The 110765-nt window shown below is 68.3% G+C and carries 114 protein-coding genes (2 of these 114 cut by a window edge); 34 read left to right on the plus strand and 80 right to left on the minus strand.

All coding sequences use genetic code 11. From position 1 onward, the window contains the following. From ACYBYQ_RS20040 to ACYBYQ_RS20050, 3 genes are all read right to left on the minus strand, one after another. Positions 1–151, minus strand: partial view of an FmdB family zinc ribbon protein gene (locus ACYBYQ_RS20040; RefSeq protein ID WP_459616172.1) — the beginning only. The gene continues 173 nt to the left of window position 1, outside the view; 151 of the gene's 324 nt are visible here — the first part of the coding sequence; the start codon lies at positions 149–151; the stop codon falls past the left edge of the window. 141 nt (positions 152–292) lie between these two features. Continuing rightward, entirely contained in the window at positions 293–1579 is a 1287-nt protein-coding gene (locus ACYBYQ_RS20045; protein ID WP_459616173.1) for a putative Na+/H+ antiporter, read from the minus strand. 119 nt (positions 1580–1698) lie between these two features. Then, positions 1699–3327 carry a GMC family oxidoreductase gene (locus ACYBYQ_RS20050; protein WP_459616174.1) on the minus strand — a complete coding sequence of 543 codons (1629 nt, stop codon included), beginning with the start codon at positions 3325–3327 and terminating at the stop codon, positions 1699–1701. 301 nt (positions 3328–3628) lie between these two features. On the opposite strand from ACYBYQ_RS20050, the gene ACYBYQ_RS20055 reads away from it, so the two are divergent. Beyond that, positions 3629–4981 (plus strand): APC family permease, encoded by a 1353-nt coding sequence (locus ACYBYQ_RS20055; protein WP_459616175.1) that lies wholly within the window; start codon positions 3629–3631, stop codon positions 4979–4981. Between the two features lie 39 nt (positions 4982–5020). Here ACYBYQ_RS20055 and msrC read toward each other — a convergent pair whose 3' ends face one another. Then, a complete protein-coding gene (gene msrC, locus ACYBYQ_RS20060) occupies positions 5021–5512 on the minus strand; it encodes a free L-methionine (R)-S-oxide reductase MsrC (RefSeq protein ID WP_459616176.1) in 492 nt (163 codons plus the stop codon). A gap of 184 nt (positions 5513–5696) precedes the next feature. On the opposite strand from msrC, the gene ACYBYQ_RS20065 reads away from it, so the two are divergent. The 5 genes from ACYBYQ_RS20065 (at position 5697) to ACYBYQ_RS20085 (ending at position 9710) form a co-directional block, all read left to right on the plus strand. Beyond that, complete coding sequence (locus tag ACYBYQ_RS20065; RefSeq protein WP_459616177.1) at positions 5697–6437, plus strand: SDR family oxidoreductase; 741 nt, start codon at positions 5697–5699, stop codon at positions 6435–6437. 23 nt (positions 6438–6460) lie between these two features. Beyond that, complete coding sequence (locus ACYBYQ_RS20070) at positions 6461–6685, plus strand: tautomerase family protein (protein ID WP_459616178.1); 225 nt, start codon at positions 6461–6463, stop codon at positions 6683–6685. A 126-nt stretch (positions 6686–6811) separates the two neighbouring features. Continuing rightward, complete coding sequence (locus ACYBYQ_RS20075; RefSeq protein WP_459616179.1) at positions 6812–8011, plus strand: aminotransferase-like domain-containing protein; 1200 nt, start codon at positions 6812–6814, stop codon at positions 8009–8011. 67 nt (positions 8012–8078) lie between these two features. Further along, complete coding sequence (gene ubiA, locus ACYBYQ_RS20080; protein WP_459616180.1) at positions 8079–9023, plus strand: 4-hydroxybenzoate octaprenyltransferase; 945 nt, start codon at positions 8079–8081, stop codon at positions 9021–9023. Positions 9024–9326: 303 nt separating this feature from the next. Further along, a complete protein-coding gene (locus tag ACYBYQ_RS20085; protein ID WP_459616181.1) occupies positions 9327–9710 on the plus strand; it encodes a DUF4148 domain-containing protein in 384 nt (127 codons plus the stop codon). 116 nt (positions 9711–9826) lie between these two features. Here ACYBYQ_RS20085 and glcC read toward each other — a convergent pair whose 3' ends face one another. Further along, positions 9827–10591, minus strand: a complete 765-nt coding sequence (glcC, locus tag ACYBYQ_RS20090; protein WP_459616182.1) for a transcriptional regulator GlcC — start codon at positions 10589–10591, stop codon at positions 9827–9829. A gap of 208 nt (positions 10592–10799) precedes the next feature. Here glcC and ACYBYQ_RS20095 point away from each other — a divergent pair, with 208 nt between their 5' ends. The 3 genes from ACYBYQ_RS20095 (at position 10800) to ACYBYQ_RS20105 (ending at position 13996) form a co-directional block, all read left to right on the plus strand. Beyond that, positions 10800–12977 (plus strand): malate synthase G, encoded by a 2178-nt coding sequence (locus ACYBYQ_RS20095; protein ID WP_459616183.1) that lies wholly within the window; start codon positions 10800–10802, stop codon positions 12975–12977. Positions 12978–13176: 199 nt separating this feature from the next. Then, complete coding sequence (locus tag ACYBYQ_RS20100; RefSeq protein WP_459616184.1) at positions 13177–13569, plus strand: DUF3597 domain-containing protein; 393 nt, start codon at positions 13177–13179, stop codon at positions 13567–13569. Positions 13570–13594: 25 nt separating this feature from the next. Continuing rightward, complete coding sequence (locus ACYBYQ_RS20105) at positions 13595–13996, plus strand: YidB family protein (RefSeq protein WP_459616185.1); 402 nt, start codon at positions 13595–13597, stop codon at positions 13994–13996. A gap of 12 nt (positions 13997–14008) precedes the next feature. On the opposite strand, the gene ACYBYQ_RS20110 is transcribed toward ACYBYQ_RS20105, so the two are convergent. The 8 genes from ACYBYQ_RS20110 to ACYBYQ_RS20145 are packed head-to-tail and all read right to left on the minus strand — an operon-like array spanning position 14009 to position 21726. Further along, a complete protein-coding gene (locus tag ACYBYQ_RS20110; RefSeq protein WP_459616186.1) occupies positions 14009–14947 on the minus strand; it encodes a 2-hydroxyacid dehydrogenase in 939 nt (312 codons plus the stop codon). An 18-nt stretch (positions 14948–14965) separates the two neighbouring features. Continuing rightward, positions 14966–16045 (minus strand): ABC transporter substrate-binding protein, encoded by a 1080-nt coding sequence (locus ACYBYQ_RS20115; RefSeq protein WP_459616187.1) that lies wholly within the window; start codon positions 16043–16045, stop codon positions 14966–14968. Then, positions 16042–17211 carry an NAD(P)/FAD-dependent oxidoreductase gene (locus tag ACYBYQ_RS20120; protein ID WP_459616188.1) on the minus strand — a complete coding sequence of 390 codons (1170 nt, stop codon included), beginning with the start codon at positions 17209–17211 and terminating at the stop codon, positions 16042–16044. Before ACYBYQ_RS20120 ends, ACYBYQ_RS20115 begins: the two co-directional genes overlap by 4 nt. After that, on the minus strand, positions 17208–18599 hold the full coding sequence (locus ACYBYQ_RS20125) for an FAD/NAD(P)-dependent oxidoreductase (RefSeq protein WP_459616189.1): 1392 nt from the start codon (positions 18597–18599) through the stop codon (positions 17208–17210). Before ACYBYQ_RS20125 ends, ACYBYQ_RS20120 begins: the two co-directional genes overlap by 4 nt. Further along, positions 18596–18895 carry a (2Fe-2S)-binding protein gene (locus ACYBYQ_RS20130; protein WP_459616190.1) on the minus strand — a complete coding sequence of 100 codons (300 nt, stop codon included), beginning with the start codon at positions 18893–18895 and terminating at the stop codon, positions 18596–18598. The genes ACYBYQ_RS20125 and ACYBYQ_RS20130 overlap by 4 nt, the downstream gene beginning before the upstream one ends. A gap of 37 nt (positions 18896–18932) precedes the next feature. Beyond that, positions 18933–19727: an ABC transporter permease gene (locus tag ACYBYQ_RS20135; protein WP_459616191.1), complete on the minus strand. Its 795-nt coding sequence runs from the start codon at positions 19725–19727 to the stop codon at positions 18933–18935. Positions 19728–19754: 27 nt separating this feature from the next. Further along, positions 19755–20645 (minus strand): ABC transporter permease, encoded by an 891-nt coding sequence (locus ACYBYQ_RS20140; RefSeq protein ID WP_459616192.1) that lies wholly within the window; start codon positions 20643–20645, stop codon positions 19755–19757. A 1-nt stretch (position 20646) separates the two neighbouring features. Further along, entirely contained in the window at positions 20647–21726 is a 1080-nt protein-coding gene (locus ACYBYQ_RS20145) for an ABC transporter ATP-binding protein (RefSeq protein ID WP_459616193.1), read from the minus strand. A gap of 203 nt (positions 21727–21929) precedes the next feature. Here ACYBYQ_RS20145 and ACYBYQ_RS20150 point away from each other — a divergent pair, with 203 nt between their 5' ends. Further along, positions 21930–22775, plus strand: coding sequence for an IclR family transcriptional regulator (locus ACYBYQ_RS20150; protein ID WP_459616194.1), 846 nt, complete (start codon positions 21930–21932; stop codon positions 22773–22775). Positions 22776–22787: 12 nt separating this feature from the next. On the opposite strand, the gene ACYBYQ_RS20155 is transcribed toward ACYBYQ_RS20150, so the two are convergent. The 3 genes from ACYBYQ_RS20155 to ACYBYQ_RS20165 are packed head-to-tail and all read right to left on the minus strand — an operon-like array spanning position 22788 to position 26213. Then, on the minus strand, positions 22788–23681 hold the full coding sequence (locus tag ACYBYQ_RS20155) for a c-type cytochrome (RefSeq protein ID WP_459616195.1): 894 nt from the start codon (positions 23679–23681) through the stop codon (positions 22788–22790). Between the two features lie 2 nt (positions 23682–23683). Continuing rightward, complete coding sequence (locus ACYBYQ_RS20160; protein WP_459616196.1) at positions 23684–25450, minus strand: GMC family oxidoreductase; 1767 nt, start codon at positions 25448–25450, stop codon at positions 23684–23686. Then, positions 25443–26213, minus strand: coding sequence for a gluconate 2-dehydrogenase subunit 3 family protein (locus tag ACYBYQ_RS20165; RefSeq protein ID WP_459616197.1), 771 nt, complete (start codon positions 26211–26213; stop codon positions 25443–25445). Before ACYBYQ_RS20165 ends, ACYBYQ_RS20160 begins: the two co-directional genes overlap by 8 nt. Positions 26214–26347: 134 nt before the next feature. On the opposite strand from ACYBYQ_RS20165, the gene ACYBYQ_RS20170 reads away from it, so the two are divergent. Then, positions 26348–26704: a hypothetical protein gene (locus ACYBYQ_RS20170; protein WP_459616198.1), complete on the plus strand. Its 357-nt coding sequence runs from the start codon at positions 26348–26350 to the stop codon at positions 26702–26704. A 4-nt stretch (positions 26705–26708) separates the two neighbouring features. On the opposite strand, the gene ACYBYQ_RS20175 is transcribed toward ACYBYQ_RS20170, so the two are convergent. The 6 genes from ACYBYQ_RS20175 to ACYBYQ_RS20200 form a co-directional block, all read right to left on the minus strand. Beyond that, complete coding sequence (locus ACYBYQ_RS20175; protein WP_459616199.1) at positions 26709–27041, minus strand: four-helix bundle copper-binding protein; 333 nt, start codon at positions 27039–27041, stop codon at positions 26709–26711. Then, entirely contained in the window at positions 27038–27298 is a 261-nt protein-coding gene (locus tag ACYBYQ_RS20180; RefSeq protein WP_459616200.1) for a hypothetical protein, read from the minus strand. The genes ACYBYQ_RS20175 and ACYBYQ_RS20180 overlap by 4 nt, the downstream gene beginning before the upstream one ends. A 92-nt stretch (positions 27299–27390) precedes the next feature. Continuing rightward, entirely contained in the window at positions 27391–28653 is a 1263-nt protein-coding gene (locus ACYBYQ_RS20185; RefSeq protein WP_459616201.1) for a cytochrome P450, read from the minus strand. A 60-nt stretch (positions 28654–28713) separates the two neighbouring features. Then, positions 28714–30210 (minus strand): M81 family metallopeptidase, encoded by a 1497-nt coding sequence (locus ACYBYQ_RS20190; protein ID WP_459616202.1) that lies wholly within the window; start codon positions 30208–30210, stop codon positions 28714–28716. Beyond that, entirely contained in the window at positions 30207–31226 is a 1020-nt protein-coding gene (locus ACYBYQ_RS20195; RefSeq protein WP_459616203.1) for a Bug family tripartite tricarboxylate transporter substrate binding protein, read from the minus strand. The genes ACYBYQ_RS20190 and ACYBYQ_RS20195 overlap by 4 nt, the downstream gene beginning before the upstream one ends. A gap of 65 nt (positions 31227–31291) precedes the next feature. Then, positions 31292–32110 (minus strand): carbon-nitrogen hydrolase family protein, encoded by an 819-nt coding sequence (locus ACYBYQ_RS20200; protein ID WP_459616204.1) that lies wholly within the window; start codon positions 32108–32110, stop codon positions 31292–31294. 96 nt (positions 32111–32206) lie between these two features. Here ACYBYQ_RS20200 and ACYBYQ_RS20205 point away from each other — a divergent pair, with 96 nt between their 5' ends. Together ACYBYQ_RS20205 and ACYBYQ_RS20210 are read left to right on the plus strand one after the other, a co-directional pair. Beyond that, a complete protein-coding gene (locus tag ACYBYQ_RS20205; protein ID WP_459616205.1) occupies positions 32207–33562 on the plus strand; it encodes an aspartate aminotransferase family protein in 1356 nt (451 codons plus the stop codon). After that, a complete protein-coding gene (locus ACYBYQ_RS20210; RefSeq protein ID WP_459616206.1) occupies positions 33555–34424 on the plus strand; it encodes a MurR/RpiR family transcriptional regulator in 870 nt (289 codons plus the stop codon). Before ACYBYQ_RS20205 ends, ACYBYQ_RS20210 begins: the two co-directional genes overlap by 8 nt. A 24-nt stretch (positions 34425–34448) precedes the next feature. Here ACYBYQ_RS20210 and ACYBYQ_RS20215 read toward each other — a convergent pair whose 3' ends face one another. Further along, positions 34449–35825 (minus strand): heavy metal sensor histidine kinase, encoded by a 1377-nt coding sequence (locus ACYBYQ_RS20215; protein WP_459616207.1) that lies wholly within the window; start codon positions 35823–35825, stop codon positions 34449–34451. Between the two features lie 290 nt (positions 35826–36115). On the opposite strand from ACYBYQ_RS20215, the gene ACYBYQ_RS20220 reads away from it, so the two are divergent. The 8 genes from ACYBYQ_RS20220 (at position 36116) to ACYBYQ_RS20255 (ending at position 45012) form a co-directional block, all read left to right on the plus strand. Continuing rightward, a complete protein-coding gene (locus ACYBYQ_RS20220) occupies positions 36116–38461 on the plus strand; it encodes a type VI secretion system Vgr family protein (RefSeq protein WP_459618836.1) in 2346 nt (781 codons plus the stop codon). Positions 38462–38492: 31 nt separating this feature from the next. Further along, positions 38493–38903 (plus strand): DUF3592 domain-containing protein, encoded by a 411-nt coding sequence (locus ACYBYQ_RS20225; protein WP_459616208.1) that lies wholly within the window; start codon positions 38493–38495, stop codon positions 38901–38903. Further along, a complete protein-coding gene (locus tag ACYBYQ_RS20230; RefSeq protein WP_459616209.1) occupies positions 38900–41524 on the plus strand; it encodes a DUF2169 family type VI secretion system accessory protein in 2625 nt (874 codons plus the stop codon). The genes ACYBYQ_RS20225 and ACYBYQ_RS20230 overlap by 4 nt, the downstream gene beginning before the upstream one ends. Beyond that, entirely contained in the window at positions 41512–42591 is a 1080-nt protein-coding gene (locus tag ACYBYQ_RS20235) for a pentapeptide repeat-containing protein (RefSeq protein ID WP_459616210.1), read from the plus strand. Before ACYBYQ_RS20230 ends, ACYBYQ_RS20235 begins: the two co-directional genes overlap by 13 nt. After that, a complete protein-coding gene (locus ACYBYQ_RS20240; protein WP_459616211.1) occupies positions 42592–43545 on the plus strand; it encodes a PAAR-like domain-containing protein in 954 nt (317 codons plus the stop codon). Next, entirely contained in the window at positions 43526–44143 is a 618-nt protein-coding gene (locus ACYBYQ_RS20245; RefSeq protein ID WP_459616212.1) for a suppressor of fused domain protein, read from the plus strand. The genes ACYBYQ_RS20240 and ACYBYQ_RS20245 overlap by 20 nt, the downstream gene beginning before the upstream one ends. Before the next feature lie 63 nt (positions 44144–44206). Continuing rightward, positions 44207–44440, plus strand: a complete 234-nt coding sequence (locus tag ACYBYQ_RS20250; RefSeq protein ID WP_459616213.1) for an RNA-binding S4 domain-containing protein — start codon at positions 44207–44209, stop codon at positions 44438–44440. Further along, a complete protein-coding gene (locus ACYBYQ_RS20255) occupies positions 44437–45012 on the plus strand; it encodes a restriction endonuclease (protein ID WP_459616214.1) in 576 nt (191 codons plus the stop codon). Before ACYBYQ_RS20250 ends, ACYBYQ_RS20255 begins: the two co-directional genes overlap by 4 nt. On the opposite strand, the gene ACYBYQ_RS20260 is transcribed toward ACYBYQ_RS20255, so the two are convergent. The 5 genes from ACYBYQ_RS20260 to ACYBYQ_RS20280 all read right to left on the minus strand — a co-directional run bounded on the left by ACYBYQ_RS20260 (position 45001) and on the right by ACYBYQ_RS20280 (position 51267). Then, positions 45001–46290, minus strand: coding sequence for an Hsp70 family protein (locus tag ACYBYQ_RS20260; protein ID WP_459616215.1), 1290 nt, complete (start codon positions 46288–46290; stop codon positions 45001–45003). The two genes, ACYBYQ_RS20255 and ACYBYQ_RS20260, sit on opposite strands and share 12 nt — an antisense overlap. A gap of 269 nt (positions 46291–46559) precedes the next feature. Further along, complete coding sequence (locus ACYBYQ_RS20265; protein WP_459616216.1) at positions 46560–47273, minus strand: phytanoyl-CoA dioxygenase family protein; 714 nt, start codon at positions 47271–47273, stop codon at positions 46560–46562. Between the two features lie 207 nt (positions 47274–47480). Beyond that, complete coding sequence (gene ltrA, locus ACYBYQ_RS20270; protein ID WP_459616217.1) at positions 47481–48878, minus strand: group II intron reverse transcriptase/maturase; 1398 nt, start codon at positions 48876–48878, stop codon at positions 47481–47483. Positions 48879–49379: 501 nt separating this feature from the next. Continuing rightward, entirely contained in the window at positions 49380–49889 is a 510-nt protein-coding gene (gene ssb, locus ACYBYQ_RS20275) for a single-stranded DNA-binding protein (protein ID WP_459616218.1), read from the minus strand. Positions 49890–50082: 193 nt separating this feature from the next. Beyond that, complete coding sequence (locus ACYBYQ_RS20280; RefSeq protein ID WP_459616219.1) at positions 50083–51267, minus strand: MFS transporter; 1185 nt, start codon at positions 51265–51267, stop codon at positions 50083–50085. Between the two features lie 116 nt (positions 51268–51383). Here ACYBYQ_RS20280 and uvrA point away from each other — a divergent pair, with 116 nt between their 5' ends. Next, positions 51384–54242, plus strand: coding sequence for an excinuclease ABC subunit UvrA (gene uvrA, locus ACYBYQ_RS20285; protein ID WP_459616220.1), 2859 nt, complete (start codon positions 51384–51386; stop codon positions 54240–54242). Positions 54243–54274: 32 nt separating this feature from the next. Then, positions 54275–54934, plus strand: coding sequence for a glutathione S-transferase family protein (locus ACYBYQ_RS20290; protein WP_459616221.1), 660 nt, complete (start codon positions 54275–54277; stop codon positions 54932–54934). A gap of 13 nt (positions 54935–54947) precedes the next feature. Here the strand turns inward: ACYBYQ_RS20290 and ACYBYQ_RS20295 are convergent, their stop codons facing one another. Genes ACYBYQ_RS20295 through ACYBYQ_RS20305 form a run of 3 tightly spaced genes read right to left on the minus strand, consistent with a single transcriptional unit; the run spans position 54948 to position 57794 of the window. Then, positions 54948–56078 (minus strand): deoxyguanosinetriphosphate triphosphohydrolase, encoded by a 1131-nt coding sequence (locus tag ACYBYQ_RS20295; RefSeq protein ID WP_459616222.1) that lies wholly within the window; start codon positions 56076–56078, stop codon positions 54948–54950. Between the two features lie 19 nt (positions 56079–56097). After that, positions 56098–57177, minus strand: a complete 1080-nt coding sequence (gene aroB / locus ACYBYQ_RS20300) for a 3-dehydroquinate synthase (protein ID WP_459616223.1) — start codon at positions 57175–57177, stop codon at positions 56098–56100. Continuing rightward, positions 57174–57794 (minus strand): shikimate kinase, encoded by a 621-nt coding sequence (locus ACYBYQ_RS20305; RefSeq protein WP_459616224.1) that lies wholly within the window; start codon positions 57792–57794, stop codon positions 57174–57176. The genes aroB and ACYBYQ_RS20305 overlap by 4 nt, the downstream gene beginning before the upstream one ends. A 114-nt stretch (positions 57795–57908) precedes the next feature. Here ACYBYQ_RS20305 and ACYBYQ_RS20310 point away from each other — a divergent pair, with 114 nt between their 5' ends. After that, positions 57909–60356, plus strand: a complete 2448-nt coding sequence (locus ACYBYQ_RS20310; RefSeq protein WP_459616225.1) for a penicillin-binding protein 1A — start codon at positions 57909–57911, stop codon at positions 60354–60356. 100 nt (positions 60357–60456) lie between these two features. On the opposite strand, the gene cyaY is transcribed toward ACYBYQ_RS20310, so the two are convergent. Then, a complete protein-coding gene (cyaY, locus tag ACYBYQ_RS20315; RefSeq protein WP_459616226.1) occupies positions 60457–60786 on the minus strand; it encodes an iron donor protein CyaY in 330 nt (109 codons plus the stop codon). A 55-nt stretch (positions 60787–60841) separates the two neighbouring features. Between cyaY and lptM the strand changes: the two genes are divergently transcribed. From lptM to ACYBYQ_RS20330, 3 genes are all read left to right on the plus strand, one after another. After that, on the plus strand, positions 60842–61012 hold the full coding sequence (gene lptM / locus ACYBYQ_RS20320; protein ID WP_459616227.1) for an LPS translocon maturation chaperone LptM: 171 nt from the start codon (positions 60842–60844) through the stop codon (positions 61010–61012). Continuing rightward, positions 61009–62304 (plus strand): diaminopimelate decarboxylase, encoded by a 1296-nt coding sequence (gene lysA / locus ACYBYQ_RS20325; protein WP_459616228.1) that lies wholly within the window; start codon positions 61009–61011, stop codon positions 62302–62304. The genes lptM and lysA overlap by 4 nt, the downstream gene beginning before the upstream one ends. Before the next feature lie 116 nt (positions 62305–62420). After that, positions 62421–63377 (plus strand): Bug family tripartite tricarboxylate transporter substrate binding protein, encoded by a 957-nt coding sequence (locus tag ACYBYQ_RS20330; protein ID WP_459616229.1) that lies wholly within the window; start codon positions 62421–62423, stop codon positions 63375–63377. Between the two features lie 87 nt (positions 63378–63464). Here the strand turns inward: ACYBYQ_RS20330 and ccsB are convergent, their stop codons facing one another. The 3 genes from ccsB to ACYBYQ_RS20345 all read right to left on the minus strand — a co-directional run bounded on the left by ccsB (position 63465) and on the right by ACYBYQ_RS20345 (position 67713). Beyond that, positions 63465–64805, minus strand: coding sequence for a c-type cytochrome biogenesis protein CcsB (gene ccsB, locus ACYBYQ_RS20335; protein ID WP_459616230.1), 1341 nt, complete (start codon positions 64803–64805; stop codon positions 63465–63467). Positions 64806–64812: 7 nt separating this feature from the next. Next, on the minus strand, positions 64813–66903 hold the full coding sequence (locus tag ACYBYQ_RS20340; RefSeq protein WP_459616231.1) for a cytochrome c biogenesis protein ResB: 2091 nt from the start codon (positions 66901–66903) through the stop codon (positions 64813–64815). A 111-nt stretch (positions 66904–67014) separates the two neighbouring features. Then, complete coding sequence (locus ACYBYQ_RS20345; protein WP_459616232.1) at positions 67015–67713, minus strand: c-type cytochrome; 699 nt, start codon at positions 67711–67713, stop codon at positions 67015–67017. Positions 67714–67980: 267 nt separating this feature from the next. Here ACYBYQ_RS20345 and yihA point away from each other — a divergent pair, with 267 nt between their 5' ends. Together yihA and hemB are read left to right on the plus strand one after the other, a co-directional pair. After that, the gene (yihA, locus tag ACYBYQ_RS20350) at positions 67981–68604 is read left to right on the plus strand and encodes a ribosome biogenesis GTP-binding protein YihA/YsxC (RefSeq protein ID WP_459616233.1); all 624 of its coding nucleotides are present in this window, start codon (positions 67981–67983) and stop codon (positions 68602–68604) included. Then, a complete protein-coding gene (hemB, locus tag ACYBYQ_RS20355; RefSeq protein WP_459616234.1) occupies positions 68601–69617 on the plus strand; it encodes a porphobilinogen synthase in 1017 nt (338 codons plus the stop codon). Before yihA ends, hemB begins: the two co-directional genes overlap by 4 nt. Before the next feature lie 46 nt (positions 69618–69663). On the opposite strand, the gene ACYBYQ_RS20360 is transcribed toward hemB, so the two are convergent. The 22 genes from ACYBYQ_RS20360 to ACYBYQ_RS20465 all read right to left on the minus strand — a co-directional run bounded on the left by ACYBYQ_RS20360 (position 69664) and on the right by ACYBYQ_RS20465 (position 83095). After that, the gene (locus ACYBYQ_RS20360) at positions 69664–70515 is read right to left on the minus strand and encodes a DMT family transporter (protein ID WP_459618837.1); all 852 of its coding nucleotides are present in this window, start codon (positions 70513–70515) and stop codon (positions 69664–69666) included. 146 nt (positions 70516–70661) lie between these two features. Continuing rightward, entirely contained in the window at positions 70662–72566 is a 1905-nt protein-coding gene (dsbD, locus tag ACYBYQ_RS20365; RefSeq protein ID WP_459616235.1) for a protein-disulfide reductase DsbD, read from the minus strand. A gap of 12 nt (positions 72567–72578) precedes the next feature. Then, positions 72579–72920, minus strand: a complete 342-nt coding sequence (gene cutA / locus ACYBYQ_RS20370) for a divalent-cation tolerance protein CutA (RefSeq protein WP_459616236.1) — start codon at positions 72918–72920, stop codon at positions 72579–72581. 157 nt (positions 72921–73077) lie between these two features. Continuing rightward, the gene (rplQ, locus tag ACYBYQ_RS20375; RefSeq protein ID WP_459616237.1) at positions 73078–73473 is read right to left on the minus strand and encodes a 50S ribosomal protein L17; all 396 of its coding nucleotides are present in this window, start codon (positions 73471–73473) and stop codon (positions 73078–73080) included. Between the two features lie 163 nt (positions 73474–73636). Next, positions 73637–74623, minus strand: coding sequence for a DNA-directed RNA polymerase subunit alpha (locus tag ACYBYQ_RS20380; RefSeq protein ID WP_459616238.1), 987 nt, complete (start codon positions 74621–74623; stop codon positions 73637–73639). Positions 74624–74807: 184 nt separating this feature from the next. Continuing rightward, the gene (rpsD, locus tag ACYBYQ_RS20385) at positions 74808–75431 is read right to left on the minus strand and encodes a 30S ribosomal protein S4 (RefSeq protein WP_459616239.1); all 624 of its coding nucleotides are present in this window, start codon (positions 75429–75431) and stop codon (positions 74808–74810) included. A gap of 11 nt (positions 75432–75442) precedes the next feature. Further along, entirely contained in the window at positions 75443–75844 is a 402-nt protein-coding gene (gene rpsK / locus ACYBYQ_RS20390; RefSeq protein WP_003806930.1) for a 30S ribosomal protein S11, read from the minus strand. 14 nt (positions 75845–75858) lie between these two features. Next, positions 75859–76224, minus strand: a complete 366-nt coding sequence (rpsM, locus tag ACYBYQ_RS20395) for a 30S ribosomal protein S13 (RefSeq protein ID WP_459616240.1) — start codon at positions 76222–76224, stop codon at positions 75859–75861. Positions 76225–76263: 39 nt separating this feature from the next. After that, a complete protein-coding gene (gene rpmJ, locus ACYBYQ_RS20400) occupies positions 76264–76377 on the minus strand; it encodes a 50S ribosomal protein L36 (RefSeq protein ID WP_003806928.1) in 114 nt (37 codons plus the stop codon). A gap of 31 nt (positions 76378–76408) precedes the next feature. Continuing rightward, positions 76409–76627, minus strand: coding sequence for a translation initiation factor IF-1 (gene infA / locus ACYBYQ_RS20405; RefSeq protein WP_165023363.1), 219 nt, complete (start codon positions 76625–76627; stop codon positions 76409–76411). Positions 76628–76636: 9 nt separating this feature from the next. Further along, positions 76637–77962: a preprotein translocase subunit SecY gene (secY, locus tag ACYBYQ_RS20410; RefSeq protein WP_459616241.1), complete on the minus strand. Its 1326-nt coding sequence runs from the start codon at positions 77960–77962 to the stop codon at positions 76637–76639. A 14-nt stretch (positions 77963–77976) separates the two neighbouring features. Continuing rightward, entirely contained in the window at positions 77977–78417 is a 441-nt protein-coding gene (gene rplO, locus ACYBYQ_RS20415) for a 50S ribosomal protein L15 (RefSeq protein ID WP_459616242.1), read from the minus strand. A gap of 9 nt (positions 78418–78426) precedes the next feature. After that, a complete protein-coding gene (gene rpmD / locus ACYBYQ_RS20420) occupies positions 78427–78612 on the minus strand; it encodes a 50S ribosomal protein L30 (protein WP_459616243.1) in 186 nt (61 codons plus the stop codon). 3 nt (positions 78613–78615) lie between these two features. After that, complete coding sequence (gene rpsE, locus ACYBYQ_RS20425; protein WP_459616244.1) at positions 78616–79137, minus strand: 30S ribosomal protein S5; 522 nt, start codon at positions 79135–79137, stop codon at positions 78616–78618. Positions 79138–79152: 15 nt separating this feature from the next. After that, positions 79153–79518 carry a 50S ribosomal protein L18 gene (gene rplR / locus ACYBYQ_RS20430; protein WP_459616245.1) on the minus strand — a complete coding sequence of 122 codons (366 nt, stop codon included), beginning with the start codon at positions 79516–79518 and terminating at the stop codon, positions 79153–79155. Positions 79519–79539: 21 nt separating this feature from the next. Continuing rightward, positions 79540–80073: a 50S ribosomal protein L6 gene (gene rplF, locus ACYBYQ_RS20435; RefSeq protein WP_459616246.1), complete on the minus strand. Its 534-nt coding sequence runs from the start codon at positions 80071–80073 to the stop codon at positions 79540–79542. A gap of 12 nt (positions 80074–80085) precedes the next feature. Then, positions 80086–80481, minus strand: coding sequence for a 30S ribosomal protein S8 (gene rpsH / locus ACYBYQ_RS20440; protein WP_459616247.1), 396 nt, complete (start codon positions 80479–80481; stop codon positions 80086–80088). A 10-nt stretch (positions 80482–80491) separates the two neighbouring features. Continuing rightward, the gene (gene rpsN / locus ACYBYQ_RS20445) at positions 80492–80797 is read right to left on the minus strand and encodes a 30S ribosomal protein S14 (protein ID WP_459616248.1); all 306 of its coding nucleotides are present in this window, start codon (positions 80795–80797) and stop codon (positions 80492–80494) included. Positions 80798–80809: 12 nt separating this feature from the next. Next, entirely contained in the window at positions 80810–81349 is a 540-nt protein-coding gene (gene rplE / locus ACYBYQ_RS20450) for a 50S ribosomal protein L5 (protein WP_459616249.1), read from the minus strand. Between the two features lie 12 nt (positions 81350–81361). Continuing rightward, complete coding sequence (gene rplX, locus ACYBYQ_RS20455) at positions 81362–81682, minus strand: 50S ribosomal protein L24 (protein WP_459616250.1); 321 nt, start codon at positions 81680–81682, stop codon at positions 81362–81364. 10 nt (positions 81683–81692) lie between these two features. Next, entirely contained in the window at positions 81693–82061 is a 369-nt protein-coding gene (gene rplN / locus ACYBYQ_RS20460) for a 50S ribosomal protein L14 (protein WP_005017313.1), read from the minus strand. Between the two features lie 329 nt (positions 82062–82390). After that, positions 82391–83095, minus strand: a complete 705-nt coding sequence (locus ACYBYQ_RS20465) for an aspartyl/asparaginyl beta-hydroxylase domain-containing protein (protein WP_459618838.1) — start codon at positions 83093–83095, stop codon at positions 82391–82393. 243 nt (positions 83096–83338) lie between these two features. Between ACYBYQ_RS20465 and ACYBYQ_RS20470 the strand changes: the two genes are divergently transcribed. Continuing rightward, positions 83339–84766: an NAD-dependent succinate-semialdehyde dehydrogenase gene (locus tag ACYBYQ_RS20470; protein ID WP_459616251.1), complete on the plus strand. Its 1428-nt coding sequence runs from the start codon at positions 83339–83341 to the stop codon at positions 84764–84766. Between the two features lie 350 nt (positions 84767–85116). Here ACYBYQ_RS20470 and rpsQ read toward each other — a convergent pair whose 3' ends face one another. From rpsQ to ACYBYQ_RS20550, 16 genes are all read right to left on the minus strand, one after another. Then, positions 85117–85398: a 30S ribosomal protein S17 gene (gene rpsQ / locus ACYBYQ_RS20475; protein ID WP_459616252.1), complete on the minus strand. Its 282-nt coding sequence runs from the start codon at positions 85396–85398 to the stop codon at positions 85117–85119. A 2-nt stretch (positions 85399–85400) separates the two neighbouring features. Continuing rightward, entirely contained in the window at positions 85401–85592 is a 192-nt protein-coding gene (rpmC, locus tag ACYBYQ_RS20480; protein ID WP_459616253.1) for a 50S ribosomal protein L29, read from the minus strand. An 11-nt stretch (positions 85593–85603) separates the two neighbouring features. After that, a complete protein-coding gene (gene rplP / locus ACYBYQ_RS20485; protein WP_459616254.1) occupies positions 85604–86020 on the minus strand; it encodes a 50S ribosomal protein L16 in 417 nt (138 codons plus the stop codon). A 2-nt stretch (positions 86021–86022) separates the two neighbouring features. Continuing rightward, positions 86023–86811 carry a 30S ribosomal protein S3 gene (gene rpsC / locus ACYBYQ_RS20490; protein WP_459616255.1) on the minus strand — a complete coding sequence of 263 codons (789 nt, stop codon included), beginning with the start codon at positions 86809–86811 and terminating at the stop codon, positions 86023–86025. Positions 86812–86820: 9 nt separating this feature from the next. Further along, entirely contained in the window at positions 86821–87150 is a 330-nt protein-coding gene (gene rplV, locus ACYBYQ_RS20495; RefSeq protein ID WP_459616256.1) for a 50S ribosomal protein L22, read from the minus strand. Positions 87151–87153: 3 nt separating this feature from the next. After that, complete coding sequence (rpsS, locus tag ACYBYQ_RS20500) at positions 87154–87429, minus strand: 30S ribosomal protein S19 (protein WP_459616257.1); 276 nt, start codon at positions 87427–87429, stop codon at positions 87154–87156. A gap of 12 nt (positions 87430–87441) precedes the next feature. Beyond that, the gene (gene rplB / locus ACYBYQ_RS20505; RefSeq protein WP_459616258.1) at positions 87442–88269 is read right to left on the minus strand and encodes a 50S ribosomal protein L2; all 828 of its coding nucleotides are present in this window, start codon (positions 88267–88269) and stop codon (positions 87442–87444) included. Beyond that, complete coding sequence (gene rplW / locus ACYBYQ_RS20510; RefSeq protein WP_459616259.1) at positions 88270–88566, minus strand: 50S ribosomal protein L23; 297 nt, start codon at positions 88564–88566, stop codon at positions 88270–88272. It lies immediately after the preceding gene. Beyond that, positions 88563–89180 (minus strand): 50S ribosomal protein L4, encoded by a 618-nt coding sequence (gene rplD, locus ACYBYQ_RS20515; RefSeq protein ID WP_459616260.1) that lies wholly within the window; start codon positions 89178–89180, stop codon positions 88563–88565. Before rplD ends, rplW begins: the two co-directional genes overlap by 4 nt. A 5-nt stretch (positions 89181–89185) precedes the next feature. After that, a complete protein-coding gene (gene rplC / locus ACYBYQ_RS20520) occupies positions 89186–89875 on the minus strand; it encodes a 50S ribosomal protein L3 (protein ID WP_459616261.1) in 690 nt (229 codons plus the stop codon). 367 nt (positions 89876–90242) lie between these two features. Beyond that, a complete protein-coding gene (gene rpsJ, locus ACYBYQ_RS20525) occupies positions 90243–90554 on the minus strand; it encodes a 30S ribosomal protein S10 (RefSeq protein WP_012251770.1) in 312 nt (103 codons plus the stop codon). A gap of 63 nt (positions 90555–90617) precedes the next feature. Beyond that, positions 90618–91808 carry an elongation factor Tu gene (gene tuf, locus ACYBYQ_RS20530; RefSeq protein WP_459616262.1) on the minus strand — a complete coding sequence of 397 codons (1191 nt, stop codon included), beginning with the start codon at positions 91806–91808 and terminating at the stop codon, positions 90618–90620. Positions 91809–91892: 84 nt separating this feature from the next. Beyond that, on the minus strand, positions 91893–93995 hold the full coding sequence (gene fusA, locus ACYBYQ_RS20535) for an elongation factor G (protein ID WP_459616263.1): 2103 nt from the start codon (positions 93993–93995) through the stop codon (positions 91893–91895). Between the two features lie 18 nt (positions 93996–94013). After that, on the minus strand, positions 94014–94484 hold the full coding sequence (gene rpsG / locus ACYBYQ_RS20540; RefSeq protein WP_459616264.1) for a 30S ribosomal protein S7: 471 nt from the start codon (positions 94482–94484) through the stop codon (positions 94014–94016). 167 nt (positions 94485–94651) lie between these two features. After that, positions 94652–95029, minus strand: a complete 378-nt coding sequence (gene rpsL, locus ACYBYQ_RS20545; protein ID WP_005017264.1) for a 30S ribosomal protein S12 — start codon at positions 95027–95029, stop codon at positions 94652–94654. A gap of 409 nt (positions 95030–95438) precedes the next feature. Then, positions 95439–96149, minus strand: coding sequence for a response regulator transcription factor (locus tag ACYBYQ_RS20550; RefSeq protein ID WP_459616265.1), 711 nt, complete (start codon positions 96147–96149; stop codon positions 95439–95441). 263 nt (positions 96150–96412) lie between these two features. On the opposite strand from ACYBYQ_RS20550, the gene ACYBYQ_RS20555 reads away from it, so the two are divergent. The 3 genes from ACYBYQ_RS20555 to ACYBYQ_RS20565 are packed head-to-tail and all read left to right on the plus strand — an operon-like array spanning position 96413 to position 100589. Then, positions 96413–97132, plus strand: coding sequence for a response regulator transcription factor (locus ACYBYQ_RS20555; RefSeq protein WP_459616266.1), 720 nt, complete (start codon positions 96413–96415; stop codon positions 97130–97132). Positions 97133–97152: 20 nt separating this feature from the next. Beyond that, the gene (locus ACYBYQ_RS20560; protein WP_459616267.1) at positions 97153–98256 is read left to right on the plus strand and encodes a FecR family protein; all 1104 of its coding nucleotides are present in this window, start codon (positions 97153–97155) and stop codon (positions 98254–98256) included. 17 nt (positions 98257–98273) lie between these two features. After that, entirely contained in the window at positions 98274–100589 is a 2316-nt protein-coding gene (locus tag ACYBYQ_RS20565) for a CHASE2 domain-containing protein (protein ID WP_459616268.1), read from the plus strand. Between the two features lie 54 nt (positions 100590–100643). Here the strand turns inward: ACYBYQ_RS20565 and ACYBYQ_RS20570 are convergent, their stop codons facing one another. The 3 genes from ACYBYQ_RS20570 to ACYBYQ_RS20580 all read right to left on the minus strand — a co-directional run bounded on the left by ACYBYQ_RS20570 (position 100644) and on the right by ACYBYQ_RS20580 (position 105539). Continuing rightward, positions 100644–101891 carry a serine/threonine-protein kinase gene (locus tag ACYBYQ_RS20570; RefSeq protein ID WP_459616269.1) on the minus strand — a complete coding sequence of 416 codons (1248 nt, stop codon included), beginning with the start codon at positions 101889–101891 and terminating at the stop codon, positions 100644–100646. Between the two features lie 177 nt (positions 101892–102068). Continuing rightward, entirely contained in the window at positions 102069–104360 is a 2292-nt protein-coding gene (locus ACYBYQ_RS20575; protein WP_459616270.1) for a xanthine dehydrogenase family protein molybdopterin-binding subunit, read from the minus strand. Positions 104361–104465: 105 nt separating this feature from the next. After that, positions 104466–105539, minus strand: coding sequence for a 2,5-dihydroxypyridine 5,6-dioxygenase NicX family protein (locus tag ACYBYQ_RS20580; RefSeq protein WP_459616271.1), 1074 nt, complete (start codon positions 105537–105539; stop codon positions 104466–104468). Between the two features lie 349 nt (positions 105540–105888). On the opposite strand from ACYBYQ_RS20580, the gene ACYBYQ_RS20585 reads away from it, so the two are divergent. Continuing rightward, positions 105889–107037, plus strand: coding sequence for an FAD-dependent monooxygenase (locus ACYBYQ_RS20585; RefSeq protein WP_459616272.1), 1149 nt, complete (start codon positions 105889–105891; stop codon positions 107035–107037). A 67-nt stretch (positions 107038–107104) separates the two neighbouring features. Here the strand turns inward: ACYBYQ_RS20585 and ACYBYQ_RS20590 are convergent, their stop codons facing one another. The 4 genes in view from ACYBYQ_RS20590 to ACYBYQ_RS20605 are tightly spaced (at most 40 nt apart) and all read right to left on the minus strand, a layout consistent with a single transcriptional unit that may run on beyond the window. Further along, entirely contained in the window at positions 107105–107893 is a 789-nt protein-coding gene (locus tag ACYBYQ_RS20590; protein ID WP_459616273.1) for an ABC transporter ATP-binding protein, read from the minus strand. Further along, on the minus strand, positions 107890–108666 hold the full coding sequence (locus tag ACYBYQ_RS20595; RefSeq protein WP_459616274.1) for an ABC transporter ATP-binding protein: 777 nt from the start codon (positions 108664–108666) through the stop codon (positions 107890–107892). The genes ACYBYQ_RS20590 and ACYBYQ_RS20595 overlap by 4 nt, the downstream gene beginning before the upstream one ends. Next, positions 108663–110597: an ABC transporter permease gene (locus ACYBYQ_RS20600; protein ID WP_459616275.1), complete on the minus strand. Its 1935-nt coding sequence runs from the start codon at positions 110595–110597 to the stop codon at positions 108663–108665. The genes ACYBYQ_RS20595 and ACYBYQ_RS20600 overlap by 4 nt, the downstream gene beginning before the upstream one ends. A gap of 40 nt (positions 110598–110637) precedes the next feature. Next, a protein-coding gene (locus ACYBYQ_RS20605; protein ID WP_459616276.1) for an ABC transporter substrate-binding protein crosses the window boundary here: on the minus strand, positions 110638–110765 show its end. The gene runs 1078 nt beyond the window's last position; 128 of the gene's 1206 nt are visible here — the last part of the coding sequence; its start codon lies off the right edge, out of view; its stop codon occupies positions 110638–110640.

The following is a 110765-nucleotide window of genomic DNA, read 5'->3' on the forward strand; positions in this document are numbered from 1 at the left end:
AGCCCTTGAGCTGGAACCCGGCGGCGGTTACCTGCTTGGCGTAGCTGGGCTGGCCGCAGGACGGGCACACCGACAAGGGTGCGTCAGAGATCTTCTGCAGCACGTCTTCGGCATGGCCGCACGCGCTGCACTTGTAGGCGTAGATGGGCATTTCGGAGCAAACTCCCAGGCGATCCGGCGCATCGGAGCCGCCGCGGACGCGCCGCGCCGGAAGGCGCGCCGCCGCTGCGGGCCGGGAAATACGGAAAGTCTTGAATTTTAGCGGGTTTTCCGTGGCAGGCCGGTCATGGCGCTAAACCGGCAGCAGGAACATCCCGGCCGCGACCAGCGTGGGCACCAGCGCCGACAGGAACAGGCGGCCCGGCGAGATGGTTCCGTCCGGAAAATAGTTCTTCAGGATGGCGAAACCCGCCGGATTGGGCGCGTTGGCGATCACGGTGAGGCCGCCGCCCGTCACTGCGCCGGCCACCAGCATGTAGCGCCATAGCTCGCCGGTGCCGTCCACCAGCGACCCCAGGTAGGTGAGCGCCGCGTTGTCGGTCACGGCGGTCAGCGCCGTGGCGCCCCAGAACAGCACGAAGGGTTCCAGCCCGCCCAGCAGGTCCTGCAGCCACCACTTCTGCAAACCGCCCAGCACGACGAGCCCGGCCAGGAAGAACCCCACCATCAGGCCCTCCTTGATCATGAGCCGGCTCTGGTAGCGCTTGTAGGCCTCGGTAAAGCCGATGAACATCATCAGCAGCGCCAGGAACACTGCCGGGTGGTGGGCGGTGAGCACCACGGCCACCAGGAAGACCACATGCACCAGCATCACCACCAGCGGCACGGGCGGGCGCTTGTCGGCTCCGCCCTCGGGCGCATTGACGCCCGCGCCGGTGCCGACGTCGCCGTCGAGCAGCGCCTTGCGGCAGATCAGGGTGAGCACCGCGGCGTTGATGAGGACCGCGATCACCGCGCGCCAACCGAAGTGCGCCGCCATGAACGGCGTGTCCCAGCCGAACGCGGACGCGGCCATCAGCACCGGCGGCGCGGCATAGGCCGTGAGCACGCCGCCGATGGACACGTTGACGAACAGCACGCCCAGCGTCAGGTACTTGAAGCCCACGCGCTCGCTGGAGCGGAAGTAGCCGTCGCGCAGCAGCAGGGCTGCGAGGGTCATGGCGGCCGGTTCGGTGATGAAGGAACCGCCCAGCGGCACCAGGGTCATCACCACGAAGAAGGTGGACACCTCGCGGCGCATGGGCAGGGCCCGGGCCGCCAGCCGCACCAGCTTGCTGACCAGCTCGAGGATGGGGCGGCTCGCCGCCACCACCATGATCACGAACACGAACAGCGGCTCGGTGAAGTTGCGCGTGTCCATGTACTCGATGGCCGTATCGCTGCCGGACAGCAGGGCCATGGAGACGATGAGGACGAAGGCCCACACGCCGAACACCGCCTCGACTTCGGACAACAGATGCCACACGCCGGCGTGCGCCCCATCGCGGTGCGCCAGCCGGGCGAAGAAAGGAACGGAAAACGTGTGGATGACGGCCACGGCGAACAGCAGCGTGGCGACGAGCTCGATCTGGCTAGGCATGAGTGGATTCCGGGGCTGCGCGCATGCGGCGCGCGGCCCCGGCATGCTCGACACTGGGAAAAATCAGTGTCGAAATATAACGCACGGGGTAGTCATGCCCAAGCGGCGGCCCGCGCCCGTCAGCGCGCGCGGGCCGCCGCGCGGATCAGCTGCGCGCCCTTCTCGGCGATCATCAGCGTGGGCGAATTGGTGTTGCCGGAAGTGATGGAGGGCATGATGGAGGCGTCCACCACCCGCAGGCCTTCCACCCCGTGCACCCGCAACTGCGCATCCACCACGGCGTTCGCGTCCGGCCCCATGCGGCAGGTGCCCACCGGGTGGAAGATGGTGGTGCCGATGTCGGCCGCAGCCTGCGCAAGCTCGGCGTCGGACTGCCATTGCGGACCGGGGCGCCACTCCTCGGGCGCATAACGCGCCAGGGCGGGCTGGGAGGCGATGCGGCGGGTCAGGCGGATGCTGTCGGCCGCAACCTTGCGGTCTTCTTCGGTAGACAGATAATTGCACAGGATCTCCGGCACTTCGCACGCGTCGGGCGAGACGATGCGCACATGGCCCCGGCTGGTGGGCCGCAGATTGCACACCGAAGCCGTGAACGCTGGGAAGGCATGCAGCGGATCGCCGAACTTCTCCAGCGACAGGGGCTGCACGTGGTATTCGACGTTGGCCCGGTCCTGCTCCGGGCCGCTGCGCGCGAAGGCGCCCAGCTGCGACGGCGCCATCGACAGCGGGCCGCGCCGCATCAGCATGTATTGCAGGCCCATGCCGGCCTTGCCCCACCACGTGCCTGCCATGGTGTTGAGGGTGCGCGCGCCCCGCACGCGGTACACCAGGCGCAGCTGCAGGTGATCCTGCAGGTTGGCGCCCACGCCCGGCAGGTCGTGCACCACCGGCACGCCCTTGTCGCGCAGCCACTGCGCCGGACCGATCCCGGACACCTGCAGCAACTGGGCCGAACCGATGGCGCCGGCCGCCAGGATCACCTCGGAGCGGGCGCGCGCCTCGCCAGGCTGGCCGTCGTCGCGGCGATAGCGCACGCCCACGGCGCGGCGGCCTTCGAACAGCAGGCCCGATACCTGTGCCCCGGTGACCACCTGCAGGTTGGGCCGGCGCAGCGCCGGGCGCAGGAACGCCTTGGCCGCATTCCAGCGCAGGCCGCGCCGCTGGTTCACCTCGAAGTAGTCGCAGCCCTCGTTGTCGCCCCGGTTGAAATCCTCGACCGACGGAATGCCGGCCTGGGCCGCCGCCGCGCGGAACGCTTCCAGGATGGGCCAGGCCAGGCGCTGCCGCTCGACCCGCCATTCGCCGCCCGCGCCATGGTATTCGTTGGCGCCGCCGTGATGGTCTTCCATGGCCTTGAAAAGCGGCAGGACGTCGTCCCACGACCAGCCCGGATTGCCCTGGGCCGCCCAGCCGTCGTAGTCGGCGCGCTGGCCGCGCATGTAGATCATGCCGTTGATGGACGAGCTGCCGCCCAGCACGCGGCCGCGCGGATAGCCCAGGCTGCGGCCGTTCAGGCCGGGATCGGCCTGGGTGCGGTAGCACCAGTCGGTGCGCGGGTTGCCGATGCAGTAGAGATAGCCCACCGGGATGTGGATCCAGTGCCAGTTGTCGCGCCCGCCCGCCTCCAGCAGCAGCACGCGCACGGCCGGATCCGCCGACAGCCGGTTTGCCAGCAGACAGCCGGCGGACCCGGCCCCCACGATGACGTAATCGAACGCGGTGGACATCTCCCGGGCAAGGGCCTTCATGTGCATCGTCTCCTGCGCCGCGCTGCGGCTTGTTGTTCTGCCCCGCAGTTTTAGACGACCTCGGGCACTCGTGCCAAGTGCAACCCGGCGGGAACCTTTAGCGGCTATGCTCGGTCAGTGAACTTTCAGGTTTGAGTCAGCAACGCGCCGGTCGTGCCCGTCGCGGTCGGGGCCGGCGCCCCTCCGGAGTCTGTCCGATGCAGTTTCCCGTCCTGGCATTCCGGCCGGCCCGCATGCGCGCGCCCGGCCTGCACGACCTCCCCCTCCCCGCCGCCCGCGGCCGCCATCCGCGGTGCGCATCATGACGGCCATACCCGGAAAGCTGCCCCGCACCGGCCTGAGCGTGATCGACGCCGTCGCCGTGATGGTGGGCGTGGTCATCGGCATCGGCATCTTCGGTTTCCCTCCGCTCGTCGCCCAGAATGCCGGCTCGGTGCCGGTGTACATCGGGCTATGGATCGCCGGCGGGCTGGTGATGCTGCTGGGCGCGCTCTGCTACGCGGAGCTGGGTTCGGCCTACCCCGACGCCGGCGGCGAATATCACTATCTCAGCCGCGCATGGGGCCCGCGCCTCGCGCTGCTGTTCGGCTGGGCGCGCGGCACCGTGATCCAGACCGGCGCCATCGCCGTGGTGGCGTTCATCTACGGTGATTACGCCCAACAGCTGCTGCCCTTGGGAGAACACGGCCCGGCGCTGCATGCAGCGCTGTCGGTGGTGGTGCTGACCGCGCTCAACATCGCCGGCACGCAGCCGTCCAAGCGCCTGCAACTGGTCTTCACGTCGCTCACGCTGGCGGCACTCGGCGCGGTCATGCTGGGCGGGCTGCTGACCGCGGGGGCAGACCTGCCGCCGCCGCCGCCGCCCGATCCCATCGAAGACAGCCTGCTGGGCGCCCTGGGCATGGGCATGGTGTTCGTGCTGCTCACCTACGGCGGCTGGAACGAGGCGGCCTACCTGTGCGGCGAATTGCGCGACCCGGCCCGCAACGTAAGCCGGGTGCTGCTCATCGGCACGCTGGTGATCGCCGGCGCCTATCTGCTCACCAACCTGGCGCTGCTGGAGATCTTCGGACTGCACGGGCTGCAGCATACCCAGGCGATCGGCGCGGAAGTCATGCGGCTGGTGGCGGGGCCGTACGCCGCGGCGGTACTCAGCCTGCTCATCTGCTGCACGGCCCTGAGCACCATCAACGGCAGCATCCTGACCGGCGCGCGCGTCTACTACGCCCTCGGCCGCGACGTGCCGCGGCTGCACGGGCTGGCGAACTGGAGCAGCCGGGGCCAGACGCCGCTTGCCGGGCTGCTCGCGCAGGGCGCGATCACGCTTGCGCTGGTGGCGTTCGGCGCGGTCTCCGAGAACGGCGTGGAGACCATGGTGGCCTATACGGCGCCCGTCTTCTGGCTCTTCATGCTGCTGGTGGCGCTGGCCGTGATCCGCCTGCGGCGGCGCGATCCGCAGCATCCGCGGCCTTTCAAGGTGCCGCTGTATCCGCTGCCGCCGCTGGTGTTCGCCCTGACTTGCGCCGGCCTGCTGTGGTCCAGCACGGTCTATGCCGGCGCCGGCGCGCTGCTGGGCCTGGCGGTGCTGGCCGCCGGCGTGCCGGTGCTGTTCCTGCTGACGCGCGGCCGGCCGGGCGACACGCCAGCCGGCTAGGCCCTCTGCCGGCCTGCGCGGCTGTGCCCGCGCAGGCGGCTATGGCTGCGCCAGGCTCCGGAGATAGATCTCGCACAACGCCTCCATGCCGGCGCGGTCCTGGTCGTCGAAACGGCCCGGCTCGGGGCTGTCGACGTCCCACACGCCCACGAGCTGCCCGTCGCGCACCAGCGGCACCACGATCTCCGAGCGCGATGCCGCGTCGCAGGCGATGTGGCCGGGAAAGGCGTGCACGTCCGGCACGACCTGGGTCTGGCGCAGGCGGGCTGCCGCTCCGCACACCCCGCGCTCGAGGGCGATGCGCACGCAGGCCGGCTTGCCCTGGAAGGGGCCCAGCACCAGCTCTTGCCCGTCATGGAAATAGAAGCCCGCCCAGTTGATGCGCGGCAAGGCCTGCCAGGCCAGCGCGCTGAAATTGGCGGCGTTGGCGATGCGGTCGTGCTCGCCCTCGAGCAGGGCGCGCATCTGCGCGGCCAGCTCGGCATAGAAGCGAGGCTTGTCGGACGTGTCGATCGGGCTGGCGGAGAACATGCGATGCAGCAGGACGGAAGGTTTCGAGGTGGAGAGTGTATGCCACCGTCGCGGCATCCCGCAGCGCCGCACATTGTTGTGAAAAATTGAATTCAAATAGCAGCTGCCGCGTATTTATCCTGAAGAGCACAACAATCACAATAAGCTCCATGGGCATGTCGCCCGTTTCCCCACAGGAGCACCCATGACTGCAGACTTCTCCAGGACCGCCCTCGTGACGGGCGGCTCGCGCGGCATCGGCCGGGCGATCGCCCGCCGCCTGGCCAGCGACGGCTTTGCCGTGGTCGTGAACTACGCCGGCAATGCCGCCCTGGCGCAGGAGACCGTTGACCTCATCGGATCAGCAGGGGGCCGCGCCGTCGCGATCCAGGGCGACGTCGCCGACCCGCACGACGTGGCGGCGCTGTTCGATGGCGCGATGCAGGCGTTCGGCCGCATCGACGTGGTCGTCAACAACGCGGGCATCATGCCCATGGCGCCCATCGCCGAAGCCAGCCTGGCCGACTTCGACCGCGTGATCGCCACCAACCTGCGCGGCGCGTTCCTGGTGCTGGCGCAGGCAGCCGCCCAGGTGCAGGAAGGCGGCCGCATCATCGCCCTGTCCACCAGCGTGATCGCCAGGTCCTTCCCCGCCTACGGGCCGTACATCGCCTCCAAGGCCGGCGTGGAGGGCCTGGTGCGCGTACTGGCCAACGAATTGCGCGGCCGCGGCATCACGGTCAACGCGGTGGCCCCGGGGCCGGTGGGCACCGACCTGTTCTTCAACGGCAAGAGCCCCGAACAGATCGAGCAGATCACCAGGCTGGCGCCGCTGGAGCGGCTGGGCACGCCCGAGGACATCGCCGGCGTGGTGTCCTTCCTGGCCGGACCCGACGGCAGCTGGGTCAACGCCCAGGTGCTGCGCGCCAATGGCGGATTCGCCTGAACCCACGAAACAAGGAGCACGCCATGCCATTCGCGAATTTCAAGTTCCCCGAAGGCGTGATCGACGCCGCCCGCAAGGAAGAGATCATCCACCGCACGACGGCGATGTTCGTCGATTATTTCGGGGAAGGGGTGCGGCCCTACACGATGGTCCTGGTGGAGGAAGTGGCCGACGGCGGCTGGGGACGGGCAGACGAGACGCTGACGCTCGGGAAAATGGGCCTGCCCCACCCCCGGAAAGCCGGATGAAGGCATGCCGGGGCAAAGCCCCGCAAGCCGCCATGGCGGCCGCGCTCGGGCTTCCCGGCAGGCGAGAGCGGCGATGTGGGAAAATAAGCCTCCCGCCGTACGTTCCCTCACCTTCAAGCAAGCCCCATGGACAAGCCCTTCGAACCCGCGTGCGTCTTCTCCGAACGCGCCACGCAACTCACCAGCTCCGCCATCCGCGAGATCCTCAAAGTCACCGAGCGCCCCGAGGTGATCTCCTTTGCGGGAGGCCTGCCGGCCCCCGCCGGGTTTCCGGTGGACGTAGTGCGGGCGGCGTTCGACAAGGTGCTGTCCACCAATGGGCAGGCCGCGCTGCAGTACGGCCCCACCGAAGGCTACGCGCCCCTGCGCGAGTGGGTGGCGCAAGACCTCAACCGCGCGGGCGCCAACGTGTCGGCCGACCAGATCCTCATCGTGTCCGGTTCGCAGCAGGCGCTGGACCTGCTCGGCAAGGTGCTGATCGACCGCGACAGCAAGGTGCTGGTGGAAGATCCGAGCTACCTGGGCGCGCTGCAGTCGTTCAGCCTGTACCAGCCGCGCTACGTGCCCGTGCCCACCGACGAGGGCGGCCTGATTCCCGAGGCCATCACGCCCGAGCTGGCCGAAGGCGCGCGCTTCCTGTATGCGCTGCCCAATTTCCAGAATCCCACGGGCCGCACGCTGAACCTGGCGCGCCGCCAGGCGCTGGTGCAGACCGCCGCCCGCCTGGGCCTGCCCATCATCGAAGATGACCCCTACGGCGAACTGCGCTATGCCGGCGAGCCGCAGCCCGGCCTGCTGGCGCTGGGTTCCGCGTGCGGCGCCAACGTGATCCGCCTGGGCACGTTCTCCAAGGTGCTGGCTCCGGGCCTGCGCCTGGGCTACATCGCCGCCTCGCGCAGCATCATCAACAAGCTGGTGCAGGCCAAGCAGGCCACCGACCTGCACACTCCCACGCTCACGCAGATGGCCGTGTACGAGGTCGTGAAAACGGGCTTCCTGGCCGAGCACCTGCCGAAGGTGCGCGAGATCTATCGCGCGCAGGGCCGCTGCATGCTGGAAGCCATCGAACGCGAATTCCCGGCCAGCGTGCACTGGACGCGGCCGGAGGGCGGCATGTTCCTGTGGGTCACGCTGCCCGCGCACATCGACAGCCAGCAACTGCTGGCGCAGGCGGTGGAGCGCAACGTGGCGTTCGTGCCCGGCGCGCCGTTCTATGCCGGCGCGCCGCAGCGCAACACCCTGCGACTGAGCTTCGCCACCGTGCCCGAAGAGAAGATCCGCGCCGGCATCGCCGTCCTCGGCAACCTGCTCAAGCAGCAGGCCTGAAGGCCGCCGGCCTTTCCACGCCAACCCGGCTGTGCGGGCCGCGCCCGTGCAGCCTCGCGTTTCCGCCATGTCAGACCGCGTGCCGCAGAACACCGCCACCGACCTCAACGACATCGTCTTCACCGACTGGGTGGAGCGCTGGCTGCCGCGCAGCTGGCGTCCCTACGCGCGGCTGTGCCGGCTCGACCGCCCCATCGGCACCTGGCTCACCCTGCTGCCCTGCATCGCCGCGCTGATACAGGCCGCGGGCGGCCTGCCCGAGTTCGGCCGGCTGGTGGTGTTCTCGCTGGGTGCGCTGCTGATGCGCGGCATAGGCTGCACCGTCAACGACATGTGGGACCGCGACATCGACCGCCACGTCGAACGCACGCGGTTCCGTCCGCTCACCAGCGGCCAGCTCGGGATGAAGCAGGCCGTGGCGTTCCTCGTGGGCCAGCTGGCGGTCTGCGCATCGCTGCTGTTCTTCATCAACGAGATGAGCCGCTGGCTGGCGCTGGCCGTCCTGCCCTTCGTGTTCATCTATCCGTTCTGCAAGCGCATCACCTACTGGCCCCAGGCCGTGCTGGGCGTGTGCTTCAACTGGGGCATGCTGATGGCGTGGTCGGACACCCAGAACCACCTGCCGCTGGCCGGCGTGGCCATGTGGGCGGGCGCCGTGCTGTGGCAGATCGGCTACGACAGCATCTATGCCTACGTCGACGTGCGCGACGACCGCAGCCTGGGCCTGCGCTCGACCGCCATGCGCTTCGCCGACCGCGGCAAGCTGTGGATCGGCGGGTTCTACGTGGCCACCCTTGTGCTGTGGACCTGGGGCGGCTACGCCATGGGCATGGGCTGGGCCTACTACCTGGGCATGGCCATCGTGGCGGGCCACCTGCTGTGGCAACTGGCCGTCTTCGACCTGCAGCGCCCGGAACGCAACTTCATGCTGTTCCGCGCCAATCTCTGGACCGGCGCACTGCTGGTGGCTGCCGCCCTGGCCGGCACCCTCGTGCCCCCGCTGGGCGGCTGAGCAGCCGCGCGTTCCCCGGCGGGCCGCCACACCTGCGCAGGAAAGATCCCTGTCGAAAGGCCCTATCGGATATAGGCATTTCTCGATGTAATAAGGCATTTTTCCGTCGATTATCGATCTATACGGAACAGTGTTTTCCCAATATCAGGGTTTATCCGGAGACACACGATCGTCACAATGCAGTCATAGGCACATCACAACGCGCCCCGCGGAATAGGCCGCAGGCCCGGCTCCCCTCCGGAGGATGTGCGTTCCATGGAGTACGGCAGCCCGGACGGCTGCCGTCATACCGAGGAGATTGTCATGAAGACGCTCGTTACCGCTACCGCCCTCTCCCTCAGCATGCTGGCCGGCGCCCAGGCCGCCGACCTGGGCCAGGAACCGACCCGCGCGCAAGTCCAGGCCGAACTGGCGCAGGCCAAGGCCAACGGCCAATACATGGTGGGCGAGGAAGGCTATCCCTTCCTGCCGGCCGCCACGTCGTCGGCCACCGTCGACCAGGTACGCGCCGAACTGGCGCAAGCCAAGGCCGCCGGCCTGGTCACGTACGGCAACCTCGACTACCCGCCCCAGGCCGCCATCCCGGCGAGCCATGTGAGCCGCGCCCAGGTGCAGGCAGAACTGCAATCCGCCAAGGAGCAGGGCCTGGTGACCTACGGCAACCTGGACTATCCGCCCCGCAGCTGATCACGCGTCTCCCCGCCCGGCCCGCCGCTTCCCCCTCCGGCGCGGGCCGCCCGCCCGTCCCGGCCTGGCCGCGGACGGGCTTTTCTTTTCCTGTGGCCGGCGGCAACACGCCTGTTTCAGGCCCAGCCCTCGAGGCGCAGCGTGGCGCGCACCAGGCGCTGCTCTTCCTGCTCGATTTCGGCCAGGCTCTGGCGCACCCCGTCGACGTGCTCGGTGGCGGCCTTGTGCGCCTGGTCGGGCAGCCTGCCCACCACCGCGTTGTACAGCCGCGCGTGCTGGCGATCGATCTGCCGCTTGTGCGGCTCCCGGTGATAGAGGTTGTTGACGCAGGCGAACACCGAACCCAGCAGCAGGTCGTTGAGCGATTGCAGGGTATGCACCAGCACGGCGTTGTGCGAGGCCTCGCAGATGGCGAGGTGGAAAGCGTGGTCGTGGTGCGCGTGAGTGGCCGTGTCGGCGCCTTCGGCCTGCGCCGCCACCATGGCCTCGTAGCGGCGCCGTATGAGGATGAAGTCCGCCTCGGTGCCGCGGATCGCCGCCAGCCGGGCCGACTCGCCCTCCAGCAGCGAGCGCACCTCGAACAGGTCGTAAAGCGTGCGCGGCTGCGAGTTGAACAAGTGCACCAGCGGGCTGGCATCCACCGGCCGCATCTGCGCCACGTACGAACCCTTGCCCTGCTCCGTGCGTATGATCTCGCGCGCGCGCAGCAGCCGCAGGCCCTCGCGCAGCGCGGTGCGCGACACGGCCAGCTTTTCCGTGAGGCGCCGTTCCGAGGGCAGGGCCTGCCCCACCTTGAGCACACCGTCGAGGATCAGGCGTTCGATGCGCTCGGCCACGACTTCCGCCACCTGGCGGGGCCGGCCCGCCACCTGAGTATCCATGCAATTCCCCAACTGGTATGACCACATGCCACGGCATGCCGCGACAAGCTGCAAGAAACGATCCAAGCCCATGAAATATAAGCCGGATGGTGCAGTCCTGCGGGATCCGTTCCATCACAAACTGGTATGACCAGTGCCATGGCTGCTGGACACGGCGGGTGCGCGGAGGCCATCATGTGACGCCATGTCCGCTACTTCGAGAATCCGCATGACCGACCGCATCCCGCAACACGGCCTGCAAGTGGCCTCCGTGCTGTACCGCTTCATCGAAGACGAGGCCCTGCCGGGCACCGGCATCGACAGCCAGGCCTTCTGGCAGGGCTTCTCTGCCCTGGCCCACGACCTCGCGCCGCGCAACCGCGAGCTGCTGGCCGAGCGCGACCGCCTGCAGGCCGCGCTCGACGACTGGCACCGCGCCCACCCGGGGCCGGTAAGCGATGCCGCGGCCTACCGCAGCTTCCTCGAGGAGATCGGCTACCTCCAGGCAGCGCCTGCCGCCGTGCAGGCCGGCACCGCCAATGTCGATACGGAGATCGCGCTGCAGGCCGGCCCGCAGCTGGTCGTGCCCATGTCCAATGCCCGATACGCGCTCAATGCGGCCAATGCGCGCTGGGGCAGCCTGTACGACGCGCTGTACGGCACCGATGCCATCCCGGTCGGCGGCGAGCTGGCGCCGGGCGCGGCATACAACCCCCGGCGCGGCGCGGCCGTGATCGCCCGCGCCCGCACCTTCCTGGACCAGGCCGCCCCGCTGGCCAGCGGTTCGCATGCGCAGGCCACCGGCTATGCCGTGGAGCAAGGCCGCTTCGTGGCCCGGCTTCCCGAAGGCGCAGTCGGGCTGCAGCGGCCTGAACAGTTCCTGGGCTACCAGGGCGATCCGCAAGCGCCTTCGGCCCTGCTGCTGGTGCACCACGGGCTGCATTTCGAGATCCAGGTCGATCGCCAGCATGCCATCGGCCAGACCGATCCGGCAGGCGTGAAGGACGTGCTGCTCGAGGCCGCCGTCACCACCATCATGGACTGCGAAGACTCCGTCGCGGCGGTCGATGCCGACGACAAGGTGCAGATCTACCGCAACTGGCTGGGCCTGATGCAGGGCACCCTGGAAGAGCCGGTCACCAAGGGCGGCCAGACCTACACCCGCCGCCTCAACCCCGACCGCGAATACCGCAAGCCCGACGGCGGCACGCTGGTGCTGCACGGGCGTTCGCTGCTGTTCGTGCGCAATGTCGGCCACCTCATGACCAACCCGGCCGTGCTCGACCGCGACGGCAAGGAACTGCCCGAAGGCATGCTCGACGCCGTGGTCACCACGCTGGCGGCGCTGCACGACCTCAAGCTGCGGCGCAACTCGCGCACGGGCTCGATCTACATCGTCAAGCCCAAGATGCACGGGCCTGCCGAGGTGGCCTACGCCAGCGAACTGTTCGCCCGCGTCGAGGATCTCCTCGGGCTGGCGCGCAATACGCTCAAGATGGGCATCATGGACGAAGAGCGGCGCACCAGCGTCAACCTCAAGGCCTGCATCGCGGCTGCCGCCGACCGCGTGGCCTTCATCAACACGGGCTTCCTCGACCGCACCGGCGACGAAATGCACACCGCCATGGAAGCCGGGCCCATGCTGCGCAAGGGCGACATGAAGTCCAGCGCCTGGATCGCCGCCTACGAGCGCAACAACGTGCTGGTGGGCCTGGATTGCGGCCTGCGCGGACGGGCCCAGATCGGCAAGGGCATGTGGGCCATGCCGGACCTGATGGCCGCCATGCTGGAGCAGAAGATCGCCCATCCCAAGGCGGGGGCCAACACGGCCTGGGTGCCCTCGCCCACCGCCGCCACGCTGCACGCCCTGCACTATCACCTGGTCGACGTGCAGGCGGTGCAGCAGGAACTCGAACGCACCCGCCTCGACGAGGTGGGCGAGGAATTGCTGGCCGGCCTGCTCACCGTGCCGGTGGTGGCCGCGCCGCAATGGTCGGCGGCCGAGATCCAGCAGGAGCTCGACAACAACGCCCAGGGCATACTCGGCTACGTGGTGCGCTGGATCGACCAGGGCGTGGGCTGCTCCAAGGTGCCCGACATCCACGACGTGGGCCTGATGGAAGACCGCGCCACGCTGCGCATCTCGAGCCAGCACATGGCCAACTGGCTGCGTCACGGCGTGGTCACGCGGGAACAGGTCGAGGAGACCTTCCAGCGCATGGCGCAGGTGGTCGACAAGCAGAACGCCGGCGACCCGCACTACCGCCCGATGGCGCCGGACTTCGACGCCTCGCATGCCTATCGCGCCGCGCGCGCGCTGGTGTTCGAAGGCCTGGCCCAGCCCAATGGCTACACCGAGCCGCTGCTGCACCGCTATCGCCTGGAATTCAAGGCCGCGCAAGGCTGAAATCCGGCGCGGGGGTCTCGCATTGCGGCCGGCCCCGGTTCGCAACAGGACGCAACCGGATCAAACTTGACGTTCCTTTACACGGGAACGACATGACCGGGCGGTATGCTCAGGACTCGTTTCGCGGCAGCCGGGCGCCAGCGCCCGGTTTGCCATTCCTGCACCACGGCGGCCGCGCCGCCTCTACCGGAGTCCCGCAATGAGCATCTTCAGCGCCATCCTGGACAAGATCCTGCCCTCCCGCAACAAGGCCGAACCCGCGCCCGAGGCCGCTCCGGCCGCCGCCCCCGCGACTCCCGCTGCCGCCGCGCCTGCGGCAGCGCCTGCCGCGGCGCCCGTGGACGTCGACGCCGTGCTGAGCGCGATGCAGGCCCAGCATCCCGAGAAGCTCAACTGGAAGACCTCCATCGTCGACCTGCTCAAGCTGCTCGGCCTGGACAGCAGCCTGTCGGCCCGCAAGGAACTGGCCGCCGAACTGGGCTACACCGGCAGCACCGACGACTCGGCCGCCATGAACATCTGGCTGCACAAGGAAGTGATGCGCAAGCTGGCGGAAAACGGCGGCAAGCTGCCTGCCGACCTGCAGGACTGAGCCCGACCCACCCCAGGAGAACAATATGGGACTGCTCGACTCCCTGACCCAGATCGCCGGCGGCGCCGGCAACAACAACGCCGGCCTGCTGCCGGTGGTGCTGAACCAGCTGGCCAACTATCCGGGCGGCATCGCCGGACTGATCGAATCCTTCCAGCGCGGCGGGCTGGGCGAGATCGTCCAATCCTGGATCAGCCCCGGCCAGAACGAACCCGTCACGGCCAACCAGCTCGATGCCGTGCTCGACCCGGGCGTGGTCGACAACATCGCCCAGGAAAGCGGCCAGGACCGCGGTTCCGTACTGGAGTCGCTGACCAGCCTGCTGCCGCAGATCGTGGACCAGGCCACGCCCGACGGCTCCGCGGACAATGCCCAGCCGTTCAATGCGTCGGCCGTGCTGGGTTCGCTGGGCAAGCTCTTCGGCTGAGCCCGGCAGGCGTCAATACCCGGCCTGCGGATCGTACAGGTCGGGCAGCGGCTCGCCGCGCTCGCACGCATGGATCAGCTGCACCACGTGCGCGGCCCGCATTGCGCGGTTGGGCGCGGCCGCGCAATGCGGCGTGATGGTGATGCGGGGATGGCGCCACAGGGCCGAATCGGCCGGCAGCGGCTCCGTTTCGAACACGTCGAGCACGGCCTGGCCGAGCTGGCCGCTGTCGAGCGCCGCCAGCAGGTCCGCTTCCACCATGTGCATGCCGCGTCCGGCGTTGATCAGCGCCGCGCCGCGCGGCAGCTGCGCCAGCGTGGCGGCGCCCAGTATGCCGCGGGTGGCCTGCGTGGCCGGCAGCAGGCACACCAGCACGTCGGTGCCGGCCAGGAAGGCGGACAGCCCCTCGGGCCCGGCATGGCTCTCCACGCCGGCCACGTTCGAAAGGCTGCGCGACCAGCCCGACACCCGGAAACCCGTGCGCGCCAGCAGCTGCGCGGCGGCAGTGCCCAGCCGCCCCATGCCCATCACGCCCACGCGCGTGCCGGCAATGCTGCGCGGCGCATCGAAAGTATCCCAGACGCAGTTGGCCTGGTTCACGGCGATGCGGCGGAAGTCGCGCAGCACGTGCATCACGCTGGCCAGCACATACTCGCTCATTTCGCTGGCCGTGGCGTCCATGACCATGCGGGCAATGGGCACGTGGGCCGGGCGCTGCGGATCGGCCAGGATGTGGTCGACGCCGGCGCCCGCGCTGATCACCAGCCGCAGGTCGGGCAGGCCGGCCAGCCGGCCCGGGTCGGGTTCCCAGACCAGGGCGTAGGCGATGCCGCGCGGATCCAGCGCCGGATCGAACCAGTCCACCACCTCGATGGCCGGATCCAGCGCCGCGAACAGCGCGCGCCACTCCGCGTAGGCCTGGGGCCCGCCCGACTTGACCACCAGCCGCATGTCATACCCTCCCTTGCTTCAGCGCTCGACGCTGCGGTTCCAGCGCGCATTGAACGAACCGCGCGTGGCGTTGATGGTATCCCAATCGACCACGTGTGCGTTCTGCATGTACTGCTGGAACTTGGCCAGCATCTCCTCGCTGCCGGCCGGCGCGGTGACGGTCTTGTTCGAGGGGAAGTGGCCGCCGAACTCCAGCGCCTTGCTCTGGGCCTGCGCGGTCAGCAGGTAGTGCGCCAGCTTCTGCGACAGCTCGGGCTCGGAGTTGCCGGCGATCACGCACTCGGCCACCATCAGGATCACCGAGCCTTCCTTGGGCTGCACGTACTCCACGGGGATGCCGCGGCGCTGGAACCGCGCCGTGGCCGTGGGCGTGAGGGGGAAGATGGCGGCTTCGCCCGACTGGATCATTTCCGACAGCTTGGCGGTGTTGGGGATGTACTCCAGCACGTTGGGGCCGATGGTGTCGTCCCACTTGGAGAAGCCGGGGTCCACGTTCTTCTCGTCGCCGCCCTGGATGCGGTTGAACATCATGAACGCGTGCAGCCCGAAGGTGCTGGTGGCGGCCGACTGGAACACCACCTTGCCCTTGTACTTGGGATCGGCGAGGTCCATCCACGACGTGGGCGGGGCCCAGCCCCGCTCGGCGAACAGCTTGGTGTTGTAGGCCACGCCGGTCATGCCGGTGTCGATCCCCGCGGCCATGCCGTTCTTGATGAGCGCCGCAGGGTACAGCTGCTGCAGCGCGGGCCCGTCCTGCAGCTTGTCGCACAGGCCCATCGAGATGGCGCGGCTCATCACGCCGTCGTCGAGGAACATGACGTGCATCTGCGGGTTGTCCTTGTAGGCCTGGGCCTTGGCCAGCACGTCCGTGGACGTGCCCGGCACGACGACGATCTTGACGTTGTTCTCCTTCTCGAAGGCGGGGAACACGTGCTGGGTGAAGGCGCGCTCCATGTCGCCGCCGTTCATGCCCACGTAGAGCGTTTTCTGCTGCGCCCAGGCCGTGCCCGACAGGGTCGCGGCCAGGAGTGCGGCGCCCGTCAGCAAGCGCAGGGTGCGCCGGCCGGTTTGCTTGCCGCGGTTGCAATCGATCTTCATGATGACTCCAGCGTTTGCTCAGACAGGACAGGGCGATGCGCGGCCGCCTGAGCGGCAGCCGCATATCGTTCGATGCCGAATGCATCGATGGAAATCGGAGACTGGCCCGTGCACACCAGGTCGGCCAGGACCTCGCCGACGGCGGGGCCGATCTGGAAGCCCGCGCCCGACAGGCCGAAGGCGTGGAACAGGCCCGGCGTGGTGCGGCTCGGCCCCAGCACGGGGTTGTGGTCCGGCATGCAGCCCTCCACCCCCGACCAGAAACGGATCACGTGCGCGCCGCGCAGCGCCGGCAGCAATGCGGCGGCATTGGCCAGCAGGGCCGGCACATCCTGCCCCGACGGGCGGGCGTAGTCGGGATCGGACGATACGCCGCGCCCGCCGCCGATGATGCAATTGCCGCGCGCCACCTGGCGCGCATAGATGCCGCCGCCCTGCATGCCCAGGCTGAGCGTCATGAAAACGGGCAGCGGCTCGGTAACCAGCATCAGCGGATGGATCGCGCTTTCCGGCACGGGCTCGCCGAAGGCCGCCGCGAAGCGGCCCGCCCAGGCGCCGGCGCAGTTCAGCAGGTAGCGCGCGCGCACTTCCAGGCCCCCGGCGGCATGCAGCACGAAACGCTCGCCGTCGTGGTATGCCCCATGCACCGGACACTGCTCGCGCACGTCCGCCCCCAGCCTGCGGGCCGCCGCGGCAAACGCCGGCGAGACGAGCCGGGGGTTCGCATGGCCGTCCTCCGGGCACAGCGAGCCGCCCACCACGCTGTGGCCCAGCCAGTCATAGCGCTGGCGCAGCTCGGTGGCGCCCAGCATGCGCAGATGCATGCCATAGCCGCGGGTGCTGTCCCGGTAGGCTTCCAGTGCGGCAAGGTCCGCCTCGCTGCGCGCCAGCTTCAGGTGGCCGGAGCGCACGTATTCGCCGTCGATGCCTATCAGTTCAGGCAGCCGGCCCCACAGCGCGTGGGCGCGCTGCGTCAGCGGCATCTGCGCCAGCGGCCTGCCCTGGCGCCGCACGCCGCCGTAGTTCACGCCGCTGGCCTTGGCGCCGCACAGGGCGCCTTCGAACAGCATCACCGGCACGCCGCGCTGGCGCAGGAACAGCGCGGCGCTGCCGCCCACGATGCCGCCGCCGATGATGGCGACCTCGGTTTCGAGGCGGCCGCTCATGAATGGACCTCCGGTGCTGCGCGGCGCAAGGCGATCGGCAGCGGCTTGACGGGCGGCTGGTTGCGCAGCCGCCCCACCTGCCCCGGCGTGCTGGCGCAGGCGTGCGCCAGCAGCTCGCCGGCCGCGACGCCGCACATGCGGCCCTGGCAGCGGCCCATGCCGATGCGGGTAAAAGCCTTGAGGCGGTTGATCTCGGCCACGCTGTCGTGCGCGGCGGCGCTGCGCAGCGCCCCCACGGTGATCTCCTCGCAGCGGCACAAGGTCACGTCGTCGTCCAGGCTGCGCAGCCAGTCGTGGGGGAACGGAAACGCGCGCTCCAGCGCCTGCCGCACCCGCGCATTGCGCGCCAGGCGCTGCTCGAGCCGTTGCGCGCGCGCCGCGTCCCAGGGCAGGCCGGCATCCTGCAGCAGCGCCAGCGCGGCGCGCTCGCCCGCCAGCTCGGCGGCATCCGCGCCGGCAATGCCGGCGCCGTCGCCCGCCACGTAGACGCCCGGCACCGAGGTGCGTCCGGCGGCATCGCGCCGCGGCAGCCAGTTGCGGTCCTGTGCGTCGTATTCGAACTCGCAGCCCGCCAGGCTGGCCAGTTGCGTCTCGGCGCGCAGCGCCAGGCCGTAGGCCACGGCGTCGCAGGCCACGTGCCGCTCGCGGCCGCCGCAGACGAAGGCCAGCCCCTCCACGCGCTCGCCGCCCATGATGCGCGCGGGCCGCGCGCCCTTGTACAGCGGTACGCCGTGGGCGCGCAGCCAGCCGACGTAGTACAGCCCCTTGGCCAGCAGGCCCGGGGCGCGCAGCAGGCCGGGCAGCGCGGCCAGGCCGTCGCTGCGACACGCCGTGTCGACCACCGCCACGACCTGCGCGCCGGCCCGCGCATACTGGTAGGCCACCAGGTAGAGCAGCGGCCCCGTGCCCATGAAGGCCACGCGGGACCCCACCGTGCAGCCCTGGAATTTCAGCGCCACCTGTGCTCCGCCCAGCGTATAGACCCCGGGCGTGAGCCAGCCGGGCAGCGGCAGGACGCGGTCGGTGGCGCCCGTGGCCAGAATCAGCCGGCCGTATGGCAGCTGCTCGTGCATGCCGTCGCGCATCAGGTCCAGCATGCCGGGCTCGCAGTTCCAGACCAGCGTGCCGGGCCGGTAGTCGACCCGCCCCGCCAGGGCGGCCATGGCGCCGTGCAGCCGGCCGGCCTTGCGGTGCTCGAAGCCGTACAGCGCGGCCTTGTCGCGCACGAAGCCTGCGGGGGGCTGGCGGTAGATCTGCCCGCCCGGGCGCGGCGCCTCGTCCAGCACCACCGGCCGCAGGCCCGCTTCCGCCAGGGCCTGCGCGGCCCGTATGCCGGCCGGGCCGGCGCCCACCACCACGGGCGGCAGGGTATCCGTCGCCGCGTTCATGCGCGGCTCCTGCCGTCCGCCGGCTGCGACAGCAGCCGCATGCCGGGCTGCACGAAGGTCGAGCAGGCGCGCAGGCGCGTGCCGTCCTCGCCCAGCACCCAGCAATCCTGGCATGCCCCCATCATGCAGAATCCGGCGCGCGGCCCGCCGCTAAACTCCGAACGCCTCAGGCGTTCGGCCTGCGTGAGTATGGCCGTGAGCACCGTATCGCCGGCCATGGCCTGCATCGGTTGCCCGTCCAGCGTGAAAGGCACTGCGCGGCGCTGCGTCTCGGCCACGCGTTTCAGTATCGCCATCGGAATGGTTTTCCGTCGTGTGTTGCAGCAATCGGGCTCAGTGCCCGCCCACCAGGATGCGGTCCAGCCCGTACACCCGGTCCAGCAGCAGCATGGTCACCGCGGTAAGCGCGATCACCAGCGCCGACACGGCCGCCATCATCGGGTCGATGGACTCGGTGGCGTACATGTACATACGCACCGGCAGGGTGATGGTGGTGGGCGCCGTGATGAACACCGACATGGTCAGTTCATCGAAGCTGTTGATGAAAGCCAGCAGCCAGCCGCCGGACACGCCCGGCAGGATCAGCGGCAGGGTCACCTTGAAGAACACGGTGGCGCGGCCCGCGCCCAGCGACAGCGCGGCGTGTTCGATGGAGCGGTCGAAGCCCACCAGCGCGCCGATCACCAGCCGCATCACATAGGGCGTGATCACGATCACGTGGGCCAGCACCAGCCAGGCGAAGCTGCCCGTGGTGCCGATCAGCGCGAAGAAGCGCAGCAGCGCCACACCCAGCACCAGGTGCGGGATCATGAGCGGCGACAGGAACAGGCCGTTGAGCGCGTCGCGCCCCGGGAAGCGATGGCGCGTGATGGCCAGCGCAGCCGGCACGCCCAGGCAGATGGCGATGCTGGCCGACAGGAACGCGAGCCACAGGCTGTTGCGGAACGCCTGCATGAAATTGGGATGCTCGAACACGGCTGCGAACCAGCGCAGCGAGAAATGCGTGGTGGGGATGGTGAGCGTGGTCTCGGGCGTGAAGGCCACCAGGCACACGATGACCAGCGGCGCCAGGATGAACGCGACCACCAGGAAATTGAACGCCAGCGCGACAGGACCGTTCTTCAGCATGGAGATTCCTTTCTGCGTCGACGCGCCCTAGCCCAGGCTGCGCCGGTACGAGCGTTCCACCACGCGGTTGTAGGCCATCATGATGATCACGTTGGCCAGCAGCAGCAGGATGGCGATGGCGGCGCCCAGCGGCCAGTTCAGGTCCGACAGGAACTCGTCGTACACCACGGTGGCCACCATCTTGAGGCGGCGCCCGCCCAGCAGCGCCGGGATGGCGAAGGAACTGGCCGACAGCCCGAACACGATGAGGCTGCCCGACAGGATGCCGGGCGCGGCCTGCGGCAGCACCACGCGCAGCATGGTCTGCAGGCGCGAGGCATTGAGCGAATAGGCGGCGTGCTCCACGCTGGGATCGAGCTTCTGCAGCGAGGTCCAGACCGGAATGATCATGAAGGGCAGCATCACGTGCACCAGCGCGATGATGACGGCCGTGGGCGTGTACAGCAGCGCCCCCAGCCCCAGCGCCTCGGCGGCCCGCCCCAGCGGGCCGGACGGGCCCAGCAGCATGCTCCAGCCGAAGGCCCGCACCACCAGCGAGATCAGCAGCGGCGACAGCACGGCAAGCAGGCAGATCGAGCGCCACGGCTTGCGCATGCGGCTCAGGATGTAGGCCTCCGGCGCGCCGATCAGCACGCAGATCAGCGTGGTGAGCCCGGAGATCCAGAACGTGCGCCAGAAGATCTCCAGGAAATACGAGTCCGACAGCACCGTGAGGTAGTTGCCCAAGGTGTGGCCCGGCTGTATGCCCGTGTCGTAATCGAAACGATGGAACGACAGCATGAAGGTGAGCAGCAGCGGCGTCACGACCAGCGTAAGGAACAGCACCGTCAGCGGCAATGCGCCGGCGAAGCTCAGGCCCGCGCCGTTGCGTCGGGCGGCCGGGGCGCCGGCCGCGCCGGGCTGTGCAAGCGTGCTCATGTCAGGCCTCCGCCGGCATGGAGGCCGGCTTGGGGGCCGGCAGCACGCGCACCACGTCGGGCGCCCAATCGAGCCCCAGGGCTTCGCCATCCGCGTATGGCTTGCGGCCGTCGTTGGGCGCCAGCACCGTCAGCATGCCCAGCGGCGTAGCCATCTCGTACAGCCACTGGCTGCCCAGGAAGTAGCGTGCCGCCACGGTGCAGCCCAGGCGGCCCTGCCCGGCAGCCACCGGCACCAGTTTCTCGGGGCGCAGCGACACCAGCACCGCGTCGCCCGCGTGCAGCCCGGCGCCGTCGACGCTGAGCGCCGTATCGCCGCAGCGCAGTTCGGCCTGCGCGCCCGCGCGCTCCACGCGGGCCTGCAGCAGGTTGGTCTTGCCCACGAAGCGCGAGATGAATTCGCTGCCCGGGTGCTCGTACATGCGGTAGGGCTCGTCGATCTGCGTGGCCCGGCCCGCTTCCATGACGACGACACGGTCGCTGATGGACAGCGCCTCGGCCTGGTCGTGCGTGACCATGATGGTGGTCGTGCCCAGCCGCCGCTGGATGTTGCGCAGCTCGAACTGCATGTCTTCGCGCAGCTTGGCGTCGAGGTTGGACAAGGGCTCGTCGAGCAGCAGCACCGGCGGGCGTATCACCAGCGCGCGCGCCAGCGCCACGCGCTGGCGCTGCCCGCCGGAAAGTTCGCGCGGATAGCGGTCGGCATAGGCATCGAGCTTCACCATGGCCAGCGCCTCGCGGGTGCGTTCGGCGCGCTCGGCCTGCGGCACCTTGCGCATCACCAGCCCGAAGGCCACGTTGTCGGCCACGGTGAGGTGCGGAAACAGCGCATAGCTCTGGAACACGATGCCCAGCCCGCGGGTGTTGGGCCGGGTGTGCGTGATGTCGCGCCCATCCAGGTGGATGCGGCCGCGCGTGACGTCGGCGAACCCGGCGATCATCTGCAGGGTCGTGGTCTTGCCGCACCCCGACGGGCCCAGCAGCGAGACGAACTCGCCCTGTTCCACCGACAGGTTCAGGTCGGCCACCACACAGAGATCGCCGTAATACTTGGAGACGTGCTCCAACCGTAGAAAAGCCATGTCCGCCTCGACCGCCCGCAAGGGCTGTTGCGGGCGGCGCTATGACGCCACCCGGATGACTGCAGAGGCTGCGAGTCTAGGAGGACCGGCAAAAACCGGTCAATAGGGCTTTTCCGTAGAACCGAATTTTTATATTGATTTTTCCGATATACGGAATTAGTGTAGCGCTGTTCCCTGAAATAGTTTCCTATTTCGAAATACCTATGAAAGAAAAATCCTCGGAAGACAAACAGGGCGGCGTGCTGCAGCGTGCCTTCGCGGTGCTGCGGGTGCTCGCCGAGGCGCGCGGCGAGCCCCTGCGCCTCACCGATATCGGCGCGCGCACCGGCCTGGCGCCGGCCACGGCGCACCGCGTGCTGCAGGCCCTGATGGACGAAGACATGGTGGTGCAGCCCGGCCAGAGCAAGGCCTATCAGCTCAGTGTGGCCTGGTTCGCGCTGGCGGCAGCGGCCGGCAACCATCACTCCTCGCTGCGCGCGGTGTGCCGCCCGGCCATGCTGCGCCTGTCGGGCATGCTGCACGACACCGTGTTCCTGCTGGTGCGCCATGGCTTCGACGCCATCTGCCTGGACCGCATCGACGGCCCCTATCCCGTGCGCTCGCACACGGGCGACATCGGCGGCCGGGTTCCGCTGGGGCTGGGCCAGGGGGGGCTGATCCTGCTGGCTGCGCTGCCCGAGGCCGAGCGCGAAGCCGTGATCCGCTTCAACATCCCCAGGCTGCACCACCTGGGCTTCCTCGACGAGATCTCGCTGCGGGTGCAGATCCGCCAATACCTGGAACAGCACTATGTCCTGAGTTCCGGCCCCGCGCTGTATCCGGGAACCACCGGCCTGGGCGTGCCCGTGCAGGATTGCACCGGCCAGACCGTGGCGGCGCTGAGCATCGCCGCGCCGTCCGAACGCGTCAGCGCCGAACGGCTGCCGCTCATCGTCGAAGCCCTGCAAAAGGAAGCGCGCCAGATCGGCGCGCAGATCAACCCGTTCGACCCGGCACTGCGCCGGCCCAGCCAGTTCCTGGGCACGGGAAATCAGGCGCCGCCAGGATGAACGGCGGCGCCTTCAGCGCGCCGCCTGCTCGTAGTAAGCAGCCAGCGCCCGGATCTCCTCGGGCGTGAGCCGCTGCGCGAACGCACGCATCACGCCCACGTCGTCGTTGCGCCGCTGGTTGGCGCGGAATGCGTTCATCTGGTCGATGAAATACTGCTGGGGCTGTCCGGCCAGGCGCGGCAGCAGCACGCCCTCGCCCCGCCCTTGCGGCCCGTGGCAGTTGGCGCAGGCGGGCAGCGCGCGCGCGTTCTCGCCGGCCACGTCGAGCGTGCGGGCGGACTCCTGCGCCTGGGCGGGCGGATTCGCCGCCGGCGCCGCCAGGGATCCGTAATGGCGCGCCAGGTCGCCGATCTCCTGCGGGCTCAGGCCTTTTGCGATGGTCGTCATCAAGGCATGGTTGCGGCTGCCGTTGCGGTAGTCGTCCAGCTGCTTGGCGATGTACTCGCTGCTCAGGCCGGCGAGGTTGGGGAAATTGCCCTGGCCCGGCGCGATGCCCTGCTGCCCATGGCAGGCCACGCAGGCCTGCACGCCGGCATCGGGCTTGCCGGCCGCGGCCAGCTTGGCGCCCGCCTGCGGGTCGCCCTCGCGCACGGCCGCTTCCCATTCCGACTTGAAGGCCGTGAAGTCCAGCGCGCTGCGGCCGGGAACGGGCTCGGCCGGCTGCGGTGCGGGAATCTGGCCCATGCCGGCCTGCGCGGTCGTGCCCGGGGGCGGGTTGGCGGGAGAGGCAGGAGACGGGGCGGACGCCGATTCCCCGGGCGGCTCGGGCGCGGGTGCCCGCACCTCGGTGGCCCGGATCGATACGCCGGTATGCAGGATCTGGTATGCCGTGGCCGCCAGCATGGCGAGCGGCAGGCCCAATGCCAGGCCCACCACGACTGCGATGCCGCCGCGGTTCGCGCCCATGGCTACACCAGCGGCCCCGGCGAACGCAGATAGTCCGCCTTGATCTTGTCCACGATCCAGTAGGCGGTGGCGCCTACGGTGGCAGTGGGGTTGTAGTTGGAGTTCTGCGGAAACAGCGCCGCGCCGGTCACGAACACATTGGGCACGTCCCACACCTGGCCGTAGCGATTGACCACGCTGGTCTTGGGATCGTCGCCCATGATCGCGCCGCCGGTGAGGTGGGTGGACTGGTAGGCCGTTGCGCTGAAAGGCCGCTTGCGCGGGCCCGGCTCCGTGGCCTGCACGCCCTTCATGGCCTTGCCGATTTCATCGCCTTTCGCGGTGAGGAAGGCCGACAGCCTGATGTCGTTGTCGGGCAGGTCATAGGTGACGCGCAGCAGCGGCAGGCCCCAGGCGTCCTTGTAGGTGGGGTCCAGGCTGAGGTAGCTGCCGCGCGTGGGCTGGGCCGAGCCCGTGATGGTGATGGAAGCCGAATGGTTGTAGTAGCGCCTGACGGCCCGCTTCCATTCCGCGCCCCATGCGGCGGTGCCCTTGGGCACGGGGTGATAGCCGATGGGCGCGCCGCTCACCACCTGGATCTGCAGGTAGCCGCCGCCCACGAAGCCATGCGGACCATGGTCGAAGTTGTCGGCGCTGAAGTCGTCCATGGTGACCGCCACCGCACCGGCTCCCATGAACGGATTGATGTGCACCGACTCGTCGAAGAACAGGTTCACGCCCGAGGTGGTCTGGTGGGTGTAGTTGCGGCCCACCACGCCGGTTCCGGTCTCCGGGTCGTAGGGTTCGCCGATGCCGGAGAGCAGCAGCAGGCGCACATTGTTGATGCCGAAGGCGCACAGCACCACGATCTCGGCCGGCTGGAACACTTCTTCGCCGGCCTCGTCCACGTAAGTCACGCCACGGGCGCGCTTCCTGTCTTCGCTCAGCTCGACGCGCAGCACGTGGGCGCCGGTGCGCAGTTCGAAGTTCTCCATCTTCAGCGCCACGGGCAATATGCAGACCTGCGGCGACGCCTTGGCAAAATGCTCGCAGCCGAAGTTCGAACAGAAGCCGCAGTACACGCACGCGCTCATGTGCAGGCCTTCCGTGTTGGTGTACGGACGCGTGCACAGCGCCGACGGCTGCACGTAGGGGTGGTAGCCCAGGCTGCGCGCGGCCTCGCCGAACAGCGACGACGCATAAGGCACCTTCATCGGCGGGTTGGGGTAGGGCCGCGAGCGCCAGGGCTCGAAGGGGTTGCCGCCCTCCTGCTTCTGGCCCTTGATGTTGCCCGCCTGGCCGGAGGCGCCGATCAGGTAGTCGAAGCGATCGAAGTTCGGCTCCAGTTCGTCGTAGGTGAGCGGCCAGTCCTGGCTGGTGAGGTCGTCGTCGAAGATGTCCGCGCCGTAGCGCTCGGTGTAATGGCTGCGCAGCACGAAGTCGGTGGGATCGAAGCGGTAGTACGCCCCCGACCAGTGGTTGCCCGCCCCGCCCAGGTGCGTGCCCGGATAGGCGAACTGCCAGCGGCGCATCGGCAGCGCCTTCTGCCGCGTGTTGTTCCTGAAGGTGTAGGTCTCGGTGGCCGCATCCTGGTGCAGTTCGTGGCGCCGCGTGTACTTCAGTTCGTCGTGCACGGCGGGGCCCTGGAAATCGGGCGAGGGCCAGCGCGGCTGGCCGCGCTCCAGCACCACCACGCGCTGTCCGGCCGCCGCCAGCTCCTTGCCGATGATCGCGCCGGTCCAGCCCCCGCCTATGATGGCCGCGTCCACGGGCGGCAGGTTCTTAGCCATGCGGACCTCCCGGCGCGGTATGGGAATGCGGCTTCGCGGTGGCAATCGACACCGGCTCGCCCTGCCAGGGCACGCCATGGCGCTCGATGTCGTTGGAGAAACTGGCGTAGGCCCCCGGGAATCCCACCAGTTTCCACCCCACCATGCCGGCATTGCCGCCATACATGGGATCGCAGAAAAAACCCTCCACCGTACCGTCCAGCACGGCCTGGAAGAACAGGCTCGAGGGCAGCGGCGAGAAATCGAGCTTGCCGGCCTGCATGGCGGCCAGCCATTCATCCTGATCGGCCGCATCCAGTTCGGCGAACGGCTTGCCCGTCTTGGCGCGGGTCGCTTCATCCAGCGCCGCCAGGCCGCGGCGGAACATCTCGGCCGGCGTGTACGAGAGCTGGTAGCCCTGCTCCGGCGTGCCGGCCTCGAACGGCCCCTGCCGGTACAGTTGCGCCCCGGCCCCCCACGCGCCCGCCAGCTGGCCGTCGAGGAACACCGTGACGCCCGCCTCCTTGGCGCCCGGACCGAGATCGTCCGCCGGGATCAGCCGCGCGGCGATGGCGTCCATGGCGGCGGCCTCCTGGGCATTGAAGAACTTGAAGGTGCGCGCCGCAGCGTCGGCCGGCGATCCGGCCGCGCTGCCTGCCGCTTCGGGGGCCCCGTCAGGGGCGGCCTGCGCCGGGCGTGCCGAGGCGCCCGCCCATGCGCCGGGCACCGCGAAGGTCAGGACCTTGAGTACTTCGCGCCGGCCGGCAACGGGTGGCTTGTCCATGCAGATCCTCCGGGAGAGAGGCGTACGGTGCCGTACGCCCTGGCTGGTGGCGCCTCCCAGCAATTAGCTTGCCCGGCATGGCGCTTGCGGCGCGACAGGCCCGGCGCAAGCGCCGTGTCCGTCCGGAGATCGCCATGTCCCGCCCCATTCTGTTCGCTGCCCGGAGCCTCTTTGCGACGTCGGCCTGCCTGGCCGGCCTGGCCGCAGCAGCCACCGATCCCGCCGCTCCGCGCACCGAGGGAGATCGTCCGCACGCCGGGCACCAGGCGCCGCAGGAGCAGGAGCAAAAAATGCAGGACGAGGAAAAAAAGTCGGATCCGGCCCAGCCGCCGCAGGATCCGCCCGCGGCGCAGGGCCGTACCCAGGACGAAGGCGGCAACGCCAATCGCGGCGGGCAGGCTCCCGCGGGAGGCACCGGCTCTCCCGGCCACGGCGGGCTGCCGGGCTCGGGCGCGTCGTCCGGCTCCGGCGGCACGCCCGACCTCCGGTAAGGCCTCAGGCTCCCGCCATGCGTTCGCAGGCGTCGGCGCAGCGCCGGCAGGCCGCCGCGCACTCGTCCATGCCATCCAGGCCGTCGCAGCTGTCGGCGCATTGCCGGCAGATCGACGCGCAATCGGCGCAGGTATGGCGATGGTGGGGAACGCCCAACAGCATGAAATGCGCCGCGATGCGGCACATCTCGGCGCACGCCATCATCAGGCGGAAATGCGCCGGGGCGACATGCTTGCCGCCCTGCTCCAGGCAATGCTGCATGGCCGTGCCCAGGCACTGCTTGTAGCAGTTCAGGCATTCGTCCACGCACAGCTGGCTTTCAGGCGTGGCCTTCATCGGGATCCTCCTTCGTCGTCGGAACGGCGCGCGCCCGCCCGCACGTGCGGGCCGCTGCGGCTTTCCAGCTCTTCCTCGGTTTCGGTGCGCAGCGCGCGCTGCGATTTGTGGCCGCGTCCGGCCAGGCCGGCATCCTGCGCCGGCGTGCGCTCGGCGGCGCTGCGCTCGTCGAGCGAGCCGCCGCCGTGCCCGGCCGCGCGGCGGCCGGAATGGACATGTTCATACGCCTCGTCGCCAGGCTTGCGGGCAGTGTTCATCTGTGCCTCCTTGAATCGACGCAATGGAATGCGGACCACGCGGCGCGTGCCCGCACCCTGGCGCAGCATGGGGCGTGCCGGCCTGCGCCGGTCTAGCGCGCAGGCGCGCCGACCGACGGCCCGCCCACGGCGATGCGCATGCTGCTGCGCGGCAGCGCCGGCAGCCGCCCGAAATCCAGGCTGAGGTCCTGTCCGGGCAGCACGCGGTACTGCAGCCGGCCGAACAGGAAGGCCAGGGTCTCGGCCATCACCGTCGTGGCCACGCCCTCCCCGGGGCAACGGTGGCCCAGCGCCACGCCATTGCCGCCCTGCGGCACGAAACTGTAGACGTCGGGCTCCCGCTCCAGGAAACGCCGCGGGTCGAAGACTTCCGGGTCGGCCCAGGCCCGCGGGTCGTGGTTGGTGCCATACAGATCGAACAGCACGCGGCGCCCTCGCGGGAACACCGCGCCCTGCCACGCGAAGGTCTCGCGCACCCGGGCCGCCACGGCAGGAAAGAAGGGGTAGAAGCGGCGGACCTCGTCCAGGAAAGCCTGCAGGCGGGCCGGGTCGCTGCCGTCCAGCGGCGGCACCTCGGCCGGATGCCGATGCGCGGCCAGGGCGGCGAACACCACGAACACCGAGGTCGCCACGGTGGGACGCAGCAGGTTCAGCAGCTCCACGGCCGCCACGCGGGCGGGCAGCGGCCGCCCCCGGAAATCGCGATGTGACGACACCTCGGCCAGCGCATGCCTGGCCCGCAGCCGGCCGCGGCGCACCGCTTCCACCAGGCCGGCCAGCCATTGTTCCAGCGCCATCCGCGCCGCACGGGCGGCGAGATTGCCTGCCAGGCCAGCCGCCGCATCGTCATACAAGGCAGTCAGTTGCCGCATACGCTGCCCCACCTCGTGCCCGGCCAGCGGAACCCCCGCCCATGCGCACACCGCGCGCGTCAGCACGGCGCGGGCCGCGTCATACAGCACGACCTCGCCGTCGGCGGGCCAGGTCTGCGCCTCGCGCGCCCACTCGCTGCGCACGCAATCGCCCAGCACCCTCACCCGCTCGGGCGCGAGCACTTCCAGAAACAGTGCCTTGCGGTGCACGTGATGCGCGCCATCCAGCCCCTGCACGCCCCCATGGCCGAACAGCGTCGACCGCAGCAGACGCGGCGCGGCGCCGGCGCGCTGCATGCGCGCCGTGTCATAGAACACCTCGCCCGCCTGCGGGCCCGTCATGCAGATCGCGGGCGCAAACAGGATGCGGGCCTCGAAGCAGTCCGAACCGAGCTGCGCGCACCGGCGCGAGATGTAGCGATACGGATCGGCCAGGAATGCTGCGGTGCTGTCCAGGCGTTGGTCGCGCGGCATGGCGGGCATGAGGGCCTCCGGGGATGCGGGCCCCGCGGCTGCGCAAGCGCCATGCCCGCGGCGCCGGCATCAACCGCCGGCGGGGATGTGCCGGTGCCGGAACGGCAGCAGCGACAGGTCCAGGCACGCAGGCCCCGGCGTGTCGCAATCGATGATGCGCGCGCAGAGCGGCGCGAACGCAGCGCGGAAGTGGTTCTTGGCCTTCACGCAGAGCAGTCGCAAGGCCGCAGGATCGATGCCGTGCAGCGCATAGAAGCCGGGATCGTCTCCGGCCACCACGCGTTCGGTGACGATGACGCGTGCATCGGGCAGGCCCTCGAAGCGCAGCAGCACGCTGCCGCCGCAGCTGCGCTGCACGCCCCGCTGCATGGGACCGGTGTTGCGGAAGTTGCCGTCGGTGAGGCGCTCCACCACAACCCGGGCCGGCACCGGCTGCCCGAACTCCGCGCCGTGGCGCCCGCCCAGCGTCACCGCCAGCACGCCGCCCACGCCGGCCTGCCGCGCGGCCTGCACGATGCCCGGGTCGGCGAAGCTGGCGAACAGGCAGGGCACCTGGGGGCGGGCCTGCAGCATGGCCCTGAGCAGGCCCGGCGTGTCGCCGCCGCCGCCCGACAAGGGGTTGTCGGAAGACTCGGTAACCGCCACCAGGCCGGGCTGCGCATGGGCCAGCGCCTGCGCCACGACCTCGTCCGGCCCGGGCAGGGTGGCGCGGAACTCATCCGCCAGGTCGTGCACCCGCTGCATCACCTTGCGGGCTGCCGCAAGCGCCTGCACGCCGTCGGGGTCGCCCGCCGCATCGCTCACCACGAACACCGAGGCGCCGGTGGCGGGGGTATCCGAGTAGGGAAAGCCGCCGAATACCCCGACCTCCAGTACGTCCTGCACGGTGGCCTCGCGCGCCGCGCGTTCCAGCTCCGCCATGGGCCCGCCCACCGTGCGCATATTGATGCTGGGCAGGATGACGCCCTCGTTCAGCACGACGCGGCGGGTCTGCAGCTGGCCGGCGGCACATTGCAGCAGCCCGGCCAGCACGCGTTCGGCCGTTTCGGCCATGTCGACGTGCGGATGCGTGCGATAAACCGAGGCATAGTCCAGCACCTGGGCCCATTCCGCGGGCATGTTGCCGTGCAGGTCGAAACTGGCGCCCAGCGGCACGTCCGGCAGCAGGCCGCGGATCATGAGCGCAATATCCAGTTCCGGCGTATCCCGGCCCGCCGCGATGGCCGCCCCATGCAGCGACAGATAGACGGCGTCCCAGCCGCCCTGGTCCATGCCGGCGCGCAGCCCGGCTTCGATGTCGGCGGCGTAGCGTTCGATCACCTCGGGGTCGATCGGCCCGGAAGGCAGCGCTGCGGCACAGCGCAGCACCACCACTTCCCATTCGGGATGCGCCTCGGCAAACGCCGCCACCGCGCCGAGCTCCGTGGCCGTGCCGCGCATGGCCTCCAGCGCTTCCTGGCCCTGGCGCCACTCATACTGCTCGAACTGCGCCATGCCCGTGGGCATGGGGCTGAACGCATTGCCCTCGAACCACAGGCGCGCCACCGCCATGCGCCTGCGCTTCATGGCTTGCCGCCCTGCATGTTCTTCATGACCTCGGCATACCGCGCCTGCTCGGCGCGCAGGTGCTCCGCCAGGCGCTCGGCCGGGCCGCCCACCGGCACCGCGCCCAGGGCCTTGAACCGCTCCAGGGTGGCAGGCTCCCGCTCGAACGCGTCGATTTCCTTGCTGATGCGGTCGACGATCTCCTTCGGCGTGCCCGCCGGCGCCACGACCACGAACCACGAGGGCAGGACATATCCGGGCACCGTCTCGCCCACCGGGCGCACGCCCGGCAGCACCGCCAGCTCTTCCGTGCTCGCCACGCCCAGGGCCACGACCTTGCCGGCACGGATGTTTTCCAGCGCGGTCGGGACATTGTCGCCGGCCAACTGGATGTGGCCGGCAATCAGGTCGGTGGTGGCCTGGGCTGCACCCTTGTACGGCACGTGCGCGATGTCGACGCCGGACAGCTGCTTGAGCAGCTCCAGCTGGATGTGGCCGGTGCTGCCCACGCCCGGCGAACCCCAGTCGAGCTCGCCGGGGCGCTTGCGGGCCGCCTCGAGCAGGTCGCCCATGTTCTTGAAGCCGGTGGCCGGGTTGGCCAGGATCACATTGGGCACGTCGGCCACGTACGAGACGGCGGTGAAGTCCTTGGCGGGATCGAACGAAAGGTTGGGATAGATGTGCGGATTGATCGCCAGCGGCCCCGGCGTGCCCATCAGCAGGGTGTAGCCGTCGGGCTTGGCGCGGGCCACCTCGGCCGCGCCGATGTTGGCTCCCGCCCCCGGCCTGTTCTGCACGATGACGGTCTGGCCCAGGCGCTTGCCCAGGCCTTCGGCCACCAGGCGGCCCAGCACGTCGGTGGTGCCCCCCGCGCCGAACGGCACGATGAGCTCGATGGGCTTGCTCGGCCAGGCATCGGCCGCGGCGGCCGGTGCGCTCGCCAGCGCGAGCACGGGAAGCAGCGCCAGGGCCGAGGCCGACAGGCGCCGGCGGAAACCGGAAAGAACGCCGCTGCCGGCAGAATGTATAGGGTTCACGGTGCACAACTCCATTGATCGAAAATTTCCTGCGGTATGGGGCAAGCCCCGCCATGCGGCATGCGTCAGAGCCCTGCGTCGGACTCCCGGACCAGCGCGCCATACAGGTCCGGGCGCCGGTCGCGCCGGGCCGGATAGGCGATGCGCGCTTGGTCCACGCGGCTGCGGTCGATGTCGGCCACCAGCAGCGCGTCGGAACGCGTATCGGCGCTGGCCAGCACCGCGCCATCGGGCCCGGCGATGAGGCTGCCGCCGCCCATCTGCCAGTCGCCTTCCTGGCCCACCTTGTTGGCGGCCACCAGGAAGCAGCCGTTCTCGAAGGCGCGCGTGCGCAGCACTTCCTGGAACATGTGCACCCGCGAGGTGGCATAGGGGGCGATCAGCAGCTCCGCGCCATTGACCATCAGGCTGCGGGCGGTTTCGGGGAAACCCATGTCGTAGCAGATGCCGATGCCGATGCGCCAGTCGCCCTTGCGGTAGGTATCGAAGCGCGTGCCGTAGCGGAAGTAGAGCTTCTCCAGGCTCAGCACCGCGGCGGGATGCACCTTGCGGTACTTGAACGCGATGCTGCCGTCCGGCTCCACGTGCATGGCCGTGTCGAAGTAAAGCCCCGCCCCGGCCTTCTCGTAGATCGTGGCCACCACCGCGATGCCGTGCCGCTGCGCGGCCTCGCGGATGGCGCTGACGGTGGGGCCGGCTTCGTCCTCGGCCAGCGCGTGGTAGCGGGAATCCTGGTACTGCGCGAAGAAGATCGTGTTGAAGAACTCCGGCAGCACCACCAGCTCGGCGCCCTGCCCGGCCGCCTCCTCCACATAGGAACAAGCCCTGGCGATGTTATTGCGCACGTCTTCGGTACTGCGCATCTGCACACATGCAATCTTCATGATCCCCGACCTCAATACATATGATCCATTTTGATAGAATATAGATCAAATGATCTATCGCGGCAACGGCCGCTGCGTCTCACAGGGAAAGCCACCATGAGCCACATCTTCCACCGCACGCCGCTGCATCCTCCCGCCCAGGCCGTACAAGGCCAGGGCAGCTTCCTGGTCGATGCCTCGGGGCGGCGCTACTACGACGGCTCGGGTGGCGCGGCCGTCTCGTGCCTGGGGCATTGCCATCCCGAAGTGGTGGCGGCCGTGGTGCACCAGATGGGCAGGCTGGAATACGCCCATACCAGTTTCTTCAGTTCCGAACCGGCCGAGCAGCTGGCCGAACTGCTGGCAAGCCGCTCGCCGACCGGCCTGGCGCACTGCTATTTCGTGGGCAGCGGCTCGGAAGCCGTGGAAACGGCGCTGAAGATGGCGCGCCAATACCATGTCGAACGCGGCCACACCGGGCGGCACCGCACCATCACCCGGCTGCAGAGCTATCACGGCAACACGCTGGGCGCCCTGGGCATGGGCGGCCACATGGGGCGGCGCGCGATCTACCAGCCCATGCTGCCGGCCGTGCAGCATGTGTCGCCCTGCTTTGCCCGGCACTACAAGCTGCCCGGCGAATCCGACGACCAGTACGGCACCCGGCTCGCCGGCGAACTGGAACAGACCATCCTGGAGCTGGGGCCGGATACCGTCAGCGCCTTCCTCGCCGAGACCGTGGTGGGCGCCACGGCCGGCGCCGTCTGCGCCGTCCCGGGCTACTTCCGCAAGGTGCGCGAGGTCTGCGATCGCCACGGCGTGCTCCTCATCCTGGACGAAGTGATGTCCGGGCTGGGCCGCACGGGCTCGTACCATGCATTCGAACAGGAAGGCGTGGTGCCCGACCTGCTCTGCCTGGCAAAGGGGCTGGCCGGCGGCTACCAGCCCATAGGCGCCGTCATGGCGCAGGATCGCATCGTCGACACCATCGTGGGCGGCTCCGGCGCGTTCCAGCATGGCCACACCTACGTCGGCCATCCCGTGGCCTGCGCCGCCGCCCTGGCGGTGCAGCGCATCGTGCACCGCGACGATCTCGTGGCGCGCTCGGCGCAATTGGGCGAATACCTGGCGCAATCGCTGCGGCAGCGGTTCCAGGATCACCCGCATGTGGCCGACATCCGCGGGCGCGGGCTGTTCCAGGCCATCGAACTGGTGGCCAGCCGCGACACCGATGCGCCGTTCGACCCCGGCATGCAGCTGCATGCGCGCATCAAGCGCGCGGCCCTGGCAGGGGGGCTGCTGTGCTACCCCGGCGGTGGTACGATCGACGGCCGTGCCGGAGACCACGTGCTGCTCGCGCCCCCCTACATCACCACCGAAGCCGAGCTCGACGCCGCCGTCGGCATCCTGGCGCAGGCGATCGACGACACGATCTCCACCCTGGACCCGCCACACAGGAATCTCCATGGATAAACGCGCCGTCGACGAGCTCATCGAAGCGCGCTACGCCGAATTGCCGCCCACGCTGCAGCGCGCCGCGCGCCATGCAATCGATCACCCACGGTCGATTGCGCTGCATTCCATGCGCGCCGTCGCCGCCGAGGCCGGGCTGCAGGCCAGCGCCATGCACCGCCTGGCGCGCGAACTGGGATTCGAGGGCTACGAAGCCCTGCGCGACGTATACCGCCGATGGCTGGCCCAGGATGGCGCCTCCTTCACGCAGCGCGCCACCGCGCTGCAGCGCCGCGGCCACGCCGACAAGACCGAGAGCCTGGTCCATGAGCTGGTCGACGCCGAACTGCGCAACCTGCAGCAGCTGGCAGACCCGGCCGTGCTGGCGGCCTTGCGGGCCGCGCGCGACATCCTTACCGGCGCCGCCCGCGTTTTCGTGGCCGGGCTGCGCAGCCTCTATCCTGCCGCCTTCTATTTCAACTATGCGTGCGGCATGTTCCGCGGCAACACCACCCTGCTGTCGGGCATGGGCGGGATCTTCGTCGACGACCTCCGGCATGCCGCCAAGGGCGATGCGCTGGTCGTGTTCAGCAGCGAGCCCTATGCGCGCGACACGGTTGCTGCGGTGCGGTTCGCGCAGAAGCAGGGCCTGAAGATCATCAGCATCACCGACAGCGCCGTCTCGCCCATCTCCAGCCAGGCATCGGCGCTCATCGTGGTCCCGAACGCCACGCCGTCGCTCTTTCCTTCCGTCGTGCCCGCACTGGAGATCGCCCAGGCGCTGGTTGCGCTGCTGGTGGCCAGCGGCGGCCAGGCCAGCCTCAAGGAAATCCGCAAGAGCGATGCCCAGCTGCGCGACTTCGCGGTGTACGTGCAGCCCTAGGGCGCCATCCCGCAACGCGGAACACTAGAGGGAAGCACGCACCGGAAAATACAGGGTGAAGCGGGTGCGGCCGCCGGCCGAGTGCACGTCCACCCTGCCGCCGTGGGCAGCCATGATGGCGCGGGTGATCGCCAGCCCCAGGCCCGTGTTTTCCGAGCCCGGATCCGGCCAGGCCGGACCGCGGCCTGCCCGGGAAAAGCGCTCGAACAGCATGGGCTGGATCTCGGCCGGGATATCGTCGCCCTCATTCTCGACGGCGATGCTCACCTGCGTGGTGTCCGCATGCACCTCCACCAGGATGGTGCCCTGGGGCGGCGTATGGCGCAGCGCGTTGGACAGCAGGTTGCCCAGCGCCCGGCGCAGCATCAGGCGGTCGCCGGTGATCCGGGCATCACCGTGCCGGCGCAGCCGTACCTGCTTGTCGTCCGCCAGGGGCTCGTAGAACTCGAACAATCCCTGCACTTCCTCGGCCACCTGGATCGTCTCGGTGCCGGACAGCTCCAGGCCGTGCTCCATCTTCGCCAGATACAGCATGTCGGCCACCATGCGTGCCAGGCGCTGCAGCGCCTGCGCATTGGCGGCCAGCGCATCGCGGTAGGCTGCCGCATCGTGCTCCTGCGACAGCACCGCCTGGGTCTGCGCGAGCAGGCTGGCCAGGGGCGTGCGCAGCTCGTGCGCGAGGTCGGAGGAAAACGCGGACAGCCGGTTGAAATCCTGTTGCAGCCGCTCCAGCATCGCGTTGAGATTGACGGCGAGATCGGCCATTTCCACCGGCACGGCCTCCGCCGGCATGCGTTCGTACACACGCTGGCTGGTGACGGCCTCGGCGCGCGCCGCCATGGCGCGCAGCGGCGCCAGCCCCCGGCGCGACGACCACCAGCCCAGCAGCCCGCAAGCCAGGGCGGCCAGCGCCACATAGAAGGCCAGCGAGCGCTGGAACCCCTGGAGGAAATGCGCATGGACGCCCGTGTCCATGGCCACCAGCAGCGTGGCGGGCGGCCGGTCGGGCATCTGGGTCCAGATGCCGCGATAGACATGGCCGTCCTGCTCCCATTGGAGGGCGCCGCTGCCCGCCGTCGCCCGGCTGGTGGCCACCAGCGCCGTCCCGAAATCCACCTCCGGCGTCGCATAGGCCACCGACTCGCCCACGCGTACGTACACCTGCAGGCGCTGCGGGTGCCCGTCGAGCGCCGCCAGCCGCTCGGGCAGCGTTTCCGGCTGGCCGGCGCGCAGCGCCTGCCGCACCTGCTGGAGCGAGTCGGCGAGCTGGGCGTAATCCTGTTCGGCGAAATGCCGGTCGATCGCTTCCCGGATCAGCAGGGCCAGGCCCAGCAGCACCAGCGCCGAGCTCAGGCCGAACAGCGCAGTCAGGCGCGCCGTGAGCGACAGACGCGAGTTCAAGCGGCGTCTCCCGCCGCGACCACCCGTAATTTCATGCGCAGCTCCCCATGGACAACCGCCGCTAGTGTACGGCCCGGCCTTCCCCGTCGCCATGAAGGCGACCGCCCCGGCGCCTGCATCGGCACGAGGTGCCGAAGAAGTAGCCATCTGAAATACGTGTAACACACTCAGAGGGAAGGGTTGTTACGGTAACGCACTTGCAGCATTGCCGTCATTTGGGCTCTCTAGGATCGTCGCCAAGCGGAAATGGCAGCTGCCGTCCCGCGTCCCGTGCGAGGTTTGCCCCGATGATGGTCCTGGATCGCGTTGTACATGCCCACACTCCCCTGCCTCCGGAGATGCTGCGCTTCGCCCGCATGCACGGACGGGAAGGGCTGTCCATGCTCTATGAGTTCGAGGTGGACCTGCTGTCGCCCACGCCCGCGCTGGAACTGCGGGCCCTGCTGGGCAAGCCGGTGACGCTGGAGATCGAGACCGGCGGCGCGCCGCGCTACCTGGGCGGCCATGCGGTGCGCTGCGTGCTGGTGGGGCGCGAGGGCGACACGTCGCGCCTCTACCGCTACCGCGTCACGCTGCGCCCGTGGCTCTGGTACCTGACCCAGACTTCCGACAGCAAGATCTTCCAGCAGCTTTCGGTGGTGGACGTGATCCGCCAGGTGCTGGCGGACTATCCCTTCCCCGTGGACTACCGTCTCACCGGCTCCTACCGGCAATGGGAATACTGCGTGCAGTACCAGGAAACCGATTTCGACTTCGTCAGCCGGCTGATGGAGCATGAAGGCATCTATTACTGGTTCCGCCACGATGCCGACGGCCACACGCTGGTGCTGTCGGACGACGTGGCGCAGCACGACCCCTGCCCCGAGGCCGAACGCCTGCCCTACTACGGCCCCGACCGCGTCACCGTGCCGCAGGACGAGCATGTGTACAGCTGGCAGGTGGCCGAGCAGATCACGCCCGACGGCTTCGCCACCGTGGACTACGACTTCCGCAAGCCGGCCGCGAGCCTGGACGCGCAGGCCCGCAACCCCGGAGCCTATCCGCATGGCGAGCTGGAAATGTACGAGTGGCTGGGCGGCTACACCGAACCCGAGCATGGCGAGCAGTATTCGCGCCTGCGGCTCGAAGCCCTGCAGGCGCAGCGCGAGAGCGTGCTGGGCGCCTGCAATGCGCGCGGCTTCGCGCCCGGTTACCTCTTCACGCTGCGCAACCACCCGCGCGCCTCGGAGAACCGCGAATACCTGATCTCGGAGGTCCGCTATCACATCGCCGAGAGCGGCTACGCCAGCGGCGCCGAAGACGCGGTGTTCGAGGCCGACTTCCGCGTGCTGCCCTCCAACGTGCCGTTCCGCCCCCAGCGGGTGACGCCGGTGCCCCGCACGCACGGCCCGCAGACCGCCCGGGTGGTGGGCCAGCCCGGCGAGGAGATCTGGACCGACAAGTACGGCCGCGTGAAGGTCCAGTTCCACTGGGACCGCTATGGCCAGCGCAACGAGAACAGCTCGTGCTGGGTCCGTGTCTCCAGCCCCTGGGCGGGCGGCGGCTTCGGCGGGATCCAGCTGCCGCGCGTGGGCGACGAAGTGATCGTGGACTTCATCGGCGGCCATCCCGACCGGCCCATCATCATCGGCCGCGTCTACAACGGCGGCAACATGCCGCCCTGGGAGCTGCCCGGCAACGCCACGCAAAGCGGCTTCCTGAGCCGCTCCAAGGACGGCAACCCGAACACGGCCAACGCGCTGATGTTCGAAGACAAGTCGGGCTGCGAGCACATCCTGCTGCACGCCGAGCGAGACCTCACCACCGAGGTCGAGGCCAACGAACTGCACATGGTGGACGGCAACCGCGTCACCACCATCGCCGGCAGCGACACCCTCACCGTGGGCGGCACGCGCACCACCACGGTCGCCGGGCACGAAACCGAAACCTTCAATTCGGGCTCGACCCGCACCGTGAACGGCGACGTCTCGGAAACCATCAACGGCAATGAAACCCGCACGTTCAACGGCAACGTCACCGAAACCATCAACGGCAACGAGACGCGCACGATCACCGGCACGATGACCGAGTCCATCACCGGCCTGGTCACCGAAACCCGCGACGCCGGCGAGACGCGCACCGTGACCGGCGCCGTGTCGGAAACACTGGACGGCACCTTCACGCAGAACATCACCGGCATCCAGACGCTGACGCACGACGCCAACGTGGACCACACGATCACCGGCAACCACACCTTCACGGTGGACGGCAATCGCGAATACAAGACCACGGGCACCTTGAACCAGACCGTCGATGGCGCGGTCACGCTCAAGGCGCCCAGCGTGCTGGTCGACACGCCGAGCTGGACCGTGACCAGCGGCTCGCAGCAGGCCTTCTGGACGCCGGCCTTCACGCGCGGCACGGGCGCACGCGCCACGGTGGTGGGCGCCGCCGCGGATCTGTGGGGCGTGCGGCAGCAGGTCTATGCCGGCGTCAACTCGCAGTTTTCCACGGTGAAGCTGGACCTGGCCGCCATCAAGAACACGGCCGACGGCTTCAGGCTCGGCGGCGCCGCCACCGAGATCAAGGCCATCGGCGTCCAGATCAAGAGCGGCGCGGCGGCCATCTACAGCCGCGTCGCCAGCATCTTCACATAGCGGATGGCGATGGAAACAAGGACGCAGTGCGATGAGTAGCGCAGCCTGGCTGGCCCTGGCGGCAGGGCTGAGTGTGGTCCTGGTGGCCTTCGTCGCGATGATCGTGCACTTCGGCGCCACGCCATACCAGGCCGAGCGCAGCCTGGCTGCGCAGCTGGCCGACCAGGGCATGCCGATCACCGGCGAAGTCGTCGCGCTGGAGCGCCAGCCGGGCGGAGAGCCCTTCTCCGTGCCGGTGAAGCTCACCGTGCGCTACACCGATGCGGCCGGCAGTGCGCAGCAGACGCCCTTGTCCGTCTATATCGACCAGGAACTCCTGCAGGGCTTCATGCCGGGCCGGCCGGTGCACCTGCGCCAGGACCCGCGGCAGCCGGGGCGGCTGGCGGTGGACCGCCGGCTCTCGCCCACCGAGATCCCTGCCTCGTGGCGTAGACACTCGTGAAGATCGTCAAGCCACTGCAACTGGGGCTGCTGTTCCGACCGTATCGATGGCGTGGGCAGGTCCGGCTGGGAGCCAGCGTGATGGCGCTGGCCACCCTCGACGAAGCGCCGCAGCTGCAAGCCGAGGCCGACCTCTGGAAAGTGGCCGGCGAGGCCCTGGGCGGCGACGGCGTGCTGGACCTGGGCGTGCCCAAGCCCTGCGCCGAATTCCTCGTCAGCGGGCAGGCCTACACGGCGCACCAGCGCGAGCGCACCGCCTGTGCGGTCCATGTGCGCGTGGGCCCGCGCGAGAAGCGCCTGATGGTGTTCGGCGACCGCCAGTGGATAGGCGGACGGCCCACGGACCCCCAGCCCTTCGACGCCATGCCGCTGGACTGGGCCCATGCCTACGGCGGCGCCGACTTCCCCGACAATCCGCACGGGCGCGGCGCCGCGCCCGAGATGCAAGACGGCAGGCGGGTGCACCGGCTGCCCAACGTGGAACCCTGGACCGGCCGCCTGGCGCGGCCCGACCAGGTGCAGGAGCCTGCCGGCCTGGGGCCGGTCTCCCCCCTCTGGCCAAGCCGCTTCAAGCGCGCGGGCCAGTATCACCCCAGCTGGCTGGAAGAAGGCCATCCGGGGTTCCTGGACACGCTGGACCCGCATTTCTTCAATGCCGCCCCGCCCGACCAGTGGCTGGTGGAGCAGGACGAACTGGCGCCGGGCACCGGGTACGAGATCTGGAACATGCACCCGCGCCTGGCCTGCCTGCGCGGCCACCTGCCCGGATGGCGCGCGCGCTGCTTCCTGCGGCGGCATGATGCCGATAACCTGGAAGAGATCGGGCTGGGCCTGACCACGGCCTGGTTCTTCCCGGACCAGGAGCGCGTATTGCTGGTGTACCAAGGCGCCACCGAATGCGCCGAAGACGACGGCGCCGACGTGGCCCTGCTGATGCCCGCGCTGGAGGCCGTCGACGCGCCGCGGCCGCTGTCGCACTACGAAGCGGTGCTGGCACAAAGGCTGGATGCCGAGGACGGCGCCCTGTATGCATTGCGCGACCGCGACCTGGTGCCGGCCGCGGCCCTGGGCGCCTGGGACATGGCCGAGGGCTTCAATCCCATGGCCGATCCGTTCGCGCGCAACCAGCGGGCGCGGGCTGCCGGCATGCAGGCGGACATGCGCGCCCGCGCCGAGGCCGCAGGACTCGATCCCGATGATTTCTCCGTGCCCTTGCCACCGGAGCCCCAGCCCATCTCGCTCGACGACCTGCCCGACATGGCGCGGCAGGGCCGCCAGATGGCCCAGGAAGCCCGCATCGACCTGATGCACGCGCGGCGCCAATTGCGGGCACGCGTGGAGGCGGATGCGGACGCGCTGCCGGCCGGCATGACGGCCGACTCCCTGCTGGCGTCGGCCGACCAGCCCGGGCCGGGCGGTCCGCCCAGCCTGTATGGCCAGCCTGCGCTGGCCGCGCTGTACGAAGGCCGCGACAAACTCGCGGCATCCGGCGCCGGCGGCGACGCCATGGCAGGCCTGATGGACGAGGCGGCGTCACGACTGGCCGAACAGTATCGCCACACCGCCCACCTGCAGGCCCCGGCGGAGATCGCCCGGTCTGCGCGCAACACCCGGCTGCGGCGCCGTGTCGAAGGCCTGATGCGCGGCAGCCGCAACCTGTCGGGCCTGGACCTCACCGGCGCCGACCTGTCCGGCATGGACCTGCGCGGCGCCCGCTGCGTGGGCACCTGGCTGGAATGCGCCGACCTCTCGGGCGCGGACCTGTCCGGCGCCGATTGCCGCGACGCCGTGCTGGCGCGCGTGCGGGCCGAGGGCGGCGCGTGGCGCGGCGCCGTGCTCGACGGCGCCAATCTCGGGCATGCCCAGCTGGAAGACGTGGACCTCTCCGAGGTGCGCATGGCGCACACCATGCTGGACGGCGTGGTGCTCACCCGCTGCGGCCTGGAACGCGCGGTGCTGCGCGAATGCAATCTCGCCGGCGTCACGCTCACGGACTGCCGCTTCGACGAAGCGGAACTGGATACGGTGAACTTCCTGCAGGCGTCCCGGCTCGCCGACACCCGCTTCGAGCGCGCCCGGCTGCACCGCGCCGTATGGCTGGACTGCGACCTCGACGGCGTGGACTACGCGCAGGCCCGGCTGGCGCGCTGCGTCTGGGTGCAGTCCCGGTGCGAGCGTCCGCTGCGCTGCGATGGCGCGGTCCTGCGCAACAGCTGCAGCGTGGATACGGACCTGGCCGGCGCCTCGTTCGCCGGGGCCGAACTGCATGAATGCAGCCTGCGCGCCACCAACCTGGCGGGCGCGGATTTCCGCCAGGCGCTGCTGCGACGCTGCGACTTCTCCGAGTGCGACCTCACCGGCGCAGACCTGGCCCGCGCGCGGGCCGACGAATCGCTGTTCGTGCGCGCCGACCTGACCGATGCGAACCTGTCCGGCGCCGACCTGCTGCAGGCCCTGATGCAGAAGGCCGACCTGCGCGGCGCGGACCTGCGCCTGGCCAACCTGTTCCGCGCCGACCTCGGCCAGGCGCGCCTGGACCCCGGCACGCAGACCCGCGGCGCCTATACCCGCCTGGCCAACACACGGCCTGCCGCGGCAGGAAGCAGCCCATGGACGCCGTAGCCCTGCAGGCCCGCGTACGCAGCGGCGAGCCCCTGTCGAACCTCGACCTGCGCGGCGCGCAGCTCGGCGGGCAGGACCTGTCCGGCGCGCTGTTCGACCGCTGCGACCTGCACGGCGCCTCGTTCCAGGGCGCCGACCTGCGCGACAGCCGCTTCGTCAGCTGCGGCATGGGCCAGGCAGACTGGCAGGGCGCGAACCTGGCCCAGTGCACCTTCTTCCGCTGCGCGCTCGACGGCGCCCTCCTGCAGGCCGCGGCACTCCAGAACACCTCCTTCGTCGAAAGCCAGGCCGATGCGGCCGACTTCTCGGCCACCCCGCTGCACAGCTGCAACTTCGTGCAGACCTCGCTGCGCGGCGCGCGCTTCGCGCAGACCCACTGGCACGAGGGCGCGCTCACCGAATGCCGGCTGGACGACATGTCGCTGGCCGAAGCCCGGCTCTTCCAGACCGTGTTCTTCCGCGGCGACCTGCGCCGCGTGGACCTGCGCGGCGCCCGGCTGGAGCGCGTCGTGTTCGTCGAGGGCGAGCTTTCCGGCGTGTCGCTGGCGGGCCAGACCCTATCGGGCAGCCAGTTCATCGACGCGCGCATGGACGGCTGCGACCTCGGCGAAGCCGACATCACCCAGTGCAATTTCAAGGGCGCCTCCATGCGCCGCGCCAGGCTGGCGCGCGCGCACGGGCCCCATGCCATGTTCGTGCAGGCCGACCTCGCCGCGGCCGACTGCACGGCCGCCCACCTGCCGCAAAGCCTGTGGAACGAAGCCTGCCTGGAAGGCGCCGTGCTGCGCGGCGCCGACCTCATGCAGGCGGCGCTGCAGCGCACGCGAGCCGAGCGCGCCGTGCTGGCCGAGACCGCGCTGCGCTACACCGACTTTTCCTACGCCGACCTGCGCGGCGCCGACCTGCGCGCCGCGCGCTTCGAGCGCACCCAGTTCCATCGCGCCCTCACCCAGGGGGCCCAGTGGAGCACGCGCGTGGGCGTGCTGGAACGCGACGATGCCCTGTACGAAGCGGAACTGTGGTCCGCGCAGCGCCCTGCCGGCCTCGCCGGCCAAGGAGGAGACTGAATGTTCGCCGATTGCCAGCTCATGGGGATGGACCTGGCTTTTCCCGACATCTGCAAGACGCCGCCGGCGCTGTTGCCGATTCCCTATCCCAACTTCGCGCTCGGCCCCATGGCCATTCCCACGTGCTGGAATGTGCTGCTCATGTGCATGCCGGCGCACAACCTGCTCACCACCATCCCCCTCACCAACGGTGACAACGCGGGCCTCGCCCTGGGCCTCATCTCCCAGACCGTGATGGCCCAGAGCCGCCGCATCACCTGCGTGCCCAACGTGCTGTTCGGCTGCATCCCCGCCACCCGCCTCACCAGCCTCACCGTGCAGAACACCATCAACACGGTGGGCATGCGCGTCGTGCCCAGCCAGCTCAAGGTGCTGCTGCTCGGCGGCGGAGGCGGCGGGGCGCGCAGCGGCAGGGGCGGCGCCGGCGGCGCGGCCGGCAAGGGGCCTGGCGGCAGCAGCGCATCGGTGGCGCGCACCGGCGCGCCCAAGGGCCCGGGCGCCCCCAGGGCCCCCGCTGCCCCCAAAGCCCCCTCGGCACCCAAGGCCCCCGCCGGCCCCAAGCAGGCGCCCGGCCCCAGGGCGTCGGCGGGCGGCAAGCCATCGGCCAACGCCCGCCCGGCCTCGGGGCCGCGCGCCAACCCGAAGTACAAGCGCGGCAAATTCCGCAAGGGGGTGCGCGACAAGGTATGGGACGAGGCAGAGAAGAAATCGCCCGACGGCATCGTGCGCGACCCCGTCACCAAAAAGCCCATGAAGAAGGACGACCCCTGGGACATGGGCCACCGTCCCGGCTACGAGCACCGCAAGCACGTACGCAGCGCCGAGGAACGCGGCATCGACCGCAAGCAGTTCCTCGATGAATACAATGACCCTTCCCACTATCGACCCGAACTGCCCCGTTCCAACCGCGGGCACAAGGGAGAGGATCTGACGGATGACTACTTCGGCCCCTGACAATCGCCCCTCCACGCCTCCGTCGCCCCAGCGCAAGGTAGTGGCCCGCCACGCCCTGTCCGTCTTCGGCGGCAAACCCGTGGTGCATGCGTGGCACCACGACACCCTGGACCTGTCCATCGACATCCTCGAAGTCGACGACAGCCCCGACGACGGCCTGGTCTCGTACAGCACCCTGGGCCTCTTCGAGCTCGACCTGCGGCACGACGACGGCAGCCCCATGAACACGCAGATCGAGCTGTGCGCCGAAGCCCCGCAGGACCAGGAAGAATGGGCCGGCATCCTCAGCGCCGCCGCCTTCTCGCTCATGCGCAGCGGCCAGGCCGTGCGGCCCGGCAGCGTGCTCACCGACTGCGTGGCGGAGTACTACCCCGACACCACGGTGCCGCACCTGTATCTTTGCGTGCCGTTCTCCTGGAACGAGGCCGAGTTCCCGCGCCTGGAATTCGACGAGACCCTGGTCAACTGGCTGCAGGTGATACCCATCTCCGACGCCGAACGCGCCTTCGTGGAACAGGAAGGCGCCGAGGCCTTCGAAGACGCGCTGCTGGAGCAGGATCCGGACATCTACGCGCTCGACCGCGATTCGCTGTTCTGAGGCGCAGCGCGGGGCGGGCGATCCTGGCATCATCATGGATTGCTCCCCTCCGCGCAGCCTCCCATGCAGAACATCGAATTCGATCTCGCCCCCGGCGCCTCCTACATTGAACTGAACCACCTGCTCAAGGTCGCCGGCATCTGCGACAGCGGCGGCGCCGGCAAGGCCATGGTGGCCGACGGCAGGGTCAGCGTGGATGGGGCGCTGGAAACGCGCAAGGCGGCGAAGATCCGTGGCGGGCAGACGGTGGATTGCGGTAATGTGCGCATTCTCGTCCGCCAGGCCCCTGAAGCATGAAACTGAAACCCTCCCGGAATTCCGTTTTCGGCATACTGCTGCGTTCGTCGTGGTGGATCAGCGCGGGTATCGCCGCCTTGCTGATCCTCGGCACGGTGGCGGCGGCGCCCCGGGAATATTGGCCGGTAGGCATATTCGCCGCGATACCCTTCGCGGCCATTGCCCTCCTGGCCGGCTGGCGCCAGCTGCGCACGCCGTCCTCCTCGCGCGTGGAAGCCGTCGCCACGGCCGTCGCGGCCATGCCATGGCCCGCATTCTCCAACACCCTCGCCTCCGGTTTCGAACGCGACGGCTGCCAGGTCGAGCGCCTGAAAGGCGCCGACGCCGACTTCGCCCTCACCAAGGATGGCCGCATCGCGCTGGTCAGCGCCCAGCGCTGGAAAGCCGCCCGCACCGGCATCGACCCGGTGCGCAGGCTGCAGGCCGCCCGCGAGGCCCGGGCCGCGCACGAAGCCATCTACATCGCCCTGGGAGAGATCTCTCCTTCAGCGCAGGACTATGCCGCCGCGCACGGCATCTCCTTCATGACCGCCCCCGAGCTGGCGAAGCTGCTGCGGCATTCAAAGCCCTGACGCGGCGGAACCGGAACCGAACTTGCGCGCCGCGTCCAGCGCCAGGCCGGTGCCGATGCTGCCGAACAGGTCGCCCTCCACATTGCGGGCGCCCGGCAGCAGCGCGCCGATGCGCTCGCGCAGGCACGACACCCGGCTCGAACCGCCGGTGAAGAACACCGTGTCCACCGCCCCGGCGCCCACGGCCGCGTCCTTCAGCAGCGCCGCAACAGTGCTTTCGATGCGGTCGATCAGCGGTGCCGTGGCCTGGTCCAGGTCCGGCCGCGAGATGGCCAGCGTGCGGCCCGGCGCAATGCGGTCCAGGCTGGCCTCCGTGGCCGGCGCATCCGAAAGCGCGATCTTGGCCTTCTCCACCTGCAGCGAGAGCCAATGGCCCGCACGCTGCTCCACCAGCCTGAGCAGCAGCGCGACCTTGTCGCGCTCCACCGCATTGGCGCGGATGTACGACAGCGTCTCCTGCGCCTTGCTGGTGTAGGCGAAATTGATGGTGTGCCAGGACGCGAGGTTGGAATACGGCGTGGAAGGCACGTCCTTGCCGCTGCGCAGCTTGCTGCCCAGGCCCAGCAGCGGCATGAACGCCGCCAGGTTCAGCTGCCGGTCGAAATCGCCGCCGCCGATGTGCACCCCGCCATGGGCCAGGATGTCTTCCCGGCGGTCGGGCTTGCCCGCCCGCTGCGGCCCCAGGCGGATCAGCGAAAAATCAGACGTGCCGCCGCCGATGTCGATCACCAGCACCAGCTCCTCGCGGCTGATCTGCGACTCGTAATCGAACGCCGCGGCTAGCGGCTCGTACTGGAACGCCACGTGCTCGAAGCCCACCGCCGCGGCGATCTCGCCCAGCGTGTCCTGCGCAGTGCGATCCGCCGCCTCGTCGCCATCCACGAAAAAGGCCGGCCGGCCCATCACCACCGACGTGAACGCACGCCCCGCCGCCTGCTCCGCACGCGCCTTCAACTGCCCGATGAAATGCGCAAGCAGCACCCGGAACGGCACGCCGCGCCCGCGGATCTCCGTGTGGCCATCGATCAGCGAACTGCCCAGCAGGTTCTTCATGGCCCGCATCAGCCGCCCCTCGTATCCCGCCAGGTAATCCTCCAGCGCCGCCCGGCCCACGCTGACCGTCGTGTCCTCTTCATGGAAAAAGACCGCCGACGGCATCGTCGGATGGCCATCCTCCAGCGGCAGCAGCGTCGGAAGTCCCGGCCGGTACCAGCCCACGGCGGAATTGGAAGTGCCGAAATCGATGCCGCAGGCGCGGGCGTAGACAGGTGAGCTCATGAAAATGCGCGCGCCCCGCGGCGGAGCGGCGGGGCGCGATGGGGTGGTGGTGTTAAAGGGGGATTGTACGAGGAGGTGGTGTGTGGGGTGGGCGGCTTTCGACCCAACGCGGAAGTTCATCGGTTTGCCATAGGGCTGGCCGACAAACCAAACTCGGTTGCGGCAGGAATAAGAAAGAACTAGCTTCAGTAATGGTAGAGGACAGCTCGCGGTCTCTGATGATTCAAAAGACGTGCGGTTGAATCCGCAGCCCACAGCAGAGTCCGCCGCTATCTGCTTGTACACAGACCAAAACGAGTCGTGGCCATCATCCTGATACGGCCGGTTGAATTGACGGATGGGGTGTGCAGCACGCGCATATCCATCAAAAAAACATCGCCAGCCCGTCCCGACATCTCGACGATCTCGGTATCGGATGTGCTGAGAACAGCTTCGAGATCAACTGGCGTTTTCAACGAACTACGAAGCCTCCCAGCCGTTTCACCCGCCACGCGATGAGAACGGGCCAGCGCTAAAGTCGCGCCTCCGTGTTCGATAACGTCGTCGATCAGATAGAACACCTGGATGCCGGGGATCTGAGCGCCGGATCTCGCAGCTAGGTCAACGTGCCAGTTCAGGTTGCCCAGAGACCATGGCCCTTGATGAGGCAGGGACAGCAAGGGCTGCGTGCCTTGGCTGGATTGCCGGGCTCTGCCGGTCAGGTCAGCGATTGCGTTGCGAATTTCCGCCGTGTTCAGCGTTTCATCCAGACCCGCAATCTTCACCATCGAGGATAGCTTTGCGATCTGCTGAAATGGCGACAAATTGTTCAGTGAACTGCCAAGACTTTTTCCGCCGGCCCAGACCTTGAGCCGCGACAGTTCTCGCAGAATGCACTCCCGAAGCGGCTTCAGACAGCGCTTGGAATGTACTCGGCTCAATCGTAAGTACCCTTCTCTATGGAAAAAGTCGAGCTCTGATTGATCGAGCGTTGTGGCTGTCATGTTCGAGACTTTCGTATAACGGCTTCTGTCCGGAAGTCGTAGAGTTCATTCAATCCGTAGGTTGCTGGCTTCGATAGTTTACGGATTCCAAATCGCTGAGCGTCTGCCACTGGCCGATTACAGCCCCCCAAACCCGATCGGGTAGGGTGAGGGGTCACCCCCTCAGCCCTCCCACACCACCGTACGTGCGGTTCCGCATACGGCGGTTCAGTTGATACGCTGGAGGCGATCCACGGTATCGCGGATCGAGATCAGCCCCAGCCCCTGGAAGTACGCGTTGGGCAACGCGTGCGTCAGGTGTGAGGCGCCCGCATTCCACCAAGGCCCACGGCCATTGACGCTGGACTTCGCCGCGCGTGCCGGGTCTAGCCCCAGCACGATCATGTGCCGTCTTCGCGTCCGTGGCCGCTTCCATTGCCGCCAGATCAGGCAGCGCAACCGCCGCCTTATCCAGCCGTCCAGTCCCTGCATCCGGCGTCGCTGCAGGCTCAGCCGGAAGTAGTTCGCCCAACCCCTCAGTAGCGGGTTCAGCGTCTGGATCGTGTAACCAACGGACCAACCCCGGCCTTCGCGCACCACCTCCCGCACCCGGCTCATCAATCGCTCGATGCTCTCCGGGGCGATCCGCAGGTGCGCCTGCCCAAGCCGTACGGCCACCCGGTACCCCAGGAACTTGCGTGCCCCCGGCCGGGCCACCGCACTCTTGGCCTCGTTCACGCGCAGCCTCAAGACCCTCTCGAGATAGGCCCTGGTGCTGCGCATCACCCGCTCGCCCGCCCGCTTGCTTGCGACGTAAATGTTGCAGTCGTCCGCATAGCGGCAGAACGCCAGGCCTCGGCGCTCCAGTCTATGGTCCAGATCACTGAGCAGGATGTTCGACAACAGCGGCGAGAGCGGTCCGCCTTGCGGCGTGCCTTCTGTACGCGCCTGCGCCAGCCCATCGGCCATCATCCCCGCTTGCAGCAAGCGGCGAATCAGCTTCAGGGCCTCCTTGTCTTGCACCTGCCGCGCCACCCGGGCCATCAGCACGTCGTGGTCCACTCGGTCAAAGAACTTCTCCAAGTCCAGGTCCACCACCCAATGCCGTCCCGCCTGCACATGGGCCTGCGCCTGACGCACCGCGTCCAACGCACTCCTGCCAGGACGGAACCCGAAGCTGCTCGCCGAGAACGTCGGCTCGAAGATCGGTTGCAGCACTTGATGCAACGCCTGCTGGATGAGCCGGTCTACCACGGTCGGCACGCCCAGTGTCCGTACCCCGCCTTGCGGCTTCGGTATGTCCACCCGGCGCACCGCCCGCGGCATATACGTCCCCGCCAGCAGCGCCGCCCTTACGCTGGGCCAGTGCGCCTTCAGCCAGCCGCCAAGGTCTTGCACGGTCATGCCGTCTATGCCGGCCGACCCCTTATTCCCCAGCACTCGCCTGTACGCCTGGCTCATGTTCGAGCGTTCCACGACCCGCCGCATCAGCGAGTCGCCCTCCGATTTCGTTTGCCCGGGTGTCGCTGTGCGGGCCTGCGCACCCCGGCCGCGCTCGGACAGCTTCCGGCCGCCTCCCGCCTCCAAGGCCCCTGTCTCCAGAGCTTCTGCATCCACAGCTCGCATCAAGATCACCCGTCCTACTCTCGGTATCCTCTGTTCGGGCCTTCGGTCATGGTCCTCATCGGCTCGCCGCCTTCGCCATCGACCTACTATGCCCTCGGCTGACTTCTGATCGCGCGTCCCCTCGCCTTGCGGCTTCGGTAGCTGGGCCAGCCCAGCACGCGGTCAGATCTCCCCGGGTATTGCACACCCACCTTCACGCTTATGCCTGTCGGATATACGTCCCAGCGTTCCGGACAAGTATCGGGCTTTGACGAGTTTGGCCGCCTTACCCCGCTGACACGCCTCATCCGCTTCCTGTGCGTCAGGCCAGCGCTTTGCCATCCGGCTTCCTTCAGACTCGCAGTCGCCCGCGAAACCCTTGCCTTCGGCTAACTCTTCCCCTTGTCGGGCGAGTAGAGGACTTCCACCTCCAAGTGGGTGCGCCCTGCCGGGCGCACCAAAAACAAAACCCAGCCATCACTGGCTGGGCTTTCACCATCACACCCCTGAATCCGTTCCCGATCAGAACGGAATATCGTCATCCATATCCGCCAGGTTCGCCCCTGCAGCCGGGGCTGCGGCGGGCGCGGGGGCGGGCCGCTGCGGCGCCTGGCGGGCGGCCGGGGCGCGCTGCTGGCGGGGGGCGTCGTCGAAGCCGCCGCCGCCGTATGAGCCGCCGCCTTCGCCGCCGCCCTCACGGCCGCCCAGCATCTGCATCTGGTCGGCCACGATCTCGGTGCTGTAGCGGTCGGCGCCGGTGTCCTTGTCTTGCCACTTGCGGGTCTTGAGGCGGCCTTCGATGTACACCGAGCGGCCCTTGCGCAGGTATTCGCCGGCGATCTCGGCCAGGCGGTTGTACATGACGACGCGGTGCCACTCGGTTTCCTCGCGGCGTTCGCCGGAGGCCTTGTCTTTCCATTGCGAGGTGGTGGCGATGGACACGTTGCAGATGGCAGCGCCATCGGGGCTGTAGCGCACTTCGGGATCGCGTCCGAGGTTGCCGACGAGGATGACTTTATTGACGGATGCCATGTGGATGTCCTTCCTGGCGCCTCGGCCGCTGCGGCGGCGGGCGCACTCAAAATAATGTTTCGTGGTGGGGCCGGCCCGGCGGGACGTGCATGCGAGCGAAACCGCCATGCCGGGCGAAGCCGGATTCAGGCCTCATTATCGACGATACGGCCACGGCCTCCAAACCACCAGGGCTGGAAAGGTCACGGCCGGTCTAGGCCGCCACCCGCAGCCGCCAGCTTACGCCCAGCCATGCCACGGCCAGGCACGCCGCCATGAGGAATACGCCCGAGGGCCCGAAGTGGCTGGCCACCCAGCCGCCCAGCGCGCCCCCGGTGAACAGGCCCGCGGCCTGGGCGGTGTTGTAGAAGCCCAGGGCCAGGCCCTTGTAGGCCGGCGGCGCCACGCGCGACACCAGCGAGGGCTGCAGCGCTTCGAGCACGTTGAAGGCCACGAAGAAGCCGGTGAGGCCGATGGCCAGGGCCAGGAAGCCGCCCGAGGCGGCGGGCAGCAGCGCACAGACCGCGGCCAGGCCAGCCACCGACCACAGCAGGGCGCCGCGATGGGCGCGGCGCTTCTCGGCCACGAAGACGGCGGGCACCATCAGCACGAAGGAGACCAGGATGATGGGGAGGTACACCTGCCACAAGGCGCGCGCGTCCAGGCCGCCCAGCCGCGCCAGCAGGCCCGGCACCACCACGAAGAGCGACACCTGCACCAGGTGCAGCACGAACACCCCGAAATTGAGCCGCAGCAGGTCGCGGTGCAGCAGCACTTCGCGCGGGCGGGCGGCCTGCAGGGTGCGCGCGTCGGTGCGCGGCACCACGGGCACCAGCCAGCGCGCCACGGCCAGGCTGGCCACCCCGAGGCAGGCGATGGTCCAGAACAGGCCGGGCAGGCCCCACCAGCCCACCAGCAGGGGCGCCAGCACCAGCGAGAGCGCGAAGGAAAGCCCGATCGAGGCGCCCACCATGGCCATGGCGCGGGTGCGGACCTCGTCGCGCGTGGCGTCGGCCAGCCAGGCGGTGACGGCGGCCGAAATGGCGCCGGCGCCCTGGATGGCGCGGCCTATGGTGATCCAGAAGACGTCGTCGGCCTGGGCGCAGACCACGCTGCCCAGCACGAAGAGCAGCAGGCCGGCCAGCACCACGGGGCGGCGCCCCCAGCGGTCGGAAGCCAGGCCGAAGGGAATCTGCATCACGGCCTGGGTGAGGCCGTACATGCCCAAGGCCAGGCCCACGCGGGCCGGGTCGTCTCCGCCGGGCAGGCCGCGCGCGGCCACGGCGAACACGGGCAGCAGCAGGAACAGCCCGAGCATGCGGCAGGCGAACAACCCTGCCAGCGCAACACTGGCGCGGCGCTCGGAGGCGGTGAGTTTCAGCGTGGGATCAGCCGGCATGCAGTATCAGGTCTTTATGGCCGGGGCCGGGCGTCCGGGGGCGGACGTGGCCCGAACGCGAGTAGGTTCGGCGCGCTATAGTACCAAGTTGGCCTTTAAAACTGCCTGAGTACCCGATGGAAGCGATACGCATTCGGGGTGCACGCACCCACAATCTCAAGAACGTCTCGCTGGACCTGCCGCGACACCGGCTGGTCGTGGTGACGGGCCTGTCCGGGTCGGGCAAGTCTTCGTTGGCCTTCGATACGCTGTATGCGGAAGGCCAGCGCCGCTACGTGGAAAGCCTGTCGGCCTACGCGCGGCAGTTCCTGCAGCTGATGGACAAGCCCGACGTGGACCTCATCGAGGGCCTCTCGCCGGCCATCTCGATCGAGCAGAAGGCCGCCGGGCACAACCCGCGGTCCACGGTGGGCACCATCACCGAGATCCACGATTACCTGCGCCTGCTGTACGCGCGGGTCGGCACCCCCTATTGCCCCGAGCATGGCCTGCCGCTGCAGGCGCAGAGCGTGAGCCAGATGGTGGACGCGGTGCTGGGCTGGCCGGCCGAGACGCGGCTGGCCGTGCTGGCGCCCATCGCGCGCGGGCGCAAGGGCAGCTTCGAGGACGAGATCGCCAGCCTGCAGGCGCAGGGCTTCGTGCGCCTGCGCATCGACGGCCAGCTGGTGGAGCTCGACGGCATGGCGCCGCTGAAGAAAACCGAGAAGCACGACATCGACGTGGTCATCGACCGGCTGCGCGTGCGCCCCGAGGGCAAGCAGCGCCTGGCCGAGAGCTTCGAGACCGCGCTGCAGCTGGCCGAGGGCCGCGCCCTGGCGCTCGACATGGACGGCGGCCGCGAGCAGACGTTCTCCAGCCGCTACGCCTGCCCGGTATGCAGCCACAGCCTGCCCGAGCTCGAGCCGCGGCTTTTCAGCTTCAACAATCCCATGGGCGCCTGCCCGAGCTGCGACGGCATCGGCCAGGTGGGCTTCTTCGACCCGAAGCGGGTGGTGGCCTTTCCCGAGCTCAGCCTGGCCGCCGGCGCCATCCGCGGCTGGGACCGCCGCAATGCCTTCACCCATTCGCTGCTCACCAGCCTGGCCGCGCACTACGAATTCGACATCGAGACGCCCTTCGAGCAGCTGCCCCAGGCCATACGCGACAAGGTGCTGTACGGCTCGGGCGACGAGGAGATCGCGTTCGTCTACCTCAACGAGAAGGGGCGCAGCACCGTCAAGCGCCACCCGTTCGAGGGCGTGATCCCCAACCTGGAGCGGCGCTGGCTCGAGACCGATTCGGCCAACGTGCGCGAGGAGCTGGGCAAGTACCGCAACATCAAGACCTGTCCGGATTGCGGCGGCTCGCGGCTGCGCGCCGAGGCGCGCCACGTGCTGATCGGCAACGAGCCGCGCGAGGCCGAGCGCCACGGCCGCGCCATCTATGAAGTCGAGGCCATGCCGCTGTCGGAATGCCTGGCATGGTTTCGCGCGCTGGCGCTGGGCGGCGCCAAGCAGGAGATCGCGCAGCGCATCGTGCGCGAGATCGAGGCTCGCCTGAGCTTCCTCAACAACGTGGGCCTGAACTACCTGTCGCTCGACCGCAGCGCCGACACGATCTCCGGCGGCGAAGCCCAGCGCATCCGTCTGGCCAGCCAGATCGGCTCCGGCCTCACGGGCGTGATGTACGTGCTGGACGAACCCTCCATCGGCCTGCACCAGCGCGACAACGACCGCCTCATCGGCACGCTGCAGCACCTGCGCGACCTCGGCAACAGCGTGATCGTGGTCGAGCACGACGAGGACATGATCCGCGCCGCCGACTGGGTGGTCGACATGGGCCCCGGCGCCGGCGAACACGGCGGCCGGGTGGTGGCCAGCGGCACCCCGCAGGCCGTGCAGGGCGACGACGCCTCGCTCACCGGCCAGTATCTCAGCGGACGCCGCGCCATCGAGATCCCCCCGCGCCGGCCCGTCACCGACGAGCAGCCCTGGCTGGTGCTGTCGGGCGCCACCGGCAACAACCTGAAGAACGTCACGCTGCGCGTGCCCGCCGGCAGGCTGGTCTGCGTGACCGGCGTGTCCGGCTCGGGCAAGTCCACGGTGGTGAACGACACGCTGGCCGTGGCCGTGGCCCGCCACCTGAACCACGCCCAGGGCGAGCCCGCGCCCTACGCCAGCCTCACCGGCCTGGAGCACTTCGACAAGTCGATCAGCGTCGACCAGAGCCCCATCGGCCGCACGCCGCGCAGCAACCCCGCCACCTACACCGGCCTCTTCACGCCCATCCGCGAACTGTTCGCCGGCGTGCCCGAGGCCCGCGCGCGCGGCTACGACCCCGGCCGCTTCAGCTTCAACGTCAAGGGCGGCCGCTGCGAGGCCTGCCAGGGCGACGGCGTGGTCAAGGTGGAGATGCACTTCCTGCCCGACATGTACGTGCCCTGCGACGTCTGCCACGGCAAGCGCTACAACCGCGAGACCCTCGAGATCCGCTACCGGGGCCGCAACATCAGCGAGGTGCTGGACCTCACCGTGGCCCAGGCGCTGGACTACTTCGATGCGGTGCCCGCCATCGCGCGCAAGCTGCACACGCTCGTGGACGTGGGGCTCTCGTACCTGCGCCTGGGCCAGAGCGCGACCACGCTCTCGGGCGGCGAAGCGCAGCGCGTGAAGCTGTCGCTGGAGCTGTCGCGCCGCAGCACGGGCCGCACCCTGTACATCCTGGACGAGCCGACCACCGGCCTGCACTTCCATGACATCGAACTGCTGCTGAAGGTGCTGAACCAGCTGGTCGACGCCGGCAACACCGTGCTCATCATCGAGCACAACCTCGACGTCATCAAGACGGCCGACTGGCTGGTGGACATGGGGCCGGAAGGCGGCGACGGCGGCGGCCGCGTGGTGGCCGAGGGCCCGCCCGAGGCCGTGGCGGACAACCCCGAAAGCCATACGGGCCGCTACCTGGCGCGGGTGTTGCGACGCAATAATCCGCAGTAGACTAGACGAACCCCGCTTTCCCCGGAATTGCCATGTACACCCTGATCATCGGCAACAAGAACTACTCGTCCTGGTCCCTGCGCGCCTGGCTGGCGCTGCGTGCCGGCGGCATCCCGTTCCGCGAGAAGAAAGTGGGGCTGTTCACCGATGAATTCGCGCGGGAGCTCGGCGGCGTCTCCCCGGCCGGGCAGGTGCCGGTGCTGCTGGACGGCAGTTTCGCCGTATGGGATTCCCTGGCCATCTGCGAATACGCCGCCGAACGCCATCCCGAAGCCGGCCTCTGGCCGGCCCACCCGCGCGCCCGGGCCCGCGCCCGCTCGCTCGCCGCGCAGATGCACAGCGGCTTCATGCAGCTGCGCAGCATCATGCCCATGAACATCGAGGCGCACCTGCCCGGCATCGACATCAGCGCCGCCCAGCAGGACATCTCCCGCGTGCAGGCCATCTGGCACGACACGCGCTCCGAATTCGGCCAGGGCGGCCCCTTCCTGTTCGGCCGCTTCAGCATCGCCGACGCCTTCTACGCCCCCGTGGTCTCGCGCTTCATCACCTACGGCGTCACCGCCGCCGGCCCCGTGCGCGAATACATCGACGCCATCCTCGCCCTGCCCGCCATGCAGGAATGGACGCGCGACGCATGCGCCGAGGCCACCTTCGTGCCCGAAGACGAGCCGTATCGCACGCACCGCTAGCGCGGCGCACCCTTCACATCTCGAACAGCCGCCGGTGCTCCCGGATGGCGTACCGGTCGGTCATGCCTGCGATGTAGTCGGCGATGGCGCGCGCCTGGGCGTCGTGCCCGTCGCGCCGGTAGTCGGGCGGCAGCACCCGCGGGTCGTCCATGAAGGCGCGGAACAGTTCGCGCACGATGCGGCGCGCCTTGTTCGTCATGCGCACCACGCGATAGTGGCGATACAGGTTGGCGAACAGGAACTGCTTGAGCTCGTCGGCCTCGCGCCGCACGGTGTCCGAGAAGCCCGCCAGGGGCGGGGCCCGGCGCACGTCGTCGGCGCAGGCGGGCGCATGGTCATGGATGCGCGCCTGGGTGGTGGCGGTGAGATCGGTGATCAGCGTGTCGATCATGCGCCGTACGGTTTCGGAAATGGCCCGGCGCGGCGCCAGGCCGGGATAGCGCCGCCGCACTTCCGCATGATGCCGCGCGAAGATCGCCACGTCCTGCATCTGCTCGATGGTGATCAGGCCGGAGCGCAGGCCGTCGTCGACGTCGTGGTTGTTGTAGGCCACCTCGTCGGCCAGGTTGGCCAGCTGCGCCTCCAATGAGGGCTGCGTGCGTTCGAGGAAACGCCGTCCCACCTCGCCCAGTTGGCGCGCGTGGCTGGCCGAGCAATGCTTGAGTATGCCCTCGCGCGTCTCGAAGCAGAGGTTCAGGCCGTTGAACTCGGCGTAGCGCTCCTCCAGCTCGTCGACCACGCGCAGGCTCTGGAGATTGTGCTCGAAGCCGCCGGCCTCGGGTGCCAGCTCGCGCATGCAGGCGTTGAGCTCGTCCTGGCCGGCGTGGCCGAACGGCGTGTGGCCCAGGTCGTGCGCCAGCGCGATGGCCTCGGTGAGATCCTGCGAGAGGCCCAGGCTGCGCGCCACGGTGCGCCCGATCTGGGCCACCTCCAGGCTGTGCGTCAGGCGGGTGCGGAAGAGGTCGCCCTCGTGGTTGACGAAGACCTGCGTCTTGTACTCGAGACGCCGGAAGGCGGTGGAGTGGATGATGCGGTCGCGGTCGCGCTGGAATTCGGTGCGGTTGGAAGGCGGGGCTTCGGGATGGGTGCGCCCGCGGGTCCGGAGGGGGTCGCAGGCGTACGGTGCAAGTTCATGTGTGGGCATGTCCGTTCCTGCGCCTCCGTTATCCGACCGTTCGTTCCAGCACGGCCCGCACGTCGGCTTCCGGCGCGGTCCGCACGATCGCCTCGCCGATGCGGGGCAGCAGCACGAACTTGATCTGCCCGCCCTCGGTTTTCTTGTCCACCTGCATCAGCGAGAGCCAGCGCTCCGCGCCGAGGTCGGGCGCGGCCACGGGGCAGCCGATGGCCGCCACGAGCGAGCGCACGCGTTCCACGTCGGCGCGCGGCAGGCCGGCCACGCGGGCCGACAGCTCGGCGGCCTGCACCATGCCGCAGCCCACGGCCTCGCCATGCAGCCATTCGCCGTAGCCCAGCCCCGACTCGATGGCGTGGCCGAAGGTGTGCCCGAGGTTGAGGATGGCGCGCAGGCCGGACTCGCGCTCGTCCTGGCCCACCACCTGGGCCTTGAGTTCGCAGGAGCGCCGGATGGCGTAGGCCAGGGCCTGCGGCTCCAGGGCACGCAACGCGTCGGCATGGGCTTCGCACCAGGCCCAGAATCCGGCATCCAGGATCAGGCCGTATTTGATGACCTCGGCGAGGCCCGCCGAGATCTCGCGCGCCGGCAGGGTCTGGAGGGTGCCGGTGTCGATCTCCACGCCCACGGGCTGGTAGAAGGCGCCGATCATGTTCTTGCCCAGCGGGTGGTTCACGGCCGTCTTGCCGCCCACCGAGGAATCCACCTGCGCCAGCAGCGTGGTCGGCACCTGGAGGAAACGGATGCCGCGCATGTACACGGCGGCGGCGAAGCCCGTCATGTCGCCGATCACGCCGCCGCCCAGGGCCACCAGCACGGCGCGCCGGTCGCAGCGGTGCTCAAGCAGGGCATCGAAGACCCGGTTCAGCGTCTGCCAGTCTTTGTGGGCCTCGCCATCGGGCAGCTCGACGCTCAGCACGCGCCGGCCCGTGCGCGCCAGCGCAGCGCGCGCGCGCTCGCCATAGAGCGCCGCCACCGTGGGATTGGTGACGATCATGATGGAAGTGGCATCGGCGGGGATGCAGGCATCGAGCGCGTCCAGGCGCCCGGCACCGATGTGGATGGGATAGCGCCCTCCGGGGGTATCCACGTCTACGACGACGGTCATGGGTGTATCTCGTGGGCTTGCAGCTTGGGGATCAGTGATTTCACCAGCCCGGGGACCGGCGTGGCGCCGGTGTCGACCACCAGGTGCGCCACCTCGCGATACAGGGGCTCGCGCAGGGTGAGCAGCTGGCGCAGCGTGGCGCGCGGATCGGCAGTGGCCAGCAGGGGGCGGTTGCGGTCGCGGCAGGTGCGGCGGTAGAGCTCGTCGACGGTGGCGCGCAGGTAGATGACCAGGCCGCGCTCGTGCAGCAGGCGGCGGTTTTCGGCCGACAGGACCGCGCCGCCGCCCGTGGCGAGAACGATCCCGCGCCGTTGGGTACACTCTTGCAACGCAAGGGCCTCGCGCTTGCGGAAACCCGTTTCACCCTCGATCTCGAAAATCACCGGCACGCGCACGCCGCAGCGGGCTTCCAGGTGGTGGTCGAGGTCGATGAATTCGCGGCCCAGCTCGCGCGCCAGCCCGCGGCCTATGGTGGTCTTGCCGGCCCCCATCATGCCCACCAGGAAGATGGGCAGGTCGTGGGGCAGCGTGGCGGCCGGCCCGGCGCAGGGCGCCTGGACAGCATCGCAGGCAGGCTCCGGAATCGCGTCGCGGCAGGAAGTGGCGGGAACGTTCATCCTGGCATTATCCCATCGCCTCAAGTTGCCCGCGTACCACACCCACACCATTTTGTTACAGAAACGGCGCACCCGCTCCAGGGCCCGTCCAGAGATAAACGTAAAATCGCCGCGATGAGCACGCGCCCGAATTCGTCCAGACCAGCCCCTCCCGCCAAGAACGGTTCCCCGGTTTTGCGGTTTTTCGTCAAGACCGGCATCCTCTTCCTGGGGCTGGCGGCATGCGGCGTGCTGCTCGCCGGCATGGCGTTGGCGCTGGCCTGGCCCAACCTGCCCGACCTGCACGCCATGACCGACTACCGGCCGCGCGTGCCGCTGCGCGTCTATACCGCCGACCACGTCCTGATCGGCGAATTCGGCGAAGAGCGCCGCAACGTGCTGCGCTTCAACGAGATTCCCGACGTGATGAAGTCGGCCGTGCTGGCCGCCGAGGACGACCGCTTCTACCAGCACGGCGGCGTAGACTGGCTGGGCGTGATCCGCGCCGGCCTGGCCAACCTCACCAGCATGTCCAAGTCGCAGGGCGCCAGCACCATCACCATGCAGGTGGCGCGCAATTTCTATCTCTCGTCGGAAAAGACGTATTCGCGCAAGTTCTACGAACTGCTGCTCACCTTCAAGATCGAATCGCAGCTCACCAAGGACCAGATCCTCGAGCTGTACATGAACCAGATCTACCTCGGCCACCGCGCCTACGGCTTCGCCGCCGCCGCCCGCACCTACTTCGGCAAGCCGCTGTCGCAGGTCACCGCGGCCGAGGCCGCGCTGCTGGCCGGCATCCCCAAGGCGCCCTCGCGCTTCAACCCCATCGCCAACCGGCCGCGTGCCGAACTGCGCCAGCGCTACGTGCTGGGGCGCATGTATTCGCTGGGCTATCTCACCGACGAAGAGTACAAGGCCGCAGTGGCCCAGCCCATCGTGATCAAGTCGGCCGAAGGCACGCCGGCAGGCGGCTACGCCATCCATGGCGAATACGTGGCCGAGCTCGCGCGCCAGCTGCTCTACAACGTGTACCAGGACAACCTGTACTCCCGCGGCATCAACATCTACACCACGGTGCAGTCCAAGGACCAGGAGCTCGCCTACCGCGCGGTGCGCGACGGCGTGCTGGAATACACCCGGCGCGCGCCCTACCCCGGGCCCGAAGACCAGCTGGAGCTGCCCGCCGGCCTGGAGAACGACGCCGAGGCGCTGGACGACTTCCTGGACGGCGTGTTCGAGAAATATCCCGACAGCGGCGACCTCATGACCGCCGTGGTGCTGTCGGCCAGCCCCGCCGAGATCAAGCTGGCGCGCAGCGCGAGCGAGATCATCACCATCAACGACAAGAAGGCCCTGGCCGTGGTGGCGCGCGCGCTGGGCGAGCGCGCCAAGCCGGAGAACCGCATCAAGCGCGGCTCCGTGGTGTACGTGCACAAGTACAACGACGGCTGGGAAGTCATCAACATGCCGGCCGTGCAGGCGGCCTTCGTGGCGCTCTCGCCCCAGGACGGCGCCATCAAGGCCATGGTGGGCGGCTTCGATTTCTATCGCGGCAACTTCAACCGCGTCACGCAGGCCTGGCGCCAGCCGGGCTCGAACATCAAGCCTTTCGTCTATGCGGCCGCGCTCGAGCGCGGCCTGACGCCGGCCACGCAGATCTCCGACCAGCCCTTCGAACTCAGCGCTGCCCAGACCGGCTCGCGCGCCTGGCATCCCAAGAACTACGGCAACCAGTACGAGCCCATGCTCACCATGCGGCAGGCGCTGTACAAGTCCAAGAACATGGTGTCGATCCGCATCCTGCAGGCCATCGGCCCGCAGTACGCGCAGGATTACCTCACGCGCTTCGGCTTCGACAAGGCCCGCCAGCCTGCCGTGCTGCCGCTGGCGCTGGGCGCAGGCTCGGTGACGCCGCTGCAGCTGGCCGGCGCCTACGCGGTGTTCGCCAACGGCGGCTATCGCATCACGCCCTACCTGATCGACCGCGTCACCGACAGCTCGGGCAAGGTGCTGATGCAATCGCGGCCCGTGGTGGCCGGCGACGCCGCCGTGCGGGCCATCGATCCCCGCACCGCCTACGTCATGGACGACATGCTGCGCGGCGTAGCCACCAGCGGCACGGCGGCCCGCGCGCGCGCCACGCTCAAGCGCAGCGACGTCGCGGGCAAGACCGGCACCACCAACGAATCGGTCGACGCCTGGTTCTCCGGCTACACCCCCACCCTGGTGGCCACGGCATGGCTGGGTTTCGACCAGCCGCGCTCGCTGGGTTCGCGCGAGACCGGCGGCGGCGTGGCCATGCCGATCTGGCTGGAATACATGCAGGAAGCGTTAAAAGGCGTGCCCGAACAGCAGCGCACGCGTCCGGATGGCCTGCTGACCGAGCGCGGCGACTTCTACTTCGCCGAGTTCCCGCCCGGCCAGGCCGTGGCCACGCTGGGCCTGGTGCAGCAGCAGCCCGCGGAAGACCGGCTGGGCGATTTCCTCAACGGCCTCACGCAAGACCGCGACGCGATCCGCGTGTCGCCCGACGTGGGAACGCGCAGCTCCCAGCCCTGGTCGCAGCACATCCCCTTCTGATACCAACAGGTGTCAGACACCTCTGGTGTCTGACACCTGCAAACCGGCACTGCACACCTGCAAACCGGCAAGGCCCCGGACTCCTCCAACACCCCCGGGACTACAATTTCACGCTGATCGGCTGGCCCGCGGCATCGGAGAAGATCTGCGACAGGGCCTCGGGCAGGCGCGGGCCGCCGCGGGTGTCGTTCCAGTGCTGGCCGTCGTACTTGTAGTGGAACCCGCCGGAACGCGCGGCCACCCAGAGTTCCTGCATGGCAGCCTGGGAATTGACGACGACGTGGACGTCGTCGTCGAACACCAGCGTCAGGACGTTGCCGCTGCGGCTGGCCTCGACATCGACGTCGAGCGAAGCCGCCCAATCGTCGGCCTGGCTCTCGATGCTGTCGAGAACCTGGTCGGTCAACTCAAGAAATTCGGTTTCGGTCATAATCCAACCTGCAACGTTTACGGAGTTACCTGTGTCCCATCTGGCACGCAGCCGCATGGTTCTTCGCATTGTAGCCACGCTGGCGGCCACGGGCGTGCTTGCCGCATGCGGTTTCAAGGGCCCGCTGTACCTGCCCGAATCGCAAGGCCAGGGTCCGGCGCAATCCGCGCCGCCCGCTCCCAACACCGCCCCCATCCCGCCCGCCGACTACATCATCACCCAATGAGCGCCCCCCATTCCGCGTCCCGGCCCGAACTGGTCGGCCATCCCCATTTCCACTACCTCGACGGGGTGCTGCACGCCGAAGGCGTGCGCCTGGACCAGCTCGCGCAGGCCCTGGGCACGCCGCTTTACGTCTATTCCCGGGCGGCGCTGGCGGCGGCCTGGCAGCGCTACCGCGATGCCATCGGTTCGCGTCCGGTGCTGGTGTGCTACGGCATGAAGGCCAATTCCAACCTGGCCGTGCTCAAGGAGTTCGCGCGGCTGGGCGCGGGCTTCGACATCGTTTCCGGCGGCGAGCTCCAGCGCGTGCTGGCCGTGGGCGGCGATCCGGCCCGGATCGTGTTCTCGGGCGTGGGCAAGCAGGAATGGGAGATGCGCGCCGCGCTGGCGGCAGGCGTGAAGTGCTTCAACGTGGAGTCCACCGCCGAACTGGCCAGGCTGTCGCAGGTTGCCCAGGCCTGCGGCCTCACGGCGCGCGTGTCGCTGCGCGTCAATCCCGACGTGGACCCGCAGACGCATCCCTACATCTCCACGGGCCTCAAGGAAAACAAGTTCGGCATCGCCATCGACGAGGCGCTGGAGGCCTATCGCACGGCCGCCAGCCTGCCCGGCATCGAGGTCGTGGGCGTGGACTGCCACATCGGCTCGCAGCTCACCGACATCACGCCGTATTTCGACGCCCTCGAGAAGCTGCTGGACCTGATCGACCGCCTGGCCGCGGCCGGCATCCGCATCCGGCACCTGGACCTGGGCGGCGGCCTGGGCATCCGCTACACCGACGAGGAAGCGCCCTCGCCCCAGGCCCTGCTCGACCGCGTGTTCGCACGCCTGGAGGCACGCGGCCTGGGCCACCTGCACCTGATGCTGGAGCCGGGCCGCTCGCTGGTGGGCAATGCCGGCGTGCTGCTCACCACCGTGCAGTTCCTCAAGCACAACGCAGACCGCAATTTCGCCATCGTCGACGCCGCCATGAACGACCTGCTGCGTCCCACGCTGTACCAGGCCTATCATGGCGTACGCCCCGTGGCGCCGCGCCAGGCGTCGGGCAGGGTATACGACGTGGTGGGCCCGGTGTGCGAGAGCGGCGACTGGCTGGCCAAGGAACGCGAGCTTGCCCTCGAGGAAGGCGACGTCCTGGCCATCGAATCGGCCGGCGCCTACGGCATGGTGATGGCAAGCAACTACAACACCCGCGCGCGGCCCGCCGAGGTCATGGTGGACGGCGCGCGCTACCACGTGGTGCGCCAGCGCGAAACCCTCGAAGACCTGCTGCGCGGCGAGTCCACGCTGCCCTAAGGCCCCAGCGCGGCAAGGCACGCAGCAGCCGGCCGCGCATCGAGACAAACCACGATAGCCGCGCGGCGGCGTTCGCGCCAGAATGCCTCCAGAGACAACAACCCTGGAGACAAACCATGCGCAGCCTTTTCGCCGCCGTCCTGCTGGCGGCCCTGCCGGCCGCCGCTTCGGCGGCCGATTTTCCTTCCCAGCCCGTTTCGCTCGTCGTGCCCAACCCGCCGGGCGGCCTGGTCGACACTTCCGCCCGCCTGGTGGCCGAGCCGCTGGCGCGCGCCCTGGGCGGCACGGTGGTGGTCGAGAACAAGGACGGCGGCAGCGGCAACATCGCCTACCAGTACGTGGCCCGCGCCAACCCCGACGGCCACACGCTGCTGGTGTCCTATTCCGCCTATCACGTCGGCAACCCCAACCTCAGCACCAAGCTGCCGTGGAAGCCCGCCGACTTCGTGCCCGTGGGCCTGGTCACCGTCTCCACCAACGTCATCGCCGTGCATCCCTCGCTGCCGGCCTCCACGCTGTCCGAGCTGATCGAGCACCTGAAACAGTCGCCCGGCAAGTACAACTATGCCTCGCAGGGCGTGGGCTCGCTCTCGCACATCGGCACCGAGATCTTCAAGCAGCAGACGGGCACCCAGATCACCCACGTGCCCTACCGCGGTTCGGGCGCGGCCATCCAGGACGTCCTGGCGGGTAATGTGCAGCTGTTCATCACCACGCCGCCTTCCGTGATGGGGCACGTGCGCAACGGCAAGCTCAAGGGCGTGGCGGTAGCCGGCAAGGAGCGCCATCCCATGCTGCCCGACGTGCCCACCACGGCCGAGGCCGGGCTGCCGACCTTCACGCTGGAAGCCTGGGTTGCCCTGTTCGCGCCCGCCGGCACCCCGCAGCCGGTGATCGACGAACTGGCGGCCAGCCTGCAGACGGCGCTGGCGCAGCCCGACACCGTCAAGCGCGCCGCGGATGCCGGCATCGAGGCCCGCTTCCAGGGCCCGCAGGAGCTCGCGCAGCGCGTGGATACGGAAATGACCTACTGGGCCGATACGGTGAAGAAAGCCGGCATCACGCCGGAATGAAACCGGGGGGGGGGCAGGGCCGGACATCCGGCCAGCGGCCCCGGCCGCCGCGAGGGGTCCGCTGGCGCGGCCCTGCAGCAGGCCCTGCTACAGCTCGCCGTACGAGTGCAGGCCCGACAGGAACATGTTCACGCCCAGGAAGGCGAAGCCCGTGATCAGCAGGCCCACCAGGGCCCAGTAGGCAGCCATGGTGCCGCGCAGACCCTTGATGAGGCGCATGTGCAGCCAGGCCGCGTAGTTCAGCCAGACGATCAGCGCCCAGGTTTCCTTGGGATCCCATTGCCAGTAGGCGCCCCAGGCGTCGGCCGCCCACAGCGCGCCCAGCACCGTGGCCACCGTGAAGAAGGCAAAGCCCACCGCGATGGCCCGGTACATGATGTCGTCGAGCACTTCCAGCGGGGGCAGCGCCTGGGCAATGCGCCGGCGCGCAGCCAGGATGGCTCCCACGATCACCGCCCCCACGCCCGTATAGATCATCCACGTGGCCGACAGGCCGTCGGTGCGGAACACCATGGGCTCCGCGCACAGCAGCACGCCCAGCACGAACAGCGGCGCCAGCCTGATCCACGAGGTGGTCTGGCCGTGCTGCTTGACCAGGTAGGCGAAGCCCACCATCGCGGCCAGCGAGAACGTGCCGTAGCCGATGAAGTTGGCCGGCACGTGCAGCTTCATCCACCAGCTCTTGAGCGCCGGCACCAGCGGCTGGATCTGCCCCGCGTCACGCGTGAACGAATACCACAGCAGGAACACGATGGCCGACGAGACCACCAGCAGCACGAAGCCGCCGAGCGCGCGTGTGGCGTAGCGCCGTTCGTAATAGAGGTAGAACAGCGCGGTGATCAGGCAGAACAGCACGAAGACTTCGTACAGGTTGCTCACCGGGATGTGGCCGAGGTCCGGCCCCATGAGGTGGCCTTCGCGCCAGCGCACCAGCATGCCCGTGAGGCCCACGAACACCGCGCCCCAGGTGAGCGCCGTGCCCAGCCAGGCCGCCGTGGGGCTGAACAGCCCGCCCCAGTAGCACACGGTGGCCAGCATGAAGAGCGCGCTCATCCAGAGGATGGCCGACTGCGACGAGAACAGGTACTTCAGCAGGAATACCTGCTCGGCGCGCGCCAGGTCGTTCTGGTAGAGCATCAGCGCCAGGCCCGTTGCCAGGGCGCAGGCCAGCATCAGCCCGCGCAGCGGGCGCCACAGCCAGCCCAGCCAGGCCAGGGCCGGCACGGCGGCGCACAGGATGGCCTGCTCGTAGCCGTCCATGGCATGACCGTATCGGGTGAGCGCATAGCCGGCGCCCACCGCCAGCAGCAGGAAGAACACGGCGTCGGTCCAGTCGGGACGGCCGCGCTGCGCGCGCCGGTCGCCGGTCTGGGACAGCCCCTGCGGCCAGGCGGCCGGGGGCGGGGAAGTCGTGGCGGGATTGGACATGGGAACCTCAGGACCTCTCTTGCCGGTTTAACAGTGCAGCCCGGAAGCGTTCGAACTCGTGGTTGAAGTCGAGTGTACGCTTCTGGGACGTCATGGCGGCCAGCACCGCCGCGCCGCCGGCCTCCCCGGCCGGGCGGATCCACGCCCACACGCGGCGGTCGCGGATGTAGAACATGGAGAAGATGCCCGCGATCAGCAGCAGGCAGCCCAGGTAGACGGTGGTCTTGCCGGGCGTGCGGCTCACCTGGAACACGCTGGCCTGCACGTGCTTGAAGTCGCTCAGCGCGAAGAATACCGGCGCCGGATACACCGTCAGGTCCGACAGCGCCGCCACCGCCAGGCGCGACCACTGGCCTGCCGCCTCCGCCAGCTCGGGCCGGGACACGTCCACGGGCGCCAGGCCGGCGCGCTCGCGGGCAACATCCCGCAGTTCGGCCACGCTGGCGCCGATCAGGCGCACCACGACGTCGGCGGCCCGTTCCAGGTCGGCTGCCGGCGTGTTGGCCTGCAGGAAATCCGCGATGGCCTGCAGGCCGCCCTGGGCAAAGGTGTCCAGCGCGCGCCCGGCCGCCGTCTGCAGGGGCTGGATGTCGCCGCCCTCGGGAACGTTGCGCACAGCGAAGCGCCGCGCGGCCTCCTGCCGGGCCTGCGGGTCCGCCAGGGCCGCGCGCAGGCGCATGAATTCGGCCAGCGAACCGTTCTCGTCGGCCGGCATGCGCACATAGCGGTAGTTCTCGCCCGCATTGTTGCGCACCCCCGCCAGGAATACCGACGCGCCGTCCAGCGTCATGGGCAGCATGTAGTTCTGGAACTCGCGCGCCTGGCCGGAATCGTCGATCAGGCGGTATTCGACGCTGGGGCCGATGTTGCGCAGGCTGTCGTTCTTCCTGCCGGCGGCGCTGCCCGCCACCGAGGCCACGTGTTCGCCCAGCGTGCGGGCGGCGGCCGGCGCGCCCCCTGAGAGGTCCTCGACGTTGATGGGCCGCAAGGCCGTGATCTCCACCTGCAGGGCATGGCGCCGCCCCTGGGCATCGGCCGCGCTGACCTCGGTGCGCTGGCCCACCTTGCCGTTGACGGCGAACATGGCGCCGTCCTGCCCCACCAGCGGGTAGCCCGTGAGCGCCACCGTGCTGCCGCCGTCGTCGAAGCTGGACTGGTAGACCGTGACGCCCTTGTAGCGCAGCGGCTCGTTCACCTCGATGGTGGCGTCGAAGCGCTCGCCCGTCGCGGGATCGGTGACTTCCACCTGGCTGGCGAAACGGCTGGGCATGCCGGTGGAGTAGTAATCGATGATGAACCGCTTCAGCCGCAGCGCAAACGGCAGGGGCTGCACCAGCGCGCCGTCGCCCACCATCACCACCGCCGAGCCGACCTGGTCCCCCTCGGGCACCAGCACGCTGGCGCGGTAGCTGGGATTGGCCACCGACAGGCGGCCGCTGGGCGGCACTTCCGCGATGAGCATGTTGTCGACCACCGGCTGCTTGCCGCCCAGCAGCACCTGCAGGCGCACCGGCAATTCGCTGTCGAGCAGCCCGCCTACGCAGATGATGACGAGAGCCGCATGCGCGAAGATGTAGCCGAGCCGGTTGGCCGACCCTTTCTTGGCGGCGAGCATCACGCTCTCGCCGTCGCGGCGCTCGCGCACGGCATAGCCCATGCCTGCCAGCAGGCCCCGCACGCGTTCGGCCGTCTGCGCCACCGTGCCGGCCTCGACCGCCTCGACACGATGCGGGAAGGCGCGCAGGCTGCCGGCGCGCACGTGCTCGCGGAACGAGCGCGCGTCGCGCACCATCTTGGGCGCGTTGCGCGTCAGGCAGATGGAGGTGGACACCACCAGGAACGCCATGATCAGCAGGAACCACCAGCTGTTGTAGACGTGCCAGATCGAGAACTTGTCGAACACCTCGAACCAGAACGGGCCGAACTGGTCGATGTAGTTGCTGGAGGGACGGTTCTGCGCGAGTACGGTGCCCACCACGCTCGCCACGCATACGAACATCAGCAGGCTGACCGCAAAGCGCATCGAACTGAGCAGTTCGACCAGGTCGCCAGCCAGGCTGCGGCGATAGGAGCGGGAAACGTCGGAAGTCTGTGTCATGAAGAAAAGGGAGGCGGTACGGCGGGCCTCCCTTGTAGACAGCACGCGCCGGTTGCGGGTTCCGGCGCGCAGATGCGGCAGCGATGCGGCGACTGCCGCACCGCACGCATATTAGCGCAGACCGGCAGCGTAATCGGCCACGGCCTTGATGTCGCCGTCGGACATGCGGTCGGCGATTTCATGCATGGGCTGGCTGTTGGCGCGCTCGCCGCTGCGGAACAGCTTGAGCTGCGCCTCGAGATACGCCGGGAACTGGCCCGACAGGCGCGGATACTGCCCGGGAATGCCCGCGCCATTGGCGCCGTGACAGGCCGCGCAGGCAGGAACGCCGCGCTCGGGCAGGCCGCCGCGCCAGATCTTGCGGCCCTGCTCCACCAGCGCCTCGTAGCCGGCCGTGGCCGGCTGCTCGAGCGGCTGCTGCGAGAGATACAGCGCCACGTTCTGCATGTCTTCGGTGGTGAGCGGCTGGGCCATGGGAGTCATGGGGGTGGGCGCGTTGCCGGGGCCCTTGCGCAGGGGCAGCGTCTCGCCTTGCTTGACCTTGAATTCCGTGAGCTGCTTGACCAGGTATTCGTGCGGCTGGGCCGCCAGGTTCGGGTTCGCGGGTATGGCGCTGTTGCCCTTTGCGCCATGACAGGACGCGCAAGCCACGATGCCACGCGCCGCGTCGCCCTGTTCGTAGAGCTGTCCGCCCTTGGCGGCATCGGGTTGGGCCGGTGCCTGGGCACCCTGGGCGATACACGTGGAATGAGCGGCTACGCCAAGCACCAGTCCGCTCGTTGCCAACATCCGGGACAGCACACGCTTCATGTAGACCTCGTCGATCGGATATCGATCAAGGCACGAAGAAAACTCGCGCCCACGCTTGCCCGCACGTCTCCTTGCAGGTTTTGCGCCACGCGCGCCTCGGTGCACTACGAGCCACCATCCTGGCGCTGCGTCTCGCCCCGGCCTCCTCGCCTTTGTCCCTGTTTTAGTTGGAATCGCGGACGATTTTGCCGGCCCCTCGTGCGGGGACCACTGTTGCAAACGCACGATTATACAATAGGGTTCGCAACCATCCGGCTACCACCCAACGTGTCCCTACTGCACCGCGCCTCCTTCTTCATCTCGGCGGCCCGCCTCGACCAGCTTCCGCCGGCCGGTGCGCCCGAAGTGTGCTTCGTCGGCCGCTCCAATGCCGGCAAGTCCTCCGCCATCAACGTGCTGTGCAACCAGCGCCGCCTGGCCTACTCCAGCAAGACCCCTGGCCGCACGCGCCTGATCAACATGTTCGGCCTGCCCGATCCGCTCGACCCCGCCGCCCAGCTCGGCTTCCTGGTCGACCTGCCGGGCTACGGCTATGCCTCGGTGGCATACCGCGAGAAAGACAAGTGGGCCGACGTGCTCGGCGGCTACCTGCGCGACCGCAGCTCGCTGGCCGGCATCGTGCTGCTCATCGACATCCGCCGCGGCGTCACCGACCTCGACCGCCGCCTGGCCGACTTCATCGCCCCCACGGGCCGGCCGGTGCTCGCCCTGCTCACCAAGGCCGACAAGCTGCCCTACGGCCAGCGCGTGCGCGCCGTCTACGACGTGCGCAAGCAGCTGGCCGACATCGGCGCGCTCAACACCGTGCCGTTCTCGGCCACCGAACGCATCGGCCTGCCCGAAGCCACACAGACCATCGAGAACTGGATTTCCCCCAAGGTCGTACCATGACGCCGCATATCGTTTCCGCCGACTTCCCCGCCTCCCGCCCGCGCCGCCTGCGCCGCGACGACTTCACCCGCCGCCTGGTGCGCGAGAACGCGCTCACCGCAGACGACCTCATCTATCCCGTGTTCGTGGCCGAGGGCACCGGCCTGCAGCAGCCCGTGCCTTCGCTGCCCGGCGTGATGCGCCATTCGCTCGACACCCTGCTGCCCGTGGCCGAGCGCTGCGTCGCGCTGGGCATCCCCGTGATGGCCCTGTTCCCGGTGATCGATCCCGCCCTCAAGACGCCCGACGGCATCGAAGCCACCAACCCCGAGGGCCTGGTGCCGCGCGTGGTGGCCGAGCTCAAGCGGCGCTTCCCCGAACTCGGCGTGCTCACCGACGTGGCCCTGGACCCCTACACCAGCCACGGGCAGGACGGCCTGATCGACGACCAGGGCTACGTGCTGAACGAGCCCACGGTGGAGATCCTGATCCGCCAGGCCATGGTGCAGGCCGATGCCGGCGTCGACATCGTGGCGCCCAGCGACATGATGGACGGCCGCATCGCCGCCATCCGCCAGGCCCTGGAAGACGGCGGCCGCATCCACACCCGCATCATGGCCTACTCGGCCAAGTACGCCAGCGCCTTCTATGGCCCTTTCCGCGATGCGGTGGGCTCGGCCTCCAACCTGGGCAAGTCGAACAAGGCGGCCTACCAGATGGATCCGGGCAACATCGACGAGGCGCTGCGCGAGGTGGCCGCCGACCTGCGGGAAGGCGCCGACATGGTGATGGTCAAGCCCGGCATGCCCTACCTCGACGTGGTGCGCCGCGTGAAGGACGCCTTCCGCGTCCCCACCTTCGCCTACCAGGTCAGCGGCGAGTACGCCATGATCAAGGCGGCGGCCGCCAATGGCTGGCTGGACCACGACAAGGTCATGATGGAAGCCCTGCTGGCCTTCAAGCGGGCTGGCGCCGATGGCATCCTCACCTACTTCGCCATCGAGGCCGCCACACTGCTGCGCAAGGCGGCCTGACGGTCCGGTCGGCCCGCACAGCCGGCCATGCGGCGGGGCCGGCTCCTCAGCGCCTGCGCCGCAGTCCCAGCCAGGTTCCGCACAGCACGCACACCAGCCCTGCGAGATGGGCGCCGGTGATGCGCTCGCCCAGGAAGATGGCCGCGGCGATCAGGCCGAAGATGGGCAGCCAGTTCACGAACATCGCGGCCCGGCTCATGCCGAGCTGCGCGATGCCCGCGTTCCACATGAGGTTGCACACGCCCGAGGCAAAGACGCTGGTGAACACCACCAGCACCCATGGCCAGACCTCGAGCGTCCAGGAAGCGGCCTGGTACGTGGCCGGGCTCAGCGCCGCGTGCAGGGTGAGGGCGATGCAGCCCACGAGGTACATGTACCAGAGGATGGTGAGCGGATCGAGGGCGCGCGACACGCGCTGGATCACCAGCCCGCCGAAGACGAAGGCAGCCACGGCCAGGCCCACCAGCAGGTCCCCCCAGCCGGCATGGGCCAGCTGCCCGCCGCTGCCTGCCACCACCAGCGCCACGCCGCCCAGGCCCAGGCCTGCGCCGCCCAGCCGGCTGGGGGTGAGGCGCTCGCGGTAGAACAGCGCGGCCAGCAATGCCGACAGCAGCGGGCTGGTGGCCATGATGAGCGTGGCGTTGGCCGCCGAGGTGAGCCGCAGCCCCCAGACCAGCGTGGCCTGGTGCACGTACACGACCAGCGTGCCGCCGGCGATGAGCCAGGCCAGCTGCGCGGCCTGCAGCGGCGGGACGCGGCCGAAACGGGCATACAGGAACAGCGACACCGCGGCGAAGGCGATCTGGATGCGCACCGCGGCCACCACCATCACGTCCATCTTGCCGGTGAGGTACTTCATGGCCACGATGTTCGTGCCCCAGGTTGCCATGACCAGCATCAGCTGCAGGTACACCGGATCGAGGCGGCTCCGGGGTGGCGCGTTGGGCGGCGGACTGGACACGATGGCAGAAGGAGGAAACGGCGCAGGAGGCGCGCACCGCCATGGTACCCCGGGCCGCCCCGTGCGGCCTGCCCTGCCAGGCTTCAGCGCGATGCGACGCGCTCCAGCGTGGCGGCGAAGCGACGCGCGTCCTGGAAGCCGACCACGCGCTCGTCGGCGATCAGGCGGCCGCCCGGCGCGAAGAACATGATGCCGGGAGGGCCGAACAGCCGGAAGCGCTTGAGCAGCGCCCGGTCGTCGGGATTGTTGGCGGTGACGTCGGCCTGCAGCAGCAGCATGCCCCGCATGCGGGAGGCCACCTCGGGGTCGCTGAAGGTGAAGCGCTCCATTTCCCGGCAGGCCACGCACCAGTCGGCATAGAAGTCCAGCATCACGGGCCGGTCGCTGCGTGCCAGCAGCGCGTCGAGTTCGGCGTTGCTGCGCACCCGCTGGAACGAGACCGCGCCCGCGGCAGCCGGCGCGCCCGCCGCGGCCTGGCCGCGCGCCGCCAGGTGCGACAGCGGCTGCAGGACATCGCGTCCGCCGCTGGCCGCGCCCACCAGCCAGGCCGCCGCCAGCAGCGCCAGCAGCAGGCCCAGGCCCTTGGCGAACATGCGTCCGGGCCCCGCCCCGGCGGGCAGCGCATCGAAGGCCCGCAGCATCACCGCTCCCACCACGGCCAGGAAGGCCCAGCCCAGCATCTGCAGCCAGGTGGGCAGCACCGGCACCAGCATCCACCAGGCGGTGGCCAGCAGGAGCATGCCGAACAGGCGCTTGACGCCGTCCATCCAGGGCCCCGAGCGCGGCAGCAGCGCACCCGAGGACGCCCCCACCAGCAGCAGCGGCACGCCCATGCCCCAGGCCAGCGCGAACAGCGCGGCGCCGCCGAGCAGCACGTCGCCGGTCTGCGAGATGTAGAGCAGCGCGCCGGCCAGCGGCGCCGCCACGCAGGGCCCGACGATCAACGCGGAGATGGCGCCCATGACTGCCGCGCCGGCCGCGCGGCCGCCCGGGATCCGGTTGGAACACTCGGCCAGGCGCGCCTGCACGCCGGCCGGCACCTGGAAGGTGTAGACGTCGAACATGGCCAGGGCCAGCAAGGCCAGCAGCAGGGCGAACAGCCCCAGGAGCCAGGGCGTCTGCAGCCATGCGGCCAGGCCCGCGCCGCTCAGCCCGGCCGCCACGCCCAGGGCCGTATAGACCACCGACATGCCCAGCACGTAGGCGGCCGCCAGGCCCAGGCCGCGCCAGCGCGACGCCGGGCGCGCACCGCCCAGCACCACGGACGACAGAATGGGGATCATCGGCAGCACGCAGGGCGTGAAGGCCAGCAGCAGCCCCAGCAGCAGGAACACGCCGGCCGTGCCCAGCCAGCCCAGGCCGCCCAGCGCATCGGCCAGGCCCACGTCGCCGGCGCTCAGCAGCGCTTCCAGTCCGCCGGAGGCCGGGGCCGGCGTGGCGCCGGCGGGGGCGGCGGAGGCATCCAGGCCATAGCCGCCGTCCACCGGCACCAGGCGCACCATGCTGTCCATGGGCGGATAGCACAGGCCCGCGTCGGCACAGCCCTGGCTGGTGAGCGTGAGGGTCACCGGCCCGCCTTCCGCGGGACGCACCGGCACGCGGATCTCCACGCTGCGGTGATAGACCTCCATGTCCTTCTCGAAGGTCGGGTCGTACTTGACCTCGCCGCGCGGATAGGCCGCCTCGCCCAGCGCCGCCGCCTGCGGCGGGCTGGCCACCAGGCCGAAACGCTCGCGGTACATGTAGTAGCCCGGCGCGATCGCATAGCGCAGGACCAGCACGTCGGGCGCCGGCATGCTGGCGCTGAAGCCGAAGGCCTGCTCCGGCGGCAGGAAATCGGCTTCGGAAGCGGCACCCGCCGGCCGGACCGCAGACAGGAAGGCCGCAACGGCCAGCAGCACGCACAGCACGAAACCCGCGCCGGGCCATGCCGTCACACGGCGCAGGAAAGGAAAGGCGCTAAGGGACCGGACTGGACTGGGCTGCATGCGATGGGATCCTCAGGGCGTGTCTTGCGGCCGGGTCTGGGCGCGCACCCACTCGAGATAGGGCGCGGCCCCGCCGGCAACCGGCAGCACGAGGATCTCGGGCACTTCGTAGGGATGCAGGCGCTGCAGCGCCGCCACCACCTCGGCCTGGCGGCCATGGGTGGTCTTGATGGCGAGCGGCACCTCCTCGGCGCCCTCGATCTCGCCCTGCCAGCGATAGATGGACAAGCTTGGCGGGCCGATGTTCACGCAGGCCGCGAGACCTTCCTCGACCAGAACATGGGCGATGCGCTTGGCCAGCAGGGTGTCGGGCGCATTGCTGATCACCAGCACCACGTCGTCGTCATGCAGCATGCGGGCTCCGTGCGGGAAAGTGGCCCCGGGATGCGGGGTGACGGGCTATTTTATCTGCCCCGGCGCGCGCAGCCTGCGCACGCTGACGCATCGGCGGCGCCAAAAAGCAGAAACGGGCCCGCAGGCCCGTTCCCCGTTGCCGCATGGCTGGCCGGGATTACTCGGCGTCGCCTTCGGTTTCGGACGCATCCACTTCCGGACGGTCGACCAGCTCCATGAAAGCCATGGGAGCGTTGTCGCCCTGGCGGAAGCCCATCTTCAGCACGCGGGTGTAGCCGCCGTTGCGGTTCGCGTAGCGCGGACCGATTTCGGCGAACAGCTTGACCACGGCATCGCGGTCGCGCAGGCGGGCAAAGGCCAGGCGCTTGTTCGCGAGCGTGGGTTCCTTGCCCAGCGTGATCAGGGGCTCGATGACGCGGCGCAGTTCTTTCGCCTTGGGCAGCGTGGTCTTGATCGCTTCGTGAGTGATCAGCGAAACGGCCATGTTGCGGAACATGGCAAGACGGTGGCTGCTGGTGCGGTTGAGTTTACGCAGGCCATTACCGTGACGCATGATGATTTCCTTTGAATCTAGGTGACGGCGTTTCCGCCATCGGGTTGTCCGGCTCTTCTATCGGCCCGGGTTCGTGTGGATACCCAGCCGCGGTCCGGTGGAAAAGGCATCTTCCGATGCCGGCAAAAGGCCGGTTCCGGTTGCCCGGCGCCGGCCGCAAGGCTTAGGGGCGCTCGAGGCCCAGGGGAGGCCAGTTCTCGAGCTTCATGCCCAGAGTCAGGCCGCGTGCGGCCAGGACTTCCTTGATCTCGTTGAGCGACTTGCGGCCCAGGTTCGGGGTCTTGAGCAGCTCGTTCTCGGTACGCTGGATCAGGTCGCCGATGTAGTAGATGTTCTCGGCCTTCAGGCAGTTGGCCGAACGCACCGTGAGCTCCAGGTCGTCGACCGGGCGCAGCAGCACCGGATCGATCTGCGGCGTGCCGCGGACCGGGGCTTCGTACGAATCGCCGGCGCCTTCGAGGGCGGCGAACACGGAGATCTGGTCCATCAGGATGCGGGCCGACTGGCGCACCGCTTCTTCGGGCGAGATCACGCCGTTGGTCTCGATGTCCAGCACCAGCTTGTCGAGGTCGGTACGCTGCTCGACACGGGCGCTTTCCACCGCGTAGCTGACGCGGCGCACGGGGCTGAACGAAGCGTCGAGCACGATGCGGCCGATGGTATGCGTGCGGTCTTCGGACAGCGCGCGCACGTTGCCCGGCACATAGCCGCGGCCCTTCTCGACCTTGATCTGCATCTCCAGCTTGCCGGCTTCGGTCAGGTTGCAGATGAGGTGGTCGGGATTGATGATCTCGACGTCGTGCGGCAGTTCGATGTCGCTCGCCACGACCGAGCCGGCGCCGTTCTTGCGCAGCACCAGGGTGACTTCGTCGCGGTTGTGCAGCTTGAACACCACGCCCTTCAGGTTCAGCAGGATGTCGACCACGTCTTCGCGCACGCCCGGGATGGTCGAGTATTCGTGCACCACGCCGGTCATCTGGACTTCGGTGGGCGCATAGCCGGTCATCGACGACAGCAGGATGCGGCGCAGGGCATTGCCCAGCGTGTGGCCGTAGCCGCGCTCGAACGGCTCCATCACGATCTTGGCGTGGTGGGTGCCGACCGGTTCGACTTCGATGGAGCGCGGCTTCAGGAAACCTTGAGTGGACATGTACAGTATTCCTTTTCAATACCCTCGGCTCGTTACACCGATAAGGCTGATGGAAGAGAGAGACTTCTGACCGCAAAGCCCGCCCCGTCCGGGAAGGACGGCGGCGGGCCGTTGCGATGGGCAATGCATGGCAGGCGCCGTGCTCGCGCGGGTTGCGGCGGGTGCGCCGGGCACCCGCGGGCAATCAACGCGAATACAGTTCCACCACCATGGATTCGTTGATGTCACGGGCGACATCAGCGCGATCCGGAGGCGACTTGAAGGTGCCGGTCATCTTGGAGGTGTCGACCTCGACCCACTGCGGCAGGCCGATGCTGGTTGCCAGGTCGAGCGATTCCTTGATGCGGGACTGCTTCTTGGCCTTCTCGCGCACCGAGATCACGTCGCCGGCCTTGACCAGGATCGAGGCGACGTCGGCGGTGTGGCCGTTGAGCTCGATGGCGCGGTGGCTCACCAGCTGGCGCGCTTCGGCGCGGGTCGAGCCGAAGCCCATGCGGTACACCACGTTGTCCAGGCGCGATTCGAGCAGCTGGATCAGCGTTTCACCGGTGTTGCCGCGACGGCGCTCGGCCTCGGCGAAGTACTTGCGGAACTGCTTCTCGAGTACGCCGTACATGCGCTTGAGCTTCTGCTTCTCGCGCAGCTGCAGGCCGTAGTCGGACGTGCGCGCACCCGAGGTGCGGCCGTGCTGGCCGGGCTTGGAATCCAGCTTGCACTTGGAGTCCAGCGAACGGCGGGCGCTCTTGAGGAACAGGTCGGTGCCCTCGCGGCGCGAGAGCTTGCATTTGGGTCCAATATAACGTGCCATGTGGATTCCCTTTAGATACGACGACGCTTCGGCGGACGGCAGCCGTTGTGCGGAACGGGCGTGATGTCGGCGATGCTCGAGATCTTGATGCCCAGGGCGTTCAGCGCACGCACGGACGATTCACGGCCGGGGCCGGGGCCCTTGATGCGCACTTCGAGGGTCTTGATGCCGTATTCCATCGCAACGCGGCCGGCCGTCTCGGCGGCCACCTGCGCGGCGAACGGCGTGGACTTGCGCGAGCCCTTGAAGCCGGCGCCGCCCGACGTGGCCCACGAAAGGGCGTTGCCCTGGCGGTCGGTGATGGTGATGATGGTGTTGTTGAACGAAGCGTGAACGTGCGCGATGCCGTCCGAGACGTTCTTCTTGACCTTCTTGCGCACGCGCGAAGCGCCGCTGGTGGAAGCTTTCGCCATGATCTATTCCTCGATTATTTCTTCAGGGCCGCAGCAGCACGACGCGGACCCTTGCGGGTGCGGGCGTTGGTGCGGGTGCGCTGGCCACGTACGGGCAGGCCGCGCTTGTGACGCATGCCGCGATAGGTTCCCAGATCGATCAGGCGCTTGATCGAGAGCTGAACCTCGCGACGCAGGTCGCCTTCAACCGTGAACACGCCGACGTGTTCGCGGATGCGCTCCAGTTCGGCGTCGCTCAGATCCTTGACCTTCTTGGTCAGCGGGACGTTCGCCGCCTCGCAGATCTTGCGGGCACGCGTACGACCGATGCCAAAAATGGCGGTCAGGCCGATCTCGGCGTGCTGATGCGGCGGAATGTTGATGCCAGCAATACGGGCCATGACTGTTCCTTGATAGTTCCGTTGCGTCCGCTAACCGGGTTAGCCTTGACGCTGCTTGTGACGCGGGTCGGTGCAGATGACACGCACCACGCCGTGACGTTTGATTACTTTGCAGTTGCGGCAGATCCGCTTGACCGATGCCATTACTTTCATGGTTGACTCCTAATTTTCCGTAACCCGGCCGCTATTTCGAGCGGAAGACGATCCTGGCGCGGGAAAGGTCATAGGGAGTGAGCTCCACTGTGACCTTGTCGCCCGGCAGGATCCGGATGTAATGCATACGCATCTTGCCGGAAATATGGCCCAGCACCACATGGCCGTTTTCAAGCTTGACGCGAAAAGTCGCGTTGGGGAGGTTCTCCAGAACCTCACCTTGCATCTGGATGACGTCGTCCTTGGACATTGCTCTCGTTTATCGCATCGGCAAACCCGTACCCTTGAAGTTCGCCTTCTTGAGCAGCGAGTCATACTGGTGGGACATCATGTAGGCCTGGACCTGAGCCATGAAATCCATCGTGACAACAACAATAATCAACAGGGACGTGCCACCGAAGTAGAACGGTACGTTCCAGCGCATGACCAGGAACTCGGGCAGCAGGCACACCAGCGTGATGTAGATGGCGCCGGCCAGGGTCAGGCGCATCAGGATCTTGTCGATGTACCGCGCCGTCTGTTCACCGGGACGGATCCCGGGCACGAAAGCGCCGCTCTTCTTCAGGTTGTCTGCAGTTTCACGGCTGTTGAAAACCAGCGCCGTATAGAAAAAGCAGAAGAAAATAATGGCGACCGAGTACAGCGTGATGTAGAGCGGTTGCCGGGGTTCGAGGGCCGCAGCCAGGTCGCGCAGCCAGGTCATGCTCTGGCCGCTCGAGAACCAGCTGGTGATCGTGGCCGGGAACAGGATGATCGACGACGCGAAGATCGGCGGAATCACCCCGGCCATGTTCAGCTTGAGCGGCAGGTGCGAGCTCTGGCCGCCGTACACCTTGTTGCCGACCTGGCGCTTGGCGTAGTTCACCGTGATCTTGCGCTGGCCCCGCTCGACGAACACCACGAAGGCGGTCACGAGCACGACCAGGGCAACGATGAACAGCGCCGACAGCACCGACATGGCGTTGGTACGGACCAGGTCCAGCAGCCCGGCCAGCGCCGTGGGCAGGCCCGCGACGATACCGGCGAAGATCAGGATCGAGATGCCGTTGCCCAGCCCCCGCTCGGTGATCTGCTCGCCCAGCCACATGACGAACATGGTGCCCGTGACCAGCGTGACCACCGTGGTGAAGCGGAACAGCATGCCCGGATCGATGACCAGCCCCTGCTGCGACTCCAGCGCGATCGATATGCCCACCGCCTGCACCAGCGCCAGCACGACCGTGCCGTAGCGGGTGTACTGGGTGATACGCCGACGGCCCGCCTCGCCCTCTTTCTTGAGGGCTTCCAGCGAGGGCACCACCACCGTCATGAGCTGCATGATGATGGATGCCGAGATGTACGGCATGATCCCCAGGGCGAAGATCGAAAAGCGCGACAGCGCACCGCCCGAGAACATGTTGAACAGGCCCAGGATTCCGCCCTGGTTCTGGCGGAACAGCTCCGCCAGCGCGTCCGGGTTGATGCCCGGAACCGGGATGTGCGTACCCAGACGGTATACCACCAGGGCGAGCACCAGGAACACGAGGCGGCGCTTCAGATCGCCGTAACGTGCTCCGGTCTTGCCTAGTGCCTGCGCTTTAGCCACTCGTCACCCCGTGTTCAAGCAAGCGAGCCGCCCGCGGCCTCGATGGCGGCGCGCGCGCCGGCCGTCGCGGTGATGCCGCGCAGGACCACCTTGCGCGACAGCTCGCCCGACTTGATGACCTTGGCGTAACGCACGGCCTGGCCCACCACGCCGGCGGCCTTCAGCGCCTGCACGTCGATTTCCTCGGCGGTCAGGGCTTGCAGGTCCGACAGGCGGACTTCGGCGTACAGGTGCTGGCCCAGCGGCGTGAAACCGCGCTTGGGCAGGCGACGCTGCAGCGGCATCTGGCCGCCTTCGAAGCCGACCTTGTGGAAGCCACCGGCACGCGACTTCTGGCCCTTGTGGCCACGGCCGGCGGTCTTGCCCAGACCCGAGCCGATGCCACGGCCGACGCGGCGCTTGGCGTGCTTGCTGCCCTCGGCGGGCTTGAGCGTATTGAGTTGGATATCCGACATCGTGATTCCTTAGGCTTCCGAGACGGAGACGAGATAATCCACCTTGCGGATCATCCCGCGCACCGCGGGCGTGTCGACCAGCACGCGGCTGCTGTTGATGCGGCGCAGGCCCAGACCGCGGATAGTATCGCGGTGGGATTGCTTGGTGCCGATCACGGAGCGCACGAGCGTAACTTTGATCTGCTTCTGAGCCATGATTTACCCCAGGATTTCTTCGACGGACTTGCCGCGCTTGGCAGCGACTTCCGCCGGGGTCAGGGAGGCGCGCAGACCGTTCAGGGTCGCACGGACCAGGTTGTACGGGTTGCTCGAGCCCAGGCTCTTGGCAACCACGTTGCGCACACCCATCACTTCGAAAATGGCGCGCATCGGGCCGCCGGCGATCACGCCGGTACCTTCGGCAGCCGGCGAGATCAGCACCGTGGAGGCGCCGTGCTTGCCCACCACCGTGTGATGCAGCGTGCCGTTCTTCAGGGCAACCTTGAACATGCCGCGGCGGGCCTGTTCCATCGCCTTCTGGACCGACACCGGCACTTCACGCGCCTTGCCCTTGCCCATGCCGATGCGGCCATCGCCGTCGCCCACCACGGTCAGCGCGGCAAAGCTCATGGTGCGACCACCCTTGACCACCTTGCTGACGCGGTTGACCGCGATCATCTTTTCGCGCAGACCGTCGTCGTTCTCTTTTTCCGCGGCGTTCTTGCCTTGTACTTTAGCCATTTGACAGATCCTCGCTTAGAACTTCAGGCCGGCTTCGCGCGCGGCTTCGGCCAGCGCCTTGACGCGGCCATGGTAACGAAAGCCCGAGCGGTCGAAGGCAACCAGTTCGATGCCGGCGGCCTTGGCCTTTTCGGCGACGCGCTTGCCGACCAGGGCTGCAGCGGCGGTGTTGCCGCCCAGGCCCGACTTGCCGGCCAGCTGCGCGCGCACCTCGGCTTCGATCGTGGAGGCGCTGACCAGCACGCGGTCGCCTTCCGGCGAAATGATGTTGGCGTAGATGTGCTGGTTCGAGCGGAAGACCGAGAGGCGATGTACGCGCAGTTCGGTGATCTTCCGGCGAGTCGAAACCGCACGACGCAAACGGGAAACTTTTTTGTCCATGATTCGTCCTTGCGTGCGCCGTTATTTCTTCTTGGTCTCTTTGATGACCACGCGCTCGTCCGCATAGCGCACGCCCTTGCCCTTGTAGGGTTCGGGTTCGCGGTAAGCGCGGATCTCGGCAGCCACCTGACCGACGACTTGCTTGTTGGAGCCCTTGATGACGATTTCCGTCTGGGTGGGGCATTCGGCCTTCACGCCGGCGGGCAGATCGTGCACCACATCGTGCGAGAAGCCCAGCTGCAGCTTGACGGCGTTGCCTTGCACGGAGGCGCGGTAACCCACGCCCACCAGGTTCAGCTTGCGCTCGAAACCCTTGCTGACGCCGGTGACCATGTTGGCGACCAGCGCACGCATGGTGCCCGACATCGCCTTGGCATGGCGGGAATCGTTCAGCACGGTGAAGCTCAGCTTGCCATCTTCCTGGCGAACGGCGACGTCGCCGGTCAGGGCCTGCGTCAGCGTGCCCAGCGGGCCCTTGACGACGATTTCACCGGCACTGATCGTGGCTTCGACGCCCTTGGGCAGCTCGACGGGGTATTTAGCGATACGTGACATGAGAATTTCTCCTTAGGCCACGTAGCACAGGACTTCGCCGCCCACGCCGTTGGCGCGAGCCTTGCGGTCGGTCATGACGCCGCGCGAGGTCGAAACGATAGCCACGCCCAGGCCGTTCATGACCTGGGGAATGCTGCTGCGGCCCTTGTAGATACGCAGGCCCGGGCGCGAGACGCGTTCGATGCGCTCGATGACCGGACGGCCGGCGTAGTACTTCAGGGTGATCTCGAGCTCAGGCTTGGCCTGGTCGCCCTTCACTTGGAAGCTCTCGATGTAGCCTTCGTCCTTCAGCACGGTGGCGATGGCCACCTTCAGCTTCGAGGAGGGCATGGTCACCGAGACCTTGTCTACTTGCTGCGCATTGCGAATGCGGGTCAGCATATCGGCGATGGGATCGCTCATGCTCATATTTTTTCTCCTACCAGCTGGCCTTGGTCATGCCGGGCACTTCGCCACGCATGGCCATCTCACGCAGTTTGTGGCGGGTCAGGCCGAACTTGCGGAATACACCGCGGGGACGACCGGTAACCACGCAGCGGCTGCGCTGGCGGGTGGGGTTTGCGTTGCGCGGCAGTTGCTGCAGCTTCAGGCGAGCCTGGTAACGCTCTTCGTCGGTTTTCGACTGGTCGTCGATGATCGCCTTCAGTTCGGCGCGCTTGGCGGCGTACTTGTCTGCCAGCTTGGCGCGCTTGATGTCGCGATTGATGAGGGAAAGTTTAGCCACGTCATCAGCCCCTTAGTTGCGGAACGGGAAGCTGAAGGCGGTCAGGAGCGCCTTGGCTTCTTCGTCGGTCTTGGCGGTGGTGGTGATGCTGATATTCAGCCCACGCAGCGCATCGATCTTGTCGTACTCGATCTCGGGGAAGATGATCTGCTCTTTCACCCCGATGTTGTAGTTGCCACGACCATCGAAGGCACGACCCGAGATGCCGCGGAAGTCGCGCACGCGAGGCAGCGCGACCGCCACCAGGCGATCCAGGAATTCGTACATGCGCTGGCCGCGCAGCGTGACCATGCAACCGATCGGGTAGTTCTCGCGGATCTTGAATCCGGCGATGGCCTTGCGGGTCTTGGTCACGACGGGCTTCTGGCCGGCGATCTTGGTGAGGTCGGAAACGGCGTGCTCGATGACCTTCTTGTCGGCGACCGCTTCCGAGACACCCATGTTCAGGGTGATCTTGGTGATGCGGGGCACTTCCATCACGCTCTTGTAGCCGAACTTGGCCTGCAGGTCGGCGACGACCTTGCTCTTGTAGAACTCTTGCAAACGAGACATGTCTTTCGCCCCTTACGCCTTGGCGCCGACGACGGCACCATTGGAACGGAACACGCGAACCTTGCGGCCGTCCTCTTCCTTGATGCCCACGCGATCGCCCTTGCCGGTGGCGGGGTTGAACAGCGCCACGTTGGAGATATGGATCGGAAGCGTCTTTTCGACGATGCCACCGGGGTTGTTGGCCATGGGGTTGGCCTTCATGTGCTTCTTGACGACGTTCACGCCCTCGACCAGCACGTGGTCGGCGTCGACGCGGGCCAGCACGGTGCCGCGACGCTTCTTGTCGCGACCAGTCAGGACGATGACTTCGTCACCTTTACGGATCTTGTTCATCGTGGGCTCCTTACAGCACTTCCGGGGCCAGCGACACGATCTTCATGAACTTCTCGGTACGCAGTTCGCGCGTAACGGGTCCGAAGATGCGGGTGCCGATGGGCTCCAGCTTGGCGTTGAGCAACACGGCGGCATTGCCACCGAACCGGATCAGCGAGCCGTCTTTGCGGCGCACGCCCTTGGCGGTACGCACCACCACGGCGTTGTAGATTTCGCCTTTCTTGACACGGCCGCGCGGGGCCGCATCCTTGACGCTCACCTTGATGATGTCGCCGATGCCGGCATAACGGCGCTTGGAGCCACCGAGCACCTTGATGCACATGACGGCACGCGCACCAGTATTGTCGGCCACGTCCAGCGTGGTCTGCATTTGGATCATGATTTTTCCTGTTCCAACTTAACCGGAAAAGACGCTTGAAGCCGCTGCGTGGCGGCTGAGCACCCCTTCCTGCCAGTTTTGGTCCCGTCAGGTCCGACGCGCGAAATGCACGGCGACCCTGGGTTGAAATCCTGCGGAAAGCTCTTTCCCAGGCACTACGATCTGCGCTCTCCGCCCGCACGCAAATACAAGGCGATAACGCAAACAATTTGGGAAAGCTGGTTATTCTAGCTTGATTGCTCGCGGCACGCAAGTGCTTTGTTGCATTGCCGCTTCGGGCGGGCAGCGGCCGCCATCATACGCCGGATTTCCGCGCGCCGAGTGATGCCTCACTGCTTTTCGTCGTAATAGCGCTTCTCCCAGGCGTCGTGGTTGGCCTTGCCGCGGCGCAGTTCGTCGCTGAAGGGCGCCAACGCCAGCACGGCCCGGTTCAGCCACCGCATCGGGGCGCGGCACGGCCGCTCGAAATCGACGAAGAGCACGGCGCGCACGCCGTCGGTGTCATTGTGCACCTGGTGAGGATAGAGATCGTCGAACACCACGGCCTTGCCTTCCTGCCAGACATAGCGCTGGCCGTCGACCTCGATCCAGCACTTCTCGCGCGGCTCCGGCACCACCAGCGCCAGATGCAGGCGCAACACCCCGTTGTAGGGCCCGCGGTGCAGGGGGATGCGCTTGCCGGGCTCAAGGATGGAAAAGAACGCGGTGCGCAGGCCCGGTATGCCGGCCAGCGCCTGCGCAGTCTGGGGGCATCGGGCCAGGTTGCGCGCCGAACGCAGGCCATAGCCCATGAAGACGAAAGTCTTCCATTGGTCGTCGCCGGTGATCATGCCGACGTCAGGGGAAAGCTCGTGGAAGGCGGGCAGGCGCTGGCGGTCGGCCAGCAGGGCCTGGAGTTCGGCCCGTATCGCCGGCGCCCGGGCCTCCAGCTGCGCCACCCAGGGGAACCGGGCATTGTCGAAGATGGGCTGGTCGCCCACCAGCGAAGCGCGGGCGATGCGATGGTGCAGTCCGTCCACCAGCCGGGACAGCATGCGGGAAATCAGGCTGGGGCGCGGGAGGTCCTGGGTACGGGTAGCGGGCACGATGGGTCGGGGTTCCTCTCGGTGTCGGGTCCGTTACGCGAAATCATACCGAAACGCCGCAGCCCGGGCTCGGCCCATGCCGGGCCAATGGCTCCTGCCCCGCCGGATCAAGTGGTCCTGCAGCACGCCACCAAGGTGGTTTAGACTGGCAAGGTCCGCTTCTTCTCCCCCTTTTCGCAAGGAACGACTGGCATGTACGAAAAGTTGGCACTCTATATCGACGGCGAATTCATAGGCGGCGACGGCCGCAATGCCCAGGACGTCACCAACCCGGCCACGCTCGAGGTCCTGGGCCAGCTGCCCCACGCCACCGAGGCCGACCTCGACCGGGCCCTGGCCGCGGCGCAGCGGGCCTTCGAGTCGTGGAAGCGCACGTCCCCCATCGAACGCGCCGCCATCCTGCGCAAGGTCGGCGAGATGTCGCGCGCCCAGGCCCAGGAAATCGGCCGCAACATGACGCTGGACCAGGGCAAGCCGCTGGCCGAGGCCGTGGGCGAGGTCATGGCCTGCTCCGAGCACCTCGACTGGCACGCCGAGGAATGCCGGCGCATCTATGGCCGCGTGATTCCGCCGCGCAACCCCGACGTGCGCCAGTTCGTGGTGCGCGAGCCCATTGGCGTGTGCGCCGCCTTCACCCCCTGGAACTTCCCGTACAACCAGGCCATCCGCAAGATCGCAGCGGCCCTGGGTGCCGGTTGCACCATCGTGCTGAAGGGCCCCGAGGATTCGCCCAGCGCCGTCATGGCCATCGCCCGCATGTTCCACGATGCCGGCCTGCCCAAGGGCTGCCTGAACATCGTCTGGGGCGAACCCGCCAAGATCTCCGACTACCTGATCCGCTCGCCCATCGTGCGCAAGGTGTCGTTCACCGGCTCGGTGCCGGTCGGCAAGCAGCTGGCCGCACTGGCCGGCGCCCACATGAAGCGCGTCACCATGGAGCTCGGCGGCCACTCGCCGGTGCTGGTGTTCGACGACGCCGACATCGACCGCGCGGCCAAGATGCTGGCCAAGTTCAAGATCCGCAACGCCGGCCAGGTATGCGTGTCGCCCACGCGCTTCTACGTGCAGGAAGGCGCTTACGAACAGTTCCTCGAGCGCTTCACCGAAACGCTCAAGAGCATCAAGGTCGGCAACGGCCTCGAAGACGGCGTGGAGATGGGCCCGCTGGCGCACGAGCGGCGCGTGCCCACCATGGCCAAGTTCGTGGAAGACGCGCGCAAGCACGGCGGCAAGATCGTGCTGGGCGGCGAGGCGCCCTCCGGCAAGGGCTTCTTCTTCAATCCCACCGTGGTCACGGACCTGCCCGACACCGCCATGCTCATGACCGAAGAGCCCTTCGGCCCGGTGGCCCCCGTGGTGCGCTTCAAGGACACCGACGAGGTGCTGCGCCGCGCCAACAGCCTGCCCTTCGGCCTGTCTTCCTACGTGTTCACCAACTCGCTGCAGACGGCCACCAAGGTATCGAACGCCCTGGAGGCCGGCATGGTCAACATCAACCACTTCGGCAGCGCCCTGGCCGAGACGCCCTTCGGCGGCATCAAGGACAGCGGCATCGGCAGCGAAGGCGGCCAGGAAACCTTCGACGGGTACCTGGTGACGAAGTTCATCACGCACGTCTGAACGTTTGACGTGGTTGCCCCGGGGCCGGATACGGCCTTGGGGGATTTGTGTTCTTCAGGTGCATCGGCGGCCTGGGCCGGGGCGGGTCGGCCAAGTCGTCGGGCTCGGGCGCACCATCAGGCGCCCTCGGTCGCCCTGCGGGCGACTGCCCCTCCTCCAATTGGCCACCCGCCCCGCCCCGGCCCAGGCCGCCGATGCGCCGAGCATCTCAATGCCGCGTCTTCCGCGGCATTTTTCATTGCGGGCAAGCCCTGAGAACCGCGGCCATAAGCAAAAAGCCGGAAGCATGCGCTTCCGGCTTTTTTCTACTGCGAGATGGAACGGCGCGGGAAATCCGCGCCCTGCCAGCATCAGATGATGCGGGCAGCTTCCACCAGGCGCACCACCGACCACGCCTTGGAGCGCGAGATGGGGCGGCCTTCGGCGATCTCGACCGTATCGCCTTCGTTGTACTGGTTGGCCTCGTCGTGCGCCTTGTACTTGGCCGAGCGCATGACGATCTTGCCGTAGATGGGGTGCTTGACGCGGCGTTCGACCAGAACGACCACGGTCTTGTCCATCTTGTTGCTGACGACCTTGCCGACCAGCGTACGCTGGCGCTTGGTCACTTCGGTATTTTGCGTGTCAGTCATGATCACTTCCCTGCCTTCTCAGTCAGCAAGGTACGCACGCGCGCGATGTCGCGACGCACTTTGCGCAGCTGGCTGGTGTTGCCGAGCTGCTGCGTGGCCTTCTGCATGCGCAGGCCGAATTGGGCCTTGAGCAGGCTTTCGAGCTCCTTGCCAAGCTCGGCGGCGTCTTTCGAACGAAGTTCGCTAGCTTTCATTTCGTACTCCCTTAGGCACCGACATGACGCGTGACGAACGTCGTCGAGATCGGCAGCTTGGCAGCAGCCAGGCGGAACGCCTCGCGCGCCAGCTCTTCGCTGACCCCTTCCATTTCGTACAGCACCTTGCCCGGCTGGATCTCGGCGACCCAGTACTCCGGGTTGCCCTTACCGTTACCCATACGGACTTCGGCAGGCTTCTGCGAGATCGGCTTGTCGGGGAAGATACGGATCCAGATACGGCCGCCACGCTTGATGTGCCGGTTGATGGCACGACGAGCGGACTCGATCTGGCGCGCGGTCAGCCGGCCACGGCCGGTTGCCTTGAGGCCGAACTGGCCGAACGACACGTCGGTGCCGCGGGTCGCCAGACCGGTGTTGCGGCCCTTTTGCTCTTTACGATATTTTCTGCGAGAGGGTTGCAGCATGGTTATTCTCCTTCAGGCGCCGGAGCCGCGTCCGCCTTGCGGGGACCACGGCCACGACCGCCGGGGCGGCCCGCGCGGGCGCCATCGGGACGGTCACCGCGAGGCGAGCGGCGCGGACGACGCTCTTCTTCGCGCGGGGCGGTCTCGGGGGGCAGCTCGCCGTTGGCCAGCATGTCGCCCTTGTAGACCCACACCTTGATGCCGATCACACCGTAGGTGGTGTGGGCTTCGGAGGTGCCGTAGTCGATGTTCGCCTTCAGCGTGTGCAGCGGCACACGGCCTTCGCGGTACCACTCGGTACGCGCGATTTCGATGCCGTTCAGACGGCCCGAGCTCATGATCTTGATGCCCTGGGCACCGAGGCGCATGGCGTTCTGCATGGCGCGCTTCATGGCGCGGCGGAACATGATGCGCTTCTCGAGCTGCTGGGAGATCGAGTCGGCGATCAGCTGCGCGTCGGTTTCCGGCTTGCGGATTTCCTCGATGTTGACGTGCACGGGCACGCCCATCAGGCGCTGCAGGTCGGCCTTCAGGTTCTCGATGTCCTCGCCGCGCTTGCCGATCACCACGCCCGGACGGGCCGAGTAGACGGTGATGCGGGCGTTCTTGGCGGGACGCTCGATGACGACGCGACCGACAGAAGCGCTCTTGAGCTTCTTCTTCAGGTATTCGCGCACGCGGATGTCTTCGGCCAGCATGCTGCCGAAGGCCTTGTCGTCGGCGAACCAACGCGAGGACCAATTACGGGTGACCGCGAGACGGAACCCAGTGGGGTGAATTTTCTGACCCATCGTGACTCCTTAGGCTCCGACCTTGACCGTGATGTGGCAGGTCTGCTTCTCGATACGGTTGCCGCGGCCCTTGGCACGAGCCGAGAAACGCTTCATCGATTGAGCCTTGTCCACGTAGATGGTGGTGACCTTGAGCTCGTCGATATCGGCGCCGTCGTTGTGTTCGGCGTTGGCGATGGCGGACTCGACAGCCTTCTTCAGGATGCCGGCGGCCTTCTTGGGCGAGAAGGTGAGGATGTTCAGCGCATCGGCCACCTTCTTGCCGCGGATCAGGTCCGCGACCAGGCGGGTCTTCTGCGCCGAGATGTGCACCCCACGGATAATGGCAGTAGTTTCCATCGCTTACCTCTTCGACTTCTTGTCCGCAGCGTGACCCTTGAACGTGCGGGTCAGCGCGAACTCGCCGAGCTTGTGGCCGACCATGTTCTCGTTGATGTAAACGGGAACATGCTGGCGGCCGTTGTGCACAGCAATCGTCAGCCCGATGAACTCGGGCAGGATCGTGGAACGGCGCGACCAGGTCTTGATCGGCTTCTTGTCCTTGCCCGCCACCGCGGCATCCACCTTTTTGATCAGGTGGGCGTCGACAAACGGGCCTTTCTTGATCGAACGTGACATAGTGTTCGCCTCTTACTTGCGCTTGCGCCGTTGGACGATCATGCTGGTCGTCCGCTTGTTGCGACGGGTCTTGAAACCCTTCGACGGAGTACCCCACGGGCTCACGGGCTCGCGAGCTTCGCCGGTACGACCCTCACCACCACCGTGCGGGTGATCGATCGGGTTCATGGCCACACCGCGAACGGTCGGGCGGATACCGCGCCAACGCATCGCGCCGGCCTTGCCGATCTGGCGCAGGCTGTGTTCTTCGTTGCCGACTTCACCGATGGTGGCACGGCACTGGATGTGCACGCGGCGCACTTCACCGGAGCGCAGGCGCACCTGGGCGTACGTGCCTTCGCGGGCCAGCAGCACGGCGGAAGCGCCGGCCGAGCGGGCCATCTGGGCACCCTTGCCGGGGATCATCTCGATGCAGTGGATCGTGGTACCGACCGGGATGTTGCGGATGGGCAGCGTGTTGCCGGCACGGATCGGAGCGTCGATGCCCGACAGCAGCGTGGCGCCCACTTCCAGGCCACGGGGCGCAATGATGTAGCGGCGCTCGCCATCGGCATAGCACAGCAGGGCAATGTGCGCAGTGCGGTTGGGATCGTACTCGAGGCGCTCGACCTTCGCCGGGATGCCATCCTTGTCGCGACGGAAATCGACGATACGGTAGTGCTGCTTGTGACCACCACCACGATGGCGCACGGTGATGTGGCCATTGTTGTTGCGGCCCGAGCCGCGGGTCTTCTTCTCGAGCAGGCCCGCGAACGGTGCACCTTTGTGCAGGTTGGGGCTGACGACCTTGACCATGCCGCGACGGCCGGCCGACGTCGGCTTCACTTTAACGAGGGCCATTTACTTCACCTCCGCAAAGTCGATTTCCTGGCCGTCCTTGAGCGAAACGTAGGCCTTGCGCTCACTGCGGCGACGACCGACGAAACGGCCAAAGCGCTTGACTTTGCCCTTACGGTTGAGGACCTGCACGGACTCGACCTGCACCTTGAACAGCAGTTCGACGGCAGCCTTGATTTCCGGCTTGGTGGCGTCAGCCACGACACGGAAAGCGACTTGCTGGTTCTTTTCGGCTACGAAAGTGGCCTTTTCGGTCACGATGGGAGCCAGAATGACTTGCATCAAGCGTTCGGCGTTCATCCCAGCATCTCCTCGAGTTGAGCGATGGCCGGCTTGGTGATCAGCACTTTCTTGTAGTGGATCAGCGACAACGGATCGGCATAGCGGGTCTCGACCACGGCAACGTGCGGCAGGTTGCGGGTGGCGAGGTAAACATTTTCGTCCACGGCGTCGGTGATGATCAGCACCGAATCCAGGCCCAGGCTCTTCAGCTTGGCGGCAGCCAGCTTGGTCTTGGGGGATTCCAGCGAAAACGTGTCGACGACGGCGATGCGGTCTTCGCGAGCCAGCTGCGACAGGATCGAACGGATCCCGGCGCGGTACATCTTCTTGTTGACCTTCTGGCTGAAGTTCTCTTCCGGCGAATTCGGGAAGGTGCGACCACCCCCACGCCACAGCGGCGACGAGGTCATGCCGGCGCGAGCGCGGCCGGTACCCTTCTGGCGCCAGGGCTTCTTGGTGGAGTGCTTGACTTCGGCACGGTCCTTCTGCGCGCGGTTGCCGCTGCGGGCGTTGGCCTGGTAGGCCACGACCACCTGGTGCACCAGCGCTTCATTGAAGTCACGGCCGAAAATGGTGTCGGGCGCGCTGAAAGTCGCGGCCTGACCTTGGTCGTTCAGGAGCTTGAGATCCATGATGCTTACGCCCCCTTCTTGGCCGGCGCCTTGACTGCCGGACGCACGATGACATCGCCGCCGGCATGGCCGGGGACGGCGCCCTTGACGAGCAGCAGGCCACGTTCGGCATCGACGCGAACCACGTCGAGGTTCTGAACGGTGCGGGTGACGTCACCCATGTGGCCCGACATGCGCTTGCCGGGGAAAATGCGGCCCGGATCCTGCGCCTGGCCGATGGAGCCAGGAACGCGGTGCGAGCGCGAGTTACCGTGCGAGGCGCGCTGCGAACCGAAGTTGTGGCGCTTGATCGTACCGGCGAAGCCCTTACCGATCGTGGTGCCCGTGACGTCGACCTGCTGGCCGGCTTCGAACACGGACTCGACGGCGATCACCGAGCCAGCCGTGAATTCGGCGGCGCGGGCGGGATCGAGACGGAATTCCTTGAGATTGCTACCGGCTTCGACGCCGGCTTTGGCGTAGTGGCCAGTCTGGGCCTTGGGTACGCGCGAGGCACGACGGGTACCGTAAGCCACCTGGACGGCGGCATAGCCGTCGGTTTCCAGAGACTTGACTTGGGTCACGCGGTTGTTCGACACGTCCAGCACGGTCACGGGGATGGATTCGCCATCTTCCGTGAAAATGCGGGTCATGCCGACCTTGCGACCCACCAGACCCAGCCGGAAAGCGGCGGGCGTGGGTGTCGAATTCGACATCGTTTTCTCCATTCCCGACTACGATTGGTCGGGGCTAATCAGGCAAAAGGTAACGGCTTTCGCCCTACAGGGTTCTTCACTCCCGGCCCACCCGCCGCATGCTGCTCAATAGATACAGCTCAATACATGAAGCCCGATACAGAAGGGCAGCATGAACGTGCGAGGCCAAAGGGAATTCTCGCCAAAAATGGCAAGCCTCGTATAGTAGCACGGGATTTCGGCGTAATGCAAGCGCATCGGTCGATACCGCCCCCGGACGGGCAAGCCCTGGGCCGGTACAAATGAATACGGCGGACTCCGTCGGGAATCCGCCGCTGAAGGCGCAGGCGCCGGCCGGGGCCGGGCCTGTTGTCGAGTTCTGTTGTATTTACTGCAGCGCGATTTCCACGTCCACGCCAGCAGGCAGGTCGAGCCGCATCAGGGCGTCGACCGTCTTGTCGGTGGGATCGACGATGTCCATCAGGCGCTGATGGGTGCGGATCTCGAACTGGTCGCGCGAGCTCTTGTTCACGTGCGGCGAGCGCAGCACGTCGTAGCGGCGGATGCGCGTGGGCAGCGGCACGGGACCACGAACCACGGCGCCGGTGCGCTTGGCGGTGTCGACGATCTCGGCGGCGGATTGATCGATCAGCTTGTAATCGAAGGCTTTCAAGCGGATGCGGATCTTCTGGTTTTTCATGGCGTTTCCTAAAGAACGAAAAGCGAAGGCGGCGACCACCGCCCTCGCTGAATGGATACTGCTTTACTTGATGATCTTGGCGACGACGCCGGCACCCACGGTGCGGCCGCCTTCGCGGATGGCGAAGCGCAGGCCTTCTTCCATGGCGATCGGCGCCAGCAGCTTGACCGTCATCGACACGTTGTCGCCCGGCAGCACCATCTCCTTGTCTTGCGGCAGGTCGATCGTGCCCGTCACGTCCGTCGTGCGGAAGTAGAACTGCGGACGGTAGCCGTTGAAGAACGGCGTGTGGCGGCCGCCCTCTTCCTTCGACAGAATGTACACCTCGGCCGTGAAGTCCGTGTGCGGCGTGATCGAACCCGGCTTGGCCAGCACCTGGCCACGCTCGACTTCCTCGCGCTTGGTGCCGCGCAGCAGAATGCCCACGTTGTCGCCCGCCTGGCCCTGGTCCAGCAGCTTGCGGAACATCTCCACGCCCGTGCAGGTCGTCTTCAGCGTCGGCTTGATGCCCACGATCTCGATTTCCTCGCCGACCTTGATCACCCCGCGCTCGATACGGCCCGTGACCACCGTGCCCCGACCCGAGATCGAGAACACGTCTTCCACCGGCATCAGGAACGCGCCGTCGACCGCACGCTCCGGCGTCGGGATGTACGTGTCCAGCGCCTGCGCCAGCGCCAGGATCGCCTGCTCGCCCAGCTCGCCCTTGTCGCCTTCGAGCGCCAGCTTGGCCGAACCCTTCACGATCGGCGTGTCGTCGCCCGGGAAGTCGTACTTCGACAGCAGTTCGCGGACTTCCATCTCCACCAGCTCGAGCAGCTCGGCGTCATCGACCATGTCGGCCTTGTTCAGGAACACGATGATGTACGGCACGCCAACCTGGCGGCTCAGCAGAATGTGCTCGCGCGTCTGCGGCATCGGGCCGTCGGCGGCCGACACCACCAGGATCGCCCCGTCCATCTGCGCCGCGCCCGTGATCATGTTCTTCACGTAGTCAGCGTGGCCCGGGCAGTCAACGTGCGCGTAGTGACGCGTCTCCGTCTCGTATTCCACGTGCGCCGTGTTGATCGTGATCCCGCGCGCCTTCTCTTCAGGCGCCGCGTCGATCTGGTCGTAGCCCTTGGCTTCGCCGCCGAACTTCGTCGACAGCACCGTCGTGATCGCCGCCGTCAACGTCGTTTTGCCGTGGTCAACGTGACCAATCGTACCCACGTTCACGTGCGGCTTGGTACGTTCAAACTTGCCTTTTGCCATGATCTCTATCCTTTGACTTTCAAGGAAACTGGGATATTTTGCCGCGCCCCCGGCAGGAGACGCGGCGACGGTGTTTAGGTTTAATTACTTGCCACGAGCGGCGATGACTTCGTCAGCGACGTTCTTCGGAGCTTCGGCGTAGTGCTTGAACTCCATGGTGTACGTGGCGCGACCCTGCGTCAGGGAACGCAGGTTGGTGGCGTAGCCGAACATCTCGGCCAGCGGCACTTCGGCCTTGATGACCTTGCCGCCGCCGACCATGTCGTCCATGCCCTGCACCATGCCGCGCCGCGAGGACAGGTCGCCCATCACGGTGCCGGCGTAGTCTTCGGGCGTCTCGACTTCCACGGCCATCATGGGCTCGAGCAGCACGGGGCTGGCCTTGCGCATGCCATCCTTGAAAGCCATCGAGGCGGCCATCTTGAACGCGTTCTCGTTCGAGTCCACGTCGTGGTACGAACCGAAGAACAGCGTGACCTTCACGTCCACCACCGGGTAGCCGGCGATGATGCCCGAAGGCAGGGTTTCCTGGATGCCCTTGTCGACCGCGGGGATGTATTCGCGCGGCACCACGCCGCCCTTGATGGCGTCGACGAATTCGTAGCCGCCACCGGGGGGCAGGGGCTCGATCTTGAGCACCACGTGGCCGTACTGGCCGCGGCCGCCGGACTGCTTGACGAACTTGCCTTCGACTTCCTCGCAGGTCTTGCGGATCGTTTCGCGGTAGGCCACCTGGGGCTTGCCCACGTTGGCTTCCACGCCGAACTCGCGCTTCATGCGGTCGACCAGGATCTCGAGATGCAGCTCGCCCATGCCCGAGATGATGGTCTGGCCGGATTCCTCGTCGCTGCGCACGCGGAAGGACGGATCCTCCTGCGCCAGGCGCGACAGCGCCAGGCCCATCTTCTCCTGGTCGGCCTTCGACTTGGGTTCGACGGCCTGCGAGATCACGGGCTCGGGGAACTCCATGCGCTCCAGCGTGACGTGGGAATCGACGTCGCACAGGGTTTCACCGGTGGTGACTTCCTTCAGGCCCACCACGGCAGCGATGTCGCCGGCCAGAACTTCCTTGATTTCCTCGCGGTTGTTCGCGTGCATCTGCAGGATGCGGCCGATACGCTCTTTCTTGCCCTTGATGGGGTTGTAGACGGTGTCGCCCGACTTCAGGATGCCCGAGTACACGCGCACGAAGGTCAGCTGGCCCACGAACGGGTCGCTCATCAGCTTGAATGCCAGCGCGGAGAACTTCTCGGTGTCGTCGGCCTTGCGGCTGACTTCGTTGCCGTTGTCGTCCAGGCCTTCGACCGGGGGGATGTCCACCGGCGAGGGCAGGTAGTCGATGACCGCGTCGAGCATGCGCTGCACGCCCTTGTTCTTGAAGGCGGTGCCGCACAGCATGGGCTGGATCTCGCCGGCGATGGTGCGCTGGCGCAGGGCCTGATTGATTTCGGCTTCCTCGAGTTCGCCGGTCTCGAGGTACTTGTTCATCAGTTCCTCGGACGACTCGGCGGCGGCCTCGACCAGCTTCTCGCGCCATTCCCCCGCGCTGGCCTGCAGCTCGGCGGGGATGTCGACGTAGTCGAACTTGGTGCCCTGGCTGGCTTCGTCCCAGATGATGGCTTTCATCTTGACCAGGTCGATCACGCCCTTGAACGCGTCTTCGGCGCCGATGGGGATCACGATGGGCACAGGATTGGCGCGCAGGCGCGTCTTCAGCTGGTCATAGACCTTGAAGAAGTTGGCGCCGGTGCGGTCCATCTTGTTGACGAAGGCCAGGCGGGGCACGCCGTACTTGTTGGCCTGGCGCCATACGGTTTCGGATTGCGGCTGCACGCCGCCCACCGCGCAGTACACCATGCAGGCGCCGTCCAGGACGCGCATGGAACGCTCCACCTCGATGGTGAAGTCCACGTGTCCCGGGGTGTCGATGATGTTGATGCGGTGCTCGGGGTAGTTGCCGGCCATGCCACGCCAAAACGCCGTCGTTGCTGCCGACGTAATGGTGATGCCGCGCTCCTGCTCCTGTTCCATCCAGTCCATGGTGGCTGCGCCATCGTGGACTTCGCCGATCTTGTGATTGACGCCGGTGTAGAAGAGGATGCGCTCGGTGGTGGTGGTCTTCCCTGCATCGATGTGCGCGGAGATACCAATGTTGCGATAGCGCTCGATCGGGGTTTTGCGGGCCATGGTGGGTTGATCCTTAAATTACCAGCGGAAGTGGCTGAAGGCCTTGTTGGCTTCGGCCATCTTGTGGGTGTCTTCGCGTTTCTTCATCGCGGCGCCGCGACCTTCGGCGGCGTCGATGAGCTCGCCGGCCAGGCGCAGGTCCATGGACTTCTCGCCACGCTTCTTGGCGGCTTCGCGCAGCCAGCGCATGGCCAGGGCCAGGCGACGCACGGGGCGGACTTCGACGGGCACCTGGTAGTTGGCGCCGCCGACGCGGCGGCTCTTGACCTCGACGATCGGCTTGATGTTGTTGATGGCCTGAGTGAAGACTTCCAGTGGCTCTTTGCCAGTCTTGCTCTGGATCTGGTCGAACGCACCATAGATGATGCGCTCGGCGACGGCTTTCTTGCCGTCCAACATCACGACGTTCATGAATTTGGCGAGCTCTACGCTGCCGAACTTGGGATCGGGCAGGATTTCACGCTTGGGTACTTCGCGACGACGGGGCATTTCTTGCTTCCTTGTGTCTGTTCAGTTGAACCGTGTTTCGTTACACGGCCATGGCCGCCCATATGGGACGACCCCTTACGATCCGCGCCAGTTCACAATGAACGGCACGTTTGCACTTTCCGGGCCACGCCGCTGCGCGCCGGGGAAGTACGACCGGGCTACGCGCCTCAGGCCTTCTTGGGACGCTTGGCACCGTACTTGGAACGGGCCTGCTTGCGATCCTTGACGCCTTGCAGGTCGAGGGAGCCGCGCACGATGTGATAGCGCACACCGGGAAGATCCTTCACACGACCGCCGCGCACCAGCACCACCGAGTGCTCCTGCAGGTTGTGGCCTTCGCCGCCGATGTACGAAATGACTTCGTAGCCGTTGGTGAGGCGCACCTTGGCGACCTTACGCAGCGCGGAGTTCGGCTTCTTGGGGGTGGTGGTGTAGACGCGCGTGCAGACGCCGCGACGCTGCGGGCAGTTCTCGAGCGCGGGGCTCTTGCTCTTGATGATGCTGACTTCGCGCGGCTTGCGCACGAGTTGGCTGATGGTAGGCATGACCGTTGAAATTCCTTTTACGTACCACTGGAAGTACTTGAGTACTGGCATCTGCCGGCATCACCGCACCCGGAAGGCCCGACAGGCCCTGGAACCGGCGATGGAGGCAGTTCACGCAAAACCGCCCCCGACGTTCGTATACGTAAAAGAGCAGGTCTTGCCATGCAAATCTTGCGCGCAACGCCCGATGCGCCACACGGCTCACCGGGCAAAAAGACATGAAAGCCGATCGACTACCCGATTAACGGGAAACCGTTAATCCTATCTGGCCGAATTGCCGGGATACCCCGCAGGGAAACCCCACGAACCCGCCAAACTCCAACCAGGGTTGGCGCACCAACGCGCAAGATAAAGCAGTGAGCCCGAAAGGTTAGCCCAGATCGGGAGCGATGTCAAAGGGCGGGGGAGCTCAGGTTGCGGCGAAGAGGTAACCGCTGCCGTAGACGGTGCGGATGGGCAACACCAGGCCCGCCATCTCGGCCTTGCGGCGCAGCCGGCTGACGATCACGTCGATGCTGCGGGCGCTGCTGGACCGGCCGGCGTCGGTCTCGACGGCCAGGCGTTCGGCCAGTTCGGCACGGCTGATGGAGCGGCCGGCCAGGTCGAGAAGCGCCCGCACGATGAGCCGCTCGTTGGCCGACAGCGACAGCGGCACGCCTCCCGGGGAAACCAGCGTCCAGTCCTGGTCGCGCAGTTCCCAGGCCCCGGAAGCCCTGCCGCTTTCGCCGGCGGCCAGGCCGTCGTCGGCCCCGGAACTCAGGCGGCGCGCCAGCGCGAGCACGATCCCGGCCAGCTCCCGCTCGTCGACCGGCCCGGGCAGACAGGCGTCGGCGCCGCTCTGCAGGCAGCGGATGCGGGCCTCGACCGTGAGCTGCACGCCGACGACGACCACGCCCATGCCATGCACGGCGCACAGCCGGGCCAGGACCGCATAGGCCTGCTCGCCCAGTTCGGTGACGTCGAGCACCACGACGGTGTAGGATTCTTCCCCGAGCAGCGTGAACAGTTCCAGCGGCGCCTTGCAGGCGCGCACGTCGATACCGGCCATGGACAATGCCTGCGACGCCCGGTCGCGCAGGATGTCATCCGTTGTCATAATGAGTGTGTGCAATTGCCTCATACCTCGTCCCTACCTGCACCGCAGGCCGGAGCGCCGGTTTGCGGCGGCCCGATGCGGCGCATATACAACGCAACGTCCACAGTGTGACGTCACAATCCGACGCATGCACAGTCAATTTCTGTCTAGTTTGCATTATTTGACGGTTGGTTGTTGCTGACCCTGGTATGAGCGGAGGTGCGGGTTATCATTCGCAGCATGCCGCCCGCAACACTTCATCCCGTCCTAAACTCCTGCCCGCCCCGGCCGGAAGCGAGGGCGCGCCGATGAAGATCGCCTCGCTCGAAGACGACCTCGACCAGGCCCGCCAGATTCACCACATTCTTACGACTGCCGGGTACGAATGTGTCGGATTCCAACGCAGCCTGGACCTGCTGGCCGCCGTACGCACGCAGGCGTTCGACCTGGTCCTGCTGGACTGGCAGGTTCCCGACATGAGCGGCGACGAAGTGCTGCGCAAGCTGCGCGACAGCTTCGGCTTCGGCGTGCCCGTGATCTTCCTCACGAGCCGCAACCAGGAAGAAGACCTGGTGGAAGGGCTGGCTGCAGGCGCCGACGACTACATCGCCAAGCCCTTGCGGGCCGCCGAACTGCTGGCCCGCGTGGGCGCCCTGCTGCGGCGCACGCGGCCCTCCGTGCCCTCCCATGCTCCGTTCACCGTGGCCGCCTACAGGCTGGACCCGGGCGAGCGGACCATAGCGCTGCACGGCCAGGACATCACCCTGGCCCCCAAGGAGTTCGACCTGGCCCTGCTGTTCTTCCGCAACGTGGGCCGCCTGCTGTCGCGTGCCGTACTGGCGGAAAGCGTGTGGAACCGCGAGATTCCCGCCACGTCGCGCACGCTGGACACGCATTTGTCCAACATCCGCCAGAAACTGCAGTTGCGCCCCCAGAACGGCGTGCGGCTCAGTGCGTCCTACGCGCTGGGCTACCGGCTGGACCTGGTTGCAACCGACTCCCCGGCCGAAGAGCCGCCGACTTCCTGAAAAACAAGATCCCATACCCGATGACCCGCCGCCTTTTCTGGCTCCTGGCCTGCGTCCTGCTGTCCCTTGCCACTGCTGCCGCGCGCGCCCAGCCCGCCGGCGCCTTGGGCGAAGACTTCATCTACGTCATCCGGCCCGGCGACACCCTGATCGGCGTGGCGGAAACCTATACAGGGGATCCGTCGAACTGGTCCCGCCTGGGATCCGTGAACCAGGTGGCGGATCCGCAGCGGCTGCCCATTGCCTTGAACCTGCGCATACCGTTCTCGCTGATACCGGAACAGCCGGCGGCGGCCCGCATCGCACACGTGCAGGGCGCCGCCGAGATCGACGGGGCGCCGGCCCGGGTCGGGGCGGCGGTGCCGGAAGGCGCGACGCTGCGCACCGCCGCCGACGGCTTCGTGACGGTGGAACTGGCCGACGGCAGTGCCGTGACGGTGCCGGGCGGCAGCGCCGTGCAGATCGAGCGGCTGCGCGCCTTCGTGCACGGCGGCGGGCTGGGTGACACCATCCTGCGCGTGGGCGAGGGCGCCGTGGAGTCGCAGGTGGCTCCCTCCGGGCAGGGCGTAGGCCGCTTCGAGATCCGTACGCCCGTCGCCGTCACCGGCGTGCGCGGCACGCGCTTCCGCATGCAGGCGGGCGAACGGGGCGCCACCAGCGAAGTCCTGGAAGGCAGCGTACGGCTGCAGCCGGGTGCTGCAAGCGCCGGCCAGCCGGTAACGGTGGCCAGCGGGCATGGCGCCGTCGTGGGCGCCGATGGCGGCCTCATCGGGCTGCGCCCCCTGCTGCCCGCCCCCGAACTCGGCCAGCCTGTCCGCATCGGCGGCGCCTGGACCGTGCCCTTCCCCGCGATACCCGGCGCCGTCAGGTACCGCATCCGCGTGTCCACCGATGCCGACGGCACGCGGCCGGTATCCTCGCGCGAGGTCGACACCCCGGACCAGGTCCAATTTTCGGCCACGGGCACCGGTACGTTCCACGTGAGCATCCAGGGCGTGGACGACGCCGGCCTGGCGGGCCGCTCCGCTACCCGGCCCTTCGACGGCGTACGTGCGCTGATGACGTCGTCCGGCCTCGCCGTGGCCACCGGAACAGGCGGCCTGATCACCCTCGCCGACTACTGACCGGGGGACCGGCAGCCATGGCGTCGACCCGCAGCCAGCGCAGGATCGGCGCCTATTCGGGCCTGCTGGTCACGCTGGTGCTGGGCCTCGTCGCCGCGCTGCTTGGCTCCCTGGGCGGGCTGGGCCGGGCCGACCAGATCCTCTACGACCGCGCCGTTGCCGGGATGAGCCGGCCGGCGGCCGGCGATATCGCCATCATCGTGATCGACGATGCGGCCATCGCGTCCCTGGGCCGCTGGCCCTGGCCCCGCAACGTGCACGCTGCCCTGCTCGACCGGCTCCGCAGCGCACGCGCGGTGGGGCTGGACCTGATTCTCTCCGAACCCGACCGTCAATCTCCGCGCGACGACACCATGCTGGCCGAAGCCATGCGCCGGCATGGCAAGGTGGTCCTGCCGGTGGTGCTGGACAGTCTGCCGCGGGCCAGCAGCGGGGAGTTCCCCCTGCCGGCCCTGGCGGAAGCGGCAGCAGGACTGGGTTTCATCAACATCCTCCCTGACCGCGACGGCGTGGTGCGCGACGTCACCTGGGTGGCGGACGCGGGCGGCCGGACCGTTCCCCACTTCGCCCTGGCCCTGTTGCGTGCCGGCGGCGAAGGAGCCCGGGCCCAGGCCGTGGCCGCTCAAATGACGCAGACGTCCACCCGGGGCATCGCCTACGCCGGTCCGCCCGGGCACTTCCGCATCATCCCGTACCTGCAGGTATTGAACGGCCAGGTGCCGCCCTCGTGGTTCGCGGGCAAGTACGTGCTCGTCGGCTCCTGGGCCACCGGCCTGAGCGACGCCTTTCCCACGCCGGTATCGCACCAGGCCAACGGCATGTCGGGCGTGGAGATCCTGGCGAACCTGGTGCAGGCTGCGCGCCAGGACCGGATGCTGCGCCACGCGTCTGCCTGGCAGAATGCCCTGGCGTGCACCGTGCCCGTCCTGCTGCTGTGCCTGGGCCTGCGCTATGCATCGCCCAGCCTGGCGCTGGGCCTGTCCGTTCTTGCGCTCGCAGCGGTGCTGGGCGGTGCATATCTGGCCCTGCGTTACGCGCAGGTCTGGTTTCCGCCCCTTGCGGCGATGCTGGCCGCCGCGCTGGCCTACCCCCTGTGGAGCTGGCGCAGCCAGGCGGCCGCGCTGCACGAGATGGACCGCGAACTCAGGCGGCTGCGCCGCGAGTACCCCCCCGTGCTGCAGGAGGCCCGCACGAACCGCGTGACGGGACACACGCTGGAAGACCGCCTGCTGGAGCTGCGGCGGGCCCTGGCGCGCGTGCGCAACCTGCGGCGTTTCCTGGAAGACGGCCTGGACGGCATGCCGGACACCACGCTGGTTTTCGATGCCGAGGGACGCCTGCAATTCTCGAACCGTGCGGCGCAACACTATTTCGCCAGCATGGAGGCCGGCCCGTTCGGCATAGGCACGGCGGCCCACGAAGTGCTGCCGTACATCGTATCGGACGATGCGGCACGCGCCGCGGTAAGCCGGGCGCTGCTCGAGCTGCGCCCCGGCATACCCGCCGGCCCGTGGAACGTGGACGTGGAGGTGCGCGACCGCGCGGACCGCCACCTGATGCTGAAGTGCGCGCCGATCCATACGGCGGAAGGCGTCTTCGCCGGCACCGTGCTCACCCTGGCCGACATCACGGCCATCCGGCAGGCCGAGCGCAAGCGCGAGGAAACGCTGCGCTTCGTATCGCACGACATGCGCGCGCCGCAGAACGCCATCCTGGCGCTGGTGGACCTGAACCGCCGGCAGACCGACGCCCAGCGCCAGCACGAGGCCTGGAGCCGGATCGACCAGCTGGCGCACCGCACCTTGCAGCTGGTCGATGACTTCGTGCATCTCACCCGGGCCGAATCCGTGCCCATCGGCCGGGAAGATGTGGACCTGGGCGATACGCTGCTGCAGGCAGCCGACGATTTCTGGGCCCCGGCGCAGGCGCGCCGCATTGCGCTGAACCTGCCTCAGCCCGTGCCCGTGGCCATGGTCCGCGGCGACCAGTCGCTGCTGCTGCGTGCAGTCTGCAATCTGCTGAGCAATGCCATCAAGTACGCGCCGGCCGGCGGCCGGGTGGACGTGGCGTTGCGCGCCGACGGAGGCTGGTGGGAAATCGCCGTCAGCGACGACGGCCCGGGAATCGCCGCTGCGGACATGGATCGGCTGTTCCAGCCCTTCTCGCGCGTGGGCGCCACCGCCAAATCGGACATACACGGCGCCGGGCTCGGATTGGCTTTCGTGCGCACCGTGGTCCAGCGTCACGGCGGCACGATCCAGGTACACAGCGAGCCCGGCCGTGGCGCGACCTTCGTGGTCCGGCTGCCGGCCGGCGATCCGTCGGAGCCGTAGCCGCCGGCCGGGCCCAGGGGCGCGGCGCAATACGGCTTGCCGGTCGACGGCCCCCTAGCGGAACGTATGCGTAATCACGGTGGGCCGGCCGGCGCGCACGGTCAGCGTGGTGCGGTAGGGCGGCAGGGTGGCGTTGCGCACTTCCACCGCATAGCGCCCCGGCGCCAACCGCAGCGTCTTCAACGGCGGGGTGACGCCCCGGTGCTTGCCATCGATCCAGACCTCGCCCCAGGGCGCGATGTCCAGGGCCACCGTGACGAGCGCCGGGGGCGGCGCGTCGGCCCCCGGCCCCTGCCGGGGCTTTTCCTGGGCGGTGGCGGGCGGAAGTCCCGGAGAGTCCGACGCAGGTGCCTGGCCGGCGGGCGGCGTATCCGCACCTGTCGCCGCAGGCTGCGCCGGATCGGCGGCGGAGCCGGGCAAAGCGGGCAGCGCGGGTTCGGCGGCAGGGGGCTGCGTCAGCCCCGGACCGACCTGCGGCACCGGATCAGGGCCCGCGGCCGGCGCAGGCGCCTGCGGCACCGACTCGGATCGCGTGATCACGGCGCTGTCGTCGGTGGACAGGCGGTCCCACCAATACGCGCCCAGCGCCAGGCCGCCGCCGGCCAGCAAGGCCAGCAGCAGCGCCGTGCGCCAGCCCGGACGGCCGGGCTCCGCTTCCACGAGCTGAGGGGGCGGGACCAGCGATACCGGGGACGCAGCCGGCTCCGGCGGCACGGGCGGCGTGGCGGGAAAAGCCAGGATCTCGGCGTATTGCGCCAGCGAGCGCGGCCGGTCGGCAGGGTCCAGTGCCAGGCCCTGGTCGATGGCGGCGAGAAAGGAGCGCTCGTAGCGGTCGTATTTCGGCAGGCCCTGCTCCGCCAGCGGCGCGTAGGTGTCGTGCTCGAGGCGCTCGGCAGCCGAAGGGGGCGGCTTGCCGGCCACCAGCGCATGGGCCACCGCGCTCAGGCCATAGACGTCGCTCCAGGGGCCACGCGCCCAGTGCGCCCCCGCGGCATAGAGCTCCGGCGCCGCGTAGCCCGGCTCGGGAACGGCCGGCTGCGCCCCGCCCTGCACCGGCATCCCGGGCGCCATGAAGTGCGCCCGCCCGGATTCATCCAGCCCGACCGTATGCACGCTGATGTCGCCGCCGATACGGCCCTGCGCATGCAGCGCCTCGAGCTGGGGAACGAGTTCGGCCAGCACACGCTTGATGCGCTGCTGGGGCACGCCTCCGCCTGCCGTGGCGGCGATGGCACTGAGCGGACGATGGGCCAGGGGAGCTGCCCCGGCAAAAGGATTGCGCGGCTTCGGGTAAGCGGACATCAGGTCGACGGACTTTGACGGCATGGCGGCCAGACAACGCAGGGAGCGCCGGACTCCACGCCATAAACGGATATTACCCTCCGGACACGGCCGCTGCCGCGGCACGCGCCGAGCCGGCAAGCTTATACCAAGCCCGGGCGCTGCGTGCGCCGATGCCGGCGCGCCCCCGGGCAGCGATCACACACCCAGGGCGTCCGGGGATGGCGCCATGGCGGGGGCAGCGGCGGCCCCCCGCAGCCCGGCCGCCACGCGCGCCGGCGTGAAAGGCGGCTCGCGCCAGCGCAGTCCCGTGGCGTCGAACAGCGCGTTGGCCACCGCCGCCGGCCCCGGCACCGACGCCGACTCCCCGCCGCCCATGGGCGGCTCGTCCTGGCGCGGCATCAGCACCACCTCGACGTCAGGCACGTCCATGAAGCCGGCGATGGGATAAGCGCCCCATTCCCGGCTGCGCACCCCGTGGCGGTCGAACGTCACGCTCTCCTTCAACACACGGCTCAGCGTCTGGATGACGTTGCCGTGCACCTGGTGGCGCACGCCGTCGGGATTCACCATCATGCCGGTGTCCTGCCCCACCACCACGCGCTCCACCACCACCCGCCCACTTTCCGCGTGCACCCTCAGGTCCACCACCCAGGCCGACCACGCCGCGCCGAAACCGGGAAACTTGCTGTGGACATAGCGTGCGTAGGCCAGGCCGCGGCCGCGCAGCCATCCCTGCGCGTCGGGCCGGCCACGCGCGCCTGCCGCCCCGGTCACCCAGCCTGCCCGCCGGGCCACGGCAGCGACGAGGTCGCGCGCCCGCGGATCGTCGAGATGCCGCAGGCGGAACTGCAGGCGGTCCTCGCCGGCCTGCCCGGCCAGCTCGTCGACGAAGCAATCGTGCGCGAACGAATTGGGCAGGGCCGATACGCCGCGCAGCCAGGCGGCGCGCACGATGGCCGGAACATCGTCGCAGGCGATGCGGCAATGCGCATAGCGATAGGGGGGCACGGCCGTGCGGTCGCCCATTTCCAGGGTGCGCGGCTCGGCGGCAACGACCCCCGTAAGCAGCAGGGCCAGCATGGGGGCGTCGTTGGAGGGATAACGGGTGAGGAAGTCGTAGGCCAGCAGGTTGCCCGCGCCGTCGAGCGCGCCGCGCACGGTGACGAGCTGTGCCGAGCCCTTGGGCTCCCAGGCATGCTCCTGCTCCCGCGTCAGCTGGACCCGCACGGGCGCGCCCACCGCACGCGACAACAGCGCAGCGTCGCCCGCGACGTCGTCGGCGCAATTGCGGCCATAGCAGCCGGCAGCTTCCATCCGCACCACTTCGATACACGACTCCGGCAAGCCGGTGAGCCGGTGCAGGTCGATGCGCAGCATATGCGGATTCTGCGTGCCGGACCACACCGTGAGCGCGTCTGCGCTCCAGTCTGCGAGCGCGCACGAAGGTCCGATCGAGGCGTGCATCTGATAGGGCCAGACGTAGCGCACCGCGTGCACGCCCCGCGGAGCCTGGGCCAACGCGGCCTCGACATCGCCCGACGAGGCCAGGGGCCGGCGGCGGGAATCGATGGCGGCCAGTGCGGTGGCCAGGTCGCCGAGGTCCGGGGCGGGCGGAATCTCGCGCCAGCGCACGCGCAGGGCCCGGGCCGCGCGGGCCGCGACATCCTCGCGCCGGGCCACCACGCCGACGAAGTCGCCATGCACCACGACCTTGACGATGCCAGGCAGGCCTGCGAGCGCGGATTCATCCACCGACAGCAGGCTGCGGCCGATGAAGCCCCCGGCATCCCGGCCTGCATAGGGCGGGCGCACCACCCGACCATGCAGCATGCCGGGCACGCGCATGTCGTGCACATAGGTGAGGCCGCCCGTGACCTTGGCCGGGATGTCCACGCGGGCCACCGGCCGGCCCACGATCCGGTGCTCGGAGGAAGGCTTGACGGCGACCTCCTCGGCCAGCCTCAGCATGGCGCCGCCGCCGGCCAGCAGCGTCCAATAGTCCACCTGCGCACCGTTGGGCGCACGGACGATGCCGTCGTCGACCCGCAGGGCATGGGCCTCGGCGTGCAGCTGCCCGGCAGCCATCCCGAGCAGATGCGCCCGCGCCTGTGCGGCGGCGCGACGCAACGGCACGGCCGCGATCTGGATGCTCGCGCTGGCGATGGTCGGACCCTGGTTGGGCACGGCCTCCGTGTGCCCCAGCACCATCTCCACGCGATCCAGCGCCACGTCGAGCTCTTCCGCAACGATCTGCGCCAGCGCCGTGCGTATGCCGGTGCCCAGGTCCACGTGCCCGTTGAAAGCCAGTACGCGCCCCTGGGCGAGCACCGCCACGAAGATGTCGGGCGTGGGGCGGACATAGTCGGATGCCGCGCCGGGCTGGCCCGGCGCAGGCTTGACCGCCGGCAGGGGATCGCGCACCACCAGCAGCGCGTCCGGCGCGCGCAGCAGCGCCGCATGCCGGGCCTTGTGCATGCTGGGGGTCATCGGGCCGCGTCCATGAGTGTGTGTTCCTGTTGCTGCGTTGAAAGTCGGTCTGCGCAGGTATCGGAGACCTGTCCGTCATCTGTGCGCCTGAGGCGCCAGCGCGTTTCAGGTGCCTGACACCTGCTGGGTTGCGCCGGCCTGTGCCTGCGCATCGAGCACCTTGCCTGCGCGCACCACCTCCACCCCGTCGAGGGCCACCGTGCAGCCGCGCAGCGGGATGTCGATGTGGCAGGCCGTGGTGCGGCTGCCCCCGGCCTCGTTGTTCGGCCCCAGCGAAAACAGGAAATTGCCCTCGTAGGCGCGCGCATCCATGCCGATGGTGGCCTCGCGGTCGTACAGCCCCAGCGTGGACCAGTGCGCCCGCGGCTGCAGCCCCCAGCCGATGTGCGAGATCGCGTAGGCCTCCGGATCGTTGAACGAGGCCATGTACTGGCTGAGCAGCTCGGCGTCCACCCCGCCCTCGATGCGCGTGGCGTAGCCCGCCTGCACCGTGAGCACGATCCGCCCCGTGGTGTACGACTTCTGCGGCAGCAGGATGTCGCCCGCATCGATCACGATGGTGCCGTGGCTGCCGCCCTCGTTGGGCCAGGTCAGCGCAAAGCCGCTGGGCCAGTGGTCCCAGCGCCCGGGCTCGTCGACGAAACCGTACTCGCTGATCGCCGCAAACTCCCCCAGCGCACAGCGCAGGTCCGTGCCCGCGGCCGAGCGCACCGTCATCTCGCGCGCGCCGGCCAGCCGCGCGGCCGCGGCCTTGACCCGCTCGCGGTCGCCCTCGGTGGGCACCAGCCGCGCCAGCACCTCCGGCGGCTCCACCGCCAGCAGGATCTTCGTGCCGCCCTGCAGGATCTCGTGCTGCTCGGGCGAGAACAGCAGCGTCATCAGGTCCAGCACCAGGTCGCTGGCCTTGAGCATGGCGATGGCCGCGGCGTTGCCCGTCAGCGGCGTGGTCCCCAGGTAGGCCAGCGCGTCGCGGCTGAGCGCCTTCTCGCCGTTGACCGGCGGCAGGTCCAGCCGGTTGACGATGGCCCCCTTGGACTGCGCCGCAATCAGCGCCGTGGCCAGCGTCTGCGGATGCGTCGCCGCGCTGGTGAGTATGGTGACGGTCTGCCCCGGCTCCAGCCGGGACAGCGTGAGCACCTGGTTCCAGGCGCGGATCATCTCGAAGTCGCTCACGGGCATGACAGGTCTCCCACAACTGGTGTCTGACACCAGCGTTCAGTCTTTACAGAAATTTCTGTACACCGGTGTCTGACACCAGTGCTCGGTCTGGATTGGAATTCAATGTATACGCTTCATTTTCATCACTATGTGCGGCGCTGGCAATAGGTTCTGTCAGCGCTGCCCCTTGGAAGCCGGATCAAGGGTAAACCCTTAATAAAGATGCTCGGGGGTGGACTATCTCGGTTGCCACACAGCATTTCGCAGCACGGGCTCGAAAACGTCGTTTACGACGAAAATTTGAGTGTGTACACTTTGTTTTAATGAGCGTCCGTCGCGGCGGCTCAGGCTATGCTCCAGGAGACCCATCGTGCAAGGCAAACCCAGAATCGCCATCGTCGGCGCCGGGCTGGGCGGCACAGCCGCCGCGGCGCTCATGGCACGCGCAGGCTTCGACGTCCGCCTCTACGAACAGGCCCCCGCCTTCTCCCGGCTGGGAGCGGGCATACACGTGGGCCCCAACGTCATGAAGATCCTGCGCCGGATCGGCATCGAAGACGCGCTCAACCAGCAGGGGTCGCACCCGGACGCCTGGTACAGCCGCGACTGGCAGACCGGCGACATCCTCGCCCGCATCCCGCTGGGCGACTATGCCGTGTCGCACTACGGCGCCAGCTATCTCACCGTGCACCGGGGCGACTTCCACGCCCTGCTCACGGCCGCCCTGCCTGCCGGCATGCTGCAGTTCGGCAAGCGTCTTTCAGGCGTCGAGGACCGCGGAGACGTCGTGGCGCTGCGCTTCGACGACGGCACCACGGCCGAGGCCGACATCGTCATCGGGGCCGACGGCGTCAACTCCAGGCTGCGCGAACACCTGCTGGGCCCCGAGCCGCCAAAGTACACGGGCTACGTCGGGCACCGCGCCGTGTTCCCCACGCCTCTCGACAGCGGATCGCTGCCCTTCGACATGTGCGTCAAGTGGTGGTCCGACGATCGCCACATGATGGTGTACTACGTCACCAGCAAGCGCGACGAGATCTATTACGTGACCGGCGTGCCCGAAGACAGCTGGGACCTGTCGAACAGCTGGGTGCCCAGCAGCAAGGAAGAAATGCGCGAGGCCTTCGCCGGCTGGCATCCCACGGTGCAGGCCCTCATCGAGAACACCACCGAAGTCTCGAAGTGGCCGCTGCTCGAACGCGACCCCCTGCCGCTCTGGAGCCGCGGCCGCATCGTGCTGCTGGGCGATGCCTGCCACCCCATGAAGCCGCACATGGCGCAAGGCGCGGCCATGGCCATCGAAGATGCGGCCATGCTGGCCCGCGTGTTCCAACAGGTGGGGCTGGACGACCACGCGCTGGCATTCCGCCTCTACGAGGACAACCGCGCCGAGCGCGCCGGCCGCGTGCAGCGCGTCTCGCACGACAACACCTGGCTGCGCACCAACGAGGACCCCGACTGGTGCTTCGGCTACGACGTATTCGAAGTGCCGCTGGTGGAAGGCCGGCGCGCCGCTTGAAAGCTGCGCCGATACGCAAACGCGCCGGGCGCTGCCCATGCGCGCGCCCGGCCGCACAGGCTGCGCCTCAAACGGTGAGATAGGCGCGTCGGACTTCCTCGTTTTCGGCCAGCTCCGCCATGGTGCCGCTGTAGCGGATCTGGCCCTTCTCGAGCACGTAGACCCGGTCGGACACCAGCTCGGCGAAATGCACGTTCTGCTCCGACAGCAGGATGCTGGCCCCCTGCGCCTTGAGCGCGAGGATCATGTGCGCCATCTGCTCCACGATCAGGGGAGCCACGCCTTCGGAGGGCTCGTCGAGCAGCACCAGGAAGGGATTGCCCATCAACGTGCGCGCCACCGTCAGCATCTGCTGCTCGCCGCCGCTCATCTGCCCGCCCGGACGGTCCTGCATCTCCCCCAGGTTCGGGAAAAGGCGATACAACGCCTCGGGACGCCAGTTCGGCGCTTCGCTGCCGTCGGGCCAGCGCCGCGCCGGCTGCCGCCCCACTTCGAGGTTCTCCGTGACGGTGAGGTCGGTGAAGATGCGGCGGTCTTCGGGCACGAAACCCAGCCCCAGGCGCGCGATCTCGTACGGCTGCAGGCCGGCGATGTCGCGACCCATGAATTCCACGTGGCCACGCCGTCTGGCCAGCAGGCCCATGATGGCCTTGAACGTGGTGGATTTGCCCGCGCCGTTGCGGCCCATCAGGGCAACGACCTCGCCACGCCGCACTTCCAGGTCCACGTCGAAGAGGATGTGCGCCGCGCCGTACCAGACGTTCAGGCCGCCTACCCGCAACAGCGGTTGGCTCTGTGCGGACACGGCAGGAGCCGGGGCCGCAGCATGCGGGACGGATTGGTCGACGGCGCTCATGCGGGCGCTCCGGCGGCGGGCTTCTCGAAGGTCTTGCCGGTACCGAAATACACTTCCTGCACCTTGGGATGATTGCGGATATCCTGCGCGCCGCCCTCGGCGATGAGCCGTCCGCGCGCCAGCACGATCATGCGGTCGGCATAGGCGAACACCACGTCCATGCTGTGCTCGGTGAACAGCACCGCCATGCCGCGCTCCACCACCAGGCGCTTGGTGAGCGCCATGAGGGCATTGCGTTCCTGCGGCGCCATGCCGGCGGTGGGTTCGTCCATCAGCAGCAGCTTGGGATCGTTGGCCAGCCCCATGGCGAGCTCGACGCGCTTGACGTCGCCATAGGCCAGCTCGCTGCAGGGGCGGTCGGCCTGCTCGTGCATGCCCACCTGCCCGAGCAGCGCCAGCGCCTCGGCACGGTAGCGCCGGGCCGCCGGACGGCCATAGCGATAGACGCCGTCGCGATGCGATTGCAGCGCCAGCTGGATGTTCTCGGCCACCGTGAGCGAAGCGAAGGTGGCCGCGATCTGGAAGGTGCGGCCCACGCCCAGGCGCCAGATGTCGCGCGGCTTCATGCCGGTCAGCTCGCGGCCTGCCAGCTTCACCGAACCCGAGGTAGGCGCGAGCTGGCCGCCCACCATGTTGAACGTGGTGGACTTGCCCGCGCCATTGGGGCCGATCAGGGCCAGCAGCTCGCCGGCATTCAGGTCGAAGCTGATGCCGTCGACTGCCTTGAGCCCGCCGAAGGCCTTGCTGAGATCACGTACCTGCAGGAGACTCATGCCCGCTTCTCCCGCGCGCCGGCCGCAAAGGCGCCGCCGTTGCGGCCGGCGCGGTGATGGGCCTGCTGCGCCAGCTGCCTGCAGAAGCCCGCGATGCCCTGCGGGAACACCAGCACCAGCAGCAGGATGACGCCCCCGAACAGGGCACGCCAGTATTCCGTGGCCCGCATGACGTAGTCCTGCAGGACATTGAAGGCGGCCGCCCCCACGATGGGCCCCACCAGCGTCTGGATGCCGCCCAGCAGCACCATGACCAGGCCGTCGACCGACTTGCCCACCGCCATCGCGTCGGGGGAGATGCTGCCCTTCGAAAACACGTACAGCGCGCCGGCCAGCCCGGCGAACACGCCCGCCACGACGAAGGCCACCCACTGCACGCGCTTGACGTCGATGCCGATGGCGTCGGCGCGCAGGCTGGAATCGCGTGAGGCGCGCAGGGCATAGCCGAAAGGCGCGAACAGCACGCGACGCAACGCGAGCAGCGACAGCGCCGCCACCACCAGCACCAGGTAATAGAACGCGCTGCCCGAGAGCCAGTCTGCGGGCCAGACGCCGATGATGCCGTTGGAGCCGCCGGTGAAGCCGTCCCACTGGAACACCACCGACCAGACGATCTGCGAGAAGGCCAGCGTGAGCATCGCGAGATAGACGCCCGAGAGCCGCACGCAGAACCAGCCGAACACCAGCGCGCCGACGGCGGCGACCAGCGGCGCAAGAACCAGCGCGGCTTCCATGGGCAGGGCGGCAGCCTTGAGCAACAGCGCCGCCCCGTAGGCCCCCAGACCGAAGTAGGCCGCATGGCCGAACGAATGCATGCCGCCAGGGCCCATGATGAAATGCAGGCTGGCGGCGAACAGCACCGCGATGAGGATGTCCTGGGCCAGCACCACGGCATAGGGCAGCACGTCGCCCAGCAGCGGAAGCACCGCCAGCAGCACGAAGATCACGGCAGCGAAGATCCGGAAGCCCGGCGACGAGAATTGCAGCGGCGCCTCTACCGGGGCGGAATTGCGGCTTGCGCCCTGCGGACGGCCGAACAGGCCCCACGGCCGGAACACGAGCACCAGCGCCATGAACACGAACTCGACCACCAGCGTCAGCTTGGAGAAGGACACTTCCATGCCCAGCAGGGAGACCGTGCCGATGCCTATGCACAGCGCCTTGATCTCGGCGATGATGAGCGCAGCCACATAGGCGCCCGGTATCGAGCCCATGCCGCCCACCACCACCACCACGAAGGCGTCGCCTATGGTGCGCAGGTCCAGCCCCAGGCTGGCCGGCTCGCGCGGCAGCTGCAGAGCGCCGCCCAGGCCCGCCAGCATGGCCCCCAGCGCGAACACGCCGGTGAACAGCCAGGCCTGGTTCACGCCCAGCGCGCCGAGCATCTCGCGGTCCTGGGTGGCGGCCCGCACCAGCGTGCCCCAGCGCGTACGCGTGAGCAGCAGCCACAGCAGGCCCAGCACGGCCGGGCCGATGACGATGAGCACCAGGTTGTAGACCGGATACTGCCGCCCCAGCAGCGTGACGGCGCCTGACAGGCCGGGCGCCCGCCGCCCGAGCAGGTCTTCGGCGCCCCAGATCCACAGGGCCGCATCGTTGATCACCAGGACCAGCGCGAACGTGGCCAGCAGCTGGAACAGCTCCGGGGCCCGGTATATGCGCCGCAGCAGCACGACCTCGATGGCCGCTCCCAGCGCGCCGACCGCCAGCGCGGCCGCCAGCAGGCCGAACCAGAAACCCGGGGCGCTGCCGCCGATGCGCTCGACCACCGTATACGCCACATAGACGCCCAGCATGTAGAGCGAACCGTGCGCGAAGTTGACGATGCGCGTCACGCCGAAGATCAGCGAGAGGCCGGCCGCCACCAGGAACAGCGATGACGCCTCGGCCAGCCCGTTGAGCAGCTGCACCAAGAAACCCGTGAAATCCATGACTCCAGCACCCGTAGAAGAGTATGCGCCGGGCGCGGGCTCAGTCGGCGGGACGCAGCTTGCGCACCACGTCGTCGGGCGGCATGGCCTTGGCCCCGTCGACGTAATAGATGTCGGTCATGATGCCCTTGCCGTCCTGCAGGCCCAGCTTGCCGACGTACGCCCCCA

The organism is Bordetella sp. 2513F2, from assembly GCF_054642735.1.

Coding starts and splice junctions, on each gene's coding strand:
- ACYBYQ_RS20165 (WP_459616197.1), bottom strand. CDS start 26,213: ATGGACAAGCCACCCGTTGCCGGCCGGCGCGAAGTACTCAAGGTCCTG.
- ACYBYQ_RS20565 (WP_459616268.1), top strand. CDS start 98,274: ATGGCGTCGACCCGCAGCCAGCGCAGGATCGGCGCCTATTCGGGCCTG.
- rplW (WP_459616259.1), bottom strand. CDS start 88,566: ATGAACGCCGAACGCTTGATGCAAGTCATTCTGGCTCCCATCGTGACC.
- ACYBYQ_RS20070 (WP_459616178.1), top strand. CDS start 6,461: ATGCCATTCGCGAATTTCAAGTTCCCCGAAGGCGTGATCGACGCCGCC.
- ubiA (WP_459616180.1), top strand. CDS start 8,079: ATGTCAGACCGCGTGCCGCAGAACACCGCCACCGACCTCAACGACATC.
- ACYBYQ_RS20150 (WP_459616194.1), top strand. CDS start 21,930: ATGAAAGAAAAATCCTCGGAAGACAAACAGGGCGGCGTGCTGCAGCGT.
- rpsK (WP_003806930.1), bottom strand. CDS start 75,844: ATGGCGAAAGCTTCCACCAGCGGCGCTTCGCGCGTGCGCAAGAAGGTC.
- cutA (WP_459616236.1), bottom strand. CDS start 72,920: ATGCTGCATGACGACGACGTGGTGCTGGTGATCAGCAATGCGCCCGAC.
- ACYBYQ_RS20045 (WP_459616173.1), bottom strand. CDS start 1,579: ATGCCTAGCCAGATCGAGCTCGTCGCCACGCTGCTGTTCGCCGTGGCC.
- ACYBYQ_RS20180 (WP_459616200.1), bottom strand. CDS start 27,298: ATGAACACTGCCCGCAAGCCTGGCGACGAGGCGTATGAACATGTCCAT.
- ccsB (WP_459616230.1), bottom strand. CDS start 64,805: ATGTCCAATCCCGCCACGACTTCCCCGCCCCCGGCCGCCTGGCCGCAG.
- rpsC (WP_459616255.1), bottom strand. CDS start 86,811: ATGGGTCAGAAAATTCACCCCACTGGGTTCCGTCTCGCGGTCACCCGT.
- rpmD (WP_459616243.1), bottom strand. CDS start 78,612: ATGGCTCAGAAGCAGATCAAAGTTACGCTCGTGCGCTCCGTGATCGGC.
- ACYBYQ_RS20140 (WP_459616192.1), bottom strand. CDS start 20,645: ATGAGCACGCTTGCACAGCCCGGCGCGGCCGGCGCCCCGGCCGCCCGA.
- rplQ (WP_459616237.1), bottom strand. CDS start 73,473: ATGCGTCACGGTAATGGCCTGCGTAAACTCAACCGCACCAGCAGCCAC.
- cyaY (WP_459616226.1), bottom strand. CDS start 60,786: ATGACCGAAACCGAATTTCTTGAGTTGACCGACCAGGTTCTCGACAGC.
- rpsH (WP_459616247.1), bottom strand. CDS start 80,481: ATGAGCATGAGCGATCCCATCGCCGATATGCTGACCCGCATTCGCAAT.
- ACYBYQ_RS20465 (WP_459618838.1), bottom strand. CDS start 83,095: ATGCTGTCCCGGCTGGTGGACGGACTGCACCATCGCATCGCCCGCGCT.
- rplE (WP_459616249.1), bottom strand. CDS start 81,349: ATGTCTCGTTTGCAAGAGTTCTACAAGAGCAAGGTCGTCGCCGACCTG.
- ACYBYQ_RS20305 (WP_459616224.1), bottom strand. CDS start 57,794: ATGAACGTTCCCGCCACTTCCTGCCGCGACGCGATTCCGGAGCCTGCC.
- ACYBYQ_RS20280 (WP_459616219.1), bottom strand. CDS start 51,267: ATGCCGGCTGATCCCACGCTGAAACTCACCGCCTCCGAGCGCCGCGCC.
- ACYBYQ_RS20600 (WP_459616275.1), bottom strand. CDS start 110,597: ATGGATTTCACGGGTTTCTTGGTGCAGCTGCTCAACGGGCTGGCCGAG.
- rpsG (WP_459616264.1), bottom strand. CDS start 94,484: ATGCCCCGTCGTCGCGAAGTACCCAAGCGTGAAATCCTGCCCGATCCC.
- ACYBYQ_RS20575 (WP_459616270.1), bottom strand. CDS start 104,360: ATGACCCCCAGCATGCACAAGGCCCGGCATGCGGCGCTGCTGCGCGCG.
- msrC (WP_459616176.1), bottom strand. CDS start 5,512: ATGTTCTCCGCCAGCCCGATCGACACGTCCGACAAGCCTCGCTTCTAT.
- ACYBYQ_RS20550 (WP_459616265.1), bottom strand. CDS start 96,149: ATGAGGCAATTGCACACACTCATTATGACAACGGATGACATCCTGCGC.
- ACYBYQ_RS20175 (WP_459616199.1), bottom strand. CDS start 27,041: ATGAAGGCCACGCCTGAAAGCCAGCTGTGCGTGGACGAATGCCTGAAC.
- ACYBYQ_RS20085 (WP_459616181.1), top strand. CDS start 9,327: ATGAAGACGCTCGTTACCGCTACCGCCCTCTCCCTCAGCATGCTGGCC.
- rpsS (WP_459616257.1), bottom strand. CDS start 87,429: ATGTCACGTTCGATCAAGAAAGGCCCGTTTGTCGACGCCCACCTGATC.
- ACYBYQ_RS20100 (WP_459616184.1), top strand. CDS start 13,177: ATGAGCATCTTCAGCGCCATCCTGGACAAGATCCTGCCCTCCCGCAAC.
- rplC (WP_459616261.1), bottom strand. CDS start 89,875: ATGTCGAATTCGACACCCACGCCCGCCGCTTTCCGGCTGGGTCTGGTG.
- ACYBYQ_RS20260 (WP_459616215.1), bottom strand. CDS start 46,290: ATGAGCTCACCTGTCTACGCCCGCGCCTGCGGCATCGATTTCGGCACT.
- rplB (WP_459616258.1), bottom strand. CDS start 88,269: ATGGCCCTCGTTAAAGTGAAGCCGACGTCGGCCGGCCGTCGCGGCATG.
- rpsJ (WP_012251770.1), bottom strand. CDS start 90,554: ATGAAAAACCAGAAGATCCGCATCCGCTTGAAAGCCTTCGATTACAAG.
- ACYBYQ_RS20170 (WP_459616198.1), top strand. CDS start 26,348: ATGTCCCGCCCCATTCTGTTCGCTGCCCGGAGCCTCTTTGCGACGTCG.
- ACYBYQ_RS20560 (WP_459616267.1), top strand. CDS start 97,153: ATGACCCGCCGCCTTTTCTGGCTCCTGGCCTGCGTCCTGCTGTCCCTT.
- ACYBYQ_RS20255 (WP_459616214.1), top strand. CDS start 44,437: ATGAAACTGAAACCCTCCCGGAATTCCGTTTTCGGCATACTGCTGCGT.
- hemB (WP_459616234.1), top strand. CDS start 68,601: ATGACGCCGCATATCGTTTCCGCCGACTTCCCCGCCTCCCGCCCGCGC.
- ACYBYQ_RS20250 (WP_459616213.1), top strand. CDS start 44,207: ATGCAGAACATCGAATTCGATCTCGCCCCCGGCGCCTCCTACATTGAA.
- ACYBYQ_RS20345 (WP_459616232.1), bottom strand. CDS start 67,713: ATGAAGCGTGTGCTGTCCCGGATGTTGGCAACGAGCGGACTGGTGCTT.
- ACYBYQ_RS20590 (WP_459616273.1), bottom strand. CDS start 107,893: ATGAGCGCCGTCGACCAATCCGTCCCGCATGCTGCGGCCCCGGCTCCT.
- uvrA (WP_459616220.1), top strand. CDS start 51,384: ATGGAAGCGATACGCATTCGGGGTGCACGCACCCACAATCTCAAGAAC.
- ACYBYQ_RS20075 (WP_459616179.1), top strand. CDS start 6,812: ATGGACAAGCCCTTCGAACCCGCGTGCGTCTTCTCCGAACGCGCCACG.
- ACYBYQ_RS20120 (WP_459616188.1), bottom strand. CDS start 17,211: ATGAGCGGCCGCCTCGAAACCGAGGTCGCCATCATCGGCGGCGGCATC.
- ACYBYQ_RS20340 (WP_459616231.1), bottom strand. CDS start 66,903: ATGACACAGACTTCCGACGTTTCCCGCTCCTATCGCCGCAGCCTGGCT.
- rpsQ (WP_459616252.1), bottom strand. CDS start 85,398: ATGACTGACACGCAAAATACCGAAGTGACCAAGCGCCAGCGTACGCTG.
- lptM (WP_459616227.1), top strand. CDS start 60,842: ATGGTTCTTCGCATTGTAGCCACGCTGGCGGCCACGGGCGTGCTTGCC.
- ACYBYQ_RS20115 (WP_459616187.1), bottom strand. CDS start 16,045: ATGAAGATCGATTGCAACCGCGGCAAGCAAACCGGCCGGCGCACCCTG.
- ACYBYQ_RS20190 (WP_459616202.1), bottom strand. CDS start 30,210: ATGAAGCGCAGGCGCATGGCGGTGGCGCGCCTGTGGTTCGAGGGCAAT.
- rpmC (WP_459616253.1), bottom strand. CDS start 85,592: ATGAAAGCTAGCGAACTTCGTTCGAAAGACGCCGCCGAGCTTGGCAAG.
- ACYBYQ_RS20570 (WP_459616269.1), bottom strand. CDS start 101,891: ATGTCCGCTTACCCGAAGCCGCGCAATCCTTTTGCCGGGGCAGCTCCC.
- rplN (WP_005017313.1), bottom strand. CDS start 82,061: ATGATCCAAATGCAGACCACGCTGGACGTGGCCGACAATACTGGTGCG.
- rpsE (WP_459616244.1), bottom strand. CDS start 79,137: ATGGCTAAAGTACAAGGCAAGAACGCCGCGGAAAAAGAGAACGACGAC.
- ACYBYQ_RS20470 (WP_459616251.1), top strand. CDS start 83,339: ATGTACGAAAAGTTGGCACTCTATATCGACGGCGAATTCATAGGCGGC.
- lysA (WP_459616228.1), top strand. CDS start 61,009: ATGAGCGCCCCCCATTCCGCGTCCCGGCCCGAACTGGTCGGCCATCCC.
- ACYBYQ_RS20220 (WP_459618836.1), top strand. CDS start 36,116: ATGGTCCTGGATCGCGTTGTACATGCCCACACTCCCCTGCCTCCGGAG.
- ACYBYQ_RS20380 (WP_459616238.1), bottom strand. CDS start 74,623: ATGTCCACTCAAGGTTTCCTGAAGCCGCGCTCCATCGAAGTCGAACCG.
- ltrA (WP_459616217.1), bottom strand. CDS start 48,878: ATGCGAGCTGTGGATGCAGAAGCTCTGGAGACAGGGGCCTTGGAGGCG.
- ACYBYQ_RS20265 (WP_459616216.1), bottom strand. CDS start 47,273: ATGACAGCCACAACGCTCGATCAATCAGAGCTCGACTTTTTCCATAGA.
- ACYBYQ_RS20200 (WP_459616204.1), bottom strand. CDS start 32,110: ATGAAGATTGCATGTGTGCAGATGCGCAGTACCGAAGACGTGCGCAAT.
- dsbD (WP_459616235.1), bottom strand. CDS start 72,566: ATGCAGCCCAGTCCAGTCCGGTCCCTTAGCGCCTTTCCTTTCCTGCGC.
- glcC (WP_459616182.1), bottom strand. CDS start 10,591: ATGGATACTCAGGTGGCGGGCCGGCCCCGCCAGGTGGCGGAAGTCGTG.
- ACYBYQ_RS20235 (WP_459616210.1), top strand. CDS start 41,512: ATGGACGCCGTAGCCCTGCAGGCCCGCGTACGCAGCGGCGAGCCCCTG.
- ACYBYQ_RS20050 (WP_459616174.1), bottom strand. CDS start 3,327: ATGAAGGCCCTTGCCCGGGAGATGTCCACCGCGTTCGATTACGTCATC.
- ACYBYQ_RS20055 (WP_459616175.1), top strand. CDS start 3,629: ATGACGGCCATACCCGGAAAGCTGCCCCGCACCGGCCTGAGCGTGATC.
- ACYBYQ_RS20110 (WP_459616186.1), bottom strand. CDS start 14,947: ATGCGGCTGGTGGTCAAGTCGGGCGGGCCCCAGGCCTACGCGGAGTGG.
- ACYBYQ_RS20105 (WP_459616185.1), top strand. CDS start 13,595: ATGGGACTGCTCGACTCCCTGACCCAGATCGCCGGCGGCGCCGGCAAC.
- ACYBYQ_RS20290 (WP_459616221.1), top strand. CDS start 54,275: ATGTACACCCTGATCATCGGCAACAAGAACTACTCGTCCTGGTCCCTG.
- ACYBYQ_RS20580 (WP_459616271.1), bottom strand. CDS start 105,539: ATGCCCGTGAGCGACTTCGAGATGATCCGCGCCTGGAACCAGGTGCTC.
- rpsD (WP_459616239.1), bottom strand. CDS start 75,431: ATGGCACGTTATATTGGACCCAAATGCAAGCTCTCGCGCCGCGAGGGC.
- rpsM (WP_459616240.1), bottom strand. CDS start 76,224: ATGGCCCGTATTGCTGGCATCAACATTCCGCCGCATCAGCACGCCGAG.
- fusA (WP_459616263.1), bottom strand. CDS start 93,995: ATGGCCCGCAAAACCCCGATCGAGCGCTATCGCAACATTGGTATCTCC.
- rpsL (WP_005017264.1), bottom strand. CDS start 95,029: ATGCCTACCATCAGCCAACTCGTGCGCAAGCCGCGCGAAGTCAGCATC.
- aroB (WP_459616223.1), bottom strand. CDS start 57,177: ATGACCGTCGTCGTAGACGTGGATACCCCCGGAGGGCGCTATCCCATC.
- rplV (WP_459616256.1), bottom strand. CDS start 87,150: ATGGAAACTACTGCCATTATCCGTGGGGTGCACATCTCGGCGCAGAAG.
- ACYBYQ_RS20155 (WP_459616195.1), bottom strand. CDS start 23,681: ATGGGCGCGAACCGCGGCGGCATCGCAGTCGTGGTGGGCCTGGCATTG.
- ACYBYQ_RS20330 (WP_459616229.1), top strand. CDS start 62,421: ATGCGCAGCCTTTTCGCCGCCGTCCTGCTGGCGGCCCTGCCGGCCGCC.
- rpmJ (WP_003806928.1), bottom strand. CDS start 76,377: ATGAAAGTAATGGCATCGGTCAAGCGGATCTGCCGCAACTGCAAAGTA.
- ACYBYQ_RS20210 (WP_459616206.1), top strand. CDS start 33,555: ATGGATAAACGCGCCGTCGACGAGCTCATCGAAGCGCGCTACGCCGAA.
- ACYBYQ_RS20185 (WP_459616201.1), bottom strand. CDS start 28,653: ATGCCCGCCATGCCGCGCGACCAACGCCTGGACAGCACCGCAGCATTC.
- rplD (WP_459616260.1), bottom strand. CDS start 89,180: ATGGATCTCAAGCTCCTGAACGACCAAGGTCAGGCCGCGACTTTCAGC.
- ACYBYQ_RS20095 (WP_459616183.1), top strand. CDS start 10,800: ATGACCGACCGCATCCCGCAACACGGCCTGCAAGTGGCCTCCGTGCTG.
- ACYBYQ_RS20225 (WP_459616208.1), top strand. CDS start 38,493: ATGAGTAGCGCAGCCTGGCTGGCCCTGGCGGCAGGGCTGAGTGTGGTC.
- rplP (WP_459616254.1), bottom strand. CDS start 86,020: ATGCTGCAACCCTCTCGCAGAAAATATCGTAAAGAGCAAAAGGGCCGC.
- ACYBYQ_RS20295 (WP_459616222.1), bottom strand. CDS start 56,078: ATGCCCACACATGAACTTGCACCGTACGCCTGCGACCCCCTCCGGACC.
- ssb (WP_459616218.1), bottom strand. CDS start 49,889: ATGGCATCCGTCAATAAAGTCATCCTCGTCGGCAACCTCGGACGCGAT.
- ACYBYQ_RS20245 (WP_459616212.1), top strand. CDS start 43,526: ATGACTACTTCGGCCCCTGACAATCGCCCCTCCACGCCTCCGTCGCCC.
- rplF (WP_459616246.1), bottom strand. CDS start 80,073: ATGTCACGTATCGCTAAATACCCCGTCGAGCTGCCCAAGGGCGTCGAA.
- ACYBYQ_RS20310 (WP_459616225.1), top strand. CDS start 57,909: ATGAGCACGCGCCCGAATTCGTCCAGACCAGCCCCTCCCGCCAAGAAC.
- rplR (WP_459616245.1), bottom strand. CDS start 79,518: ATGGACAAAAAAGTTTCCCGTTTGCGTCGTGCGGTTTCGACTCGCCGG.
- ACYBYQ_RS20130 (WP_459616190.1), bottom strand. CDS start 18,895: ATGGCGATACTGAAACGCGTGGCCGAGACGCAGCGCCGCGCAGTGCCT.
- ACYBYQ_RS20065 (WP_459616177.1), top strand. CDS start 5,697: ATGACTGCAGACTTCTCCAGGACCGCCCTCGTGACGGGCGGCTCGCGC.
- ACYBYQ_RS20125 (WP_459616189.1), bottom strand. CDS start 18,599: ATGAACGCGGCGACGGATACCCTGCCGCCCGTGGTGGTGGGCGCCGGC.
- ACYBYQ_RS20160 (WP_459616196.1), bottom strand. CDS start 25,450: ATGGCTAAGAACCTGCCGCCCGTGGACGCGGCCATCATAGGCGGGGGC.
- ACYBYQ_RS20205 (WP_459616205.1), top strand. CDS start 32,207: ATGAGCCACATCTTCCACCGCACGCCGCTGCATCCTCCCGCCCAGGCC.
- ACYBYQ_RS20240 (WP_459616211.1), top strand. CDS start 42,592: ATGTTCGCCGATTGCCAGCTCATGGGGATGGACCTGGCTTTTCCCGAC.
- ACYBYQ_RS20145 (WP_459616193.1), bottom strand. CDS start 21,726: ATGGCTTTTCTACGGTTGGAGCACGTCTCCAAGTATTACGGCGATCTC.
- rplX (WP_459616250.1), bottom strand. CDS start 81,682: ATGAACAAGATCCGTAAAGGTGACGAAGTCATCGTCCTGACTGGTCGC.
- ACYBYQ_RS20555 (WP_459616266.1), top strand. CDS start 96,413: ATGAAGATCGCCTCGCTCGAAGACGACCTCGACCAGGCCCGCCAGATT.
- infA (WP_165023363.1), bottom strand. CDS start 76,627: ATGTCCAAGGACGACGTCATCCAGATGCAAGGTGAGGTTCTGGAGAAC.
- tuf (WP_459616262.1), bottom strand. CDS start 91,808: ATGGCAAAAGGCAAGTTTGAACGTACCAAGCCGCACGTGAACGTGGGT.
- ACYBYQ_RS20360 (WP_459618837.1), bottom strand. CDS start 70,515: ATGCTGGTCATGGCAACCTGGGGCACGAACATCGTGGCCATGAAGTAC.
- ACYBYQ_RS20135 (WP_459616191.1), bottom strand. CDS start 19,727: ATGCTGAAGAACGGTCCTGTCGCGCTGGCGTTCAATTTCCTGGTGGTC.
- ACYBYQ_RS20595 (WP_459616274.1), bottom strand. CDS start 108,666: ATGAGTCTCCTGCAGGTACGTGATCTCAGCAAGGCCTTCGGCGGGCTC.
- rplO (WP_459616242.1), bottom strand. CDS start 78,417: ATGTCGGATATCCAACTCAATACGCTCAAGCCCGCCGAGGGCAGCAAG.